At 55.0% G+C, this 112,335-nt stretch carries 109 protein-coding genes (1 of these 109 only partly in view); 59 read left to right on the forward strand and 50 right to left on the reverse strand.

Going from position 1 to position 112,335, the window contains the following annotated elements; all coding sequences use genetic code 11:
• The coding region (locus J7J49_RS17050; protein WP_215094313.1) for a fatty acid--CoA ligase at positions 1 to 1,438 on the forward strand (1,438 nt) is incomplete at its 5' end.
• Positions 1,439 to 1,443: 5 nt separating this feature from the next.
• On the opposite strand, the gene J7J49_RS17055 is transcribed toward J7J49_RS17050, so the two are convergent.
• Positions 1,444 to 2,457, reverse strand: a complete 1,014-nt coding sequence (locus tag J7J49_RS17055) for an AraC family transcriptional regulator (RefSeq protein WP_215094315.1) — start codon at positions 2,455 to 2,457, stop codon at positions 1,444 to 1,446.
• Positions 2,458 to 2,624: 167 nt separating this feature from the next.
• On the opposite strand from J7J49_RS17055, the gene J7J49_RS17060 reads away from it, so the two are divergent.
• Positions 2,625 to 4,541 (forward strand): ATP-binding cassette domain-containing protein, encoded by a 1,917-nt coding sequence (locus J7J49_RS17060; RefSeq protein WP_215094317.1) that lies wholly within the window; start codon positions 2,625 to 2,627, stop codon positions 4,539 to 4,541.
• Between the two features lie 62 nt (positions 4,542 to 4,603).
• On the opposite strand, the gene J7J49_RS17065 is transcribed toward J7J49_RS17060, so the two are convergent.
• Positions 4,604 to 5,056, reverse strand: coding sequence for a universal stress protein (locus J7J49_RS17065; protein WP_064233212.1), 453 nt, complete (start codon positions 5,054 to 5,056; stop codon positions 4,604 to 4,606).
• Between the two features lie 195 nt (positions 5,057 to 5,251).
• On the opposite strand from J7J49_RS17065, the gene J7J49_RS17070 reads away from it, so the two are divergent.
• On the forward strand, positions 5,252 to 5,818 hold the full coding sequence (locus J7J49_RS17070) for a hypothetical protein (protein WP_064233213.1): 567 nt from the start codon (positions 5,252 to 5,254) through the stop codon (positions 5,816 to 5,818).
• On the opposite strand, the gene slyA is transcribed toward J7J49_RS17070, so the two are convergent.
• Positions 5,797 to 6,249, reverse strand: a complete 453-nt coding sequence (slyA, locus tag J7J49_RS17075; RefSeq protein ID WP_035580313.1) for a transcriptional regulator SlyA — start codon at positions 6,247 to 6,249, stop codon at positions 5,797 to 5,799. The two genes, J7J49_RS17070 and slyA, sit on opposite strands and share 22 nt — an antisense overlap.
• 76 nt (positions 6,250 to 6,325) lie before the next feature.
• The gene (locus tag J7J49_RS17080; protein ID WP_064233215.1) at positions 6,326 to 7,480 is read right to left on the reverse strand and encodes a DUF5924 family protein; all 1,155 of its coding nucleotides are present in this window, start codon (positions 7,478 to 7,480) and stop codon (positions 6,326 to 6,328) included.
• Positions 7,481 to 7,870: 390 nt separating this feature from the next.
• Between J7J49_RS17080 and fadB the strand changes: the two genes are divergently transcribed.
• Positions 7,871 to 10,057, forward strand: coding sequence for a fatty acid oxidation complex subunit alpha FadB (gene fadB, locus J7J49_RS17085; protein ID WP_215094319.1), 2,187 nt, complete (start codon positions 7,871 to 7,873; stop codon positions 10,055 to 10,057).
• A gap of 23 nt (positions 10,058 to 10,080) precedes the next feature.
• Positions 10,081 to 11,259, forward strand: a complete 1,179-nt coding sequence (gene fadA / locus J7J49_RS17090; protein WP_251048384.1) for an acetyl-CoA C-acyltransferase FadA — start codon at positions 10,081 to 10,083, stop codon at positions 11,257 to 11,259.
• A 94-nt stretch (positions 11,260 to 11,353) separates the two neighbouring features.
• Here the strand turns inward: fadA and J7J49_RS17095 are convergent, their stop codons facing one another.
• Both J7J49_RS17095 and J7J49_RS17100 read right to left on the reverse strand, forming a co-directional pair.
• Positions 11,354 to 12,442, reverse strand: a complete 1,089-nt coding sequence (locus J7J49_RS17095; protein ID WP_064233218.1) for a histone deacetylase family protein — start codon at positions 12,440 to 12,442, stop codon at positions 11,354 to 11,356.
• A 118-nt stretch (positions 12,443 to 12,560) separates the two neighbouring features.
• Positions 12,561 to 13,037, reverse strand: a complete 477-nt coding sequence (locus tag J7J49_RS17100; RefSeq protein WP_215094323.1) for a flavodoxin family protein — start codon at positions 13,035 to 13,037, stop codon at positions 12,561 to 12,563.
• A gap of 93 nt (positions 13,038 to 13,130) precedes the next feature.
• On the opposite strand from J7J49_RS17100, the gene J7J49_RS17105 reads away from it, so the two are divergent.
• The 3 genes from J7J49_RS17105 to J7J49_RS17115 all read left to right on the forward strand — a co-directional run bounded on the left by J7J49_RS17105 (position 13,131) and on the right by J7J49_RS17115 (position 14,494).
• The gene (locus tag J7J49_RS17105; RefSeq protein ID WP_064233220.1) at positions 13,131 to 13,505 is read left to right on the forward strand and encodes a thiol-disulfide oxidoreductase DCC family protein; all 375 of its coding nucleotides are present in this window, start codon (positions 13,131 to 13,133) and stop codon (positions 13,503 to 13,505) included.
• Between the two features lie 69 nt (positions 13,506 to 13,574).
• Positions 13,575 to 14,051 (forward strand): YbhB/YbcL family Raf kinase inhibitor-like protein, encoded by a 477-nt coding sequence (locus J7J49_RS17110; protein ID WP_215094325.1) that lies wholly within the window; start codon positions 13,575 to 13,577, stop codon positions 14,049 to 14,051.
• A gap of 101 nt (positions 14,052 to 14,152) precedes the next feature.
• A complete protein-coding gene (locus J7J49_RS17115; RefSeq protein ID WP_064233222.1) occupies positions 14,153 to 14,494 on the forward strand; it encodes a zinc ribbon domain-containing protein YjdM in 342 nt (113 codons plus the stop codon).
• A gap of 78 nt (positions 14,495 to 14,572) precedes the next feature.
• Here J7J49_RS17115 and J7J49_RS17120 read toward each other — a convergent pair whose 3' ends face one another.
• A complete protein-coding gene (locus J7J49_RS17120; protein ID WP_215094327.1) occupies positions 14,573 to 14,773 on the reverse strand; it encodes a putative motility protein in 201 nt (66 codons plus the stop codon).
• Between the two features lie 297 nt (positions 14,774 to 15,070).
• On the opposite strand from J7J49_RS17120, the gene J7J49_RS17125 reads away from it, so the two are divergent.
• The 7 genes from J7J49_RS17125 (at position 15,071) to J7J49_RS17155 (ending at position 21,929) form a co-directional block, all read left to right on the forward strand.
• The gene (locus J7J49_RS17125; RefSeq protein ID WP_007113117.1) at positions 15,071 to 15,535 is read left to right on the forward strand and encodes an SUF system Fe-S cluster assembly regulator; all 465 of its coding nucleotides are present in this window, start codon (positions 15,071 to 15,073) and stop codon (positions 15,533 to 15,535) included.
• A gap of 78 nt (positions 15,536 to 15,613) precedes the next feature.
• Positions 15,614 to 17,056, forward strand: coding sequence for a Fe-S cluster assembly protein SufB (sufB, locus tag J7J49_RS17130; protein WP_071695926.1), 1,443 nt, complete (start codon positions 15,614 to 15,616; stop codon positions 17,054 to 17,056).
• A gap of 73 nt (positions 17,057 to 17,129) precedes the next feature.
• The gene (gene sufC / locus J7J49_RS17135) at positions 17,130 to 17,879 is read left to right on the forward strand and encodes a Fe-S cluster assembly ATPase SufC (RefSeq protein WP_064233225.1); all 750 of its coding nucleotides are present in this window, start codon (positions 17,130 to 17,132) and stop codon (positions 17,877 to 17,879) included.
• Positions 17,876 to 19,216 carry a Fe-S cluster assembly protein SufD gene (gene sufD, locus J7J49_RS17140; RefSeq protein WP_215094329.1) on the forward strand — a complete coding sequence of 447 codons (1,341 nt, stop codon included), beginning with the start codon at positions 17,876 to 17,878 and terminating at the stop codon, positions 19,214 to 19,216. The genes sufC and sufD overlap by 4 nt, the downstream gene beginning before the upstream one ends.
• A 26-nt stretch (positions 19,217 to 19,242) precedes the next feature.
• On the forward strand, positions 19,243 to 20,568 hold the full coding sequence (locus J7J49_RS17145; protein ID WP_215094331.1) for a cysteine desulfurase: 1,326 nt from the start codon (positions 19,243 to 19,245) through the stop codon (positions 20,566 to 20,568).
• 36 nt (positions 20,569 to 20,604) lie between these two features.
• Positions 20,605 to 21,174: a putative Fe-S cluster assembly protein SufT gene (gene sufT / locus J7J49_RS17150; RefSeq protein WP_064233228.1), complete on the forward strand. Its 570-nt coding sequence runs from the start codon at positions 20,605 to 20,607 to the stop codon at positions 21,172 to 21,174.
• A 32-nt stretch (positions 21,175 to 21,206) separates the two neighbouring features.
• On the forward strand, positions 21,207 to 21,929 hold the full coding sequence (locus J7J49_RS17155; RefSeq protein ID WP_215094333.1) for a SanA/YdcF family protein: 723 nt from the start codon (positions 21,207 to 21,209) through the stop codon (positions 21,927 to 21,929).
• On the opposite strand, the gene J7J49_RS17160 is transcribed toward J7J49_RS17155, so the two are convergent.
• From J7J49_RS17160 to J7J49_RS17175, 4 genes are all read right to left on the reverse strand, one after another.
• Complete coding sequence (locus tag J7J49_RS17160) at positions 21,926 to 22,372, reverse strand: hypothetical protein (RefSeq protein ID WP_064233230.1); 447 nt, start codon at positions 22,370 to 22,372, stop codon at positions 21,926 to 21,928. The genes J7J49_RS17155 and J7J49_RS17160 overlap by 4 nt on opposite strands.
• An 87-nt stretch (positions 22,373 to 22,459) precedes the next feature.
• Positions 22,460 to 23,368, reverse strand: a complete 909-nt coding sequence (gene rimK, locus J7J49_RS17165; RefSeq protein ID WP_064233231.1) for a 30S ribosomal protein S6--L-glutamate ligase — start codon at positions 23,366 to 23,368, stop codon at positions 22,460 to 22,462.
• A 41-nt stretch (positions 23,369 to 23,409) separates the two neighbouring features.
• Positions 23,410 to 23,850, reverse strand: coding sequence for an ATP-dependent zinc protease family protein (locus J7J49_RS17170; RefSeq protein WP_064233232.1), 441 nt, complete (start codon positions 23,848 to 23,850; stop codon positions 23,410 to 23,412).
• A 36-nt stretch (positions 23,851 to 23,886) separates the two neighbouring features.
• Positions 23,887 to 24,924 (reverse strand): DUF3549 family protein, encoded by a 1,038-nt coding sequence (locus J7J49_RS17175; RefSeq protein ID WP_215094335.1) that lies wholly within the window; start codon positions 24,922 to 24,924, stop codon positions 23,887 to 23,889.
• A gap of 328 nt (positions 24,925 to 25,252) precedes the next feature.
• Between J7J49_RS17175 and J7J49_RS17180 the strand changes: the two genes are divergently transcribed.
• On the forward strand, positions 25,253 to 25,585 hold the full coding sequence (locus J7J49_RS17180) for a YqcC family protein (RefSeq protein WP_215094337.1): 333 nt from the start codon (positions 25,253 to 25,255) through the stop codon (positions 25,583 to 25,585).
• Between the two features lie 132 nt (positions 25,586 to 25,717).
• Here the strand turns inward: J7J49_RS17180 and J7J49_RS17185 are convergent, their stop codons facing one another.
• The gene (locus J7J49_RS17185) at positions 25,718 to 26,344 is read right to left on the reverse strand and encodes an OmpW/AlkL family protein (protein ID WP_215094339.1); all 627 of its coding nucleotides are present in this window, start codon (positions 26,342 to 26,344) and stop codon (positions 25,718 to 25,720) included.
• A 570-nt stretch (positions 26,345 to 26,914) separates the two neighbouring features.
• Between J7J49_RS17185 and J7J49_RS22820 the strand changes: the two genes are divergently transcribed.
• On the forward strand, positions 26,915 to 27,328 hold the full coding sequence (locus tag J7J49_RS22820; protein WP_353048395.1) for a bifunctional diaminohydroxyphosphoribosylaminopyrimidine deaminase/5-amino-6-(5-phosphoribosylamino)uracil reductase RibD: 414 nt from the start codon (positions 26,915 to 26,917) through the stop codon (positions 27,326 to 27,328).
• 69 nt (positions 27,329 to 27,397) lie between these two features.
• Here the strand turns inward: J7J49_RS22820 and J7J49_RS17195 are convergent, their stop codons facing one another.
• Together J7J49_RS17195 and J7J49_RS17200 are read right to left on the reverse strand one after the other, a co-directional pair.
• The gene (locus J7J49_RS17195) at positions 27,398 to 27,715 is read right to left on the reverse strand and encodes a CcdB family protein (protein WP_215094343.1); all 318 of its coding nucleotides are present in this window, start codon (positions 27,713 to 27,715) and stop codon (positions 27,398 to 27,400) included.
• On the reverse strand, positions 27,715 to 27,960 hold the full coding sequence (locus J7J49_RS17200; protein WP_144812960.1) for a type II toxin-antitoxin system CcdA family antitoxin: 246 nt from the start codon (positions 27,958 to 27,960) through the stop codon (positions 27,715 to 27,717). Before J7J49_RS17200 ends, J7J49_RS17195 begins: the two co-directional genes overlap by 1 nt.
• 150 nt (positions 27,961 to 28,110) lie before the next feature.
• Between J7J49_RS17200 and J7J49_RS17205 the strand changes: the two genes are divergently transcribed.
• The 6 genes from J7J49_RS17205 (at position 28,111) to J7J49_RS17230 (ending at position 30,775) form a co-directional block, all read left to right on the forward strand.
• Complete coding sequence (locus tag J7J49_RS17205) at positions 28,111 to 28,629, forward strand: AAA family ATPase (RefSeq protein ID WP_215094345.1); 519 nt, start codon at positions 28,111 to 28,113, stop codon at positions 28,627 to 28,629.
• A 66-nt stretch (positions 28,630 to 28,695) separates the two neighbouring features.
• The gene (locus tag J7J49_RS17210; RefSeq protein WP_215094347.1) at positions 28,696 to 29,136 is read left to right on the forward strand and encodes a GNAT family N-acetyltransferase; all 441 of its coding nucleotides are present in this window, start codon (positions 28,696 to 28,698) and stop codon (positions 29,134 to 29,136) included.
• A 103-nt stretch (positions 29,137 to 29,239) separates the two neighbouring features.
• A complete protein-coding gene (locus J7J49_RS17215) occupies positions 29,240 to 29,566 on the forward strand; it encodes a DUF7709 family protein (RefSeq protein ID WP_215094349.1) in 327 nt (108 codons plus the stop codon).
• A 51-nt stretch (positions 29,567 to 29,617) separates the two neighbouring features.
• Positions 29,618 to 30,154, forward strand: coding sequence for a PDDEXK-like family protein (locus tag J7J49_RS17220; RefSeq protein ID WP_215094351.1), 537 nt, complete (start codon positions 29,618 to 29,620; stop codon positions 30,152 to 30,154).
• Between the two features lie 118 nt (positions 30,155 to 30,272).
• Positions 30,273 to 30,515, forward strand: a complete 243-nt coding sequence (locus J7J49_RS17225; RefSeq protein WP_215094353.1) for a type II toxin-antitoxin system Phd/YefM family antitoxin — start codon at positions 30,273 to 30,275, stop codon at positions 30,513 to 30,515.
• Positions 30,512 to 30,775, forward strand: a complete 264-nt coding sequence (locus J7J49_RS17230) for a Txe/YoeB family addiction module toxin (protein WP_215094355.1) — start codon at positions 30,512 to 30,514, stop codon at positions 30,773 to 30,775. The genes J7J49_RS17225 and J7J49_RS17230 overlap by 4 nt, the downstream gene beginning before the upstream one ends.
• A gap of 173 nt (positions 30,776 to 30,948) precedes the next feature.
• Here the strand turns inward: J7J49_RS17230 and putA are convergent, their stop codons facing one another.
• From putA to J7J49_RS17255, 5 genes are all read right to left on the reverse strand, one after another.
• Positions 30,949 to 34,605, reverse strand: coding sequence for a bifunctional proline dehydrogenase/L-glutamate gamma-semialdehyde dehydrogenase PutA (putA, locus tag J7J49_RS17235; protein WP_215094357.1), 3,657 nt, complete (start codon positions 34,603 to 34,605; stop codon positions 30,949 to 30,951).
• Between the two features lie 132 nt (positions 34,606 to 34,737).
• Complete coding sequence (putP, locus tag J7J49_RS17240) at positions 34,738 to 36,231, reverse strand: sodium/proline symporter PutP (protein ID WP_064233242.1); 1,494 nt, start codon at positions 36,229 to 36,231, stop codon at positions 34,738 to 34,740.
• A gap of 371 nt (positions 36,232 to 36,602) precedes the next feature.
• Complete coding sequence (locus tag J7J49_RS17245; protein ID WP_064233243.1) at positions 36,603 to 37,436, reverse strand: AraC family transcriptional regulator; 834 nt, start codon at positions 37,434 to 37,436, stop codon at positions 36,603 to 36,605.
• 36 nt (positions 37,437 to 37,472) lie between these two features.
• Complete coding sequence (locus J7J49_RS17250; RefSeq protein ID WP_215094359.1) at positions 37,473 to 37,832, reverse strand: hypothetical protein; 360 nt, start codon at positions 37,830 to 37,832, stop codon at positions 37,473 to 37,475.
• A 261-nt stretch (positions 37,833 to 38,093) separates the two neighbouring features.
• Positions 38,094 to 38,501 (reverse strand): CBS domain-containing protein, encoded by a 408-nt coding sequence (locus J7J49_RS17255; RefSeq protein ID WP_064233563.1) that lies wholly within the window; start codon positions 38,499 to 38,501, stop codon positions 38,094 to 38,096.
• A 254-nt stretch (positions 38,502 to 38,755) separates the two neighbouring features.
• Between J7J49_RS17255 and J7J49_RS17260 the strand changes: the two genes are divergently transcribed.
• The 8 genes from J7J49_RS17260 to J7J49_RS17295 all read left to right on the forward strand — a co-directional run bounded on the left by J7J49_RS17260 (position 38,756) and on the right by J7J49_RS17295 (position 45,025).
• Positions 38,756 to 39,301 (forward strand): YqaE/Pmp3 family membrane protein, encoded by a 546-nt coding sequence (locus J7J49_RS17260; RefSeq protein WP_215094361.1) that lies wholly within the window; start codon positions 38,756 to 38,758, stop codon positions 39,299 to 39,301.
• A gap of 88 nt (positions 39,302 to 39,389) precedes the next feature.
• A complete protein-coding gene (locus J7J49_RS17265; RefSeq protein WP_215094363.1) occupies positions 39,390 to 40,259 on the forward strand; it encodes a carboxylate/amino acid/amine transporter in 870 nt (289 codons plus the stop codon).
• 63 nt (positions 40,260 to 40,322) lie between these two features.
• Positions 40,323 to 41,267, forward strand: coding sequence for an NAD(+) kinase (locus J7J49_RS17270; protein WP_064233247.1), 945 nt, complete (start codon positions 40,323 to 40,325; stop codon positions 41,265 to 41,267).
• 2 nt (positions 41,268 to 41,269) lie between these two features.
• Complete coding sequence (locus J7J49_RS17275; RefSeq protein WP_215094365.1) at positions 41,270 to 42,256, forward strand: metallophosphoesterase; 987 nt, start codon at positions 41,270 to 41,272, stop codon at positions 42,254 to 42,256.
• A 255-nt stretch (positions 42,257 to 42,511) separates the two neighbouring features.
• Positions 42,512 to 43,366, forward strand: coding sequence for a rhomboid family intramembrane serine protease (locus tag J7J49_RS17280; RefSeq protein WP_064233249.1), 855 nt, complete (start codon positions 42,512 to 42,514; stop codon positions 43,364 to 43,366).
• Positions 43,367 to 43,376: 10 nt separating this feature from the next.
• Positions 43,377 to 43,661, forward strand: a complete 285-nt coding sequence (locus J7J49_RS17285; protein WP_064233250.1) for a YeaC family protein — start codon at positions 43,377 to 43,379, stop codon at positions 43,659 to 43,661.
• Complete coding sequence (locus tag J7J49_RS17290; protein WP_215094367.1) at positions 43,645 to 44,520, forward strand: DUF2797 domain-containing protein; 876 nt, start codon at positions 43,645 to 43,647, stop codon at positions 44,518 to 44,520. The genes J7J49_RS17285 and J7J49_RS17290 overlap by 17 nt, the downstream gene beginning before the upstream one ends.
• A 79-nt stretch (positions 44,521 to 44,599) precedes the next feature.
• Complete coding sequence (locus J7J49_RS17295; RefSeq protein WP_064233252.1) at positions 44,600 to 45,025, forward strand: CopD family protein; 426 nt, start codon at positions 44,600 to 44,602, stop codon at positions 45,023 to 45,025.
• Between the two features lie 25 nt (positions 45,026 to 45,050).
• Here J7J49_RS17295 and J7J49_RS17300 read toward each other — a convergent pair whose 3' ends face one another.
• Complete coding sequence (locus tag J7J49_RS17300; RefSeq protein WP_064233564.1) at positions 45,051 to 45,512, reverse strand: DUF2231 domain-containing protein; 462 nt, start codon at positions 45,510 to 45,512, stop codon at positions 45,051 to 45,053.
• Positions 45,513 to 45,548: 36 nt separating this feature from the next.
• Here J7J49_RS17300 and coxB point away from each other — a divergent pair, with 36 nt between their 5' ends.
• Genes coxB through J7J49_RS17320 form a run of 4 tightly spaced genes read left to right on the forward strand, consistent with a single transcriptional unit; the run spans position 45,549 to position 51,682 of the window.
• Complete coding sequence (gene coxB, locus J7J49_RS17305) at positions 45,549 to 46,592, forward strand: cytochrome c oxidase subunit II (RefSeq protein WP_215094369.1); 1,044 nt, start codon at positions 45,549 to 45,551, stop codon at positions 46,590 to 46,592.
• Complete coding sequence (gene ctaD / locus J7J49_RS17310; protein WP_215094371.1) at positions 46,589 to 49,129, forward strand: cytochrome c oxidase subunit I; 2,541 nt, start codon at positions 46,589 to 46,591, stop codon at positions 49,127 to 49,129. The genes coxB and ctaD overlap by 4 nt, the downstream gene beginning before the upstream one ends.
• A 4-nt stretch (positions 49,130 to 49,133) precedes the next feature.
• Positions 49,134 to 49,490: a hypothetical protein gene (locus J7J49_RS17315; protein ID WP_082906596.1), complete on the forward strand. Its 357-nt coding sequence runs from the start codon at positions 49,134 to 49,136 to the stop codon at positions 49,488 to 49,490.
• A gap of 47 nt (positions 49,491 to 49,537) precedes the next feature.
• Complete coding sequence (locus J7J49_RS17320; protein ID WP_215094584.1) at positions 49,538 to 51,682, forward strand: heavy metal translocating P-type ATPase; 2,145 nt, start codon at positions 49,538 to 49,540, stop codon at positions 51,680 to 51,682.
• Positions 51,683 to 51,693: 11 nt separating this feature from the next.
• Here J7J49_RS17320 and J7J49_RS17325 read toward each other — a convergent pair whose 3' ends face one another.
• Entirely contained in the window at positions 51,694 to 51,993 is a 300-nt protein-coding gene (locus J7J49_RS17325) for a winged helix-turn-helix domain-containing protein (protein WP_064233254.1), read from the reverse strand.
• 41 nt (positions 51,994 to 52,034) lie between these two features.
• Positions 52,035 to 53,120, reverse strand: a complete 1,086-nt coding sequence (locus J7J49_RS17330; RefSeq protein WP_215094373.1) for a PA0069 family radical SAM protein — start codon at positions 53,118 to 53,120, stop codon at positions 52,035 to 52,037.
• Between the two features lie 200 nt (positions 53,121 to 53,320).
• On the opposite strand from J7J49_RS17330, the gene J7J49_RS17335 reads away from it, so the two are divergent.
• The 10 genes from J7J49_RS17335 (at position 53,321) to J7J49_RS17385 (ending at position 60,962) form a co-directional block, all read left to right on the forward strand.
• A complete protein-coding gene (locus J7J49_RS17335) occupies positions 53,321 to 53,866 on the forward strand; it encodes a DinB family protein (RefSeq protein ID WP_215094375.1) in 546 nt (181 codons plus the stop codon).
• A gap of 67 nt (positions 53,867 to 53,933) precedes the next feature.
• Positions 53,934 to 54,203, forward strand: a complete 270-nt coding sequence (gene dhiT / locus J7J49_RS17340) for a type II toxin-antitoxin system toxin DhiT (RefSeq protein ID WP_064233257.1) — start codon at positions 53,934 to 53,936, stop codon at positions 54,201 to 54,203.
• Positions 54,197 to 54,718, forward strand: coding sequence for a type II toxin-antitoxin system antitoxin DhiA (dhiA, locus tag J7J49_RS17345; protein ID WP_064233258.1), 522 nt, complete (start codon positions 54,197 to 54,199; stop codon positions 54,716 to 54,718). Before dhiT ends, dhiA begins: the two co-directional genes overlap by 7 nt.
• Before the next feature lie 14 nt (positions 54,719 to 54,732).
• Positions 54,733 to 55,188, forward strand: coding sequence for a hypothetical protein (locus J7J49_RS17350; RefSeq protein WP_215094377.1), 456 nt, complete (start codon positions 54,733 to 54,735; stop codon positions 55,186 to 55,188).
• A 118-nt stretch (positions 55,189 to 55,306) separates the two neighbouring features.
• On the forward strand, positions 55,307 to 55,795 hold the full coding sequence (locus tag J7J49_RS17355; protein WP_215094379.1) for a GNAT family N-acetyltransferase: 489 nt from the start codon (positions 55,307 to 55,309) through the stop codon (positions 55,793 to 55,795).
• A 245-nt stretch (positions 55,796 to 56,040) separates the two neighbouring features.
• On the forward strand, positions 56,041 to 57,735 hold the full coding sequence (locus J7J49_RS17360; RefSeq protein WP_215094380.1) for a molecular chaperone HscC: 1,695 nt from the start codon (positions 56,041 to 56,043) through the stop codon (positions 57,733 to 57,735).
• Positions 57,735 to 58,868 carry an RDD family protein gene (locus tag J7J49_RS17365; protein ID WP_215094382.1) on the forward strand — a complete coding sequence of 378 codons (1,134 nt, stop codon included), beginning with the start codon at positions 57,735 to 57,737 and terminating at the stop codon, positions 58,866 to 58,868. Before J7J49_RS17360 ends, J7J49_RS17365 begins: the two co-directional genes overlap by 1 nt.
• Positions 58,869 to 59,647: 779 nt before the next feature.
• Complete coding sequence (locus J7J49_RS17375) at positions 59,648 to 59,872, forward strand: hypothetical protein (protein WP_215094386.1); 225 nt, start codon at positions 59,648 to 59,650, stop codon at positions 59,870 to 59,872.
• Complete coding sequence (locus J7J49_RS17380; RefSeq protein WP_215094389.1) at positions 59,869 to 60,096, forward strand: hypothetical protein; 228 nt, start codon at positions 59,869 to 59,871, stop codon at positions 60,094 to 60,096. The genes J7J49_RS17375 and J7J49_RS17380 overlap by 4 nt, the downstream gene beginning before the upstream one ends.
• A gap of 329 nt (positions 60,097 to 60,425) precedes the next feature.
• A complete protein-coding gene (locus J7J49_RS17385; RefSeq protein WP_064233265.1) occupies positions 60,426 to 60,962 on the forward strand; it encodes a tellurite resistance TerB family protein in 537 nt (178 codons plus the stop codon).
• A gap of 129 nt (positions 60,963 to 61,091) precedes the next feature.
• Here J7J49_RS17385 and pgi read toward each other — a convergent pair whose 3' ends face one another.
• The 4 genes from pgi to ptsP all read right to left on the reverse strand — a co-directional run bounded on the left by pgi (position 61,092) and on the right by ptsP (position 68,518).
• A complete protein-coding gene (gene pgi / locus J7J49_RS17390) occupies positions 61,092 to 62,759 on the reverse strand; it encodes a glucose-6-phosphate isomerase (protein ID WP_215094391.1) in 1,668 nt (555 codons plus the stop codon).
• Between the two features lie 187 nt (positions 62,760 to 62,946).
• Positions 62,947 to 64,680 carry a PTS fructose-like transporter subunit IIB gene (locus J7J49_RS17395; RefSeq protein WP_215094393.1) on the reverse strand — a complete coding sequence of 578 codons (1,734 nt, stop codon included), beginning with the start codon at positions 64,678 to 64,680 and terminating at the stop codon, positions 62,947 to 62,949.
• Positions 64,677 to 65,648, reverse strand: coding sequence for a 1-phosphofructokinase (gene pfkB / locus J7J49_RS17400; RefSeq protein WP_215094394.1), 972 nt, complete (start codon positions 65,646 to 65,648; stop codon positions 64,677 to 64,679). Before pfkB ends, J7J49_RS17395 begins: the two co-directional genes overlap by 4 nt.
• Positions 65,648 to 68,518 (reverse strand): phosphoenolpyruvate--protein phosphotransferase, encoded by a 2,871-nt coding sequence (gene ptsP / locus J7J49_RS17405; protein WP_215094404.1) that lies wholly within the window; start codon positions 68,516 to 68,518, stop codon positions 65,648 to 65,650. Before ptsP ends, pfkB begins: the two co-directional genes overlap by 1 nt.
• A gap of 184 nt (positions 68,519 to 68,702) precedes the next feature.
• Here ptsP and cra point away from each other — a divergent pair, with 184 nt between their 5' ends.
• Positions 68,703 to 69,680 carry a catabolite repressor/activator gene (gene cra / locus J7J49_RS17410; RefSeq protein ID WP_215094406.1) on the forward strand — a complete coding sequence of 326 codons (978 nt, stop codon included), beginning with the start codon at positions 68,703 to 68,705 and terminating at the stop codon, positions 69,678 to 69,680.
• On the opposite strand, the gene J7J49_RS17415 is transcribed toward cra, so the two are convergent.
• A complete protein-coding gene (locus tag J7J49_RS17415) occupies positions 69,677 to 70,153 on the reverse strand; it encodes a methylglyoxal synthase (RefSeq protein ID WP_064233271.1) in 477 nt (158 codons plus the stop codon). The genes cra and J7J49_RS17415 overlap by 4 nt on opposite strands.
• Positions 70,154 to 70,228: 75 nt before the next feature.
• Positions 70,229 to 71,749: a pyruvate kinase gene (gene pyk / locus J7J49_RS17420; protein ID WP_353048390.1), complete on the reverse strand. Its 1,521-nt coding sequence runs from the start codon at positions 71,747 to 71,749 to the stop codon at positions 70,229 to 70,231.
• Positions 71,750 to 71,962: 213 nt separating this feature from the next.
• Between pyk and gap the strand changes: the two genes are divergently transcribed.
• Complete coding sequence (gene gap / locus J7J49_RS17425; protein WP_064233273.1) at positions 71,963 to 72,967, forward strand: type I glyceraldehyde-3-phosphate dehydrogenase; 1,005 nt, start codon at positions 71,963 to 71,965, stop codon at positions 72,965 to 72,967.
• 7 nt (positions 72,968 to 72,974) lie between these two features.
• Here the strand turns inward: gap and J7J49_RS17430 are convergent, their stop codons facing one another.
• The 6 genes from J7J49_RS17430 to J7J49_RS17455 form a co-directional block, all read right to left on the reverse strand.
• A complete protein-coding gene (locus J7J49_RS17430; protein ID WP_353048391.1) occupies positions 72,975 to 74,024 on the reverse strand; it encodes a LacI family DNA-binding transcriptional regulator in 1,050 nt (349 codons plus the stop codon).
• 166 nt (positions 74,025 to 74,190) lie between these two features.
• Positions 74,191 to 75,297: an ABC transporter ATP-binding protein gene (locus tag J7J49_RS17435; protein ID WP_215094408.1), complete on the reverse strand. Its 1,107-nt coding sequence runs from the start codon at positions 75,295 to 75,297 to the stop codon at positions 74,191 to 74,193.
• 62 nt (positions 75,298 to 75,359) lie between these two features.
• Positions 75,360 to 76,985, reverse strand: coding sequence for an alpha-glucosidase (locus tag J7J49_RS17440; RefSeq protein ID WP_215094590.1), 1,626 nt, complete (start codon positions 76,983 to 76,985; stop codon positions 75,360 to 75,362).
• 30 nt (positions 76,986 to 77,015) lie between these two features.
• Complete coding sequence (locus tag J7J49_RS17445; RefSeq protein WP_064233275.1) at positions 77,016 to 77,858, reverse strand: carbohydrate ABC transporter permease; 843 nt, start codon at positions 77,856 to 77,858, stop codon at positions 77,016 to 77,018.
• Positions 77,858 to 78,841, reverse strand: a complete 984-nt coding sequence (locus tag J7J49_RS17450; protein ID WP_215094410.1) for a carbohydrate ABC transporter permease — start codon at positions 78,839 to 78,841, stop codon at positions 77,858 to 77,860. Before J7J49_RS17450 ends, J7J49_RS17445 begins: the two co-directional genes overlap by 1 nt.
• 15 nt (positions 78,842 to 78,856) lie before the next feature.
• A complete protein-coding gene (locus J7J49_RS17455; RefSeq protein ID WP_215094412.1) occupies positions 78,857 to 80,128 on the reverse strand; it encodes an ABC transporter substrate-binding protein in 1,272 nt (423 codons plus the stop codon).
• Between the two features lie 441 nt (positions 80,129 to 80,569).
• Here J7J49_RS17455 and J7J49_RS17460 point away from each other — a divergent pair, with 441 nt between their 5' ends.
• From J7J49_RS17460 to ugpC, 4 genes are all read left to right on the forward strand, one after another.
• Positions 80,570 to 82,078, forward strand: coding sequence for a carbohydrate porin (locus J7J49_RS17460; RefSeq protein WP_064233278.1), 1,509 nt, complete (start codon positions 80,570 to 80,572; stop codon positions 82,076 to 82,078).
• 127 nt (positions 82,079 to 82,205) lie between these two features.
• Positions 82,206 to 84,911 carry an HTH-type transcriptional regulator MalT gene (gene malT / locus J7J49_RS17465; RefSeq protein WP_215094414.1) on the forward strand — a complete coding sequence of 902 codons (2,706 nt, stop codon included), beginning with the start codon at positions 82,206 to 82,208 and terminating at the stop codon, positions 84,909 to 84,911.
• A gap of 145 nt (positions 84,912 to 85,056) precedes the next feature.
• Entirely contained in the window at positions 85,057 to 86,751 is a 1,695-nt protein-coding gene (locus J7J49_RS17470) for an alpha-glucosidase (protein ID WP_215094416.1), read from the forward strand.
• The gene (ugpC, locus tag J7J49_RS17475) at positions 86,739 to 87,857 is read left to right on the forward strand and encodes a sn-glycerol-3-phosphate ABC transporter ATP-binding protein UgpC (protein WP_215094418.1); all 1,119 of its coding nucleotides are present in this window, start codon (positions 86,739 to 86,741) and stop codon (positions 87,855 to 87,857) included. Before J7J49_RS17470 ends, ugpC begins: the two co-directional genes overlap by 13 nt.
• On the opposite strand, the gene J7J49_RS17480 is transcribed toward ugpC, so the two are convergent.
• Positions 87,844 to 88,626: an SDR family NAD(P)-dependent oxidoreductase gene (locus J7J49_RS17480; protein WP_215094420.1), complete on the reverse strand. Its 783-nt coding sequence runs from the start codon at positions 88,624 to 88,626 to the stop codon at positions 87,844 to 87,846. The genes ugpC and J7J49_RS17480 overlap by 14 nt on opposite strands.
• A gap of 75 nt (positions 88,627 to 88,701) precedes the next feature.
• Entirely contained in the window at positions 88,702 to 89,820 is a 1,119-nt protein-coding gene (locus J7J49_RS17485; protein WP_215094423.1) for an NADH:flavin oxidoreductase, read from the reverse strand.
• Between the two features lie 125 nt (positions 89,821 to 89,945).
• Here J7J49_RS17485 and J7J49_RS17490 point away from each other — a divergent pair, with 125 nt between their 5' ends.
• The 4 genes from J7J49_RS17490 (at position 89,946) to J7J49_RS17505 (ending at position 92,635) form a co-directional block, all read left to right on the forward strand.
• Positions 89,946 to 90,512 (forward strand): TetR/AcrR family transcriptional regulator, encoded by a 567-nt coding sequence (locus tag J7J49_RS17490; RefSeq protein ID WP_215094425.1) that lies wholly within the window; start codon positions 89,946 to 89,948, stop codon positions 90,510 to 90,512.
• Between the two features lie 182 nt (positions 90,513 to 90,694).
• On the forward strand, positions 90,695 to 91,216 hold the full coding sequence (locus J7J49_RS17495) for a DUF3455 domain-containing protein (RefSeq protein WP_215094427.1): 522 nt from the start codon (positions 90,695 to 90,697) through the stop codon (positions 91,214 to 91,216).
• Positions 91,217 to 91,334: 118 nt separating this feature from the next.
• Positions 91,335 to 91,889, forward strand: a complete 555-nt coding sequence (locus tag J7J49_RS17500) for a sigma-70 family RNA polymerase sigma factor (protein ID WP_353048396.1) — start codon at positions 91,335 to 91,337, stop codon at positions 91,887 to 91,889.
• Entirely contained in the window at positions 91,886 to 92,635 is a 750-nt protein-coding gene (locus tag J7J49_RS17505) for an anti-sigma factor (RefSeq protein ID WP_215094431.1), read from the forward strand. Before J7J49_RS17500 ends, J7J49_RS17505 begins: the two co-directional genes overlap by 4 nt.
• Positions 92,636 to 92,665: 30 nt before the next feature.
• On the opposite strand, the gene trkA is transcribed toward J7J49_RS17505, so the two are convergent.
• From trkA to malE, 7 genes are all read right to left on the reverse strand, one after another.
• Complete coding sequence (trkA, locus tag J7J49_RS17510; protein WP_215094433.1) at positions 92,666 to 94,039, reverse strand: Trk system potassium transporter TrkA; 1,374 nt, start codon at positions 94,037 to 94,039, stop codon at positions 92,666 to 92,668.
• Positions 94,036 to 94,758: a response regulator gene (locus tag J7J49_RS17515; RefSeq protein ID WP_215094435.1), complete on the reverse strand. Its 723-nt coding sequence runs from the start codon at positions 94,756 to 94,758 to the stop codon at positions 94,036 to 94,038. The genes trkA and J7J49_RS17515 overlap by 4 nt, the downstream gene beginning before the upstream one ends.
• Positions 94,748 to 95,893: a sensor histidine kinase gene (locus J7J49_RS17520; RefSeq protein WP_215094437.1), complete on the reverse strand. Its 1,146-nt coding sequence runs from the start codon at positions 95,891 to 95,893 to the stop codon at positions 94,748 to 94,750. The genes J7J49_RS17515 and J7J49_RS17520 overlap by 11 nt, the downstream gene beginning before the upstream one ends.
• 27 nt (positions 95,894 to 95,920) lie before the next feature.
• Positions 95,921 to 97,411 (reverse strand): TrkH family potassium uptake protein, encoded by a 1,491-nt coding sequence (locus J7J49_RS17525; protein ID WP_215094440.1) that lies wholly within the window; start codon positions 97,409 to 97,411, stop codon positions 95,921 to 95,923.
• 181 nt (positions 97,412 to 97,592) lie between these two features.
• Complete coding sequence (gene malG, locus J7J49_RS17530) at positions 97,593 to 98,483, reverse strand: maltose ABC transporter permease MalG (RefSeq protein WP_215094442.1); 891 nt, start codon at positions 98,481 to 98,483, stop codon at positions 97,593 to 97,595.
• Between the two features lie 10 nt (positions 98,484 to 98,493).
• Positions 98,494 to 100,086 (reverse strand): maltose ABC transporter permease MalF, encoded by a 1,593-nt coding sequence (gene malF / locus J7J49_RS17535; RefSeq protein ID WP_215094444.1) that lies wholly within the window; start codon positions 100,084 to 100,086, stop codon positions 98,494 to 98,496.
• A 93-nt stretch (positions 100,087 to 100,179) separates the two neighbouring features.
• Positions 100,180 to 101,367, reverse strand: coding sequence for a maltose/maltodextrin ABC transporter substrate-binding protein MalE (gene malE, locus J7J49_RS17540; protein WP_215094446.1), 1,188 nt, complete (start codon positions 101,365 to 101,367; stop codon positions 100,180 to 100,182).
• 306 nt (positions 101,368 to 101,673) lie between these two features.
• On the opposite strand from malE, the gene zwf reads away from it, so the two are divergent.
• From zwf to J7J49_RS17560, 4 genes are all read left to right on the forward strand, one after another.
• Positions 101,674 to 103,179, forward strand: coding sequence for a glucose-6-phosphate dehydrogenase (gene zwf, locus J7J49_RS17545; RefSeq protein ID WP_215094448.1), 1,506 nt, complete (start codon positions 101,674 to 101,676; stop codon positions 103,177 to 103,179).
• Position 103,180: 1 nt separating this feature from the next.
• Entirely contained in the window at positions 103,181 to 103,846 is a 666-nt protein-coding gene (pgl, locus tag J7J49_RS17550) for a 6-phosphogluconolactonase (protein ID WP_215094450.1), read from the forward strand.
• Between the two features lie 45 nt (positions 103,847 to 103,891).
• On the forward strand, positions 103,892 to 104,554 hold the full coding sequence (locus J7J49_RS17555; protein ID WP_007113048.1) for a bifunctional 4-hydroxy-2-oxoglutarate aldolase/2-dehydro-3-deoxy-phosphogluconate aldolase: 663 nt from the start codon (positions 103,892 to 103,894) through the stop codon (positions 104,552 to 104,554).
• 264 nt (positions 104,555 to 104,818) lie between these two features.
• Positions 104,819 to 106,414 carry a solute:sodium symporter family transporter gene (locus J7J49_RS17560; RefSeq protein ID WP_215094452.1) on the forward strand — a complete coding sequence of 532 codons (1,596 nt, stop codon included), beginning with the start codon at positions 104,819 to 104,821 and terminating at the stop codon, positions 106,412 to 106,414.
• A 114-nt stretch (positions 106,415 to 106,528) separates the two neighbouring features.
• Here J7J49_RS17560 and J7J49_RS17565 read toward each other — a convergent pair whose 3' ends face one another.
• From J7J49_RS17565 to J7J49_RS17595, 7 genes are all read right to left on the reverse strand, one after another.
• Positions 106,529 to 107,425 carry an SMP-30/gluconolactonase/LRE family protein gene (locus J7J49_RS17565; protein WP_215094455.1) on the reverse strand — a complete coding sequence of 299 codons (897 nt, stop codon included), beginning with the start codon at positions 107,423 to 107,425 and terminating at the stop codon, positions 106,529 to 106,531.
• A gap of 15 nt (positions 107,426 to 107,440) precedes the next feature.
• Positions 107,441 to 108,046: a 2-dehydro-3-deoxy-6-phosphogalactonate aldolase gene (locus tag J7J49_RS17570; protein ID WP_215094457.1), complete on the reverse strand. Its 606-nt coding sequence runs from the start codon at positions 108,044 to 108,046 to the stop codon at positions 107,441 to 107,443.
• A gap of 14 nt (positions 108,047 to 108,060) precedes the next feature.
• Positions 108,061 to 109,044 (reverse strand): 2-dehydro-3-deoxygalactonokinase, encoded by a 984-nt coding sequence (locus J7J49_RS17575; RefSeq protein WP_215094459.1) that lies wholly within the window; start codon positions 109,042 to 109,044, stop codon positions 108,061 to 108,063.
• Positions 109,045 to 109,073: 29 nt separating this feature from the next.
• Positions 109,074 to 110,222, reverse strand: a complete 1,149-nt coding sequence (gene dgoD, locus J7J49_RS17580) for a galactonate dehydratase (RefSeq protein ID WP_215094461.1) — start codon at positions 110,220 to 110,222, stop codon at positions 109,074 to 109,076.
• Between the two features lie 39 nt (positions 110,223 to 110,261).
• A complete protein-coding gene (locus J7J49_RS17585; RefSeq protein WP_215094463.1) occupies positions 110,262 to 110,981 on the reverse strand; it encodes a FadR/GntR family transcriptional regulator in 720 nt (239 codons plus the stop codon).
• A 190-nt stretch (positions 110,982 to 111,171) separates the two neighbouring features.
• Entirely contained in the window at positions 111,172 to 112,014 is an 843-nt protein-coding gene (locus J7J49_RS17590) for a carbohydrate ABC transporter permease (protein ID WP_215094465.1), read from the reverse strand.
• Positions 112,011 to 112,335, reverse strand: partial view of a carbohydrate ABC transporter permease gene (locus J7J49_RS17595; RefSeq protein WP_064233306.1) — the end only. The gene runs 569 nt beyond the window's last position; 325 of the gene's 894 nt are visible here — the last part of the coding sequence; the start codon falls outside the window, past its right edge — the gene reads right to left on this strand; the stop codon is at positions 112,011 to 112,013. Before J7J49_RS17595 ends, J7J49_RS17590 begins: the two co-directional genes overlap by 4 nt.

Below are 112,335 nucleotides of genomic sequence, written 5' to 3' on the forward strand. Positions count from 1 at the left end.
GGTATACAATCTAGATTGGGATAGCCACCGCTACCTGGAGTGCTTCTTTGCCATTCCGATGATTGGTGCGGTAATGCACACGGTGAACATTCGCCTAGCCCCGGAACAAATTCTTTATACGATGGAGCACGCAGAAGACGCTTTTGTGATCGTGCACGAAGAGTTTGTGCCGCTGCTTGAGCCGCTGGCCGATAAGCTACCTGGAGTGCGGGGCTACCTGCTGTGTCAGGAGGCCTCGCAAACAATCGGTACCTCGCTGTCACTGGTGGGCGAATTTGAAGAGCTATTAAGCCAGCAGCCTACGCACTACGATTTCCCTACTTTTGATGAAAACGCCGTTGCCACGCTGTTCTACACCACCGGTACGACGGGTAACCCCAAAGGGGTTTTCTTCACCCATCGCCAGTTGGTGCTGCATACCTTGGGCGAGGCGAGCGCTTTTCAGGCCCCCGGTTTTGAGCTGCTCAACCGCGACAAAGTGTATATGCCCATTACCCCCATGTTTCACGTTCACGCCTGGGGGGTGCCCTATACCGCCACGCTGATGGGGGCTACCCAGGTCTATCCTGGTCGCTACGAGCCAGAAATGCTGGTCAAGCTATTGGTTAGCGAGAAAGTTGATTTTTCCCACTGCGTGCCAACGTTGCTCAACATGGTGGTTAGCGCCGAAGCGATTGCCTCAAAGCAGGTCGATCTCTCCGGCTGGAAAGTGTTGGTGGGCGGTAGTGCGTTAACCCAAGCGCTGGCAAGCAAAGCATGGGCACTGGGGATTGATACCCGCAGTGCTTACGGTATGTCGGAAACCTGCCCGCTACTCACCGCCGATATTCTACCGCGGGATATTGGTGACGCTGATTTTGAGACCCAGCTACCCTGGCGCTGTAAAGCGGGCCTGCCAATTCCGCTGGTCAAGTTGCAGGTGGTTGACGCGGACGGCGAGCCGCTCCCCAATGATGGCAAAAGCGTTGGTGAAGTGCGTGTTCAAGCGCCCTGGCTGACCCAGGCTTACTACAAAGAGGAGAAGCGCAGTGCGGAGCTGTGGCGTAACGGCTGGCTGCATACCGGAGATGTGGGCTCACTCGATGAGCGAGGTTTTTTGACCATTAGCGACCGCATTAAAGACGTGATTAAAACCGGTGGCGAGTGGCTTTCGTCGTTAGAGCTAGAGAGTTATATAAGTCAGTGCCCAGGCATTGCCGAAGTGGCGGTGATTGGGGTGGCGGACGATAAGTGGGGGGAGCGACCGGCCGCGCTAGCCGTTCCTGTTGATCTAAACAACCCACCGACGACGGAAACCGTGCAGGCGTTTCTAGAGCAGTTTGTCGCTCAGGGCAAACTCAACCGCTGGGCGATTCCCAGCATGATTCGTTTCGTCGATGAGATACCCAAAACTAGCGTGGGCAAGCTGGATAAAAAACGTATTCGCACCGAAATCTAGCGGCATCAATTAACTCTGCCCGCCGTACGCGCTTTTCGATACGCGGCGGGCGAGTTGCCCGTCCAGGTTTTGAAAGCTCGGCTAAAACAGGCTAGATCCTCAAAGCTCAACGCTTCTGCAATGTTGACAAGGGGCTTCTCACTGCAGGTGAGCGCCTGAATAGCGACATCGCGGCGGTACTCATCCTTGACCGCTTGAAAGTGGGTGCCCTCCCTTTTTAAATGCCGTGCCAGCGTGCGTGCAGACATATGTAGCGCGTCAGCGGCGCTATGCACCGTACCTGCCGTCAATAAATGGCGTGAAAGGTGTTCCCGCACCCGGTGAGTGAGCAGGCGATCGGCAAACGACACATAGAACCAGTCCGCCGGGGCACGTTTGAGAAAAGCGCCCAGGTGCTTCTTGGTTTGTCGGATAGGGTGATCAAGCAATCCGCGATCAATATAGATGGCGGTTTGTGGTTGATCAAAGCGAACCGTGCCGGGGTAAAAGTAGAGATAGTCAGCGCTGTGAGGCGGCTGGGCGTAAGCGCACTCCATCAAAATGGGCGGTATCTTACGCGCAATCATCCACGACGCGATGCCATGAAACAGCTTGAGCATTAGCTCATGGATTAAAATGCGGCTGCCCGCCAACGGTGCATTCTCCACCAGTGCCATGCGGGCCAAGTCACATTCAAGGGTAAACGCATAGCCAAAATCATCGAGCAGAATACGAAAAAACTGCGTATAGCGATGCAGTGCCACCTGCAGGTTGGGTGCATCCAGCATGCTTAAACACAGCAGTTTTAGGGTGCCACCACGCAGCGGGCGGGAGAAAAAACCGGGTGTTTCGTCATCCAGTTCGTTAACTAAACCGCGATAGAGCTCGGCAAACTGCTCAACAGTGACACGACCATTAGGCGCTGAAAGTAAAAAGGGCGAGATTCCCGCCCGTTCCAGGTAACGGGTAGGCGACGTATCGCTGTCCGGTAACCCTTTAAACAGCTCGTTTACAAAATACATCGAGACGGTCACCGTCACTGTCAGCCCGCCTTTGAAAAAGTGTCTTTTAATCGGGTTATTTTACGTGCTGGGAAAACGTTACCACGCTGCTGGTCTCTGCTCCATACGGTTCAGTGCTACAACGTTCCCCCTCCCGGCGCGCTCATGCGTTACACTGTGCGCCTCACGATTAAGGAGGACACCGCGTGACCCTGTTACGACTCGAACAGCTGCAACTCGCCTACGGCACCCATGTATTACTCAATCGCGCCGACCTAACGGTTGAAAAAGGCGAGCGGCTAGCGCTGATCGGGCGCAACGGCACCGGTAAGTCCACGCTGTTAAAATTGGTGGCAGGGGATATCCTGCCCGACGATGGCTCAATCTGGCGCGCACCAGGCCTTAAAATAGGCGTTTTGTCTCAAGAGTTACCTGAGTCATCTGGCCTGACGATTTTCGATATGGTGGCTCAAGGCCTGCCGGAAGCCGGAGAGCTGCTCTCCGAGTACGACCACCTTATCAATGATCCCGACCCCGATATGGATCGCATGGCGACCCTGCAAACCCGCTTGGAAGCTATCGATGGTTGGTCGTATCACCAACGCATTGATACCGTGCTTACACGCCTAGGATTGCCCCCCGCAGCAGAAATGAACTCGCTCTCCGGCGGTTGGCGCCGCCGTGTGGCGCTGGCTCGCGCTTTGGTCGCTGAACCTGATCTTTTACTGCTTGATGAGCCCACCAACCATTTGGATTTAGACACTATCGCCTGGTTGGAAGAGCAGCTACTGGCCTTTAACGGTGCGGTACTGCTGATTACCCACGATAGGGCTTTTCTCTCCAAGCTAGCGACCAATATTCTGGAGTTGGATCGAGGCCAGCTAGGGCGATACCCCGGCAAGTACGTTGAGTATCAGGCCCGCAAGCAGCACGAGCTGGAAGTAGAGGCGCGGGAGAACGCCGAATTCGATAAAAAACTCGCCCAGGAAGAGGCTTGGATTCGTCAGGGTGTTAAAGCTCGACGTACTCGCAACGAAGGGCGTGTAAGGGCGCTCGAAGCAATGCGTAACGAACGCAGCCAGCGTCGCGAGCGCCAGGGTAATGCCAACCTGACAGTCGATCGCGGCGAGCGCACCGGCAAACGTGTGGTAGAGCTGCAAGGCGTCACCCAGCGGTTTGGCGATGACGTGATCCTGCGCGATATTAACCTTGAAGTGCTGCGCGGCGACCGTATTGGCTTTCTAGGCCGCAATGGCGCGGGCAAGACAACCCTGCTGAAAATCCTGCTGGGCGAGTTGGAACCCAGTGAAGGCAAGGTGCAGATGGGTACCAATCTAAAAGTGGCCTATTTTGACCAGTTGCGCGCAGGGCTCGAACTGGAAAAAACGGTTTATGACAACGTTGCGCAAGGTAGCGACCGCGTCAGCGTGGGCGGAAAAGACCGCCATGTAATGAGCTACCTGCAGGATTTTCTGTTCACGCCCGAGCGGGTACGCCAGCCGGTAAAAGCGCTTTCCGGCGGCGAGTCCAACCGTTTGCTGCTAGCCAAGCTGTTTACCCAGCCAGCTAACGTGCTGGTGCTCGATGAGCCGACCAACGACCTTGATATGGAAACCCTGGAGCTGCTTGAAGAGCTGCTGCTTGATTTCGATGGCACGCTGCTGTTGGTCTCCCACGACCGAACCTTTATGGACAACGTGGTCACGAGCATGCTCGCCTTTGAAGGCGAGGGCGTGGTGCGTGAGTACGTGGGTGGCTACACCGACTGGATTCGCCAGGGTGGCAAGCTGCCACCGGCACCTTGGGAAGGCGCGGCGCGTCAGCGTACCGAGCCTACTTCTGAAGTGCCCAAAAAGGTCGCTGAAGCACCGGCTACGCCAGCGAAAAAGAGCGTCAAACTCTCTTACAATGTGCAACGTGAGTTAGATGCACTGCCCGCCGAAATCGAGCGTCTTGAGGGGGAAGTCGAGGCGTTAGAAAGTGAAATCGGTGACCCAACGTTTTATCAGCAGGATGCTGACGCCGTGAAGGCTAAGCTACAAACGCTTGAAAAAGTGCAAAAGGCGTTAGAAGTCGCCATGGAGCGCTGGATGGAGCTGGAAGCGATGGCTGCAGGTGAGTAAGCTTGAAAACGTTAAAAGGCGCCGTATGGGCGCCTTTTTTGTAAGCGATATAACGCAGTAGTTTATTCGTCGCTCTTTTCGCCTTTCTTGCCCACGCGTACTGCGAGTACGTCGCATTGGGCGCCGTGCAGCACACCGGTAGAGGTTGAGCCCAACAGCAGGGCAAAGCCATGGCGGCCATGGGAGCCCACTACGATCAAGTCCACATCGTGGTCTTCGGCAAAACGGTGGATTTCGGTATCGGGCATACCAACGACAACGTGCTGATCGGCTTCGGCAATATGTGGGGCGGCAATTTCCGCCAAGCGTTTTTTAGCGTGCTCATCCAGCTGGTCTTGGATGCTGGTCAAGTCCATGGGGATATCGCCACCGTAAGCAAACCCAAGCGGTTCCAGGGTATGCATAATGGAGATTTTGGCTTGTTCGTTACGTTCAGAGATCGCAACGGCACGTTCCAGAATTTTGTGGGAGTCTTTGGTTAGGTCAACGGCAACTAAAATATGGTGATAGCTCATGGCGTATCTCCTTGGCATGGATAGCACTGGTTAACAAAGAAAAAAGCGCTTTGTTCAATGACCTTTACTTTAGATGGCGTGTCCTTTTTTAACAATAGCCAGAGTTTTAACAATGACTTGGGTCAAAACACCGATCTGAGTCATGTCCTTTAGAATAGTGCATACAGTGTGGCTCATGTGGAGGTAAATGTAGAGATGGATTGGTTTATTATAGTCTTTATTCTGATGTTAGTGATTGCGCCCGTGATGTGGCTAAAGCCCAGCCCGCGCCAAAAGCGCCAACAGGCGCTACGTTCACAAATCTCAAATCAAGGCGTCAGCATCAAACTGGAAAAGCCGCCGCTGCACCATTTTAGAGGCACTATGCCCGCCTACCGTTGGCACTTTCCCCAGGAAGGGCCAGGCCCGGATTTTCTGCTGGTAAGAGACAGCAATGCCAGCGAGGCTTTAGAACCCTATTACGCAGGTTGGCGCTGGCGAATAGCTCCTTTGCGCACGCTGCCCAAGGATGCCGCGATACCCTTAAAAGCACTGCTTGAGCGCTTACCCCAGGACGCGCTGGTAGTACAATCAACGCCTTATGCGCTGACGCTTTGGTGGTGGGAGTCGCAAACCGCGGAGCGATTCGCGACCTATCTACCCGAATTTCATCAACTGCGCGATGCCCTGCGTGGCCACGCCGACCAGCCTTTCAGCCAGCCGTTAAAGGGCACTGAGCAGGTGTTGCCCAAAGCCAGTGATCATGAAGCCGGGCTGTCTTGATCGCGTGCTTGTATGGCCAATCCATTTGCTTCGATCACCGCTAACCAGTCGTTGAGTTGCTCAAGGTTCTCCTCGCTTAAGCCAGCGAACATCTCCTTGCGCGCCTGTTGGGCAACGTTATCAATCTGTTCCAACAGCGGCATCGCGGCTGGGGTAAGATAAATACGCTTGCTGCGGCGGTCATTGTCGCAGGCTCGGCGCTCAACCAGGCCTTGTTCCTCAAGCTGGCCAAGGGTGCGCACCAGCGAGGGCGCCTCAACACCAATAACGCGGGCGAGGTCGCACTGCGGGTGACCTTCGCCCAGACGCCACAGGTGATACAGCGTCACCCAGCGTGTTTGGGTTAAACCCAACGGCGCCAAACGCCGATCCAAGATGGAGCGCCATAAATGGGGCAAGCGTGCGATGCGAAATCCAATCGTTGAAGCCATAGGTAACTAGCTGCCAATAAATGTGAGTAGGCGAATTGTCATAAGCTGCGCCGCTGAATGCAAGGCGCATAACAATTCAATCTTCCGGCCGCGCTTCTTCATTATTAGGTCGACCAGGCACAAATCGCCGTAAGTTTAATCCACTTAGTCCGCTGGCGCGTATCTCTCCATCCGCTACGGAAGCTTGCTGGCTGTCGTCTGATACTTCAAAACGTATCAGTCCTAGCCTTTGTCCACTGCCCGTCATGATATCGATGCGCCAATCCCCAGCCGGATTTTCAGGGAAGTTTTGTTTGTGACTCCATGCGCGGTATCCCTCCTCGCGTCCGCCGTTGATATTGAGTTCCACAACGTCCATTGGCTCACCATTATGATGCCAAGCATGGGTAATAGTTTCACTTAACCCCCGCGGTGCCCGAATAGCGGTATACACATAAAGGCCATTCTCGCTAATGGCTTGAGGCGTTAGCGTCATTGAGCCCTGAGGGAGGCGTTGATCAACATCAAACGCAGGCGAGAGAGCGCTACTCGTCATCCATAAGCTGGCGGGAGGAACCCAAATGCGTCCAAGCCAAGCCCCATAGGCTAGTAGCAGCGTCAAGACAAAAAAAGCGCACCAGCGTTTGAGCGAGCGCTGCTTAAGCAAGTGCCAAAAACTTGGCAGGGCTAGCAAAATGGTGATTCCCAGGGCCAGTAGCAGACTTTGGCCGGTGGTGAGATGCACCATGATGGGTAGCGTGACCAGTAGTACCAGGAAAACGCACTGGGCATGAAAAACAAAATAGAGACTGCGCCAGCGCTCTGCAACTTTGAAGTAGAGCGGATCGATTATAGATAGCAGCGCCATGCCGCCCACCAACAGCGCAAACAGCGTTTGTCCGCTATTCCAAACGGTGGTGACTAAAATAAACGGCAGGGTGAAGAAAAGTGTTTCCTGGTGAATCATCTGCGCAATAAAGTTGGTCACGCCTCGTGGGGGGGTGGGGTGCCCACGTCGTGACAACCAGCGGCTGATCAAACCTTCGGAAAGTAATAGTGCCCAGGCGAACAGCAGTCCCAATGCTAATGCAGCGCCTAACCACTGTTGGCGATCGACCAGAAAGAAGCTGCCTAAACCGGCAGCGAACGCCATGGGGGGCCACAGCCAGCTCCACGGCTTTAGCCGTTCGACAATGCTTTCAATACGCCGCTGAACGGCCTCAATGCGCGATGGCGTGAGCAGTGCGCCCATAACAAGGTAACCTACAAAATTAAAAGAAGCGTGATCCTAGCAGTATGAACGCACGCAGGGGAGTGCTGGTCTCAATAGATGGGTGAATTAGGGTTTTTACGAAAAGTCGGCGAGCGAAGACTAGACAAGGCAAAAATACGAAAAAAGGACCGGGCTCGCGTTCGAGTTTACGGGTTGTAGATGAGCATTTTGAGGCGATTTTTAACGTCGTATAGTCGAGCGCAGGCAGTTTTCGTACAAACCCTAGCCAAAAGTCTGGGCTTGACGTTGCAAGGCAACTCAACCAAGCTAAGGTAATCAAACGACCGTATGAAAGTCGTGTAAAAGCCGTATGAGAAACGTGGCGGGTTCTCTTTTGAGAGCCAGCCCGAAAATGTGGAGAGAACGCGGATGATTTATCAAGGCAACGCCATCACGGTGACACATCGTGACACCCCGAGTGGCAATGATATTGCACTGCTCACTTTCGACCTGAAAGATGAGTCGGTTAACAAGCTCTCCAGCGCTGTGGTAGCAGAGCTCGGCGAGGCAGTGAAGGCCATTCAAGCCGAAAACGGCTTAAAGGGCTTATTGATTGCGAGCGGTAAAGATGTGTTTATCGTGGGCGCCGATATCACCGAGTTTCACGGCATGTTCTCCAAGGGTGAGGGGCAGATTGCCGAGATGCTTGAGCAGGTGCACGGTATCTTCAATGCCATTGAGGATCTGCCGTTCCCCACCGTTACTGCTATCAACGGCTTGGCGCTGGGAGGCGGCTGCGAAGTGTTGCTGACCACCGATTTTCGCGTAATGGGCGAGAAAGCCAAGATTGGACTGCCAGAAACCAAACTTGGCATTCTGCCCGGCTGGGGCGGCTGTGTTCGCCTGCCGCGCATTATCGGCGCCGATAACGCCATCGAGTGGATTGCCGGTGGCACCGAGAACCGTGCCGATGCCGCGCTAAAAGTGGGCGCTGTTGATGCAGTAGTAGCAGCCGAGCAGTTGGAAGAGGCCGCGCTGGATATTCTCGACCGTGCCAACGCCGGTGAGCTGGATTATCAAGCCCGTCGTGCTGAAAAGACCAGCCCACTGAAGCTCAACCCTATTGAGCAGATGATGGCCTTTGAAACCGCTAAGGGCTATGTCGCTGGTAAAGCAGGCCCCCATTACCCTGCGCCGGTTGAAGCGATCAAAGTGATCCAAAAAGGCGCGGGTGAAGAGCGTGGCCGCGCCCAGGCAATTGAAGCCAAAGCTTTCGCCAAGCTGGCGCTGAGCAGCGTAGCGTTTAACTTGGTGGGCCTGTTCCTAAACGACCAAGTGGTCAAGAAAAAAGCCGGTAAATATGAGAAGCAGGCCCAGCCGGTGAAACAAACCGCGGTGCTGGGTGCGGGCATTATGGGCGGCGGTATTGCTTACCAGAGCGCGTCGAAAGGCACCCCGATCCTGATGAAAGATATCAAGGACGACGCTATCGAGCTGGGTCTGAAAGAAGCCCGTAAGCTTTTTGCCAAGCAGGTAGAGCGCAACAAGCTGACCACCGAACAGATGGCGGAAAAGCTGACCAATATTCGCCCCACGCTCTCTTACGGTGATTTTGGCAACGTTGACCTGGTCGTCGAAGCGGTGGTTGAAAACCCCAAGGTTAAAGATGCCGTGCTGACCGAAGTGGAAGGTATGGTGAGTGAAAATACCATTCTCACCTCTAACACTTCGACGATTTCCATCAATCGCTTGGCGCAAAACCTCAAACGGCCCGAGAACTTCTGCGGTATGCACTTCTTTAACCCCGTGCACCGTATGCCCCTGGTGGAAGTCATTCGTGGCGAGAAAACCTCGGATGCCGCCGTTGCTGCTACCGTGGCCTACGCGCGAGCAATGGGTAAAACGCCGATCGTGGTTAACGACTGCCCCGGTTTCTTGGTCAACCGGGTATTGTTCCCTTACTTTGGCGGCTTTAGTTTCTTAGTTGAGCAGGGCGCTGACTTCCAGCGCGTTGATAAAGTGATGGAAAAGTTCGGCTGGCCCATGGGCCCGGCTTACCTGCTGGACGTGGTTGGCCTGGATACCGCGGTTCACGCTAATGAGGTGATGGCTGAAGGCTTCCCTGATCGTATGGCCCGCGAGGGTAAAACCGCCATTCAGGTCATGTACGACAATGAGCGTTTAGGTCAGAAGAACGATAAGGGCTTTTACGCCTACGAAGAGGACAAGAAGGGTAAGCCTAAGAAAGTGACCGATGAGGTCGCATACGCGCTGGTCAAAGAAGTGGTGAAGGAGCAAAAAGAGTTTTCCGACGAGGACATCATCGCGCGCATGATGGTGCCGCTGTGCTTGGAAACCGTACGTTGCCTGGAAGATGGCATCGTAGCTACCCCTGCTGAAGCCGATATGGCGCTGATTTATGGCATTGGCTTCCCGCCTTTCCGCGGTGGTGCGCTGCGTTACATCGACGCCATGGGCGTGGCTGAGTTCGTTAAGCTAGCAGAAGGCTTGGCCGACGAGCTGGGGCCGCTTTACGCGCCTACCGATAAGCTGCGTCAGATGGCTCAAAACAACGAGCAATTCTATTCCAGCAACAATTCTGCTACCCAGGCCTAACCACCACGCACAGGAGAAATATGATGAGTTTGAATCCAAGAGATATTGTGGTGGTTGACGGTGTTCGTACCGCCATGGCGAAAGCCAAGAATGGTGCTTTTCGCAACGTTCGCGCCGAGAATCTTTCTGCTGCCACCATGCAGGCGCTGTTTGACCGTAACCCTAACCTGGATCCCTCAGAAGTTGATGATGTGATCTGGGGCTGTGTCAACCAGACGCTCGAGCAGTCGATGAACATTGCCCGCAATGCGGCGATCATGACCGGCATTCCCCGCTCGGTGCCTGCGCAAACCGTTAACCGTTTGTGTGGCTCTTCGATGACGGCACTGCATATCGCCGCTGCTAATATCAAAGCGGGTATGGGCGACTTCTTTATCATCGGCGGCGTTGAGCACATGGAGCACGTCCCCATGGCCCACGGCGTTGACGTAAACCCGGCCGCCAGCAAATATGCAGCCAAAGCGGCGATGATGATGGGCCTGACCGCTGAACTGCTGGGTAAAATGCACGGCGTGTCCCGGGAAGAGCAGGATAAGTTTGGCGTGCGCTCTCACCAGCGTGCCCAGGCGGCGATGGAGAAGGGCTACTTTGACAACGAAATTATCGGTGTTGAAGGCCACGATCAGCGCGGCTTCAGGGTGATGGTTCAGCGTGATGAGGTTATCCGCCCTGATTCAACCCTGGAGTCTATGGCGAGCCTCAAGCCGGTATTTGACCCGCGTAACGGTACTGTGACCGCGGGTACGTCCTCGGCACTTTCCGTGGGAGCTTCGGCGATGGCGGTGATGAGCTACGAGCGCGCTCAAGCGTTGGGCTTAGAACCTATTGCACGAGTGCTTTCGACCGGTGTGGCAGGCTGCGATGCGTCCATTATGGGCTATGGCCCGGTGCCCGCGTCTAAGAAAGCGTTGAAGATCGCCGGTCTCTCCGCGGCGGATATCCAAACCGTTGAACTCAATGAAGCCTTTGCCGCACAGGGTATCCCGGTGCTGAAAGATCTCGGCTTCCTGGATGCAATGGATGACAAAGTGAACCTCAATGGTGGCGCGATTGCCCTCGGCCACCCGCTGGGCTGTTCGGGGTCGCGTATCTGCACCACGCTGCTTAACGTTATGCAGCAGCGCGATACCACCCTGGGCTTGGCGACCATGTGTATTGGTATGGGGCAGGGCGTTGCGACGGTGTTTGAACGCTTGAAATAATCACCTCGTTTTTCCCAGTTCCACTCAGTACCAGAAAACGGCATCCCTAGGGGTGCCGTTTTTAGCTGTTAAGCAGAAAGCATGTGAAAAGCCGCTATTCAGATTGAAACGCCGAGCGGTGGAAATCTGCTGCGGCTTGGACTTCGGCAATGCCGCAGGTATCAGGTACCGGCACAGTGTTGCCTGCTAGCACCGAAAGTACGGCTCTGGTGCCGTTGGCCAAGGATTCCAGGTTGTAGCCGCCCTCTAAGACAAACACCAAACGACCGTCGCAATGCTGTTCGGCTAGCTGTTGTAAAAAACCGGTTAAAGCGCCAAACCCTTGATAGGAGACATTCAGCGCTAAATCGTGCCAGTGGGGGTCAAAGCCGGCAGAAACCAAAATAATATCGGGCTTAAACCAAGCCGCAGCCGGGGCGAGGATGTCGTGAAATGCCTTCAGAAAAGCCTCATCGCCAGCCCCGGCGGGAAGCGGTACGTTGATGGTGGTGCCTTCAGCTAAACCAGCGCCCACTTCTTCCAGGTGGCCAGAGCCAGGGTAGAAGGGGGCGGCGCGGTGGATATCGAAAAACATCACGTCGGGCTCTGCCCAAAAGATATCCTGGGTGCCGTTGCCGTGATGGGCGTCCCAATCGACGATCAGCACCCGTTCGCAGCCCAGCGCGCTGCGAGCATGGGCCGCTGCCACCGCGACGTTATTGAATAAGCAGAAGCCTCTGGCACGAACGGGTTCGGCGTGGTGCCCCGGTGGGCGTACCAGGGCAAAGGCGCTTTTAGCGCGTTTCTCCATCACCGCCTCTACGGCGGCAATGGCCGTTCCGGCGGCGACTTCGGCGGCATCTACGCTTCCCGGTGAGACCGCCGTAGTGTCGACATCCAACCAGGCATTTTTGCCGCGCAAACTGAAAATATCGCTTAGATAAGAAGTGGTATGCACTCGAGCGAGTTGTTCATGGGTGGCCGCTTTACCTCCTTCAGTTTGCAGACCCGCGATGGGTGCTCGCGCCAGCAGCTGTTGAATAGCTCTTAATCTGCCTGGGTGTTCAGGGTATTTCCACGGCACCGGGAGTCCTGCTAGCAGGTGTCGAATGCGCTTATCGATCCGTTGAGGTAAAAAGTCGGCATCGATGTTGGGTTCGTGAGCGAGAACGCGATCATCATAGAAGGCAATGACATTATGCATAATAGCTACCTAGTGTATGTGCGTTGAGTAACCGCAGTAATGCCAGCAAGGCACTGTAATCTTTCAATCGCACAGTGAGCACGACATGCTTAGCTACAGTAAGGCAGGCTAGTCGTGGTTATACAATGCCACTCTCAACACTAAACGCTAGCGTCATGCTGAGTTCTTCTACCTGTTCTGCAAACGAGGGCTGCCACTCGCCGCGCAAAATGAGCGGTGGCTGTACCCATCGCCAGCGAAGGCCAGTAATAATGCTCTCCACTGCGCGCTGGGTGCCCGTGCCGTCATGCCCTGCGCGAATATAAAGTGCGCAGAGCAACCCCTGCTTTTCTTCAAGTACAGGATAGTAGCTGCGATCAAAAAAATCCTTCAGCGCGCCGCTCATATACGCCAGGTTTTCCGTGGTGCCGAGCAGAACCGCATCGCAGGCCAGCACATCGTCAGGGCCCGCTTCCAGGGGGGCTTTGACCACGCAGTGCACCTGCTCAAGATCAGGGTGGCTAGCGCCTCGGTACGCAGCCTCGCGTAGGGAGAGCGTATTTGCTGAAGGGGCGTGAGCGACAATTAACAGCTGTTTTTTGAACTCAGATGTCATGGCAGTGGCCTAAATGAGGAGTCAATATCCGAAAGGTTGCACCCAACGTTGAAAATGCCACACTGATTCAGTGACGTTAACTAGTGAGGCTATATGCCCAGCAAGCCATCGATCAATGTCTTTTACGATGCCCAGTGCCCGCTGTGCCGCCAAGAGCGTCACCGCTATGAACGCTGGTCGGGACGTCATGCTGATGATATTGGCTGGCTTGATGTGAGCGAACATCATCAGGCGCTGCGGGAAAAGGGCGTTGCCCCTGACACAGCGCTGCGTTCTCTGCATATTGAAACCGCGCAGGGCCAACTGATAGAGGGTATCGATGCTTACCGCCTGCTAATGGCGCGTATCCCCTTGCTGGTGCCGGTCGCCTGGGTCATTGGTCTACCGGTAATTAAACCAGGATTGCGAAAGCTATATGATGTTTGGGTAAAGCGCCGCCTGCAGAAACAGGGGAGGTGGCCCACTTAGTATTCTTGCAAAGGTCTCAAAGTCTAGACTGTGTGCGAAACACTCATTAGATAAACCAAGGAGAGAAGCATGGCATTTGCACTTTCATCAATGAAGGTTACCAGCCCAGCGTTTGCTGATCATCAAGCGATCCCTTCTAAACATACGGGAGAGGGCGAAGATGTTTCGCCAGCGCTTGCTTGGCAGGGCGCGCCCGAAGGAACTAAAGGGTTTGCGGTGATCTGCCACGACCCTGACGCTCCGCTGGTCAAGGAAGGCAGCTACGGCTTTGTACACTGGGTGCTTTATAACCTGCCTGGTGATGTTCAAGAATTAACCGAAAAGAGCGCTGTGGGTACTGTCGGCGCTAACGATAAAGGCGATACAGGGTATTGTGGCCCGATGCCGCCAGAAGGGCACGGTAAGCACCTTTACTACTTTTGGGTGCTGGCGCTGGATCACCAAACCTCGCTGCCTGAAGGACTTACGCTGGCTGAACTGCTCAAAGAGGTAGAGCCTCACCTGCTGGGCATGAACCGTTTGGTGGGCACTTACCAGCGCGATTGATCTAGCCTCTGGCTGGACATTTTGCGTAACCCGTGTAGGCTCCATCGCTTTCTTAGACCTTGTATTAGTCTTATTTAATAGCCATGTGATGGAGCCGTTTGATGAGTGATCTGCCTAACTGTCCTGCCTGTGCCTCTGAATTTAGCTACGATGATGGGCTGCAGTATGTCTGCCCAGAATGCGGCCATGAGTGGTCAAAGGTAGCAGAAGAGCAGGGCGCTGATGATGCTTCGGGCGTACGTGATGCCAATGGCAATATGTTGGTCGACGGCGATAGTGTCACGGTGATAAAAGATTTGAAGGTTAAGGGCAGTTCCCTGGTAGTTAAAGTGGGTACCAAAGTAAAAAGCATCCGCTTGGTGGACGGCGATCACGATATCGACTGCAAAATTGACGGTATCGGCCCCATGAAGCTCAAATCGGAGTTTGTTAAGAAAGCTTAAAGCCAGTGCAGGTAGTCAAAAAAATAGCCCCCTGGCTTTAGCCAGGGGGCTATTTGCTTATCTACCGCCAGATATTAGTTACGCAGTGGCATTAATCTGCGTGCCTACGCTACCGCTGGTGGCCAACTGAGCCTCTGCAGCGCCGTCCATTAGTGCCGTTATCTGTGCTGCTTGTCCATCTAACGCTTCTTTAAAAACGCTGAACTGAGCCTCTTGGACGGCTTGTGCATGCCTCATATCCAGCGTTGCGTTTACCATATTGTTGACTGCTGCATCCATAGTCTTCCTCCTCTAAATATCGCGATGCCTCACACAGTAGAGGCACCTAATACTCTTTGACGCTAGCAGAGGCGGCTCGTCAATGCAAAGCAGGCGATACCCACAGTAATAGCTTTTTTAAATGATAATGATTGCTGTTTTTGATGTGATCAGCGGCGAACGTGCTGTTATTTTGCGTAAATTGCTATCCATTTTGCTCTAGGGCTTCACATCAAATTTATACAGGACTAAAATGGTACTCAATTGACGCGGCAACCATTTGGTTAGCTGCGTACTGATGACATAAAGGGAGTCGACATGCTTAAGCTTTCTCGGCTGACAGACTATGCCGCGGTGGTTATGGCGCAAATTGCCCGCCACCCCGAGGCGTCGCATGCAGCGACAGAGTTAGCTGAGGCCGTGCAGTTGCCCCATCCGACGGTGAGTAAAACGCTCAAAATGCTGGTGCGGGCAGGACTGCTGGTTTCCCAGCGCGGTGCCCAAGGGGGTTACCGCCTTGCCCGGCCCGCATCGCAGATCACCGCCGCCGATATTATTGCGGCGATTGAAGGCCCCGTCGCCATGACCGAGTGCAGCCAGGCAGAAGGCGATTGTGAGCTTGTGGCTACCTGCGGTGTGGCCGACAACTGGCAAAGGGTCTCACTGGCCATGCGCACGCTGCTTGAAAGTGTGACGCTGGCGCATTTAGCCGATACAGCGCCGATTAAGCTGCCGGTGCAACTGCCTATTCAAACGATCAGCCTGTCGGCAGCGTCTGCATAACAGCAGCGTAAGCACAGCAGGCCCTATTTATTATTAAAGGCGATGACCTCGCCACCCAACTGCCCGGAGGGTATCACCATGGCAAGCGAAGAAATGGAACAGTTGGTTCGTCGCGAATACAAAGATGGCTTTGTAACCGATATTGAGAGCGACACCCTGCCACCTGGCCTGGATGAAAACACCATCGCCTTTATCTCTAACAAGAAAGGCGAACCGGAGTGGATGCTGGAGTGGCGCCTGGATGCCTACCGCCAGTGGCTGAAGATGGAAGCCCCTTCCTGGGCGCATCTGGACTATCCGCCGATTGATTACCAATCGATTTCGTATTTCAGTGCGCCGAAGCGTCCAGAAGATCGCCCCCAGAGCCTGGATGAAGTGGATCCTAAGCTGCTGGAAACCTACGAAAAGCTGGGAATTCCGCTGCACGAGCGTGCCGCGTTGGCAGGCGTTGCCGTCGATGCGGTATTCGACTCCGTTTCAGTCGCCACCACCTTCAAAAAGCAGCTTGGCGAAGCAGGCGTGATTTTCTGCTCCATCTCCGAGGCTATCCGCGACTACCCAGAGCTGATCAAACAGTATTTGGGCACCGTGGTTCCTGTGGCAGACAACTACTTCGCGGCGCTGAACTCCGCCGTGTTTACTGATGGTTCCTTTGTGTTCGTGCCGGAAGGCGTGACCTGCCCAATGGAGCTGTCCACTTACTTCCGCATTAACGCGGCCAACACTGGCCAGTTTGAGCGCACGCTAATTATTTGTGAAAGCCGTGCCCAGGTCTCCTACCTGGAAGGCTGTACCGCGCCGATGCGCGACGAGAATCAGCTCCACGCCGCAGTAGTAGAGCTTGTCGCCTTAGACGATGCTTACATCAAATACTCTACCGTTCAGAACTGGTATCCCGGTGACGAGAATGGAGTTGGCGGTATCTATAACTTTGTGACTAAGCGCGGCGATTGCCGTGGTGACCGTTCACGGATTAGCTGGACCCAGGTAGAGACCGGCTCGGCGATTACCTGGAAGTACCCCTCCTGCGTACTGCGCGGCAAAGACAGTATCGGTGAGTTCTACTCTGTAGCGGTGACCAACGGTCGCCAACAGGCCGATACCGGCACCAAGATGATCCATATTGGCGAAGGCACACGCTCGTATATCGTCGCCAAAGGTATCTCCGCCGGTCGCAGCGATCAGTCCTATCGTGGTCTGGTGAAAATCGGCCCACGGGCCAAAGGGGCGCGTAACTTTACCCAGTGCGACTCATTGCTGATCGGCGATAAGTGCGGTGCGCATACCTTCCCTTATCAGGAAATTGGCAACAGCACGGCGACCATTGAGCACGAAGCGACCACCTCAAAAATCGGTGAAGACCAGCTGTTCTATTGCCAGAGCCGCGGTATCTCCGAAGAGGACGCCGTCAGCATGATTGTTAACGGCTTCTGTAAAGACGTCTTCCAAGAGCTGCCCATGGAGTTCGCCGTTGAAGCCGAGGCGCTGCTCAATGTGACCCTGGAAGGCGCGGTCGGCTAACCGCTGGTCATTTATTTTACTTAATTATATTAGCGTCGCCGTAGCGACTCGCCAGAATCAGAAGGTAATCAATATGTTGCAAGTGAATGATTTACACGTCTCCGTCGAAGGTAATGAAATCCTCAAAGGCCTTACCCTGACCATCAAGGCAGGGGAAGTGCACGCCATTATGGGGCCAAACGGCGCGGGTAAATCGACGCTATCCGCGGTCATCGCCGGTAAAGATGGCTACGAAGTCACCCAAGGCACGATTACCTTTGAAGGCAAAGACGTGCTCGAGATGGAGATTGAAGAGCGCGCCCAGGCCGGTTTACTACTGGGTTTCCAGTACCCGGTGGAGATTCCAGGGGTAAAAAACATCTACCTGCTAAAGGCTGCGCTTAATGCCCAGCGCGTAGCCCGCGGTGAAGGCGAAATGCCCGCACCGGAGTTTATGAAACTGGTCAAAGAGAAGCTGGGCTTCATGAAAATGGATGCCAGCTTCCTTCAGCGCGCCGTTAACGAAGGTTTCTCTGGCGGTGAGAAAAAGCGCAACGAGATCCTGCAAATGCTGGTGCTGCAGCCGAAGCTCGCCATGCTGGATGAGATCGATTCGGGTTTGGATATCGATGCCATGAAGGTCGTCGCCGATGGCGTTAACAGCCTGCGCGCTGAAGACCGGGCCATTCTGCTGGTGACTCACTATCAGCGCCTGCTGGATTACATCGTGCCGGATAAGGTTCATGTCCTGGTCGATGGCCGTATCGTTAAAACTGGCGACGCTGAGCTTGCGAAGCAGCTGGAAGCCAACGGATACGAAGGTATCGAGGAGTCTGTGGCATGAGCGATACGCAAACCTTTTTAGATACGCTGAAGGCGCGCAGCTCGAACTACACGGCGGAGCCCACCTGGATCGCTGCGCGCCGCCAGGCGGGCGCTGCGCGTTTTGAAGCGCTGGGTTTCCCCACTCGTCGTGACGAAGAGTGGAAGTACACCGATGTGCGCTCGATCGCCCAGGGTAACTTTGCCCTCGCCGACAACGCCGAGTTCTCCCAGGCCAGCGCCGCGGCACTCACGCTGCCGATTGATGCTTACCGCCTGACGTTTGTGGATGGCGTTTTCTCATCGGCGCTTTCGGATGTGGATTCACTGCCGTCAAGCGTTCAAGTGTTACCGCTTTCCAAAGCGCTAGCAGAGAACCACGAAGCCGTGGGTGGCCCGTTGGGGCGTTTAACCGGGGTCGATTTTTCGCCCTTCGCCGCGCTAAACACCGCCTTTATGGAAGAGGGCGCCGTGGTTCGCATTGCCCCAGGAACCGTGGTTGAAAAACCTATCCTGCTGCAGTTTCTGTCCCGTGCGGGCGAGCCGGTAATGTGTCACCCGCGAGTGCTGGTGGAAGCTGGGGGTCGCAGCGAAGCTACAGTGATTGAGCACTACACCGGCGAAAGCGAGGCGACTAACTTCACCAACGTAGTTGGCGAGCTGATGCTTGATCGTGGCGCTATTCTGGCCCACTACAAGCTGCAGGAAGCGCCGCTGGGTGATATGCACGTGGCAAGCATCCACGTCGAGCAAAGCCGCGATACCCGCTATACCTCCTACAACCTGAGCTTGGGCGGCGCGCTGGTGCGCAACGACCTGATCAGCGATTTGAACGGCCAGGGTGCAGAAACCAACTTCCTGGGGCTGTTCTTTGGTCAGGGTCGTCAGCACGTCGATAACCACACCAAGGTAAACCACAATGCGCCGCTGACGTTCTCCAATGAGAACTACAAGGGCATTCTGGATGACCGCGCCCACGGGGTGTTTAACGGCAAGGTGTACGTCAAGCGCGATAGTCAGAAGATTGAAGGTTTCCAGAGCAATCAAAACCTACTGCTATCGGATCGCGCCCACATCGATGCCAAGCCCGAGCTTGAGATCTACGCGGATGACGTCAAGTGCTCACACGGCACCACCACGGGTCAGTTAGACGAAGAGGCGATCTACGCGCTGCGTACTCGCGGTATTGATGAAGCCACTGCCCGTGGGCTGCTAACGCTCGCTTTTGCTGGCGAGGTGTTGGACAAAGTGACTCTGGATGCAATTGCCGAGCGTGTTGAGTTAGCGGTCGCTGGCAAACTGCCCGAGCGCTTCAATCTTGCCGGACTTGTCGAAACGTCTGTCTCACTTAACGACTAGCGCCACTATCCAATCAGGAGCGTCTGATGCCACATTCCGTTATTGAGCCAACGCCTAGCCCTTTGCAAAATAGCCCTTTACAAACAAGCCCTTTACAAACAAGCCCTTTGCAAGCGAGCCCTGAACAGGCGACTTTTGATGTTATGCGCTTGCGCCAGGACTTTCCGGTGCTGGCCCGTGAGGTGCATGGCAAACCGCTGATCTATTTAGACAACGCGGCAACCAGCCAGACACCTCAGCAGGTGATTGATGTGTTTAGCGATTACTACTCGCGCTATAACGCCAACATTCACCGTGGGTTGCATACCCTAGCCGATGAGGCGACGGCGGCGTTTGAAGGCACGCGGCAACGGGTTAAGGCGTTCCTTAATGCGGAAGATGCGCGTCAGATCATCTTTACCCGTGGCACCACCGAAGCGATTAATCTGGTCGTTCATAGCTGGGGGCGTACAAACCTTGCTCCCGGTGATGAAGTGCTGATTTCCATGCTTGAGCACCACTCCAACATTGTGCCCTGGCAACTGCTGGCCGCCGAGATTGGCTTTACCATCAAGGTGATTCCCGTTGAGGCCAACGGCGCCCTGGATATGGCCGCTTACCGCGAGCTGCTGAGTGAGCGCACTAAGCTGGTGGCGGTTAACCATGTCTCTAACGCCCTGGGTACCGTTAACCCAGTGCAAGAAATGGCAACGCTCGCCCATCAGCAGGGTGCGCTGATTCTGATTGATGGCGCTCAGGCAGCACCGCACCAAGTGGTTGATGTGCAGGCCATCGACGCCGACTTCTATGCTTTCTCAGGCCATAAAGTGTATGGCCCCACCGGCGTTGGCGTGCTTTACGGCAAGCAGGCGCTGCTTGAAGCCATGCCGCCCTGGCAGGGCGGTGGGGAGATGATCCGCACTGTCTCCTTTGACGCGGGTACTACTTTCGCCGCTATTCCGCATAAGTTTGAAGCGGGCACGCCCGCTATTGCAGAGGTGATTGCCCTGGGCCGTGCCCTTGAGTGGATGGAGAGCACGGGTATCGCCGCCATCGGCACCTGGGAAGGGCAACTGCTTGACCACGCGACTCAGGCCGTTGGCCAAATCGATGGCCTGCGTATTTTAGGCACCGCGCCGCAAAAAACAGGGGTATTATCCTTTGTGGTGGAGGGGGCTCACGCGCAAGATATCGGCCTGCTGATCGATCAGCTCGGCGTTGCTATTCGCACCGGCCACCACTGTGCACAGCCGTTATTGCATCACTTCGGGGTCGACGCGACGTGCCGTGCGTCATTTGCGGCGTATAATACCCTTGATGAAGTGGATCGCTTTGTTGAAGCACTCCAGCGTGTCATTGGTATGGTGCGTTAAGGTCGGTTCTGTAAGGATCGTCATTTAAGGACAGTTATGGATTTTGAGCAAGTTGCCAGCCTCGAACGTGGCCAACAGTTGCCGCTCCAGCGCGATGTGGAGGCCATTGCCATTCCGTTTGGTAGTACGGAAACACTGGCTGAAGATAGCGTTGTTAGCGTTATGCAGGCGAAAGGCAGTACGGTAAGCGTTGGCTTCGAGGGGCGACTCTACCTGATAGAAGGGAGCAACCTGGATGCCCTGGGGCTTGAGCCGCTACCACGCCCTACGTTGCCCGAAACGGCTAGCGAGGAAGAAATCGAGCAGTTCGTGTGGGAACAGCTACGTACCTGCTTTGATCCGGAGATCCCGGTCAATATCGTTGATCTGGGTTTGGTTTATGGTTGCCGCATCGAGCGCCTTATCAGCGGTGAGCGGCTTGTGACTATTCGCATGACGCTGACGGCGCCCGGCTGTGGGATGGGCGATGTAATCGCGGCAGATGCGCGCAATAAGATTCTCGGTGCGCCGCAGATCAGTAAAGTGCACACCGAAATACTCTTCAGCCCGCCCTGGAGCCGTGACATGATGAGTGACGAGGCCAAGCTTGAACTCGGCATGTTTTAGGCCTGCCGGGTTAAGCCCGGCTGGGGAGCTGGATGTATAACGCGTTATTGACGTGGTCGAAGCGTTTTTTAATGTCGCTAGGAGCGCTATTGCTGCTGGCGACATTGCTGTTTATGGGTGGCAATTTTTGGGTGCTAGCGACGACCGCCGCTTATATTGAGCGTCAGCCGCAGCAGTGTCGCCCGGCAGAGGTGGGAATTGTCTTTGGCACGTCTCACTGGACACGAGGAGGAGGGCGGAACCCTCACTTTCACGCGCGTATGCGAACCGCGGCTACTTTAATCGAACAGTCCCAAGTCGAGCATCTTTTGCTTTCAGGGGATAATCGTACCCAAGCTTATAACGAGCCACGGGCAATGTGGCGCGAGCTGCATCGACGCGGGGTCGCCTCTGAACAGTTGACCATGGATTTTGCAGGCTTTAGTACCTACGATACGCTAGCGCGTGCCCGGGATGTCTTCCAGTTGGAGAAAGCTCTGTTGATCACTCAGAGCTGGCATCTTCCCCGCGCGGTCTATATTGGTCGTGAACTAGGTATCGATGTCACTGGCTGTGTGGCGGATGACCCTACGGTAACGGTAGGATGGCGTTTAAAACTGCGCGAATGGGCAGCGCGCGTAGCTACCCTAGGCGATCTCTATATATGGGGGAGGGAGCCCTATTTTCTCGGTACCCCCGAGCCCATCGAGCTGCCCCGGCGGGCGCCCATCGACCTTATTCTGCCTTCGCTAAACGAGCGCTTTGCAGCTCCTTAACGATGCGTTTTGCGTTTCTGCAGCGCATATAGCTCGCGGATAAGCTTACGGCACCCCTGCATACACTCCTCTACCACCGGTTCGATCGGATCAGGTAGTGGATGGGTATACAACGAGGAGAGCGCCTGCATTAATACACGCTCTTGCTCCAACAGCTCATTGATTAGCACTTGGCTATCGTTGCCGACAAAGCTTTTTAGACGGCTCCACAGCCATAAAAAATCATCGCGCTCAACGTCCGCATCCCGGGGCAGCATTTTCAAATGCGCACGGGCAAGCTCCTGCAACTGGCGCATCTGCTTAAGCCGTGCAGCATAGTGCGGCTTTAAAGCGTCACGCAGCGAGGGGCGCAGGCGTTCAATATTGTCTTGGAAATAATCAATGCTATCGGCCAGCGCTTCCAATACGCTGTCCATCGCCACTTGGCGATTATCGAGAAACATGAGCGTCTACCTCCTTCGGTGACGCAGATTGTGGGGGTGACAGCGACGATTTGCCACCCCCGAAGCGGATTATTTTAATATTTTGCCTTAGCCTTTAGGCTTGGGCGGCGCTTTACGGGCTGGCGTGGCGTTTCTTTCAATGTGTTCAATAATCATTCCGGCAATATCTTTGCCGGTAGCGCTCTCAATGCCTTGTAAACCAGGCGAGGAGTTAACCTCCATAATCACCGGGCCGTGATTAGAGCGTAGCAAGTCGACACCGGCAACGCGCAATCCCATGGCCTTTGCCGCACGAATGGCGGTAGAGCGCTCTTCCGGGGTGATTCGGATCACGCTGGCGGAGCCACCACGGTGTAGGTTCGAGCGAAACTCGCCATCCGCCGCCTGACGCTTCATCGAGGCGACGACCTTATCGCCGATCACGAAGCAACGAATATCAGCGCCACGCGCCTCTTTGATGTACTCCTGCACCATGATATTGGCCTTCATGCCCATGAACGCCTGGATTACTGATTCTGCTGCTTGGTTGGTTTCTGCCAACACCACGCCAATTCCCTGAGTACCTTCAAGCAGCTTGATGACCAACGGTGCACCTTTGACCATGGTGATCAAATCAGGAATATCGTCAGGCGAGTGGGCAAAGCCGGTAATTGGCAACCCCAACCCTTTGCGCGACAGCAACTGCAGTGAGCGCAGTTTATCCCGTGAGCGGGTAATGGAGACGTTATCGTTGATAACGTAGGTGCCCATCATCTCAAACTGACGCAACAGCGCGCAGCCGTAAAAAGTGACCGATGCGCCAATGCGCGGGATCACTGCATCGAAAGGCTCAATCTCCTGGCCTTTATAGTGAATCGAAGGGTGATGCGAGGTAATGCTCATATAGCAGCGCAGCGTGTCCACCACGCGGGCGGTGTGCCCACGCTGCTCTGCGGCTTCAACCAAGCGGCGAGTAGAGTACAGATTGCGATTGCGTGACAGCAGAGCGATATGCATTTAAAGGACTCCGAGCCTAGATTAAGGCAACTAATAAGGGGTTAAGGCTCACCGTGCAAAAATGCAGCGCCGGGGGCTACTAGCAGGCGGCGCATGGCGCGGCGTCCTAGTAGCATTGGGTGACGCATATTGCTGCGGTCAGTAAGCGACAGTTCAACAGGAAAGTTCAAATCGCCCATCTGCATGGGAGTACGTATCACATAACGCCACTCGCTATGACCGTTGGAGCTGGTGACCTGGCGCCGATCATGCAAGTGCAATCTGTAGCGGTGGGCCGGCGTGTCCGGGCCGCCACTGTGGGTGATAAAACTTACCCACAGTTGACCATGTTCATCTTCATGTGTCTCTATCTCTTCTGCATGCAGCGCAGAAGTACGTGCGCCAGTGTCTGCTTTACAGCATAGGTGAAGCCCTAGCTCAGGTAGCGTCACCATCTCGCGGCGGCCAATGACCGCTTTGGCCTGATAGGGTAATTCCTTCACTGCTCACTCCTTGCAATTAAAAGTGACAACATCAAATCATATATTCCTGTGTGACATCATCAGGTTCAAACGGCGTTGAATAGGCGAGCCTTCAGGCGCATCCCGCAATGCCATCATGACCGGTAAACGTAGTCGTGGTATTAACGCTATATCACGCACTACGGCGGCAAAGTCGCTGCGCTCATCTTCTGCCAAGCGTTGCAGAAAAAGTGGCAGGCGCTGAGCGTCTTCCAGATAGCTCCAACCGCGCCCGGCGATGGCCGCTAGCACATCCGGCCCGCAGGCCGCTGTGTCATTGAGCAAGGCCGTGTACCAACTGCCCACCGCTGAAGCCTCCGTATTCCCCACTGCGCGCAGACAGGCACACAGGGTTTCAATGTCGCCTACTTGGGCGGCGGCTTCACCGCGCCGCTGCAGTGCGTCGACCAACGCCTGTGGCAAGGGCTGGTGCTCTAAACAGTAGCACAGGGAGTGAATCACGGTGGTTGGCAGGTCAGGCAGTCGCATCGCTAGCGATTCAGCCTCAGCCGTTTCCATACGCACAGCGTAATCGGCAATCCCCTGTAACCCCAAGGCCTGCCAGTCAATCGTTTGTTGGCCGCTTAAGTAGGCCTCAACCGGCTCAAAATGCTGGCTGGCTGGCAGCCCCTTATCATGGGTTGCGCGAGCATTGAGCATAGCCTGAAAAGTGACACTAGGCGTGAAAGCGAGGGGATTATCCTTCATTAAGTGATCCACGTCCGCTGTTTCTTCACGGCCTACCTGGGAAACGGCGCGGCCGAGCGTTTCCAGTAGGCGATTTAAAAACGCATCGCGCTGGGCAGGAGCAATTATGCCCTGCTCATCCAGCGGCAGGGCCAGGAACCAAATGGCTGGTTCGGGCATATCGCCAAGCCGAAACACGATGGCGAGGCGCGCCTGGCCCTGCCAGGGTTCTGGCCAAGCTATTTCGCCACTTTCAAAAGTAGCCAACGATTCCCGTGGGCAGGGGATGACGTGGCGCCCCATATGGTAAAGGGAAACCTCGCCACCGCTGCGGGTGAAAAACTCATCAAGGGTTTGAATTGGTTGCATGACATCCTTCCGCGTTGCAAGCATGCACTCTACCTTGCTGATGTGGCACTGTCAGCCGCAGTAACTGATAAAACATAGTGTTAATGACACTACCGTAAGGTATTGGCATTAATGACAATGCGGTTAAAAATTAATCAACTTTGCCAAAGCCCCATGAGAGCACGCGCTGCGACACCTTTCCATAGTTTATCCACAGGCTCGTGCAGGTTTTCTGTGAGTCTATGGATAACTCCCCGCAAGCGTTGATAGGTGGCAAGGTGCCCGCCGAGCGGGGATAATGGGCAGTCGATACACTTATTCATTTTCCAAGGTAGTGACAAGCGACTTTATGAGTACTTATCAACCGCTGCAGACAGCGCTTTTAGAGCTTGAAGCGTCGATGAAAGCCGCCGATTTATGGCGCATGCCAACACCCGATGCAGAGGCATTCGCCAGCCAGCAGCCGTTTTGCATCGACACCATGTCGCTGCCGCAATGGATACGCTTTGTGTTTATTGCCCGCTTGAACGCTTTGATTGATGCCTGTGCCGCCATGCCCGCAAAGTGCGAGGTCGCGCCCGCCGTGGCAGCCTACTTGCAGCAGGAAAAAACACCTGCCCACCATCAACTGCTCATCGTGCGGGCAGTAGAGAAAGTCGACCAGATCGTTACCGAGAGCTGATAGAAAGCTTTGAAAGGGAAGCGCTGATAGGAAATCGTTGGAGGTAGGGTACGTAGAGTAATAGCAACGAAAAGCCTGCCAGAAAGGCAGGCTTTTGGGGATAACTTTTAAAGAGGCGATTTTACCGACGGCTTAGAAGCGGTAACTCAGCCCGGCCATGACCACGAGAGGATCGATCTCAACGGTACCTGCTGCCGCACCGTTAACGCTGGCATCGGTATCGATGTCGATATACCAGGCCGCGGCGTTCAGCGCCCAGTGGTCATCAATAAGTAGATCAACACCTACTTGACCCGCCGCGCCCCAGGAGTCATCCAGCTCTAAATCACCAATCGTCAGCTCTTCATCGGAGAAGAAGGTGTAGTTAACACCCGCGCCGACATAGGGCTGTACGCGTGACTGAGTGCCGCCCAGTGGGTAGTACTGCAGCGTTAGGGTAGGTGGTAAGTGCTTGGTCGAGGCGATATTAGCGCCGTTCAAATGAATATCGTGTTCAAACGGCAGCGCCGCAAGAAGTTCTACGCCGACTTTATCGTGAAAGCGATAGCCCAGGGTGAACGCGAAATTGGTTTCATCCTGTACATCCACGGATAGCGCACCGTTGGCCAGAGAACCGTTGTCGCTGGTGGGAGCGATTTTGGCAACGCCAACGCGGGTGAAGAAATCGCCAGCGCCGTAGGCGAATGCTTGGCTGCTGGTCATCAATGCCGCAGCAGCAACAGTAGATACAAGTAAGGTAGGCAGGGCGGCTTTACGCATGGGTTCACTCCTGGTGTTAAAACAGAAAGTTTCAAACGACTAAATGCAAAGCTGGGCGGCCATTCGATAGCCGTTTAACGATGGAGCCAGTGTAACGAGACCCAGGGAGTGGATTATTGATCTAGGGCAAGGGTTGTTAGACAAGCGTTATTGTGGGAAGGGTGGTGCCAAGGGAGGTCGAATTCAGGAGTGGGCTGCTGGTTATTTGGGTTATCCCCGTGGGCTGATTTATGCACAATCTCACGAAGTATTTTTAGTTTTTGGTGCGTGTTTTTCTGGAACGCTCAGCAAGATACACGCTCAAATATTTCGGAATATTTTTATAAAAATCAATTTAAACAGTTGTTTGTAAAAAACTGCCCGTGTTTATAGGCAATGCAAAAGAGGGGTAGGAATGATTGTGAGCATGCGCATTTTTATAGCGAGTTTTTAAATGGAAAGGGATGGTTTTCATTTCTATTAATATATTGTAGGTTTTTTTTGGACTGCGTTTCACGGACAAATGCGCATACGCATGAATAAACTGTTACGCGTCATGATAGAGCGAGTACATTGAACCCCGAATATTTTATGAGAGAGGGCTTGACCGAAGGCCGAAAAGCAAGAGGCATTTGTGGTAATAATCCGCCCGTCGGGTGTGTCTTAGTCTATGACGGCATGATCGTTAGCAGGGGGCATACCGGCCGACCTGGAGAGCATCATGCGGAAGCCATGGCGTTGGCTGACTTGAAAGATGGCCTGAAGGATGTCTCCGCCTTTGTCACACTTGAACCATGCTCATTCCAAGGGCGAACCCCTTCCTGTGCTAGAGCTCTGGCAAGAAGTGGTATCAAGTCCGTATTCGTGGGCATCATAGATCCTGACCCAAGAAATAATGGCGCCGGAATTCGCATTCTAAAAGCCGCCGGTGTAAAAGTTTCGGTCGGATTGCTAGCCGAGGAAGTGCAAAACGACCTAGGCGCGTACCTTGCGCTAAACACTTAATAATCCAAGGCAGTAGACATATTTTGCTTCGCTGCGCTCAAAACGCAAAATATGCCCCTGCTTGGGATGTTAAATGCCAGTGACCGCGAGATCCAGTGCGGCAATAATGCGATCTCTGAAGTGCGAGAGGGTGCCGACGGGATTCTTTAGGTGCTTTTCTGGCACCGAGGAAATCTGCGGAGTGAGCAAGAGCAACGTCTGATCGTTGAACGTTATCTCTGGCGTGAGGCCCCGCATGGCCTGTTCGCCAAAAGCAGAGCGTCTTGCCAAAGGGATAACGATACGAGTGGTCAAGTCGGTCAGAAGGGCGCTTTGAATGTCTATCAGGTAAGGATAGTGCGCTTTGCTGGTTTTACTTGGGTTAGGGTAAACGTCGAATTGTGCCATCAAAACTCCCGGAATTCGTCGCCAAAGCATCCATGTTGCTCAACGAATTCGTTATAGTTCTTGATCGCACTGCGGTTTTCTTCGACCCATTGAGCGGCCTCCCGTTTCGCAAGCTCTTCCTTCAGCGCCCGCTCAAGGGTGGCTGAAAGGTTAATGTTCAGAGCGCGGGTCTTGTTGAGTAGGTCACTGTTCACAGACAGGTTTGCTGCCTTTCTGGGTGCGGCTGTATCGTAAAGTTCTGGCATTTTTTCCCTCCACAGAGTGGTGACCAATATTATTATAGATTATGCGCACTAGAGTGCGCATTCAAGAGAGCATTTAACAAATTGCTGCACGCGGAAAAATTACTCGCTACGCTCTCAATTTTCCGGTGAGTAAAGCGGTAGGTCTCCACGATGCATATTCTTATTACCGGGGCAGCAGGCTCTGGAACAAGCACACTCGGCAAGGCTCTCGCCAAGGAGCTGAATGCCTCCTTCTTGGAGGCCGATGACTTCTATTGGCTAGAAACCAATCCGCCGTTCACGAAGAAAAGACTCGTAGATGAAAGGCGTAGGCTGATCATGTCGAGCCTGGAAAACTATCCGAACGCAATTGTCTCAGGATCTGTGATGAAATGGGGCGAGCAGATTGAGGATGCTTTTGATGTGATTATCTTTCTTTATGTGGAAGCCCATATCCGTTTGAAGAGGCTACGGGAAAGAGAGATCTATCTTTTTGGCGTAGCAGATGCCGACTTCCCGGAATGGGCGGCACAGTATGATCAAGGCACTGCGCCGGGAAGAAGTCTCGCCAGGCACCGGTCATGGCTAGAACAACGCTCATGTCCCGTCATAAAGCTAGAAGGGGCTAAGTCAGTATCTGAGCAAATAGAATATTTAAGGCGTAAAGGCCTAACTAACTACTTCAGTTGACCGTCCAAAGCGCTGCCGCGCTTCGATCGGCAACTGAGCTTCGGTGGTAGAGCCTCGGGAAGTGTCATGGCAAACATTGAACCAGCATCAATTCCGGACGCGTACTTATTTGCGGCTATGGAGCAGGCAGAGGATACGAAGCAGTACATCCTGCCCTATACGGAAGTCGAGCATGCCCAGAATATGTTGGCCCCCAGTTTCGTTTATCTCCGCATTCTGGATGCAGATGAGTTGGTGGGGTTCATGATTCTAGTTCTCGATCTGGATATGGTCAGCGTCGAGTTTCGCCGCATAGTAATCCGTGCCAAGAGTCGGGGAGTTGGTCAGTCAGCAATCGCTGAGATGGAACAGTTTTGTCTTTCCGTGTTGCAACGGCAGCGTGTTTGGTTGGATGTCTTTGAGTACAACAGTCGAGGACGCCATATATATGAGAAATTGGGGTATAAGAACTGTGGGCAAGGCGAACATAAAGGCAAAAAGCTGCTCATCTATGACAAAGAGCTTTAGCCCAAACGTTAATAAGCTTGTTGCTGTCTGAAACAGCCCATTTAGTGCGGGTTTTGCCAACGCTGATGGCAGTCTTTAGCTGCTTTAAAGAGGAGTAATTGCAATGAGCAATAGTATTGAAAATTCAGCCCAGTTGGCGGAGGCCAATCAAAAAATTGTTTCAGAAGGTCAGGTTCTTCCTTCTGTTCAACTCAAAGACGGTAGCAAGGTACAGACAGGCACGGTTGCAACCATGCTCCACAACATTAAGCTTTACAACTCAGGCGAGCGCGGGCAAGTAGAGAAAGAGCTTGAGCTGGCGGTGCCGACACTGATCAAAGTAGGGCTGTTTGAGCTATTCGCTCCTGACGATTGGATAAACGGCTCCAATCCTGGTCGTCGCTTCGTGGGCGAGCTAGCAAAAAACTATTTGTCAGGAGCAAGAGGTTAAAGCAATGCACGCGACAAGCGCCGGATTGCGGCGTTACATGGAGAGAAGGCGTTGAACCATAGTGAACACTCGTCTTTTCGAGAAAAGCTAATTGAGCACCTTTTCATTGGCGAACTGCTAAAGCTTTCCTGGAAGGGATTTGGCTGCACGCTAGAGGTGGCAAGTCCAGAAGTTGATAACGCTGGCTACGATCTAATAGCGGAAGATAATGGAGTTATAAGGCATATACAGCTTAAAGCTTCATATGCTGGGGGCAAAACGGCTAGCCAAAAAGTGCATACGAGGCTTTCTGAAAAGCCTTCCGGGTGTGTTATTTGGATTTACATCAACGAAGAAACCTTGGAGCTGGGGCCATTCCTTTTCTTTGGCTCCCTTCCAGGCGAGAAATTACCTAGCCTTGACGGGCTTAAGGTTGCAAAACATACCAAGGGCAACCAGGGCGGGTTTAAAGCCGAACGGCCCAATATAAAGGTTTTGCCAAAAGGTTGGTTCAAAAATTTCAGTTCTATCGATGAGGTCTATGAGGCCTTATTTGGAACAACATGTTACAAGGCTGCTGACACGAATCTAGTAGAAAAGGCTCAATGAGTATCAAGGCCTTATACTTGAAAGACGTATTCTTACGGTGTCACACAAAGCGTTCGTCTTGACGTACGTGCCAAAAGACGTACATTTGGTGGAAAGTTGAACACGCAAGAGGTGCGTCATGAACGGAATCACTGCAATAGAGGCGCGCAGCAACCTTTATCGGTTGATCGACGAAACTGCTGAGTCCCACCAGCCCATCGTCATCATGGGCAAGCGGAACAAAGCCGTCTTGGTGTCCGAAGAAGACTGGTCGGCGATTCAGGAAACACTTTACCTGCTCTCTGTGCCAGGTATGAGGGAGTCTATTCGTGAAGGGATTAATACCTCCGTAGATGAATGCGATGAGGAGCTGGACTGGTGACATGGAAGTTGTTTTACACCAAACAAGCCCAAAAAGATGCGAAGAAACTGGCCTCCAGCGGCCTCAAGTCAAACGCCCAGGATGTGCTGGTACTGATTGCAGAAGATCCCTACCGTAGGTCGCCCCCGTTTGAGAAGCTCATTGGTGATCTTGCTGGCGCCTATTCACGCCGGATTAATATCCAGCATCGTTTGGTCTACCAAGTGCTTGAGGACGAGCGAGTGGTGAAAGTTCTCAGGCTCTGGAGCCACTACGAATAATGTATCACCAGCCGGTGTTGTCAAAAATCCCGGCTGCCAGATACAAAAAAGCCACTAACGAGTAGTGGCTAATGATTGATCGCTGAGACAAAGATCAGTGTTTGCTTAATGTGGCAGGAGGGCGAGCGGCATCAACTAGCCACTCACCTCCTTGACGACAATTAAGCGCCGACCTATTCAGCCGTTGCCAACAGACTGGCGTTACCACCCGCCGCAGTCGTGTCGATGCACAAATGTCGTTCCACCACGTAACGATCCGGCGAGATGGTTTGGGTCTCAAGCGGTATGATGGCGCCGTCGCGCTTTGCAAGCGCAATACGCAGCTCACGTGTCCAGTCGCTGTCGCCAGCGGCAGCGACCGCTGCGATGCCTTTAACCTCGCTCAGCGTCTCGGCTGAAACGCTGCCATCGAGTCCGGCTACTGGTGCCCCTGCATCGATCAGCGGTTTCATAGCCTGCTCGGCACCTGGGGCGACTACGAGAGCCCCGCAGCCTGCACCGAGGGCCTGTGCGGCCTGGGCAATGGCGATATCCAGGGTTGGCCCTAGACACAGCACCACGCCCTTCGGGTACATCGCCAGGCGGTTGCTCTCACCCGTTGGCCCCGGCAGGGTCTGCGGCGTCATGTCCAGCGCTGCCGCTTCGGCAAGCGCCTTGCGGATCACGCCGTTTTTGCCAGAAAGCGCCTTACGCAGCACTTCGATGCGATTGGGTCGTACCGCCCAGTTACGGGCATCCAGCCCATCAAGGGCCGACTGGAGATCGTCAAGTGATACGGCTGTTCCTTCTGGCGCCTCAACGTGCTCCGCGTCTGCGGTGCGGCGGAATCGCGTTACGTAGAGCGGGCCACCGGCCTTGGGCCCGGTGCCTGAGAGGCCCTCGCCGCCGAACGGCTGGGAGCCAACGATGGCGCCGATTTGATTACGGTTGACGTAGACGTTGCCGACATGAATGCGCTCAACGATCTGCTGCACCCGGTCATCAATGCGGGTATGCAGGCCGAAGGTCAGCCCGTAGCCTTTGCCATTGATATCGTCGACCACCTTGTCGATATCACGCGCCTTAAAGGTAGCCACGTGTAGCACAGGGCCAAAGATTTCACGTTCGAGATCCTCAATACCGCCGACTTCTACGACTGCCGGGGTGACGAAGGTGCCGGTTTCTGGTGCACCCAATTTCTTCAGCACCTTGCCGTTCTTCTCGTGTGCCGCCACATAGTCGTTGATCTCGGTCTGGGCGTCGGCGTCAATTACCGGTGATACGTCGGTATCGGTATTCCAGGGGTCACCAATGGTGAGTGCATCCATGGCCCCGTAGAGCATATTGAGCAACCGGTCGCGGGCTTCTTCCTGGACATACAGCATGCGCAGCGCGGAACAGCGCTGACCGGCCGACTGGAAGGAGGAGATCAGGATATCGCGAACTGCCTGCTCGGTGAGCGCCGTGGAGTCGACGATCATGGAGTTGAGTCCACCGGTTTCGGCGATCAACACGGCATCAGGCCCCGCGTTCTCGGCCAGCGCCTTGTGGATGATCTGCGCCACCGGAGTTGAGCCGGTAAAGCAAACACCTGCAATGCGTGGGTCGCTGGTCAGCGGGCCGCCTACCGTTGGGCCGTCGCCCGGCAACAGCTGCAGGGCCGCTTCCGGCAGGCCAGCTTCGCGCATCAGCTCGACGGCGCGTGCAGCGATCAGCGGCGTTTGCTCGGCAGGCTTGGCGAGCACCGCGTTACCAGCCACCAGGGCGGCAGCGATCTGGCCGGTGGTAATCGCCAGCGGGAAGTTCCACGGGCTAATGCAGACGAAGATACCGCGGGCGCTGCCGGGTTCTTCGGCCTCCAGCCGCTCGCCTTCGTTGGCGTAGTAGCGCAGAAAATCCACTGCTTCGCGCACTTCAGCGATACCGTCGAACATCATTTTGCCCGCTTCGCGGGTGGTGATCACGGTTAGCTCGGCGATGTGCTCCTCGTAAAGATCGGCGGTGCGGCGCAGTACTGCTGCGCGCTCGGCCACCGGGCGTGCAGACCACTCTTTGAAGCCTTGCTCAGCGGCGTCGAGAGCAGTGGCGACCTCTTCCGGGGTGGCTTCATGCACCTTGCCGATTACCCGCGAACCGTCGGCGGGGGAGAGGGCATCGCGCGCCGGGCCCTGGGGAGCGGGGTTGCCTACCAGCATCGGGCCTGCGATCCATGTGGCGTCGGCAAACGCTTCGCGGGCATTAAGCAGCGGCAGGATCGAGGCTGGTTCGTTGATGCGGTAGCCCTTGGAGTTCTTGCGATCAGGCTCAAACAACTCGCCGGGCTGGCGGATCAACGGGCTTGAGACGTCGTTGCCGAGCTGCTTAAAGCCTTCGATGGGATCTTTTGAGACGTCGCTTGCCGGAATTGAGCTATCCACCACTTGATTAACAAAGGAGGAGTTTGCCCCGTTCTCCAGCAGGCGGCGAACCAGATAGGCGAGCAGGTCGCGGTGAGCGCCAACCGGGGCGTAAATACGGCAGTGGGTGCCTTCTGTCTCTTTAACAATATGGTGTAGCGATTCGCCCATGCCGTGCAGGCGCTGGAACTCGTAGCTATCCTTGTCGTCACCCGCCATCTCGGCTACGGCAGCGCAGGTGTGGGCGTTGTGGGTGGCGAACTGGGGATAGATGCGATCGCGACGATCGAGCAGCATCTGGGCGCAGGCCATGTAGCTGACGTCGGTATTGACCTTGCGGGTGAAAACCGGAAATGTTTTCACACCCATTTCCTGGGACAGCTTGATCTCGGTATCCCAATAAGCGCCTTTTACCAGGCGTACCATAATCTTGCGGTTGTATCGCTCGGCCAGTTCGTAGAGTGTCTCAATCACTGGCGCAGCGCGGCGCCCGTAGGCCTGCACGACCACCCCAAAACCATCCCAGCCATCGAGGCTGGGGTCGGCCATCAGCGCTTCGATCACGTCGAGGGACAGATCCAGCCGGTCTTGCTCTTCGGCGTCGATATTGAAACCGATATTGGCCTTGGCTGCCTGCTGCACCAACGCTTTGGCGCGGGGCAGAAGTTCCGCCATTACCGTGTCACGGTGGGTGTATTCATAGCGCGGGTGTAGCGCCGAGAGCTTCACCGAAATACCGGGGCTCCCGCGTACGTCGCCTTTGGCCTGCTCGGCGATGGCGGTAATCGCCTTGGCATACGCTTCATGATAACGCACGGCATCTTCGTCGGTGCGCGCCGCTTCGCCCAGCATATCGTAGGAGTAGGTGTAGCCCTGTTTCTCGAGCTCACGGGCATTCTTCATGCCCTCTTCGATGGTTTGGCCGAGCACAAACTGGCGGCCAAGAATCTTCATCGACTGACCAACCGCTTTACGCACTACCGGCTCGCCCATGCGACGTACCAGGCCCCGCAGCGCCCGCGTCGGGCCTTTCGGATCTTCTTCCAACACCTTGCCGGTTAGCAGCAGCGCCCAGGTCGAGGCATTGACCATGGATGACGAAGATTTGCCCAGGTGCGCGCCCCAGTCGGAGGGCTCGATCTTGTCGTGGATCAGGTCGTCAATGGTTTCGGCATCGGGCACTCGCAACAGCGCTTCTGCCAAACACATCAGGCCGACGCCCTCGGTGGTCGAGAGCCCGTACTCGGCCAGGAACGCTTCCATCATCGAAGGCGACCTTTCCTTGCGCACACGCTCTACGTACTTGGCGCCCACGGCAGCGACTTTCTTGCGGTCATCCTCCGACAGCTTGATACGCTCGACAAGCCCGTGCAGCACATCTGCCTCATTGGCGTCGTAGTGGCTGCGAATGCGCGAGCGTAGATCACTCACGTCGCTATGCAGATGATCGTTCATACAGGGTCTCTCCTTGCTAGCCGACACTCAGGCGTTGCTGCGTCGGTTAGGATGTAGTCATACTTTTACAGCAAACAAAATAGCCAACCTAAAGAGGGCTCCCGCGGGAGCCCTCTCGGTACGCCTGGGCGCTTACTTGCGATCGATATGCTGGTATTCACCGGCATCGGCTGTCGCGTTGCTCACCACCAGGATGGCGATGAAGGAAGCGATGAAGCCAGGAATAATTTCGTAGACACCAGGGCCACCCAGGAATTCACCGTTCCAGCCCAGTGAGATCCAGACCATAACGGTGACAGCACCTACGATCATGCCTGCGATGGCGCCATTGCCGTTGGTGCGTGACCACATTAACGACAGGATAATCAACGGGCCAAACGCGGCGCCGAAGCCTGCCCAGGCGTTACTAACCAGCCCCAGCACCTGGGAGTTTTCGTCAGAGGCAATAATCGCTGCCACAATGCCCACCAGTACTACACAGACACGGCCTACGGCCACACACTGCGCTTCAGTTGCGTTTTTGTGTAGGAACAGGCGGTAGAAGTCTTCGGTCAGTGACGAAGACGCCACCAGAAGCTGGCTGGAAACGGTGCTCATAACCGCAGCAAGCAGCGCTGCGTATAGGAAACCGGTAATCAGCGGATGGAACAGCAGGTCTGCCAGGATAATAAAGATCGTTTCCGGATCTTGAACATCTAGCCCATTACGGATGGCGTAAGCCCGTCCGAAGATGCCTAAAGAAACGGCACCGATCAAAGAAATCAGCATCCAACCCATGCCAATGTTGCGGGCAATCGGCACATCCTTGAGTGTACGAATCGCCATGAAGCGCACAATGATGTGCGGTTGGCCAAAATAACCCAGGCCCCAGGTCACGGCAGACAGCCACCCGATAAAGGTCAGCCCCGACGTCCAGGAAAGCAGGGTGGGATCGACTTCATTCAGGGTCTGAGTGGCCTGTGACAAGCCGCCGCCACCTTCGCCAAATAGCACAACTGCTGGCATGATCACCAGTGCCAGCATCATGATGCAACCCTGCACGAAGTCGGTCATGCTGACAGCCAGGAAGCCGCCAACCACCGTATAAATAAGCACTACACCCAGCGTGATCATAACGCCCATGGCGTAGTTGCTCATATCGCCGAAGTTATAAATGCCGGAAAACGCGCTTTCAAACAGCTTGCCCCCTGCCACTAGGCCTGACGCGGTATAGACTGCGAAAAAGATCACGATAACGATGGCAGACACTGTGCGCAGTGACATGGATCGGGTGGGAAAGCGGTTTGCCAGGAACGCTGGAATGGTGATCGCATTGCCATAGTGAACAGTCTGTTCACGCAGGCGCGGAGCAACCAGAATCCAGTTAAATAAAGCCCCTACGAGCAAACCAATGCCGATCCAGGCGGAACCCAAGCCAGAGACGAACATTGCCCCGGGCAAGCCCAGCAGCAACCAGCCGCTCATGTCTGACGCACCGGCCGATAGAGCCGCCACTTTTGGACTGAGGGTACGACCACCCAGCATGTAATCTTCAGAGGAAGAGGTGGATTTGCGCATCGCATAAATACCGATGCCAACCATGAGCGCAAAGTACGCTATGAGACTGATCCAAACACCAATAGCCATGTAACTTCTCCAGTTCGTCAGGAAGGAACTAGGTCCGACCTATTAGTGCGGTCACCGGGTAGAGTCCGGTAGTAAACCGCGTTGTTTTTATTAACCCTGTTGTTTATTCACGTCAAAAGGCCTAACGAGCATCTGCCAAGAATCGAGTCAGAGGGCTTGTTGGTACCTTTGTAAGCAGTGATCCCTATATTATTGTCGACCATACGTTAGTTTCCTGTTCAGGCGTTCAGGTTGTTGATATTGATGAGTGGCTCACTCATCGTCTAGCGACATACGCAAATAAGCGAATGTAGAGTGCTGCTCCCTTTGGTGTATGTTGATTTCAGGGCAAAACGTGTCAATTCCGCGGCAAGAAGGGCTGTTGTACGACTTTAGTAGAGTTTCTGCTGGCCTGCTAGTGGCCCTAAAGCAGCGTTTGACGGGTTAATGGCGACCGGTGGCACCTCCGCTTGACGCAGTTTGCGCGGCGACAAACCGTAGCTGCGGCGAAATGCATGGGAGAGCGCGCTTTGATTGGCAAAGCCAGTTTGAATGGCAATATCAGTAAGAGGGAGGCGGCTTTGTAGGATCAGTTGGCGTGCTGCATTTAGACGTTGGCGTTTGACATACTGCCAGGGCGAAAGCCCGGTTTGGGCACGAAAGCAGTCGGAAAAATGTGCTTCGCTTAAACAGGCGAGCCGTGCTAAATCGGCCACGCGCAGGTCTTCAGCGAGATGCTGCCGAATAAAGCGGTTAATGCGCGTCAAATCCAGGCGCTGCTGTGCAGTGTTAGCGGTTGACCCCAGGCGCGCTTTAAGGGAGCCCAGCAGCGTGGCGGCCAAGCGGTCTTGCTGAAAGGAATCAGTCGAGGTATCAAACCCTTGAGCAAGTTCGCTTTGCATAAACGCTAAATAGTGTTGCAGCGCATTATCCAGGCCAAAAAAACGCGGCGCATCAAACAGTGCTACCAGTTCGCGGTTCTCACCGGTGAGCGCGGGGGCGTCTTCGGGGAGATCGAAAATTAATTGCCGATTGTGCCCGTAACCCGAGTAGTAGTGTTCGTGATTTGCGGGCACGATACAGCCCGAAAAGGCATTAACCCTTCCACCTAAGCCTTCAATTTCAAATTCTGAAGAGCCGCATAGGGTAATCACAATCTGATGAAAATCATGGGTATGGTGCTGCGTTGCGCTGGCTAACGGAATTTGTCGGATGGTGCTAGGCATGCAGGACTCCTTTATCGCAATAGGTCTGCTGAACCGCTACTGCTCGCGGAGGGCTGTGTGGGCGGATAAGTGGTCGCGTAGGGCCTGAAGTTCTGCCTGCCCTTCTTGATTGAGTAACGGTTTGCCTTGAGCAACCATCCAGCGTCGTCCGTGCTGTTCCATTAAGTGCGCGGCACGGCGTCTAATGCCGTCCAGGTACTCATTGTGTCGAATTGGGTAGCCGATCATCGCATTCCACTCAGTTTCGCTTACTTGGCTGTTGAGCGCTTTATCAAACAACGCCAGTAAGTCCTTGGGTTCAGTGCGGTAGCGGGGGGTGCTTGAGGTCATTAGCACCAGCATTACCGCACCAATCACCAACAAGCACACCCCAAACACCAATAGATACAGCGCCATTCGCGGTGCTCCCAGGCATCATTAATTAAAAAATTGCTCCTAAATTATACGCTTGACGCCGATTGGGTCGAAATTTTTACTTTTTTGCGAACTTTTCCTTCATCGCGTGTCTGAGTATGTACAGGCAACATCGCGATAGCAGTCGCTAAAGTTGTTGTTCTGGCTCTATTGTTTTGATCCCTTGCTTCCGCTACTCACTGAGTAGCGGTTTTTTTTGGCTATAGATTTTTCTATCGATTGCTTACCCGTTTAATAACCCTGCTAATGGCGGCGTATAGCTAATAGCGCTATCAGGATATCACGTCGTGTCACGATGCCTACCAGCCGCTGCTGCTCAACCACCGGATAGACTTTAGGTTTTGAGCCAAGCATCTCCTGGGCCAGGTCGGTGATGCTTTTATTGGGGGAGACGCTGAGCACTTCGTGACGCATCATTTCTTTTACCAAAGGTGCTTCGTCATCATGGTAAATACTGTCCAGCACACGGCCCATGACATCCTGCTCTGAAATAAAGCCGATTAAACGATCAGCATCATCCACGACCGGCGCGCCGGGTAGGCGGTGCAGTGCCAGCCCTTTAGCCAGGGTGGTAACCGACGCGTTGGGTGAGACACGGTAGCAATCGCGGGACATGATATCGCGAACGATGTTGGGGGTTGCTCTATTCATCATGGACACTCCTTGCTCATCTTGTTCATCTTGTTCATCTTGTTCATCGCCATGGCAAGCAGGGCATCGCAAGCAAAGCGATCTGATCAGTCTAGGTGCTAAAGTAGCAACGACTCTTTAACTGTAGGTGATTTAAACCGTTGTGTTTTACCTGCAAGCCGTCTTTATTCAACGCTGTAGATAATGAATTTTCTAAGCCGTTAATTTTCTAACCACTTAAATGACCCGCAAATTAACGCATAAAGGAGCCACCCATGGATGCACGTGAGTACTTAAATCGCAAAGGGGTGGGGCTTGACCGAGACCCTGACCGGCCGAACACCTTGGAAGAGAAAGCTTGGGAGCGTGCGCGGGGTTCCGGGCACCAACGGCCAAAATCGGGGACGCCTCATGATTGGGAAGATTGGGAGCGTCACCACGATGACCTTGCTGACGGGGCTGAAACCCTGGAGCAGAAAATTGATAAAGAAGCTCATCGGCTTGCCCAGGAGCGGGCCGCGAAGGCTGCAGCAGAGCCTGCTGCCAGCACTGTGGAGCACTTCACGCCGCCCCCAAAAGCTGAACCTGCGCCTGCCCAGGTTGAACCACCCAAAGCGGTCCCTGGGCCACAAACAGAGCAAACTGGGTCGGAGCCTGGCGCGTTAAAGCTTGCCTATTATGCGCTGGCGATATTTCTGCCACCGCTGACGGTGGGTTTAACCCTGGGAGGCAGCAAACGGGTAGGCTTAGCCGTGCTGCTCACGCTAGCGGGCTGGCTGCCCGGCGTTGTATATGCATGTTGGTGGTTGCAGCGGCGTTAACTAACGACGTTCATAGACGTTTACCGCTTGGCAGCCTCATCCAAGTGCGTATAATTCGCGTAAACTAAATAATGGATTGAGGTTTACGATGGGTTATCTGATCGGCGTCACGGCCCTGTGGGCCTTCTCCTTTTCGCTGATAGGGGTTTATCTAGCGGGCCAGGTCGACAGCTACTTTGCGGTGCTCCTGCGGGTAGCGCTTGCCACGCTGGTGTTCTTGCCGTTTTTACGCCCCAGCCTGCTGCGGGGTAAACAGCGGCTGGCGCTCATGGGTTTAGGCGCTATCCAACTGGGGGTAATGTACACCTTCTTCTACCAATCTTTTTTACTGCTGTCAGTACCTGAAGTCCTGCTGTTCACCATCTTTACGCCTATTTATATCGCACTCCTGGATGATCTGCTGTTTGGGCGCTTTACGCCGATCTATATCGTCACTGCGCTGCTCGCCGTCATCGGGGCGGGTGTTATTCGCTACGACGGCGTTGATAGCGGATTCTGGGCAGGCTTTTTAGTCGTACAGGGGGCAAACCTCTGCTTCGCGCTTGGCCAAGTAGGCTATCGTCGCCTAGCCGCTGATTTACCACCGACCCTGGCATGGCATAACGTTTTTGGCTGGTTTTTTATTGGCGCGATGGTGGTGGCTTTGCCCGCCTATTTGCTGTTTGGCAACAGCGCCGCGCTACCGACCACGTCACTCCAGTGGGGCGTGCTGGCTTGGCTAGGCTTAGTGGCCTCTGGCGTGGGTTATTTCGCCTGGAACCAGGGCGCTACCAAAGTGGATGCGGGCACCCTAGCGATTATGAACAATGCGTTGGTACCGGCTGGGTTGATCGTCAACTTGGTCATTTGGAACCGCGAGGCGGATATTCCGCGTTTGTTGCTGGGTGCGCTGATCATGGCAGCCTCCCTATGGCTCAACCATTGGTGGTGCCAGCGCCGTCAAGTGGTCGTTAGTTAAGCCTATTTGCCCGATAGCAGAGGTGTCTCCATAATGGCGGCTTACGTTAGCGAGAGTCGGCCCATGAGCAACACCTTATCAGCAAGCGCTAAGTCAGGGACTGTGTCGCCCTCCAACGATCAATCAAGCAGGCCCTTTAAAACGATTGGGCTGATTGGTCGGCTGGGGAGCGACAAAGTGGTCGATTCCCTTCAGCGGCTAATGACCTACCTGACTGCCCATGATTACTCGGTGTTGGTAGAAGACCGTACCGCCACCGCCTTGCCACACCACGGCCAACCGGAAGCAAGTCGCCGCATGCTGGGTGAGCTTTGTGACTTGGTGATTGTGGTGGGAGGAGATGGCAGCTTGCTGGGTGCAGCACGTGCTTTATGTCGAAGCGGTACGCTGATTTTAGGCGTTAACCGTGGCCGTTTGGGGTTTCTCACCGATATCTCCCCTGATGAGTTGGAAACCCGCGTTGGCGAAGTGCTGGCGGGGGAGTTTGAGGTTGAGCAGCGTTTTTTACTCGATACCGTACTTTATCGTAATGGCGTTGCTGTGGGTAATGGTGATGCACTTAACGAAGTCGTACTGCACCCCGGTAAAGCGGTGCGCATGATTGAGTTCGAACTGTTTATTGATGGGCAGTTTGTGTACAGCCAGCGCAGCGATGGCTTGATTGTCGCTACCCCCACCGGCTCTACGGCCTATGCGCTTTCTGGTGGCGGGCCGATTATGCACCCCAAGCTTGATGTGGTGACGCTGGTGCCAATGTTCCCGCATACCCTGTCGAGCCGCCCCATTGTGATTGATGCCGCCAGCGAGATACGCATTCATATTGGCGAAACCAATCAATCTTATCCGCACATCAGCTGCGATGGACAGACCCGAGCGGTAGCCAAACCCAACGATGTGTTGGTGATTACCCGCAAGCCTGAGCGTGTCCAACTGGTGCACCCCATCGGCCATAATTTCTATGAAGTGCTGCGCAGCAAATTAGGCTGGAGCAATCGGCTGGGGGATTGAGTATGGAGGGCTACGACCTTATTGGGGATGTTCACGGCTGCGGCGCCACGCTGGCCTCACTGCTGGAAAAGCTGGGTTACCATCAGCGCAACGGCGTGTATCGCCACCCCCGTCGCAAAGTGATATTTCTGGGCGATCTGATTGATCGCGGCCCAAGGATTCGCCTGGCGGTCACCATTGCCCGACGAATGGTCGAGCAAGGCGAGGCGTATATTGTCATGGGCAATCACGAATATAACGCCCTGGCTTATACCCACCCTGGTCCCGCTGGGAGCCACAAACGCTGGTTGCGCGAGCATACGCCGCGGCATAATCGTATTATTCAAGACACCCTAGAGCAGTATCGCGACTATACCAACGAGTGGGAAGACACTTTGGCGTGGTTTAAAACCATCCCACTGTGTTTAGAAATAGATGGTATCCGCGTGGTGCATGCCTGTTGGGATGAGGCGCTGATTGAGGAGCTTAAACAGCGCCGCCCAGACGGCTGCATGGATACACAGTTTCTGATTGAGTCCACCGACCCCACCACCCAGGCGTTTCGAATCTTGGATCGTCTCACCCGGGGGCCGCATGTCTCGCTGCCTGCGGGTATTGCGATACACTCTGGTGATGGCTTTACGCGGAAAAGCTTTCGTGCCCATTTTTGGGCTCAGGCTCCTCAGCAGTGGGGTGATGTGGTCTTCCAGCCGGATAACCTGCCCGGTAATCTTGAGACTCGTGAATTGACCCATGAAGAGCGCCAGAAGCTTAGCTATTACGGGCCAGAACAGCCGCCGCTGTTTATCGGCCACTACTGGTGTGAAGGCATACCGGCACTGCCGACGAATAATATCGCCTGTCTGGATTATAGTGCCGTCAAATATGGGCGTTTAGTGGCTTATCGCTGGAGTGGTGAGACGGTCTTAAATGCGGATCATTTTGTCTGGATTAAGGTGCCAAAAGAAGAGCGGGCGTTGCCCAAACCCTGGGAAATCGACTTTGATTAACCTTTGCCGATTAACAAACGCTTCATTTTGTTACATAAAATTACATATTTTTTTCAAAATGGCTGAACTAACCCTGCCGTCGGCTATCAGAGTAAGTGTTCCCTTGAATGATCCCTTGCTTTTATTCTCCGGCGGTTCCCACCGCCGGTTTTTTTTCGCCTGTATGTTGGCAGCCGTGCGGCAAATTCAGTCGCTATGTTCAATAGCTACTCGCTGCGGTCAACATGCCGTCAGCGCCTTGATTAGAGGGATGTTATGCATCCAGTGATGCTTCTGCCCGATCACGCGGATACGAGTGAACTTCGCCAGGCGCTTTGGCGTTACCGCATTGGTCATCGCATTACCGGTGAGTACTCTGGCCGCAGAGTGCTTTGGATCGCCGACCCTCGCCAATACAATGAGCTCCGCGCCTTGGTAGAAAATTGGTTGCGTGGGGAACCATTAGTGCTTCAACAGCCTGCTAAGCGGTCATATAACATCGCCACTCTGGTGGTGTTGCTTTGCCAAGTGCCGGTGACGGGGCTGATAGTAGCGATTAGCCTAGTGGTTTTTGCACTAATAGGACTTTTTGGCGACCAGTTGATTGTCTCTTTAACCATTGTGCCGATAGGTATTTCTGGTGGCGAACTGGTATTCGGTAATCTGTCGCAAACGCTCTCCTCAGGCCAAGTATGGCGCTTGCTATCGCCTGCTTTTCTGCACTTTGGCTGGATGCACTTAATATTCAACCTAATGTGGGTGTGGTATTTCGGGCGCCAGATTGAAGCGCTACAGGGCAGTCGCACCATGCTACTGCTGCTTATCGTAGCGGGCATTGGCGCGAATGTGGCGCAGTACGCGACCGGCACCGTGCTATTTGGCGGCATGTCAGGGGTGGTTTATGCCTTACTGGCCCACGTTTGGTTGATGTCACGCCGGGTTCCTCAAAGTGGCTTCTTTGTACCGCAAATGCTGGTGGTGTTTATGCTCGGTTGGATGGTGTTCACTATGACCGATATGGCGGGCAGCGTCGGCTTTGGCAATGTCGCTAATGAAGCACATTTGGGCGGTCTACTCGTGGGGCTGGTCACAGGCTGGTATTATTCATCCCGCCGTTTGAAAAACCGCTAAGAGGCCTGCAATGAGCGAAATGACGTTCGAAAAAATGATCAACCAGATGACCCCTGCTATTTACGAAAGCCTTAAACAGGCAGTATCGCTGCGCAAGTGGCCCGACGGACGCCGCTTAACGCCGGAACAGACCGAACTCTGCCTGGAAGCAGTCATGCGTTTCGAAGCAGAGAACAACGTGCCGGAAGAGAACCGCGTAGGCTACCTAGAGCAGCGTACCTGCGGAGCGGCGGCCAGCGGCGCTGGCGTAACGCCTGAAATGGCGGGCTTGGCACGGGATGCCACGCGTGATTGAAGTGGCCGTGCCAGACTTTTCAGTACCGGGTTCTTCAGTACAAGGCTGTTTAAGCAAAATGGCGGCAGCGCTACCCAGCCGCCCAGACGAACAGGTCGATTACCACTTGCGCGCGGGCGAGCACCGGGTTGCGCTAAACGAGCGCATTGGTGAGCCGCTTAGCTTGCGCTGGACAGGTGCCATTGCCTGTACCCACTGTGGGCGGGCGACCAAGAAGAGCTTTGCCCAAGGCCATTGCTACCCCTGCTTCAAGCGGTTAGCCCAGTGCGATACCTGCATCATGAAGCCGGAAACCTGCCACTTTTTTCAAGGTACCTGCCGTGAGCCGGAGTGGGGCGAGCGGCACTGCTTCCAACCCCACATCGTCTATTTGGCCAACTCCTCTGGGCTCAAGGTCGGCATTACCCGCAAAACCCAAATGCCTACCCGCTGGCTGGATCAAGGCGCGATTCAGGCGCTGCCGATTCTTGAAGTGGATACGCGTCAGCAGTCCGGCTTTGTCGAAATGCTGTTTAAAGAGCAGGTGGCCGACCGCACTAACTGGCGGGCCATGCTCAAAGGCGACGTCGAGATCATGGATTTAAACGCCGAGCGTGACCGTTTGCTGACTTTGCTAGCCGATGGATTGAACCAACTGCGCGAGACTCATGGCGCGGATGCTATCCGTTTGTTGGAACAGCCAGCGCAACACTTTCACTACCCCGTCAGCGTTTTCCCCAAAAAAGTGGTATCGCATAATTTTGATAAACAGCCGCTGGTGGAAGGCGTGCTGCAAGGCATAAAAGGGCAGTATTTGATCCTTGATAGCGGCGTGATTAATCTCCGCAAATTCACGGGTTACGAGATACAAGTGAGTTAAGCGGCTAGCCAGATGAGGGTGTTTTGACTAAGGTTAAGGAGTGATTTGATCCCGCCTTATGCAACGCAAGGAAGCTCCGATGCCCTGGCTTAAACTGCTTCACATTGCCGCGCTAGTGATCTGGTGCGGCTCGCTGCTTTATCTGCCCGCCTTACTCAGCCAGACGCTGCAACTGCGCAAAGACTCTGGTTTTGCCCAGGGCACGCCGCCTATGCCGCGGTTCTTCTATAACTCTATTGCTACTCCAGCTGCCCTGGTGGCGATTGCCTCAGGCACGCTGCTGTTTCTTGTTCATGGTCTGCTGGGTGGCTGGCTGATCTTAAAGCTGGGTGCCGTGGTGGCCATGGTGGCTGCGCACGGCTGTTTTGGCTGGTTAATACTGCGTCTTGAGATGGGCCACTACCGCTGGGTTAAGCCCGCCAACTGGGCCGCGCTGTGTTTAGCCCTGGCAGGCATTCTAAGCGTGCTGGGGTTTGTGTTAGCAAAACCGCTGGATTGGAGCTAACACGATGACATCTAACGTATTGTCGTTAATCCTCCACCTCGACACCCACCGCGTGTTCATACACCAGTTGGCCACCCAGCCAGCCCGCCAGGGCGATCAACGCGGCGGTGACCAGCGAGACGGCCAGCCCCCAGGGCAGAATCGCACTCGGGTCATTGAAGCGCAGCAGCCAGTTCAGCGACGCCAACGAGAGCATCACCACCGCGACGATGGCATGGCTCCAGCCGGTAATCAGGCGACGAATGCGCGGTACAGTGACCAGATCGATAATGCCTGCCGTACTGGCAATCCAGCCGCCAAATGCGCCGATGCCTGCCAGCCACAGGCCAGCGCGCAACCAGAAGGGATCGCCACTCAGCAGGTAACCGATATCGCTTGCCACCAGCGCCATCAGGGCTGCAACAGGGAAGTGAATCATCACGGGATGAAGCGGGTGGCCGGCGAGAGAGGCGCGGCTTTTTATCGAGCGCTGACGAGGTTTTGCCATGGTCACTTCCTGTGGGCCGAAACAGCAATTCAAGGGATGAGGCATACTATTCAACGCTTAACCCTACAGCGGGTCAACTCACTTGGCATAACGCTGGCGCTACTGGCTGGACTGTTGCTAACCGGTTGCGCAGGGGATAAGTCTATTCTAGACCCGGCTGGTCAGGCCGCGCGAGACGTGGTGATGATCTGGTGGGTAATGCTCGGATTTGGCACCGTGGTATTGGTGCTGGTCACCGCTTTTTGGCTGTATACCTTCAAGCGTAAAGAAGTAACGCGAACGCCTGCTGAGGAGCGAAAAATAGCGCGCCGTTGGATTATTGGCGGCGGCATAGTGCTTCCGGTAGCGAGTATTACCGCGCTACTGGCCTTCGGGGTGCCCACGGGGCAGCGGCTTTTACCGTTGCCTTTGAGCGAGCCGCCAGAGGTAATTGAAGTCATCGGCCACCAGTGGTGGTGGGAAGTGCGCTACCCCGGCGCGGAAGGGGGCGAGGTGGTGACTTCTAATCAGCTCATCATGCCCGCCGGTGAGCCGGTTGATTTTCACGTTACCGGCGCCGATGTGATTCATGCCTTCTGGGTGCCACGCCTGGGCGGTAAGATTGATATGGTTCCTGGGCGCGTTAATAAAATCCGCTTGGAAGCGGATGAACCAGCGGTGTTTGGCGCCCAGTGCGCCGAGTTCTGCGGTGCCCAGCATGCCCAAATGCAGCTCTATGTAGAAGCCGTCGAGCGTGACGATTACGAAGCTTGGCTGGCTGCGCGCCAGACTGATCAACTGGCAGCGCTAGCGGTAAACGACCAACAGCATGACTCGGCCAGGGAGGCCTTTATGACCCATTGCGCGAGTTGCCACCGGGTAGCGGGACTCTCCTCTGGGGAGGAGGGGCCGGATCTTTCTGATCTTGGCAGCCGCACCAGCCTCGGGGCGGGCATTATGGCTATGGAGAAAGGAGCGATAACCCGCTGGCTTCAGCACCATCAAGAGTTAAAGCCGGGCAACAAAATGCCGCCCCACAATGATATTGAGACGGCCACCTTGGAGAGCCTGGGTGCTTGGCTGGAGACGCTCACCCCATGACCACTATCAACCGTGAAGCGACCCTCGAAGGCGATAACATCAAAGGCCCCCATCAACTGCACAGCGACTTGCACGAGATCTGGGGCAATCCACGTGGCTTGCAAGCCCTCACCATTGTTAACCACACCACGCTCGGCCTACGGTTTATGGTCACTGGGATGGTGTTCTTCTTGATTGGTGGCCTGCTGGCCATGCTGGTGCGCACCCAGCTGGCGCTCCCTGATCAAGACTTTATGTCGCCGGATATCTATAACCAAGTCACCACCATGCACGGCACGGTGATGATGTTCCTGTTCGCCATCCCCATGCTTGAAGGGTTGGCGATTTATATGATCCCCAAAATGATCGGTGCCCGGGATCTAGTCTGCCCCCGGCTTACGTCGCTGGGGTACTGGTGCTATCTGTTTGGCGGCATCATCCTGTCGTTTAGTTTGGTGTTAGAGATGGCGCCGGACAGCGGCTGGTTTATGTATACCCCGCTTAGCAGCAGCGAGTATTCACCGGGGTTGGGCTCTGATTTTTGGCTGCTAGGGATTACCTTTGTTGAGATCTCCGCGCTGTCTGCCGGGGTCGAGCTGGTGGTGTCGATACTGCGTACCCGCACCCAGGGCATGGCGTTGCACAAAATGCCGCTGTTTGCCTGGTATATCCTCGCCATGGCGCTGATGATCGTGGTCGGTTTCCCGCCGCTGATTCTGGGCAGTATTCTGCTGGAGCTTGAGCGCGCGGTGGGGATGCCGTTTTTTGAAGTGGCGGGTGGCGGTGACCCAATTCTTTGGCAGCACCTGTTCTGGTTGTTTGGCCATCCCGAGGTGTACATCATCTTTCTGCCCGCAGCTGGCATAGTCTCCACGCTGATACCGGTGTTCGCTGGCCGTCCGATTGTTGGCTATGGCTGGGTGGTGTTTGCCATTGCCGTGACAGGCTTTATCAGTTTTGGTCTCTGGGTTCACCACATGTTTACCGTGGGCATCCCCCAGCTGGCTCAGGCGTTCTTCTCCGCCGCCAGTATGTTGGTGGCGGTGCCCACAGCGATTCAGGTGTTTGTGTGGCTGGCCACGTTATGGCTGGGTAAGCCCAAGATGAAGCTGCCGATGCTATGGATCATGGGCTTCCTGATTATCTTTGTGTGTGGCGGCCTAACCGGGGTAATGCTGGCGCTAGTGCCGTTTAACTGGCAGGTGCACGATACCCACTTTGTCGTAGCGCATATGCACTATGTGTTGGTGGGCGGAATGTTTTTCCCGCTAATTGCCGGGCTCTACTACTGGCTGCCGCTGTTTTCCGGGCGGATGCCGTCTGAAACGCTGGGTAAATGGGGTTTTTGGCTGACCTTCCTGGGCTTTAACGGCACCTTCCTGATCATGCACTGGACGGGCCTGCTGGGCATGCCGCGGCGGGTTTACTCCTATGAAACGGGCATGGGTTGGGATATTTTCAACCTGCTCTCGTCCATGAGTAGCTTTATCATGTCCGCGGGTATTGCCATGGTGCTGCTCGATTTTGCACTGCACTTCCGTTTCGGCAAACCTGCCAAGCATAACCCCTGGAATGCGGACACCCTTGAGTGGGCTAACAACATGCCGCCCAGCGCCTATAACTTTGTCAGCCTACCCAGCGTCGATACGCGGCATCCGCTCTGGGATAATCCCGACCTGCCCCGCACCATGGCAGAAGGTCAGCATAGCCTGGCAGTGGCGACTCACGGCCGCAGGGAAATGTGGGGCACTGACCCGATAACGGGCAAAGTGCGCGAGATCATTCACCTGCCGGGTAACTCATGGTGGCCACTGTTTGCTGCCATGGCGCTGGCAGTCGTCTGTATTAGCCTACTAACGCGTCTTTATCCGTTGGCGGGCATTGCGGTGATTATTGCGGGGCTATTTCTGTTGCGCTGGTCTTGGGAGAACGGCGCGCATCCAAAAGCTGCCCCGGATGCCGAGGTAGCTCCCGGTGACCCGCCGCTGCACTCACGCACTATGGATGGGCCCGGCCTATGGGCCATGTCAATCACGCTGCTCGCCAATGGCTCGTTCTTTCTCTCTTACCTGTTTGGCTGGTTCTATCTATGGACGGTGTCCCCCGAGTGGCGGATGCCCGAGACTTCACCGCTCTCCTTGGTGGGGCTGATTCTTGCCGGGGTGGCGCTAGCCGCTGGCGCGGCAATTCTCGAAAAACTGGTGCGCGGTTTGCGCCAGGGTAAGGATACGGGCTTGGCAATCGGCATGTATGGCATCAGTGCCCTAGGCTTTGTGCAGGTAGCGATAACGCTTTGGGTGCTGTTGAGTGCAGACCTGGCGGTTACCGAGACCTCCCATGATGCAATCATTATGGTCGGGCTGGCCTACGCGCTGCTACACGGCGGTTTAGGCGCTGTGCTTGCCCTGCTTCAAGGCCTTCGGGTGGGCTATGGCTATGTGGGTGCCCATGCGCCTTTCGAGCCTGCCGTGGTTGCCCAGTGGTGGCGCTATAACCTGGTGATCTTCTGGATACTCGTGGGCGCGCTTGCCGTGTTGCCTCGTGTAATAGGGAGCTAAGCTAATGTCCATCACGATGCAGCGTTTACATCTTACCCATCCCTTACATTTCGTCATTGGCTTAACGCTATGGTGTATCTGGTTCGTGGCCGTTTACGGCGGGCATGCGGTCGCCTGCGCAGTCGCGCCGCCCGCTCCCGAGCAAGGGGTTTTTAATTTAGTGAACGCCATGCTGCTTGTGGTCAGTATCGCGGCGATTGCGTTACTGGCAGCGTTAACGGTGGGCTGTTGCCGCATGGCCAAACGCCATGAAGGGCGGCTGCGCTTTAATGCTTCGGTGTCCGCCGGGCTGTATCTTTTCTCTACCTTGGGCGTTGTGTTTGCGGCAATGCCGATTATGGGCATTCCGCCTTGCCTGTAAGCGATGCCCTTAGCAAAGAGGATGAGCAGCTCTATACCCTACACGGTATGTGGTGCACCAGCTGTGCCCTAGCCGTGGAGGGCTCGCTTAAGCGTCTTAAAGGCGTGCGTGAGGTTAGCGTGCACTACCCAAGCGCAACGCTTTGCATTAGTGGCACGCCTGCCGCTACCCAGCTCTCAACGCTTGCCGCAAAGGTTAAGCGCCTGGGCTATCGGCTGACAGAGCTTGAACCGGTAGGGGACGCCCATGCGCGTTTAGAAGCGGAGAGCCGCTACTTAACGCTTAGGCTGATGGTCGGCTCACTGTTTGGCATGTGGACGATGCTCGCTTCTGTGCTGATCTACGCTGGTGCGCTGCCAAGCGAGCAGATTGAGCGGGTAGTGGCGTGGGTTTCAGGAGCGTTTTCTCTGCCCGTTGTGCTGTTTGCAGGAGTGCCGTTTTACCGGGCTGGGTGGCGCACGCTGATGGCCAAGCGCCCGGGTATGGATGTGCTGGTTAGCCTGGGTGTTATTGGCGCGGTGATGGTCTCGGTATGGCTGCTATGGCGCGGCTCTGCAGAGGTCTACTTCGACACGGCGGTAATGCTGATCGTGCTTTTACTCGTTGGGCGATTAGTAGAGACGCTGTGCCGCCATCGGGGGTTAAAAGCTTTGGATGCCCTGACGCTGCCAGATGTGAATATAACGGTTTGGCAAGAGAAAGCCTGGACATCGCTGCCCGTAGATCACGTGAACGCGGGAATGCGCGTTGAGCTAGCGCCCGGCGAGTTGGTAGCACTTGACGGCACACTTGAAGAGCCCGGTTGGGTCGACACCGCCTCACTGACTGGGGAAAGCTTACCGCGACATTTTCAAGCAGGGCAGGCGATATACGCGGGCTGCCGCTATCTGGGTACCACGCCCATCGTCATGCAGGTCAGCGCTGGAGTGGGCAAACGGCGACTGGATCGACTGTGTGATGAGATGCGCCGCTATCAGGCCAAAAAAGGCGAATTGCAGAAGCTCGCTGACCGCTTTGCCGCCTGGCTAAGCCCGCTAGCGCTGGTGCTCGCGTTACTGACACTGCCCGCTACGCTGTTATTGGGGCTGGGCTGGGAAGATGCCTTTGTGCGCGCGCTTTCGGTGTTAGTTGTGGCATGCCCCTGCGCCGTGGGGCTTGCCGTGCCGCTGGCAAGTCTGGCGGGTAGCGGCCAGGCCATGCAGCAAAGCGTGGCACTGCGCGACCCGGCAGCGCTTGAAACTCTGGCGCGCATTCGCTCGGTCGCGCTGGATAAAACCGGCACCCTAACCACCGGTAGCCATGCAGTGCTTCACTGGCAGGCGCGGGAGGGTATTGATCAGCAAGCCCTACAATGCATGCTTAGTGCCGCCGTTGCGGGTAGCGAACATCCCTTGGCACAAGCGCTAGCACGCTGGGCAAGTAGCCTCGGCGATCAACAATCGGAACCGTGCGAAGAGATCAATGAAGTGCCTGGGGAAGGGCGCCGAGTGAAGTTAAGTAGCGGCGAATGGCTGTCGGTGGGCAGCGCTAGCTGGATGGCTCGCCAGCGCATCGTTCTGCCTGACCAAGCGGAAGACGTAGCGCTGGCTTTTGCTTCTCAAGTGATGGTAGCCGATGAGGCGGGCTGGTTAGCGACGTTCTATCTCTCCGATCAACCGGTGGACGACGCCGAGCCCAGCGTAAAACATCTGTTAGCGTCCGGGTATGTGGTGGCGATGATCAGCGGTGACCGGCAGGGCGCGGTGAGTTGGCTAGGCGAGCGGGTGGGGCTTGCCCGTGAAGCTTGCTATGCCCAACGCTCGCCGGAAGCCAAGGCGCGGCTATTGCAAGGGTTGCCATCGCCGACACTCTACGTAGGGGATGGCTTAAACGATACCTTAAGCCTGGCCGCGGCAGATGTTGGCATTGCTCCGTTGAATGCCAGCGAAGCTGCCCGAGAAGGGGCTTCCGCACAGTTAATGACACCTGGAATAGGTGGGGTCGTAAAACTGCTTGGCATTGCCAAACGCACCCGGCGCATTATGGTGCAGAACCTGTTCTTTTCGGCGCTCTATAACACCTTGGCACTCGGGCTAGTGTTGCTGATGGCCATACCGCCGTTGGTCGCAGTGCTTGCCATGGCGGCTAGCTCGTTAACAGTGACCCTTAATGCTGCGAGACTAGCGTGGGCTGAACCGGATGAAGAGGATTAAGGTAAGTTGCATTAAAGCGAATAGCCAAGCGTCTGTTTAAGCCGTTCGGCATTTGTCGCTACCCAGCTTGGATCTATCGCGCCCCAGTCACGTATTTGGTAGCGGCCAATGTTGTGGCGCTCGCCGTCATCTTTAGTAAATACACACTCGATATCCAGCTCGGCCAGGGAGGCGATCGTATCCTGGGCGGTGCGCCGCGGCATGCCGGTGGCCTCAATTAATGCAGGCACGCTGGCGATACCTTGTTCGATCAAATGGGCGACATATAAGCGGCGGTAAAAACTCGATTTGGTTTTGCTAAGCACGGGCATTCGGCTTCCTTTGCAGCTAATGGATGCATGTGCCGCTTAGCTTAAATGAATAAATCCTGCTGCGCTCGTGGCGGGCGAAAATCTCGGGTGTTCAACCCCTGCTCGGTGCGATCCTGCATGTTCCACTGGCGGCTGGCACGGGCAAATCGCTGGGCGATTAAATCCGCAAAGACACCCTCACCGCGAAAGCGCTTACCAAACTTGGCATCGTACGCCTTACCGCCCCGGCATTGGCGCATTAGGCTCATCACTTTAGCGGCGCGTTCCGGATAGTGGGCTTCTAACCAGGCTTCAAATAGCGGCGCGACTTCATAAGGTAAGCGCAGCAGCATCCAGGCGGCGGTTCGCGCTCCTGCGCGGCTGGCGGCTTCCAAGAGGTTTTCGATTTCATGATCCGTCAGCCCTGGGATAACCGGCGAAATCAGCGTGCCCACGGGAATGCCCGCGGTGTTCAGTTCACGAATAGCTCGTAAGCGTGCTTGAGGCGACGCTGCGCGTGGCTCTAGTGTGCGTTTTAAATTGGCATCCAGGCTGGTCAAACTGACAAACACCCTCACTAGGCGGTGTTCGGCCATCTCCGCCAGTAGCTCTAAATCGCGCAGCACCAGGGTGCTTTTAGTCACCAGCGTTACCGGATGGCGACACTCCAACAGCAGCTCAAGCAACCGCCGAGTGGTTTGGTGTTTGGCTTCAAGCGGTTGGTAGCAGTCGGTGTTGCCGGAAAGATTGATGGGGCGGCACACATAGTTGGGATGACAAAGCTCTTCGGTTAAAAGCTCCACTAATCCGCTGCGGGCAATCAATTTAGTTTCAAAATCCAGCCCTGGCGATAAATCCCAGTAGGCGTGGGAGGGGCGGGCGTAGCAATAAACGCAGCCGTGCTCACAGCCGCGGTAGGGGTTCAGCGAGCGGTCGAAAGTTAAATCCGGCGATTTATTCCAGGAGAGCGCGCTTTTGCTCACCTCCTCACGTACTTCGGTGGCGATAGTGGTGGATGTTTCCTCCCGCCACCAACCGTCGTCTTCTGCCACGCTACGGCTGGGCGCAAAACGGTTGTGCGGATCGTACGTTGCCCCGCGACCTTTACGCACGGCTGAAACATAAGACGCTTGTTCGGGAGTCGTCATTGGCCACCTCACCTCTAAACGCTATTAATGCATGTATATGGTTATATATACAGTATATGGCGTTTGTAAAAAGACGCAAGGAGAGGGGTAGGGGCTTAAATGCTAAATTCGGGGGATGAACAGATGCTCCGTTATTCAATACTCTTAACGAGTGCGCTGGCGCCCATATTGCGCCTGTATCGAAAGAGGCGGTTTGACCTATGGAGCTGCAACCACATTTTGAGCTAATGGCATCCTATAACCAGTGGATGAACGTCAAGGTATACGATGCTGCAAGCAAGCTGCCTACCGCTGAACTTATCGAAGAGCGTGACGCATTCTTCGGCTCAATTTTCGGCACGCTTAATCACCTCGCGGTTGCCGACACCATTTGGCTCAAGCGGTTTGCCACGCACCCTTCTTCAACAGCAAGAACGCTTGCGGTAATGATTGACCTTCCTACGCCACAGCGACTGGATCAAGTGATGTTTGATGACTTGGAGGGCTTAAAAGCGCATCGCCGATGGCTCGATACCGTGATTATTAACTGGGTGGGCGCGCTGACGGACGACGATTTGAGCACCACGTTGAGTTATCACAATACAAAAGGAGTAGCCTCAAAACGGTGTTTTTCGAGCCTGATTTTTCACTTCTTCAATCACCAGACCCATCACCGCGGACAAGTATCTACGCTGCTCTCGCAAGCCGGTGTGGATATTGGCGTCACCGATCAGCTGGCGCTGATTCCGGATGAGATGGAAATGTGATGATTGTTTTTGTCTCCTATAAGATACAATGCTATTCTACCTTCAGGGTGTAATTTAAGAGGTGCTCATGCCAGAGATTGATGCTCTGCTAGGGCTTTCATTTTGTATGTATTTTTTTGATAACAAGCAGCACAAGCTTCCCCACCTGCACGTGAAATATGGTGGCTATGAATTGATCATCGCTATTGAGTCAGGTGAGTGCTTAGAAGGATATTTGCCCAATAAGCAACGTAAACGGGCTGAAAACCACATTGCTGAGCATCGTGAGCAGCTAATGCATATGTGGCATAAAGCAGTAAATGGTAAAAACCCAGGCAAGTTAGGTGACATATGTTAAAAATCATTGATGTGGATTTGATTGGGCCATACAAGCTTGAGCTGGTTTATAGCGATGGTTTTCATGGTGTTGCTGATCTAACAGGCTATTTTAGCAAGGCACCCTTTTCAGAGATTAAAGACTTCCAAAAGTTTTCACTAACCGCGGATGGGTCGCTCAATTGGCGTGGTAACGAGCTTTCTGCGGCCACTTTGCGTGCAGTGACAAAGGGCGTGCAGAGAACAGCAGCTACTAACTTCAACGTGCAGGAAATGGAAGACGTTATTAAGCAAGCCTCTTGGGACTCTATGCAGGAAGGGCGTCCTGACATTTTACAGGCTGCTATTCGTTCCTATGTGGAGCAGTTTGGGCATAGCCAGGTCATTGCCAAAGCAGGTATCAAAAGCCGTACCAGTGCTTATCGTTCTTTAAAGCCACAAACCACACCCAATTTCGCCACCTTGGTTCAATTGGGGCATGCGGTCATCGAATTAGCTAAAGAAAATATCAGCGGACGTTCTGAAACACAGCTATAGATTCAGGAAACTAAATGACATCTTTCTCCATCCTACTGATACGTGTATTGGCAATTTACCTCGCGCTTAATCCTCTTCTGTCAGTGTCACCGGTTCTGTTTAGCCCGGGCTCGGAAGAGTCAATAAACGAATGGCTGCCTATGTTGATAGCTGGGGTGCTAATACCCATGGCGGCGGGCGTTGTACTCTGGTTTTTCGCGCGAGCGTTGGCTAATAAAATCCATGCTGGCTCTGTCGTAGAGCCAATCGCAAATATTAGTGACACAGGCTTAGTGAGAGCAGGTAGCTTTCTGATAGGCGTCTATCTATTTGTTCAACACCTAGGCACAACGATTAGTCAGTGGGCCTGGGGTGGTGTTATTGCCTATGGCTCGCTGCCCGTTATCGTGATCAGCGTAGGATTGATAGTAGGAGCTAACTCTATGGGTAAACTATATAAGAAGATTAAGTACGCAGGTGTTGATTCATAGCCGACGGTAAATATCCATTGCAGTGGTGCAGCCTTATCTCTATTGACGGTTTAGTTTGCTACGCTTTAGCGGCACTGCTGGCAAGCGTCCGGAGTGTAAACAGGTTAACGAGTGCTAAATGATCAAGCTAGAAAAACTTAATGCAGCGGATATTGCCGAGGTACGCAACATCGCGGTGCGCGATGATCAGCTGAAATTTGTGGGCACCGCTAAGGAGTTTCTCGCTGATAGCAATGAGGCTACGCACCTGCATGTGATTAAACACAATGACCAGGTGGTAGGATGCTTCAAAATCGATATAGCCTACGCTGATGGTTATGACTTTTGTACGGAAGGTAGCATAGGCCTACGCGCATTTATTATTGACGCCAAGCAGCAGGGCAAAGGTCTTGGTACGCTGGCGGTAAAAGCATTGTTTCCCTACCTAAAAGAGAACTATGCGAATTACCCTCGAATCTATCTGACGGTGAACACCAAGAACCCCGCAGCTTACACCTGTTACCAAAAGGCGGGCTTCCATGAAACAGGTGAGCAATACTTGGGCGGGGCTGCAGGGCCTCAACATATTATGTATTGGGATATTCGGAGATCTAACCGTCGCTTCTAGCACTGGTCAGTTTGTACTGGCAATTTGACTAGAGGTTTCGGTCATCGCATACCGATCCTATTCTGTCTACCTTTAGCAGCTAAAAATTCCCGGTTACATATTGGGAATTTCGCTTAGAGGCTAATCGATAAGTAACTCTCTCGTAAGAGGCCGCATTACATATTAGCTAATTTAGTTTAGTGACATGTGTGATAAGCGCTGCTAAAGTGCCTACTTTTTATTACGAAAAGTCGGAGAGGGAGTTCATGGCGATTATCGGAATAGACTTGGGAACCACCAATAGTGCTTGTGGTGTGATGACAGATGACGGGGTCAAACTGATTCCTAATCGTCTAGGAGATCTCCTAACACCTTCCGTAGTCGGATTGGATGAAAAGGGATCAATACTTGTTGGTCGGCATGCCAAAGAGCGACTAATTCATCATGCGGATTCAACTGTAGCTTCATTCAAACGCCTAATGGGTGCTGAGCACAAAATCAAGCTGGGAAAGAAACAACTTTTTTCACCTGTGGAACTTTCAGCATTGGTTTTGAAATCGCTTAAGGAGGATGCTGAAACGTGGTTGGGTGAGCCAGTTGAGGAGGCGGTGATTAGCGTACCTGCCTATTTCAATGATAATCAGCGTCAAGCAACACGACAGGCAGGGGAGTTGGTTGGGCTTAAAGTGGAACGACTCATCAATGAACCTACGGCTGCATCACTTGCCTATGGTTTAGATGACCAACTGGAAGGAACCTTTTTAGTACTGGATATGGGCGGTGGTACCTTTGATGTCTCATTAATTGAGTATTTCGATGGTGTGATGGAAGTGCATGCCAGCGCTGGCGATAACTTCCTCGGAGGTGAAGACTTTGTCGAGGCAATGATTAGTGAAGTGCTGCGCGAGAACGAGATCGAGCGTAAACAGCTTTTCGCCCATCAGTTGCAAACGCTTTACATGCAGATGGAAACGGTCAAGCGCCGGATCAGTCAGCAGCCAGATCAGACGTTGAATCTTCAGCTGGGTGACAGCTCAATAGAATGGCGCTGTACTTCAGAGTGGTTCGAAAAAACATGTACACCATTATTATTGCGGGTGAAGCGGCCAATAGAACAGACGCTGCGCGATGCAAAAATTTCAGCGGGTCAGATAGATAATGTAATACTGGTAGGTGGTTCAACGCGATTGTCACACTTCCGCTCTATTGTTGGTCGCATGTTCGGGCGCCTACCTTCCTGCCATCTTGACCCTGACACTGTGGTTGCTCTGGGTGCTGCTATTCAAGCTGGGTTGAAATCACGCCACCAGGCCCTAGATGAGGTCGTGTTGACGGATGTCTGCCCGTATACTCTTGGCACAGGTATTCTTAATCATGATAATCCTGCCGATGGGCTTAAGTATTTCCCGATTATCGAACGTAACAGCACCGTGCCTATTAGTATTGTTCGCCAAATATGTACTGCCTATGACAACCAAGAGGAGTTAAGCGCTAAAATATATCAGGGTGAGCATCGGCTAGTTGACCGCAACGTATATCTTGGCGAGCTTGTTGTGTCTGTTCCCAAAGGTCCTCGGGGGAAAGAAGTACTCGATATTCGCTTTAGTTACGATATGAATGGGCTGCTGGAAGTAGATGCTACCGTGGTTTCCACGGGAAAGACCTATAGCAAAGTGATCGAGTTTAGCCCCGGGTCACTGTCAGAGGAGCAAAAATCAGCTTCTCGCGAAAAGCTTGCTGGCTTAAAGTTTCACCCGCGTGAAGACGAAAGAAACAGCACGATTTTAGCGCGAGCAGAGCGCTTGTATGAATCAAATTTAGGATCTAAAAGAGAAGCGATAGCCGATTTGATTGGGCAGTTTGAACGTGTATTGGATGGACAGAATCCTCATGAGATTCACAAGGCTAGAGAGAACGTCGATAGACTCCTTGACTCTTTGGACGGTGAGGATTGGTTATAATGAATGTGTGGGAGACCCTGGGGATTACATCTGATAGCGATATTAAGACGATAAAGCGCGCATACGCCAAGCTTTTGAAGAAAAACCGTCCAGACGAACATCCTGCCGAATTTCAGCAGTTGCACGCAGCTTACCGCCACGCTCTGGATTTAGTTGAGAGACAACAGAGTCAAAAAAAATCTGAGGTAAGCGAGTTCGCGTTAACGGCTACTGATGCTGAGATCACTGAGACTCAAACAGACAAGCACCTAACGGAATCGATTTGTGTCAGCTCAGAATGGCGCGATCAGGAAGAGGCTCAGTCTCCGGAGATAGAGGAGGCTGTGCTCACATCAAAACGCGAAATAGCTGCGGCAAGAGATCAAGAGTTTGAAAGGTTAATGGCGGAAACTGATAAGCTGCTGTTAGATCCTCACGCATCTTGCCACCGTGACCGGTGGCAATTCCTTGGCAACTCTTCATGGTTACTAGAGAACGAATTCAATCATGAGCTTGGGCTTGAGGTGTTTGACCGTGTGACTGAGTTGAGCTCTATCCAGATTGATGCTGACCAGGATGATCGTTGTGTCCTTCCTCAAGATGTTTTGACCTTTTTGAACGAAATTTTTAGCTGGGATCAGGAAAAAAGATACTTGGTTAACGAATTTGGCCTGGAAAAAACTAACATGATTTTTAATGTGTTAGATATGCAGCCAACTTCAGAAGGTATAGCCGACAGTGTGCGTGGCGGAAGTATCATTATCCAGGAAAAAGCGTTTGTAGGAGATCAATTTCAATGGGTGACTGAGGTGTCCTTGGTCAGAAAGTTAGCAGCAATAGCGTTGGACTTGGTTGTATTCGCGGTAGTTGCTTTTGTCGTTTCAAAAAATATTATATTTGGTGACTCGCAAGAACATGCATCATTTATTGAGAGCTATATGTATGACGTAAAGACTCAGCTGTCTTTATTAATTGGCTATCCGCTTTTGTCATGGGTGATGAAGTGGTCAACTCCCGGAAAATGGCTCTTGGGTTATCAGGTGTTTGGCGGGAAAACATGCCAGCTTGATATGCAGAGAGGGATTGGGCTTATGATAGCGTTTCTTTTGCTGATCATGTGGCTAAGTTTCATAGTGCATTTTTTTATTGGTTAATGGCTGTTTTACCTAACCATTTAGGTGCCAGGAGTTATTGTTTTTGATTATGATAAAATAAGAGTTTTTTAGTTTTTAAACTCTAAGGTTATTTTGATGGTGTAAGGGTGAGGTGGATGACTAAGTGTAAATATATAAAGCTGTTTGTTATATGTGGGGTTCCAGTGTTTATGCATTGGAGCCTCAGTATGGTGCTTCTGTTGCTAGTGCTGTATTCAGCTGCAGATGTTTCGATGTTGATCGCTGCGATTTCATTTTTCACAATAATGTTTTTTCATGAACTGGGCCATATGTGGTTTGCTGCTAGGCTAGGCCTTAAGTCGTTAAAGATAAAGCTTTATTTGTTTCATGGTCGGTTTTGTTTTGAAGAATCTAACAATGAATACCATACCTGCTTGGTTGCATGGGGCGGAGTTGTCGTTCAGGCGATAATTTTTATACCATGTATAGTTATATTTAGCCTTTATAGCGATGTGCTGCCCTGGTTCGTGAATGTTCCTCTGGTTATATTAGGCTATATAAATGCGTTGATAGCAGTGTTTAACTTGATTCCAGCTAAAGGGTTAGATGGGAGAATGTGCTGGAGATCTATTTCTCTATACTTTAGATATGGTAGGTCAAAGGCTGGTCGGCATAAAAGTCGTAAGAAGCATCTTAGGTCTATAAAATGAATGTGTTTTATAACTATATTATACTGTGGTGTTTTTATTTTTCGGATATCAAATATTATTGAATTAAATGTGATGTTTTTCTTTGTCAATATTTATAGGGGATAATTGATGTTTGAGTTTGTATTGGTGAGTATTTCTATATTTGGCTTAGGGGGTTGGTATTGTAGTCCTGAACCAAGCTATGAAGGTGGTATAAGAGAGTCAATACACACTCATGTGGTGACGCATGAAGATCTTAGCTATGATGAGTCAATCATTCTTCAGTATCAAATGGAAGATGCTCGCAGGACTCAATCACAGCTAAGAGTATTTGTTTCGGGCGAAAAAATGTGATTGGAAATGATTTCACAGTACACCCCCAAGAAATAAAAATTTCTGTTGATTTTGATAAAATTGAAATGTTTACACCTGAGTTTTTACAGATGGCTCAAGATTTTTATTTAGAAGATTCGGGGGTAATTGAAGTGGTGGATGTCAACGAGCAAGAAATGAAGCTTCGATCTAAAGAAGCGGGAAATGAGATTGTTTGCCAATCTAGTCCTGAATTTAATCAGTAAGAACACTCCTCAGGTTTATCGCGCATGGAGTATTTTCCTAAAAGTACATAACCTCGAAAAAACGTCGTCGGATAGTAGGGCACAGGACACCCCTCTGCTGACCGGTCGTTATCTCAGCGTGATAAAGCGCTGGTTAAATCTATCTACTCAATGAAATCGCTTTGAGCTTGCTAACCTATTACGAACCTCACAAGCTGATATTTTTCGCCAGTATAATTAGACATTAAGATAAAAAAAGCAATAAAATGAACAACAGAGCGTAGCAGAGACGTGTACACAAAGCTTCTCTGTTCTGTAGGATTCTTTTTATTTGAGTGAGGTGCTGATAAATGCATATTATTCTTGGGGCTCTAGGATCCATAGCAACGATACTTTGGGTTCTGTATCGGTTCGCAGAACTAGGGGTTGATCTCGGTGGCTTAAACCCGTTCCTTTGGAGGCGCCGACGACGTTGGAGAAAGCAGTATGACGCTAATCCTATTTACTCTATTGAGAAGCCCATTGAAGCCGCCGCATTAGCGTTAACTGCAACCGCGAAAGTGAATGGCGAGATATCGTCTGAAGAGAAGCGCGAGCTACTTGCGATATTCGAAAATGAATTTCATGTTAGTAAGCGTGAGGCTGTCGACCTGCTGGCATCTAGCACTTTCCTGATCGGGCGTGGAGATGAAATTAGAAACTCACTGGAAAAAGTGTTGGCACCGAGCGTACCCAATTTCACTTCAGAGCAAGCAGAATCAGTATTGAATCTGGCGAATAAAATTGCGAAAACGGGTGGGGAGCCCACCGCTGTTCAAATAGAGTTTATATCAAGCTTACATAAGCACTTGATGCCAGAGTCAGGTGAAAAGGCGAAATGGAGTTGAAGGCTAAAATATTTCTTTGGGCAGCTATGTGTTAAAAATGCATTGAAGAGGCTACTAAGCTCACACATCAAAAACGCCTTGGTTTGCTCAAACCAAGGCGTTTGTTTTTCTCCCGTTTAACAAACTAGCCTAGCGCTTCTTCTTGGCAGGCTTCTTTCCGGCACTGGTCGGGGCGCTCTCCTTCTCGCCGCTACCGCCATTGGGGAAGTGGGCACGAACCAGTTCCAGCAGTCCTTGCGTTGAGGTGTCGAAGTCGGCGGCGTTGGTGTCGATACGCTCGCTGATTTCACCGGCGATGCGCTTGCCCAGCTGTACGCCCCACTGGTCAAAGGAGTTGATGTTCCAGATCACCCCTTGCACAAACACCTTGTGCTCATAGAGCGCAATCAATGCACCCAGGTTTTTCGGCGTTAGTTCGTCCAGCAGCAGGGTACTGGAAGGGCGGTTGCCGGGGCAGCTGTAGGGGTCGTGCTGGCTGAGCTCTTTGCTATCCCCCTGGCTGCCTTCCATAAAGGCGTTGGCCTGGGCGAGCATATTGGTTAGCAGGGCGAAGTGGTGGTCTTCCACGCCGGGCTCGGGCTTGAGCGAGGCGATAAAGTCGATAGGTACGTAGCGGGTGCCCTGGTGCAGCAGCTGGAAGAAGGCGTGCTGGCCGTTGGAGCCGGTTTGCCCCCAAACAATCGGGCCGGTTTTGTAATTCACCGGGTGGCCGAAAATATCGACTGATTTGCCGTTAGACTCCATATCCAGCTGTTGCAGGAAAGAGGGCAACTGGTTCAGCGCCTGGTCGTAAGGCACGATGGCTTGGGTTTCGGCGCCGATAAAGTTGATGTACCAAATGCCGATCAGCGCCATCAGTACCGGCATATTCTCGGAGAAAGGCGCATTAATGAAATGGCTATCCATTTCATGAGCACCTTCTAACAGCTCGATAAAGCCTTCAAAACCGATCGACAGCGCAATCGGTAGGCCGATAGACGACCACATGGAGTAGCGACCGCCTACCCAAGCCCAGAACTCGAACACGTTCTCTTCGCGAATGCCGAACTCCATCGCCGCTTTGCGGTTGGTGGAGGCGGCGATAAAGTGTGCGCCCACGTCTGCGTCTTCGCCAGCGTTCTCCAGGAACCAGCGCCGGGCTGTTTTTGCGTTGAGCAGCGTTTCCTGGGTCGAGAAGGTTTTGGTGGAGACGATAAATAGCGTGGTGGCGGGGTCAAGGCGCGAGAGCACCTTCTGAATATGAGTGCCGTCCACGTTGGAAACGAAGTGGAAATGCAGCTCCGGGTGGCGGTATTTTAGCAGCGCGCGCACCGCCATATTGGGGCCTAAATCCGAGCCGCCAATACCGATATTGACCACGTCCTTAATGCGCTGACCGTTGTAGCCTTTCCACTCGCCGCTGCGCACCGCTTCAGAGAACACCTTGATTTGCTCGCGGGTGCGGGTGATTTCCGGCATCACGTCTTCGCCGTCTACATGGACCGGTTCATCGCTCAAATTGCGCAGAGCGGTGTGTAGTACCGGGCGGTTTTCAGTGACGTTGATAATGTCGCCGGAGAACATCTGCGCGCGGCGCTGAACCAGCGCGGAGTGGTCGGCCAGCTCGAGCAGTTTGGCGAGCACCTCACCGGAGACGTGGTGCTTGGAGTAGTCCAGAAACAAACCGCCTACCCGTAGGCTCATTTTCTCAAAGCGCTGCGGGTCATTGGTGAAATAGTCACGAATGCGGTCGTTGGCGGTTTTGTCGCGCAGGCGGTCAAGCGCCTGCCAGGTAACGCTGCGGGTGAGTTGAAACATAGGGCGATCCATTTGTTATAAGTGAATGTGGTAACCAAATGCGAAAAGTGGCGTTATGTAAAAATACTACATAAAAAATGACAAAGAGTAGAGGGTATAGCGGCTGTGGAAAGAGATTAAATGCGTAAAGCTACGTGCTTAAAAGGGCAGGCATGTTCGCCTGCCCTCACTTTTGGCTAAAAGCCGTTTAAGTGGCAACGGCGACTTGGGCCGCGCCGCGCTTGATAAACGCATAGCCTAAACCTGTCACCAACGAGCCCGCTATAATGGCGCCAAGGTAGAGTAGCGCCGGGGTAATGGCGTTGGGAATCAGTAGTACGAAGATACCGCCATGGGGCGCCATGAGCTTAGCGCCTACTAACATGGAGAGGGCGCCGGTGAGGGCACCGCCCACCATGCAGGCGGGGATCACCCGCAGCGGGTCTTTGGCCGCAAAGGGGATCGCGCCTTCACTGATAAAGCATAGGCCAAGTACAAACGATGCTTTACCTGCTTCGCGCTCCGGTGCAGAGAACTTGTTGCGCGCCACAAAGCTGGCAATCCCCATACCAATGGCCGGCACCATGCCCGCGGCCATAATCGCCGCCATGGGGCCGTAGGTTTCTGAAGCGAGCAGACCCACGCCAAAGGTGTAAGCGGCTTTGTTGACCGGGCCACCCAGGTCAAAGCACATCATCGCGCCCAGCAGAATGCCTAGTAGCACCGCATTGGTGGAGCCCATGGATTCCAGGAAGCTGGTCAGGCCATTGAGTAGCGCCGCGACCGGTTCGCCAATCACGTAGATCATGGTCAGGCCAGTGACCAAGCTGGCGATTAACGGAATGATCAGAATCGGTTTGAGGGATTCAACGCTGGAAGGCAGCTTAACGTAACGCGTCACCGCCAGCGCCACGTAGCCTGCCAGGAAACCTGCCAAAATACCGCCGATAAAGCCGGAGCCGATATTGGCTGCCAGCATGCCGCCAATCATACCCGGTGCGATACCGGGGCGGTCGGCGATGGAGTAGGCGATGTAGCCCGCCAATACGGGAATCATCAGTGCGAAGGCGGTGCCGCCACCAATCTGCATCAGTGCGGCGGCCAGAGTGCCTTCCTGCTCGAAGGCTTCAATGCCAAACACAAAGGAGAGCGCTATCAGCAAACCGCCCGCCACCACCATCGGCAGCATAAAGGAAACGCCGGTGAGCAGGTGCTTATAGACACCTTTCTCTTTAACGCTCTTATTCGCGCTGCCCGCACTGCTGTTGCCGCTTTCTATAGCAGCCTCGCTGAGCGCGGCTTCAATGGTGGGGCGTGGCTTTTTCAGTGCGTTGCCGGTCGAGGTGCGGTAGATGCGCTTGCCTGCGAACCGCGCTGGATCAACGTCGATATCACAAGCCAATACGACCACGTCGGCATCGGCGATCTCTTCTTCCGTCAACTGATCTTGGGCGCCTACCGAGCCTTGGGTTTCCACCCGAATGGCGTGACCCATGGCTTTGCCTGCCTCTGATAGTGCTTCGGCGGCCATAAAGGTGTGTGCGACGCCGGTGGGGCAAGCGGTAACGGCAACGATTTTCTTGCCACCCGCTTCGCTTGGCGTTGCGGCTATTGCCGTAGCAGCCGGGGCGCTATAAATGGGCGCTTCACGCTTGGCCTGGGCCAGAAAGCCACTGGGGTCGGGGAGGGCGCTGGCAATCGGCGCTTGGAATAGCCGCTTGCCTTCAAAGCGCTCTGGGGCAGGCACGTGATCAGCGGCGACCACGATCAAATCGGCATTGGCGATCTGCTCGGCGGTGGCGGCTTGGAGCGGCGCGACTTCACCATGCATTTCTACATGCGCCGACCAGCCTTGGCGCTGGGCGGCTTGTTCCAGGCGCTTAGCCGCGAGGAAGGTGGTCGCCATGCCGCTGGGGCAGGCGGTAATCAGAATAATATTCATAGCGTGGCTCCCTCGGTGATGGTGTCATCAAGACGCCGTATCCGGGTGTGTTGTTGGAGTGAATCGAAATCGGCTGCATGGGGATCGCCCACGCCGACGTGGCGAACGGCCTCGGCAGACAACGCCGTGGCGAAGCGAAGGGTGTGCTCGGGGGCGTGGCCGCTAAGCAGGCCATGCAACATGCCAGCGACAAAGGTGTCTCCGGCGCAGACGGTATTGGTGGCGGTGACCCTGGGCGGTGTGGCGTGCCAGACGCCTTGAGCGTTAACCCACAGCACTCCTTCGGCACCCGCTGAAATCAGCGTATGGGCGATGCCGCTTTCATGCAGCCGCTTGGCCGCATTCAAGCGCGCATCGGAAGACGTCATATCTTTGCCCGCCCACTCTGCCAGTTCGTTTTCATTAGGCTTAACACCGGCGGGGTGAGTCGCTATGGCTGCATTAAGTGCCGGGCCACTGGTATCTACCCAGAGCGGCACGCCGCTGGCGTTTAAGTGGTTTAACAGTCGACTGAAATCGTCAAGGGAGAACCCAGGGGGCAGACTGCCCGCCACAACGATGGCTTGTGGGGGCGTTGCACTGGTCAGCTCAGCATCCAACTTATGAGTCAGCGCCTGTAAATGCTCTGCGTCGATCGGCATGCCGGGGCCGTTAATGTCGGTAACGCGACCGCTCTGTTCCGCAATTTTGGCATTTATGCGGGTTTCGCCAGGCACCCGCACAAAGGCATCGGTTAAGGCGTACTTGGCAAAGGCCAATTGGAAAGGCGCGTCATTATCGGCGCCTAAAAAACCGCTGACGGTAACGTCGTGGCCTAGCCCTGCCAATACGCGGGCAACATTGACCCCTTTGCCCGCAGCTTCTAATTGCGCGCTGGTGGGGCGGTTGACACTGCCCAGCACCAGCGCGTCGAGATTAAACGCCAAATCCAGCGCTGGGTTGAGGGTAATACACAGCACGCGGGCCATTAGCGCGCCTCCAGCGCATCGCGCACTTCATCGCTGGTGGCTTGGGAAAGCGCCAACTGAGCGCTGGCCTGGGCATCCGCAAAATCAAATTCGCGCAGGCGAGCCTTGACCAGCGGAATCTGCCTTGCGCTGACGGAAAGCTCGTCTACGCCAAGGCCGACCAGCACCGGAATGGCTACGGCATCTGAGGCCAACTCGCCGCACACGCCGACCCATTTACCTTGGGTGTGGGCAGCTGCCACGGTCATCTGAATCAAACGCAGCACCGCAGGGTGCAAACCATCGGCCTGGGCGGAAAGCTCCGGGTGGCCGCGGTCGATGGCCAGGGTGTACTGGGTTAGGTCGTTGGTGCCGACTGAGAAGAAGTCCACCTCGGCGGCTAGGCTTGGGGCTAACAGCGCGCTAGAGGGGATTTCAATCATCACTCCAAGCTGTACGTCGGTGGCGCGCTGGGAAGTCGGAATCTCCTGGAGTAGGCGATCATAGATGAGTTTGACCGCGCGGAACTCGGCAATGTCTTTGACCATCGGCAGCATAATACGCAGAGGGCTGTCTTTGCCGGCCATCAACAGCGCGCGCAGCTGGGTTTCGAGCACTTCGGGCTGGGTCAGCGCCAGGCGAATACCCCGCAGGCCCAGGAAGGGGTTGTCTTCCTGAGGCACCGGCCAGTAGGGCAGCGGTTTGTCGCCACCCACATCTAGCGTGCGGGCGACCAGCGGGCGGCCATCGAGGGCGTCAATCGCCTGGCGGTACTCGCTAACCTGAGTGGCTAAATCCGGGGCGCTGGCGTGGGCCATAAACAGGAATTCGGTACGCAGCAGGCCAACGGCCTCGGCGCCGCGCTCCACCGCATCGGCGGCGTGGGCGGTGTTGCCCAGATTAGCAGCGACTTCGACACGGTGCCCGTCGCGGGTTTGGGCGATCTCAAAGCGGGTTTCCCAGGCATCGGCTTCGCGCTGTTGGAGGTCGAGCAACTGCTGTTCGGCGCGCTGCAGACGCTCCTCGGAAGGCTGCGATGTGACTCGGCCGCGTTCGCCGTCCAAAATCATCATGCTGGCGTTGTTGAGTGCCATTATTGCCTGGCCAGCGCCGACGACCGCAGGGATGCCTAGCGCGCGGGCCAGAATAGCGCTATGCGCCGTGGCGCCGCCGCGAACGGTGAGCAGGCCGCGCACACGGGAAGTATCCAGACGGGCCACATCGGAAGGGCCGATATCGTCCATGACCAGAATGTAGGGGTGATCCGGCGGTTCCGGAAGTGTTACGTCGCACAGCACGCCTAGCACTCGTCGGCCTACGTCGCGCAAATCGGCGGCGCGTTCGGCCAACAGGCGATCGGCGAGCATTTCCTGGGCGTGGGCGGCGGTTTCAATGGCTTCCCACCAGCCTGCTTCGGCTGAGCGGCCTTCACGAATGGCATCCACTGCCGCATGATGGAGTTCGGGGTCGTCGAGCATCTCTTCGTGCATGGAGAGGATATCGGCGACTTCGCCACCGGGGGCCTTGCGCACCAAGCTTTCCAGTTGGGCGGCACCCTCTTTTAGCGCGCTGTTCAAACGGCTGATTTCGTGTTCAGCGTCGCTGGCGTGTTCGGCGTAGTCGAATTGCATCGGGCGAATGACAAACACCGGCGCAATGGCCAAACCGGGGGAGGCGGCCACGCCCGCGTGGGGCGTGTCAGCCGCGAGGGGCTCGATATCCGCTTGGGCCGTGCTCGCTTGCGGGGTGCTGTCAAAGCCACCGTCAAAGGGCATTACTTTTTCTCCCAGACCCGATTCAACGGCTTCAGCAACGGCCTCAAGCGCTACGCTCGCCTGCTCGCCTTCGGCTGAAAGTACCAGCCACTGGCCGCGCCGAGCGCCCAGGCCGATCACTTTGGTCAGGCTGGCGGCGGAAACCGGGGTGGCGCTGCCTTCTTCCAGGCGTGCCTGAATCGGCATGGCCTGGGCGCGAGCAACTTGCACCAACTGCTTGGCGGGGCGGGCGTGCAGGCCGTGGGGGTTAAGCACACGCACCCGGCGGGTCTGGGTGCTGGCGGTCTCGCCTGCCAGGGTGGCCAGTAGTTGAGCGCTGGTTTTGCCCACTAAGCTTTGGCTTTCGCCGTTGTCTAATACCGCCATTAGCTGTTCTAAAAGCGTTCGGTGGGCATCGCCGTGGGCGGCCAGGCAGAACAACGCATGCACTGGATGACCAGCGCTTTCCAGGCTCTGCTCCGCTGGCGTGGCGACCCCCAGCGCGGGCTGGTTAACGCCCTGGGCGCTGCTTGCCAGCCACAGTCCTTTACCTAACCAGGTTGGCTGTGCCGCGGCGACGGCGGTAATAAAGCGGTTATCGACACAACCGCTTTGGCGTAAGCGGGCGGCCGCGGCTAAAACGAGCTCTTGTGGATCGCGGGCGGGAAAGTTGACGCATAGGGTGTCGGCGTCCAGGCGCGGCTCTAATGCGGGTTTGGAAAGCAGCCGAGCAACATCTGCCGCGGAAGTGGCACTGGCCAACTGCTCTGAAACGCCCTCTTTGTCGAGTACGTGGGTCAGCTGGCGCAGAATATCCAGGTGTTCATCGTTTTGAGCCGCAATCGTTACCAGTACGTGAACCTGCTGGCCGTCGTGCCACTCAACCCCTTGGGGAAACTGCAGTACGCGCACGCCCGTTTGCTTTACATACTGGCGGCTTTCCGGCGTACCGTGGGGTATCGCAATGGCGTTGCCTAAAAACGTTGAGGACTGCGCCTCGCGGGCATGTAGGCCGTCGCGGTACTCGGCCTCAACCAAGCCGGCGTCAACCAGCGCCTCAGCGGCACTGTCGAGCGCGGTTTGCCAGCTGTCGGCGTTGCGGCCTAGCAAGATGTCATTGGGGCCGAGTGTCAACATAGGTGTCTCCGTGTAGAACCATAGTCGTAGCGCATCGAAGTGAGCTAGATGAATCTTCTCATCTGTGTATAGTTGGCTATGCTGAATCGATTCACTGAATGACACAAGGTTTGTGCTTTTAGACTTTGGTCTGGTAGGCGCTAACTTGCTGATAAACTGCTCGATCACACCGAGGGGGAACCGCATGACACTTGCCGATATTGCCCGGCTAGCCGGCGTCTCGCGCACGACCGCTAGTTACGTGATTAATGGCCAGGCCGAGCAGCGACGCATTAGCGCAGCGACCATCGATAAGGTGATGGCGGTGGTGCGCCAACACCGCTACCACATTGACCCCCAGGCGGCAGCGCTGCGCCGGGGTGCTAGCCGCTTGCTGGGGCTTATCGTGCCGGATCTGGAGAACATCAGTTACGCCCGGCTAGCCAAGCGCCTGGAGCGTGGCGCCCGGGAGCAGGGGTATCAGCTGTTGATCGTAAGCTCGGATGACTGCGCAGAGAGCGAACGAACCCTCGCCCTGGCGCTGCGTGCCCAGCGCTGCGAAGTATTAATCACCGCCAGTTGCTTGCCTAGCGACGACACTTTTTATGCCGACCTAGTTGACGAGGGCTGGTGCGTGGTCGGGATGGATCGCGGCCTTAATCCAGCGCGTTTTGCCAGCGTGGTGAGTAACGATCAGGAGGCGGCTAAGACGTTGACGCGCTCGGTGATTGGTGAGGAAACCAAGCGCGTTGCCTGGTTGGAAGCAATGCCGGATCTGTCGGTGAGTTGCGAACGGCGGGCGGGCTTTCAGGCGGCACTCAAAGGCACTGCTATTGAACCGCTTTATTTAACCGGATCGCACTATGAGCGCAGCGAAGGGGCACGTTTGGCAGCTCAGTTATTGGATGAGCAGGGCGGCGCTGACGCGCTGGTGACTGGCTCTTACACACTGATGGAAGGGGTGTTTGATGTGTTCTTGGAACGTGGCGGCTTGCCGGAGAATATTCGTCTGGCCACCTTTGGCGACCACCGGCTGCTGGATTTCCTGCCTCAGCCCGTTAACTCGGCGCTGCAAGATTACGACCGTATCGCCGAGTTAACACTGCGCTGTGCCCTAGCCGCCATGAGCGGTCATTATGAAAGTGGACTGCAGGTTGTGGCTCGCCACCTGCACCGGCGTTAAACCGTGCGTGCCTGGGCCCAGGCGGCTGCATCCGGTATCGACATGTCGTAGCTCTCGCTCAAGTAGGGCGAGGAGAGCAGGAAGTCGGCGCTCGCCGCATTGCAGGCAACCGGCACATTCCACAGCGCCGCTAAACGCAGCAGCGCTTTGACATCCGGGTCGTGGGGCTGGGGTGAGAAAGGATCCCAAAAGAAGATCAGCACATCTAACTGCTGCTCGGCAATCCGTGCGCCAATCTGCTGGTCACCGCCCAAGGGGCCGCTCATTAGGCCCTCGACTTCTAACCCTAACGCGGTCTTAAGCCGCTTAGACGTAGTGCCCGTGCCAATCAGTTCGTGCTGGCTTAGCGTATCCTGCCAGCGGGTTGCCCACTCCAGCATCTCAGTTTTTTTACCATCATGGGCAATCAGCGCAATGCGCTTGCGCGCTTGCAGGGTTCGGATAGCCTGACGGGGCGGTTGTGCGTCACTCATATCGTCACTTTCCTCTTGGTTGTTTTGCTTTTGAAAGGTCGCTAAAGATTAAAGCTCGCTACAGAGGTTAGCCCGTTACTCGCTATCCAAGGCAAGGATTTTCATCGTGTTGGTGCCGCCATGAGCGTTCATATGGTCGCCACGGGTCAGAATGACATGCTCGCCAGGGTGGATAAATCCCTGTGCCTGCAGGCGCTTCAAGGCCTCTTGGTTGAGATTGGTAGGATCCATGTCGGTGGTGTCGAAAGGTATTGAGACAACGCCGCGATAGAGCGCCATGCGCCGTTGGGCGATAGGGTTATGGGCTAAGCCGACAATGGGCAGGCCGGAGCGAATCCGCGAAGCGATTAAAGGCGTATAGCCGGTTGCTGTCATGCAGGCGATGGCGCTGACGCCGGATAGATGGTTCGCCGCATACATTGCTGATAGCGCAATGGTTTCATCGATACGCTCGAAGCCTTCATGAATGCGGTGGCCTGACTCCTGGGCCATGCGTTCACGCTCGGCACCCAGGCAAACGCGATCCATCGCTTCAATGGTTTCCACCGGATAATCACCCGCGGCGGTCTCTGCTGACAGCATCACTGCATCGGTGGCGTCGAGCACCGCGTTGGCCACGTCAAAGACTTCGGCGCGGGTAGGTAGCGGCGACTCAATCATCGACTCCATCATCTGAGTAGCGGTGATTACCGCACGATTAAGAGTGCGAGCATGTTTAATAATGCGCTTCTGGGTGCCAATCAACGCCGCGTCGCCAATCTCAACGCCCAGGTCGCCCCTGGCCACCATGACGGCCTCTGAGGCTTCGATAATGCCATCCAGGGTGGCGTCGTCGGCAACCGCCTCAGCGCGTTCGAGCTTAGCCACCAGGCCAATCTCTTTACCGGCTTCGCCAAGCAGTTCGCGGGCTTCCTGCATATCCGCGGCGTTGCGTGGGAAGGAGACCGCTAGATAGTCAACGCCGATCTCGATAGCGGTTTTCAGGTCGGCCTTATCTTTCTCCGTGAGGGCAGGCGCGGATAGACCGCCGCCCTGTTTGTTAATGCCTTTATTGTTGGAGAGCTTGCCGCCCACGTGAACCCGGGTGTGGACTTCCTGTCCAATCACACGAGTGACATCCAAAACCAAACGGCCGTCGTCGAGCAATAGGCGGTCGCCTTCAATGACATCCTCAGGCAGGGTTTGGTAGTCGCAGCCAACGCGCTCTGTGGTACCGCTGTTGGCGTCCAGCGCCATGTCCAAGACAAATGGCTGGCCGACATCGAGTTTGACGGCGCCTCCAATAAAGCGCGCAATACGAATTTTCGGCCCCTGTAGGTCGCCCAGCGCCGCAACGCTGCGACCAAGTCGCTCGGCGATCTCGCGCACCTCGCCTAAGCGGCGGCGGTGGTCATCTGCCGAGCCGTGGGAGAAGTTAAGCCGCACCACATCCACACCGGCTTTGAGCATCGCTTCCAGCACGCCGGGGCGATCGCTGGCGGGGCCGAGGGTGGCAACGATTTTAGTGCGCCGTAGCGGGGTATGTAAGTTGGTAGCGGTGTTCGAAAGAGGGGCAGTAGACGCCTGAGCTGCTGTGTTCGAGGTAGCATTTGTCACGAGAGCGCTCTCCTTATACAAGGGTATTGTTGGCAATTTAGTATTGGACTACGATAGCGTTTATATAGTAATTTTACTACATATTGGATTTCTACTAGCCTTTTGGGGCGGTTAAAACGCTATTTATCGGCCTCATGACGCTTAAATACGTATTTTTAGTAATTTTTTTACTAAAAGTACTTTTCATCATTATTGGTCAATTGAGGAGCTATCATGACAATAAGAGTTGCGATTAACGGATTTGGCCGTATTGGCCGCAACGTGTTGCGCGCCCTTTACGAAAACAGCTACCGTGACCGCGTTCAGGTGGTTGCCATTAACGATCTAGGCGATCCCTCGCTAAATTCCCACCTGCTGCGTCACGACACCGTGCATGGTCACTTTCCTTTTAAAGTAGAACATGATGCCGAGAGCATCACGGTGGATGGTGATCGTATCGCCATCTCCTCAGAGCGCGACCCGTCACAGTTGCCTTGGGCATCAATGAATATTGATTTGGTGATGGAATGCACCGGATTATTTACTAAGCGAGCGGCGGCGGCTAAGCATATCGAAGCGGGTGCCAAGCGCGTGCTGATTTCTGCTCCCAGCCCGGATGCCGATGCGATGATCGTTTATGGTGTCAATGAAGGTGTGTTGACCGCTGAAGATACCGTTGTCTCTAACGCTTCCTGCACCACCAACTGCTTGGCGCCAGTAGCGAAAGCCATAAACGATGTTGTGGGTATCGAAAACGGTTTGATGACCACCGTGCATGCTTACACCAACGATCAAAACCTGTCGGATGTTTACCACACTGACCCCTACCGGGCGCGCAGTGCCACCCACTCGATGATCCCGACTAAAACCGGCGCTGCCGCGGCGGTAGGCATCGTATTGCCGGAGCTGGCGGGTAAGTTCGATGGTCTTGCAGTTCGTGTGCCGGTGATCAACGTTTCGCTGGTGGATCTCACGTTTACCGCCGGACGCGATACCACCAAGGAAGAGATCAACGCCATCGTTGAGAAGGCTGCCGCCAACTCGCCGGTTTTGGCCGTTAATGCCGAGCCGCTGGTGTCTATCGACTTCAACCACGATGCCAACTCGTCGACCTTTGATGCCAACCATACCCGCGTGAATGGCCGTCTGGTTAAAATCATGGCTTGGTACGACAACGAGTGGGGCTTCTCTAACCGTATGCTAGATACCGCGCTGGCGATGCAGGCGACGGCTAAGTAACGCCTTACTAAGGGCAGGTGTCGCCCAGCAGCAGCTCCGTTTGCAGCAGTTGCTGGGCAAGGGGCACGCGGCCTAGAATCATCTGTGCTGCGATCCGCCCCTTCCCCCCGCTATCCTGGCGTACCGTGGTTAAGCGCGGTGCGCGGTACTGACCTTCGGCAATACCATCAAAGCCAGTAATGCGTAGCTCTTCCGGTACGCGAATACCGCGCTGTTCGGCGAGCGTTAGCGCCGTCAGCGCGATGCGGTCAGACATGCACAGCAGCAGGTCTGGCCGCTGTTCGATGGGCTGGTCGAGAATCTCGGCAATTACCGGCGAGCACACCTCGAAGGTATTCTCCTCGATATTCCATAGCGGCACCCGTTCTGCATCCATACCTTGCTCATTGAGTGCGTCATGAAAGCCTTCAAGACGGGCGCGGCTGATCGTGCTGGTGTTGGGCAGCAAGGTATGTTCGGGGGTTACTCGGCCGTTGCAGACCTCTTTGGTTAAGCGCAGGTTGATGATTGCCGGACGTTTGGGCAATAGGCTCAGCGCATGCCGGGCGATTTTATAGCTGGCAGCGGTATCGTCGATATGCACCGTTGGGCAGCCTTCTATATCAAAATCAACGGATACCAAATTACGCTGGGCAGGCAGTTCATCAAGCAGTTTGTTGTTGGGCATTAGCCCATAGACGATAAAGCCATCGGCGATATTGGCCGAGCCCGGTGGTTGGGAGGCGTGGCCGCGACCCGGCAATAGCAGCATCGTATGGCCGTGGGCATCAAGGACTTCGGCGACCCCGGAGAGAAACTCGCTGGCCACGGCGTCGTTCAAGCTGTAGGTAAGGCTTTCGGCAAGAATGACCGCAATGATCCGCGAGCGGCCGGTTCGCAGGCTGCGCGCTTTGGCGTCAGGGCCGCTGTACCCCAGCCGTTTGGCCTGCTTGAGTATCCGTTCGCGTAGGGCGGGAGAGAGCTGATCCGGGCGGTTAAAGGCATTGGAAATCGTCGCCGTGGAGACGTTGAGTTCCTGCGCAAGATCCTTGAGTGTCATTCGGCGCTGATCAGTCACAATGTGTCCTTAGCAGGCTATTTTTTAATAATTGAAGGCTTAGCTATTTAAAAGGCGCGTTAGATAAAATCGACCCGCTGGGTGCTGCCACTCCCCATGATAAGCGAAGGGGAGGTTAGGCACACACAGCGGGTCGGTAATGCGGGTATCTTGGTTGTCTTGTGAGTTAAGCGGCCGCCTGCTGTTCAGCTAATTTCAGCGCCGTACCGTTGTCATCAAACAAGTGGACTTTTTCCCAATCCGCTGCCAGTGATACCTGCTGACCTTCCTTCCACTGGCTGGGTGCTTCGCTGCGGTGGATCAGTAGCGTATCGCCCTGTTTGGGCTCAAGGTAGACGTAAACCTCGTTGCCTAAATACTCGACGTTGACGATATCAAAGCAGTTGCCATCAGTGGGCGCCGCCAAGCATAGATGCTCGGGGCGAATGCCCAGCGTCAGCGCTTCACCGCTTTGCCGTTGTTGGGCATCCTGGGGTAAGGCGAGTTCGCCAATCCCCGTGGCCCGCACGCGGCAGCCGCTGGCGTTGCCAGCGAGTAGCTCTGCGGGCATAAAGTTCATGGTCGGTGAGCCCATAAACCCGGCAACAAATTTCGTCGCTGGGCGCTGATAAAGCTCGTGGGGGCTACCGACCTGCTCGACGTAGCCTCCATTGAGCACCACGATTTTGTCGGCCAGGGTCATGGCTTCCACCTGGTCGTGGGTGACGTAAATCATGGTTGAACCGAGACGGTGATGCAGCCGGGCGATCTCGTTACGCATCTGCACCCGCAGTGAGGCATCCAGGTTGGAGAGTGGCTCGTCAAATAGCAGAATGCGCGGCTCCCGCGCCATGGCTCGGCCCATGGCCACCCGCTGGCGCTGGCCGCCGGAAAGCGCCTTGGGCTTACGGTGCAGAAGTTCTTCAAGCTGCAAAATCTTGGCTGTGCTCATGACCCGCTCGTGCACCGTCTCTTTGGCGGTTTTGGCCAGTTTCAGGCCAAACGCCATGTTGTCGTAAACGGTCATGTGCGGGTAGAGCGCATAGGATTGAAACACCATGCCCACCCCGCGTTCCCGCGGTGGCAAGTCATTGACCACGGTGTCGTCCATGCGCAGGTCGCCATCGCTAATCGATTCCAAACCAGCGATCAGGCGCAAAAGGGTCGACTTGCCGCAGCCGGAAGGGCCAACGAACACCACAAACTCGCCGTCGCCAATATGTAGATCCACATCGTTAATAATGTGATCGCTGCCAAACACTTTGTTGATCTTGCTAAGCGTTACACTGGCCATGGGTGACTCCTTGCCGACCTCACTGCTTCGCTCGCGTTGGGCCGGCCTGTTGTTTTGTATGGTTAAGTATTATCGGCGACGCGCATAAAGGCCGCTTGATACCCTGGCAGCGTCAGGCTGTCACCGTTGCGCTGAGTGGTAAAGCCGTGGCCCTGCAAGTCGCTCTCTATCGCTAGCGGCAGGCTAACCGTCTGCGCCTCGGCGGTAAGGTTGAAAACGCACAGCAGCTTTTCAGCATCTTTTTGACGGCTAAAGCCGAGCAGCGTTTCGCCCACATCGACCAGCGTTAAGTCGCCGTCGAACAGCGCGGGGTGTTGGCGGCGGAAGGCCAGCATGCTGCGCAGCGCATTCAGGGTGGAGTTGGCATCATCCTGCTGGCGGCTTACCGCCAGGTCGAGGTGACTGGCCTCCATGGGTAGCCAGGGCTCAACATTGGAGAAGCCGCCGTGTTCGCTGTCGTTCCAGGGCATTGGCGTGCGGCAACCGTCGCGGCCTTTGAACTCCGGCCACAGCACTTTGCCGTAGGGGTCTTGGATGCGTTCAAAGGGGACGTCGGCCTCCGGCAGGCCCAGCTCTTCACCTTGGTAGAGGCAGACGCTACCGCGTAGCGAGCAGAGCATGGCCAGCGCCACTTTCGGGTAGGCGGTAGGGTGTTCACCTGCGCCCCAACGGGTGGCGCTGCGTACCACATCGTGGTTAGAGGTTGCCCAGCATGGCCAGGCATCACCCGCCAGGCGCTGAAAGCGCTCCAGCACTTCATGAATATAGCGCGCTGAGTGGGGCTTGTTGAGCAGGTCAAAGGTGTACGCCATATGCAGCTTGTCGCCACCGGCGGTGTACTCGGCCATACGCTCAAGCGGGTTATCGTCGCCGATTTCACCCACGGTCGTGGTGCCCGGATATTCATCCATCAGCGCGCGCAGATCTTTCAGAAAGTCGAGATTTTCCGGGCGGCTAAGGTCGTAAACATGGCGCTGCCAGGTATAGGGATTGCTATCAGGCGCGCCCAGGGTTTTGGCTTCGCCTTTGGGAACCGGCGGGTTGTCGCGCAGCTCGGCGTCGTGGAAGTAGAAGTTGACCGTATCCAAGCGGAAACCATCCACGCCCAACTCCAGCCAGAAGCGCATATTATCCAACTGCGCCTGGCGCGCTTCCGGGTTATGGAAGTTGACGTCCGGCTGGCTGGTGAGAAAGTTATGCATATAGTACTGCTGGCGCCGTGAATCAAACGTCCACGCCGGGCCACCGAAAATCGACAGCCAGTTGTTGGGTGGCGTGCCGTCCGGCTTTGGGTCGGCCCACACAAACCAGTCGGCCTTCGGGTTGGTACGATCTTGGCGGCTTTCCTGAAACCAGGCGTGTTGATCCGATGTGTGGCTAATCACCTGATCGATCATCACCTTAAGCCCCAGCGAGTGGGCCTTTTTCAGCAGTGCTTTAAAGTCCTCCAGGGTGCCGAACATGGGGTCAACATCGCAGTAGTCGCTAATGTCGTAGCCAAAATCGAGCATTGGCGAGGTGAAAAATGGCGATAGCCAGATACCGTCCACGTTCAGAGACGCCACGTAATCGAGTTTTTCAGTAATCCCGTTAAGGTCGCCAATACCGTCGCCACGGCTATCCATAAAGCTGCGCGGGTAAATCTGGTAGATAACGCCGCCGCGCCACCAAAGAGTGTTGTCTTGCATCTTGAAATCCATTGTTGACATAAAAAATCCTTAGCCTTTAACGGCACCGGCGGTAAGGCCTGACACAATGCGGCGCTGGAAGATAATCACTAATACGACCAGCGGCACCGTGACCACCACAGAAGCGGCCATAATTGGCCCCCAGGGCAGTTCGTAGGCGCTGCCGCCTGACAGCAGCGCGATGGCGACGGGTACCGTGCGCTGGGTGTCGGTGAGTGTGAAGGTGAGGGCAAACAGAAACTCGTTCCAAGCGGCGATAAATGCCAGCAGCCCAGTGGTCGCCATGGCGGGCCACATGAGCGGCAGAAACACTTTTGTGATCGTTACCCAGGGCGTGGCGCCGTCCATAATGGCGGCCTCTTCCAGCTCCATGGGTAGCTGCTTCATAAAAGTGGTCAACACCCAGACGGTGAAGGGCAGGGTGAAGATGGTGTAGCTGAGGATCAGCCCCGCAGGGTTGTTGTAGAGATTGAGTGCACGGATCACCTCAAACAGACCTGAGAGCACCGCCACCTGGGGAAACATCGAAACGCCCAGAATCACCAGCAGCACCGTTGAGCGGCCGCGAAAGCGCACACGGCCCAGGGCGTATGACGCGGTAATGCCGAGCAGTAGAGCGATGAACACCACGCTAACCGCCACGATGATGGAGTTAAAAATAGCGCGCAGAAAGCTGGTTTGGGTGAAGACGCTGATGTAGTTATCGAAGTTCCAGTTCGACGGCCACAGCTCAACCCGGAACAGGTCGCTCGAGGGTTTTAATGAGGTGACCACCGCGTAGTAGAACGGGAAAACGGCATACACCATGATCAGCACAATCAGCGCCCAAAACCCGACGCGCTTGGCTACTTTGGCCAACTGACGCGTGTTCATTAGTCACCTCCCAATTGGATTTGTTTACGCCCAACGTAGAGATAAGCCACGGTGGCCAATGCAATAATTAAGAACAGCAGGGTAGAGGCAGCGCTGCCGTAACCGACATCCTGAAACTCGACCAACTGCTGGCGGGCGTATACCGACATCGACATGGTGCTGGTGGAATTAGAGGTCAGTACGTAGATCACGTCGAACACGCGCAGCGCGTCGAGCAAGCGGAAAATCACCGCTACCATGAGCGCCGGGGTAATTAACGGCAGGGTGACCTTGAAGAACACTCGAATCGGGTGGATGCCGTCTACTTCAGCGGCCTCGTAGCAATCCTTGGGCAGCATTTGCAGGGCAGCAAGCACCAGCAACGCCACGAAGGGGATGGTTTTCCACACATCGACCATAATCACCGCCCACATGGAGTAGGTGGCGTTGGCTGTCCAGGCGATGGGAGCGTCAATCACCCCAAGACCCATCAACATATAGTTGATAATGCCGAACTGGTCGTTGAGCATCCACGCCCACATTTGCGCAGAAACGATGGTGGGAATTGCCCAGGGAATCAGTACCGCAGCGCGAACGATTACGCGGCCCTTAAACTCGGCATTCAAGATCAGCGCGACAATCACCCCGAATACCACTTCCAGGGATACCGACACCACCGAGAAGTAAACGGTGTTCCATACCGACTGCCACCACACCGAGTCGGCCAGTACCCCGTACCAGCGGCCATCGTCATAGACGAGGTAATTCTCGAAGCCAATCAGATTGGCGGCGCCTAAGTCTGACAGTGACGCATCGGTGAAGCTGAGAAAAAAGGTGCGCACCAGCGGCCAACCAGCGACCAGGGTTAACGCAATCAGCATTGGGGCTAAAAACAACCAAGCGGCTTTCACTCGCTGACGGCGAACCTTGGTGCCCCGGCGCGGCTTGGTAGTCAAAGAACGCGCCCCGGCGGGCGCGTCATCATGCTTGAGGGAGGTCGACATGGAGGGGCTCCAGGGTTACCAGTTGCGACGCTTCAGGCGAGCCAATTCGTCTTCAAGGTCAGCGACCGCTTGAGTGCCATCTTTAGTGCCGGAAAGCACATCGTGGGAGGTGCTGAAGAAGGCGTTGCTGACCCGGCCATAGGCATCGCCGGTGGGCGCGGAAGGCCGTGCAACAGCATTAACAAAGGTTTCGTAGAGGGTGCCAAAGAAGGGCACCGCCTCCAGCACTTCGTCGTCCTGGTAGAGCGCATCGATAGTAGGGTTGTAAGAGGCTTGAATGGCGCGACGCTTCTGCTCTTCTTCTCCAGTCAGGAAGGCAACCAGATCGGCGGCTAACTCAGGGTGTTCGCTGTAACGCGACACGGCTAGGTTCCAGCCGCCCAGACCAGCGGCACTTTGGCCGTTTTCGCCGCCCGCGGGCAGTTGGGTAACCCCTACTTTGCCGCGAACGTCACTATTCTCGCTCTGGGCCAGCGACCAAGCGTAGGGCCAGTTGCGCATAAACACCGCGCCACCGCTCTGGAACACGCCGCGCGCTTCCTCTTCAGTGTAATTAAGTACGCCGTTGGGCGAGATATCGCCAATCCAGGAGGCGGCAAGATCAAGTGCCTCGGCAGCGTGTTCGTTGTTAATGCTGATCTCGCCATCAGTTTCCACGATGTTTCCGCCGCCAAAGCTGGCCACCCACTCAAGGGCATTAACGGTCAAACCTTCGTAAGCACGTCCCTGGAAGACATAGCCCTGCATACTGTCATTGCCCTCAGCGCGTTCGGCATCTTTGATTTCGCGGGCAATCTCGGTAAGTTCTTGCCAAGTTGTCGGCGCTTCGTGGCCGTATTTTTCTAATAAATCTTCACGGTAATAGAGCACACCCGCATCGGTGAACCACGGCATGGCGACTAAGCGGTCATCAATGGTGTTGTTGGTGACGATGGTGTCAAAGTGACCGGCGGCGGCGTCTTCGCCCAACACTTCTCGAAGGTCAAGCAAGTGGTTGGCGAGCAGACCAGGCCACACCACGTCGATCTGCATCACATCGATATCGCTGGAGTTAGCCGACAGGATCTGCTGATAAAGTGAAAGACGCTCGGTGGAGGAGTTGGGCGTTGAAACCACGTCGACGCTATGGCCGGTTTTCTCCTCCCAGGCGGCGACGCCCTCCTGGCAAAGCGTTAGCTCCGCGCCTACCGCACCGCAAGAAATAGTCAGTTCTTCAGCCTGGGCCTGGCTTGTCGCGCTCAGCGTGCTGGCCACGGCGATAGCGGTAGTGATTAAAGTCTTTTTCATAACGGCGTACCTCGACGTTTATTGTTGTGGACGATGTTGCATCAAAAACAGCGCTAAACAGCTAGCTAAAGTGCGCTCGATCGCTCTCTTAACTTTTATCTTAATCGATTAAGATAATGCCACTCAGTTAGCCGCTTCGGCTGCAAAAGTTCAATAGCGACTTTTGTCTAACGGGATTATTCAGTTTTCACTAAATAAAATAGTTCCTTAGACATTAGTCGCTAATTAGCAACTAGCCGTTGGCAATAAGCGACTTAATCGATTAAGTTCTGGCTATCTTTCCTTAAGCATCGTGGCGTTTAATGACTGCCACTACCCCCGCTGGGCGAACTGTGCAAGGGAAGTGTTATCGATATGATCTTAATCGATTTAGACATAAGTTCTTAATAATAGCTGCTAAATAGACAGCTGCTTACCAATAACAATAGGATCCTCAAAACAATGCATAAAATGACATTTAAAACGCCGTTAGCGATTGCGATTGCCGCCGCCAGTTTAGGGATCAGCGGAGTTGCTTCGGCACAGATGACCATGGAACAACGCTTTGCCGAGCTTGAAGCTCGCATTGAAGCGGCGGAACAACGCGCTGATGCCGCCGAGCGCCGTGCCGAGATCGCCGAGCAATCACAATCGACCGCCGTGGCGACAGAGAGCGACGCGGAGATCGAAGAGCGTCTGGCCCGGGTGGAGCGCTACGCCGATGGCGAAGAGGGCTTCTCGTTTAACGTTTACGCCCGCTCAGGTTTGCTGATTGGTGAAGATGGTAAAAGCGAGAACGCCGGGCCTTATTTGACTCCCGCCGGTGGCGAGGGGGGCGCCGTTGGTCGTTTAGGCAATGAGCCCGATACCTACGCCGAAGCGATTTTCAACTATCGCATGCAGTTTGATAATGGCGCCAAAGCGCTTTACCGCACCATGATCGCTGACGGCACGACCTCAAGCAATGACTGGACCGGCGGTGAGTCGGATCTCAACGTGCGCCAGGTATTTGCCGAATTCAGCGACCTGCCCAGCTTCACCGGTGCCTTTGAAAACGCCTCTATCTGGGCGGGTAAACGCTTTGACCGTGATAACTTCGATATCCATTGGCTCGACAGCGACGTAGTCTTCCTGGCGGGTACCGGTGGTGGTATCTACGACATGCAGTTGGCCGACAACTGGAAGTCCAACCTGTCGATTTATGGTCGCAGCTTTGCCGACTACCCGATCGTTGACCGTGAGAACCCCGGACTCGAAGGCGATACCGACAACTTGATTTTGACCTCTAACAATTACTTCGGTAACTGGCAGTGGATGGTCAACGGTATGTCCGCGGCGGACAACGACGAGCGTGACATTGATGTCGGCCAGACCGCAGCTGATACCGGCTTCCATACCATGATTGCTTACCATGGCGACAGCTTCTTCGGCATGGGCGAGGGCAATTTCAAAGCGGCTGTGCTGCATGGTCAGGGTTTGGGCGCCGAGACCAAAAGTATTGGTTCACGGGGTGATCTTACCGATGACGCCACCGCCACGCGTCTAGCGCTCTACGGCACTACTTATATTGCTCCACAGTGGCGCGTTGCCCCCTCTATTCTGGCTGAAACCAGTGAAGACCGTTATGTCCAGGGCGATAAGTACAACTGGGCAGGGCTTAACGTGCGCCTAGCCAACGAGCTAACGCAGAACTTTGAAATGCAGTACGAAGCTGGCTATCAGTGGATGGATCTCGATCCTCAGGGATACAGTGGTCGTAACGCCGTGGATGGTGGCTTCAGCAAGTTCACTATCGCGCCTACCTTCAAGCCGGAAGTTGGTGGCTTCTGGCAGCGGCCTGAGATTCGTCTATTTACTACTTTCAGCGACTGGGATGACGACCTCAACAACTACGGTGCCAGCTCACTGGGCAACGAAGGCTTTACCGGCGGCCAGTGGACCTTCGGCGTTCAGACCGAAGTGTGGTTCTAAACGATGCGAGTTGCTTGATGTAACTGTTTCTTCTCCAATGCACTTTGCCCGCGATACGTCGCGGGCTTTTTTATAGGGCTTTAATCGCATTGGTGAACGGTGAGCAGGGCTACCCAGGGGAGGGCTGATGTCATTTCTTCAAGAGAAACTAAAAGCACCGCTACTGCCGCTTAGCGTGGTAGCCAGACCGCGCCTAAATGACCATTTTGGTTTAAATGAGCATGTTCGCTTACTGATGGTGCAGGCCCCTTCGGGGTATGGCAAAACCACGCTGCTGGCCGAGCGGCTACCGGCGCTGGAGCAGGAAGCCGCTTGGCTACGTTTGGATCAGCGAGATAATCAGCCTGCGCGATTTTTAGCCTATTGGCAGGCAGCTCTCAATTCGCTGTTGGATGAAAAAGCGCCGCTGTCACCGGTGGCCGAAGAGGCCGACTGCGTTGAGCAGTTAGAGCGCTGGCTTGGCGAGTTGCCCGAGCAGCGCCTATCGTGCCGGTTGGTGGTGGATGAATTTGAACACCTGACGCATCCCGATATTTTAGCCGGGCTGGCCCACTGGCTGCGCCACCAGCCGCCCTGGCTAACCTTAACCCTGGCTAGCCGATCACGTCCCGCTCTGGGGCTAGCCAGCTTACGGTTACGCGGCGAGCTTGAAGAGATCGACCTCAGCGCCCTGGCCTTTGATAGCGAAGAGGCGCAAACCCTGTGCGCAGAGCAGCTCAGCTTTCCACCCACACGAGTAAGCCTGGAGCGGGCGCTGCGCAGAAGCGGTGGCTGGGTCATGGCGCTGAGCTGGCTGGTAGAGCGCACCACCACACGGGCAGGCTTCGACGCCCTGGTTGATCGGTTAAGTGGTGCTCACCCCGACTTTGTCGCCTGGTTTGACGAGTTGCTCTCCTCAGCACTGCCTTTAGAAGAGCGTGAGCTTATGTTGCAACTGGGGGTGCTGGAGCGTTTTTCTCCTGAGCTAATGGCGCGCTTGCTGGAAGGCGAGCGGCTAACACAGCGCTTGGAGGCCTTTGAACAGGCGGGGCTATTTATTGAACGGCCTGATCCCCACGCTCAGTGGTACCGCTTCCAACGGCTGTTTGGTGAGTATCTACGCCACCGCCGTCATGAGCTAAGCCTTGCCACCCAGCGCACGCTCCACCGGCGTGCCAGCCAAGCGTGGCTAGCCTTGAACGATCCGGTGATGGCTCTGCGCCAGGCGATACTCGCCGAAGCCCCTGAAGGCGTGGCCAGTCTACTGACCGCAGAAGGGCCAGCCCTATTGGCAAGGGGTGCCTACGCACTGTTGGCCAAGGGCTTTGCTCTGCTCGGTGAGCCGCGGCTCACCACCAGCCCAGAGCTTGCACTGCTGTATGGCTGGGTTTCCCATGCTCAGTTTCAGTTTGAGATTACCGCACGCGTGATTGGCTGGATTGAAGCGCAGTTGCATGCGCCAGAGTGGCAACTTCTTAGCGCTGAATTCGCTACGCTGCGCGCCCAATTGGCGATTAATCAAGGCGACGCTGAGCGCGCCGCGCCGCTGGCGGAACAGGCACTGGCCGTACCCGCCCGCTATTTAGCCTCAACGCCGCTCACCGCCACCGCCATATTGAGTGAGGCGCGCTTTGTGCAGGGGTATTTAAACGAGTCGCTGCAGCGAGTTCGCGAAGTAGAGCATCAGTCCCGCCAGCGTGAAGACCACCAACTGCTGCTCTGGTCGTTTTGTCATCAATCCGAATTGCTGGTTGCCCAAGGACGCCTCCAGGCCGCCTACGATATTCAAGAGCGCGCCTTTGCACATTTGGAGCGAGCCGAGCTCGAGCATTTGCCCGTGGCGGAGTTTCTGTATCGCATTCGCAGCCAGGTGCTTTGGGAGTGGCACCGCTTGGATGAAGCTGAACAGGCGGCCTTGAAAGGTATCGCCGTGCTGGATAACCAGGGCGAGCGCTGGACATTACAGTGCCATATTCAACTCGCCAAAGTCGCCCAAAGCCGCGGCGACCAGGCCCAGTGCGCTGACCATATTCGTCGGTTGCGTAAAATTCTTGCCGAAGGGGATTACCATATCGACTGGGTCGCGAACGCCCACGCTACGCTGCTGGCCTGGTGGCACTCCACCCATGATATGGATGCCGTAGAACGCTGGCGCCAGGAAGCGCCGGCCCCCATCACCGAAGGGGCTACCAACCACTTTTCCCAGTGCAATGTGCGCAACCACGCCCGTGCGCTCACGCTGCTGGGGCGCTTTGATGAAGCCTGCACGCTATTAGAGGCCCTTGAAGGGCACACCCAGCGATTGGGGCTGGTCACGGACGCTAATCGTAACCAGCTCTGCTTAGCCGCAGCGGCGTGGAATGCAGGAAGAGAGGAGCATGCCCACCAGCATATGCATCAAGCGCTGAGCTTGGCTTCCCGCACCGCACTGGTGGGCAGCTTTCTGCGTTTGGGTAAACCACTAGGGGAGTTGCTCAATAGGTTACTCGATAGCGGCACCTTGGATGTCTTAGAGCAGGCGAGGGCAGAGCGGTTGCTGGCGCTGGCGGGCCGCCAGAAGGATTTTGGCAGCGCCCGACGCTTAATGCTGGATGAGACGGTGATCGCCGATATTGTCGCCCGGCCTGATGTGCCCGAGCTGATCCGCACCTCGCCGCTCACCCGCCGTGAGTGGCAAATCCTGGGGCTGATTCATGCCGGGCTCTCCAATGAGCAGATCGCCGAGCAGTTGTCGGTGGCGCCTACCACCATCAAAACCCATATCCGCAGCCTCTATCAAAAGCAGAATATTCGCCGCCGGGATGAAGCGATCACCCTGGCCGGGCAGTTGCTGGCGCATATTCAGGGGGAATAAGTAGACAGGCGGGCTACTCCTAACGCCTACGCCCAGAGTCACCCTGGGGGGAGGATTTTATCTTGTGAGCAACCCTGCATCATGCCAAGTAACCAGCAAGAACTATGGCAAGGACTATGACAAGAACTATGGCAAGGACAAAACAATGATGCAGACACCCTCTACTTCCCACTACGTTGGCAGCCAAGGGGCCGACTGGTGGCGCGGCGCAGTGATTTATCAAATCTACCCGCGCAGCTTTATGGACAGCAACGGCGACGGCATTGGCGATTTGAAAGGGGTGATCGAGAAGCTCGACTATATCGCCTCATTGAACGTCGATGCGATTTGGCTTTCGCCGTTCTTTACCTCACCGATGAAAGACTTTGGCTACGACATCAGCAACTATCGCGATGTTGATCCGATGTTTGGCACCCTGGAGGATTTCGACCGTTTAGTTGAGGGTGCCCATGCCAGAGGGCTAAAAGTCACCATCGATCAAGTCATGTCGCACACTGCCGATCAGCATGCCTGGTTTGAAGAAAGCCGCCAAAGTCGCGATAACCCCAAAGCCGACTGGTACGTGTGGGCCGACCCGAAACCCGATGGCGCGCCGCCCACTAACTGGCAATCCGTATTTGGCGGCAGCGCCTGGCAGTGGGACACCCGCCGCTGCCAGTATTACCTGCATAACTTCCTGGCCAGCCAGCCGGATCTAAACTTCCGCACCCCAGCGGTGGTGGATGCCATGCTGGAGGAAGTGCGCTTCTGGCTAGAGCGGGGCGTAGATGGCTTCCGGCTGGATGCGGTTAACTTCTGCACCCATGGCGAGCTAAAGGATAACCCGCCGCGCCAGGAAATTACCGAAAGCTTTCTAGGTGTTCGCCCCGACAACCCCTACGGCTACCAGCTCCACCAGTACGACAAAACCCAGCCGGAAAACCTTGCGTTTCTGGAGCGGCTGCGCGCTCTGTTGGATGAGTACCCCGGCACCACCAGCGTGGGCGAAGTCGGCGATGACGACGCGCTGGGCGTGATGGCGGAGTACTCCCAGGGCGGCAAGCGGCTGCACATGTGCTACTCGTTCAACCTGCTCACCGATAAAGCCGACCCCGGCTACTTGCACGAAACGCTAACTGAAATGGAAGCACGTATTGGCGATGGCTGGCCCTGCTGGGCGCTGGGCAATCACGATGTCACACGGCTGGCGACCCGCTGGCAGGCGGAAGGGCAGCTCGACAAGCTGCGCCTTTATATGGTGTTTCTACTCACCCAGCGCGGTAGCGTCTGCCTTTATCAAGGTGAAGAGTTGGGCCTGCCCGAAGCTCAGCTAACGTTTGAACAGTTGGTTGACCCTGCGGGTATTACCTTCTGGCCCGCTTATAAAGGCCGAGACGGCTGCCGAACGCCGCACCCCTGGCAGGCGGACGATCGCCATGCAGGCTTCAGCAGCGCCACACCTTGGCTACCGGTGCCTGATGCTCAGGCTAGCCTCGCCGTTGACCAGCAAGATAACGATACTGAATCATTGCTCAATGCCTACCGTGTTTTTTTAGCCTTCCGCCGTACTCAGCCTGCGCTGGTAAAAGGCGATGTGCTCTACCACCCTGTACGTGATGAAGTGCTTTGCCTGGAGCGCACCTACCAACAAACGCGCTTACTGATTGCGCTCAATTTTAGCGGCCAAACGGTTACCCGCGCAGCACCTGAGAGCGCTGAAACCATCGCCGGTGCCCCCACCTGGCTTAACAGTGAGTGGCAGGAGATCGCGCTGATGCTACCTCAGCTGTCCCTTCCCCCCTATGGCGTGGCGATTGTCCGTTGCCCGCAATCTCAGGAGGATGCGCCATGGGACGTTTAACCCTAAGCGGTATCGGTAAATCTTTTGATGGCGTGGAAATCTCGCGGGATATCGATCTCACCATTGAAGACGGCGAGTTTGTAGTCTTTGTTGGCCCCTCTGGCTGCGGAAAGTCCACGCTGCTGCGTATGATTGCCGGCCTGGAAGATATCAGCGAAGGGGATATGCAGCTGGATGGCCAGCGGATCAACGAAATTCCGCCCCAGGAGCGGGACATCGGCATGGTATTCCAATCTTACGCGCTCTACCCGCATATGAGCGTGGCAGAGAACATGGCGTTTGGCCTGAAGCTGGCGCGGACTGACAAGGCGGAGATTCGCCGGCGAGTCCAGCATGCCGCTGAGATGCTGCACCTTACTGAGCTGTTGGAGCGTAAGCCCAAAGACCTCTCCGGTGGCCAGCGTCAGCGGGTAGCTATTGGCCGAACCCTGGTAAAAGAACCAGCAGTGTTTCTATTTGATGAACCGCTCTCTAACCTGGATGCCGCGCTGCGGGTAGATATGCGGGTGCAGATCGCCGCGCTGCATAAACGCTTGAACGCTACCATGATCTACGTAACCCATGATCAGGTAGAGGCGATGACCCTAGCTGACCGCATTGTGTTGCTATCCAAGGGCCGTATTGCCCAGGTGGGTGCGCCGCTGTCGCTTTATCACTTTCCCAATACCTTAGAGGTGGCTGAGTTTATCGGCTCACCGCGGATTAATACCTTCCCAGTGACGGTAGTAGACCCTGGCGAGCGCCAAACGGTGGTGCGCCTGGATAGTGGCGACACTCTAGCGGTGGCGGTTAATGGCCAACATCTTCACTCAGGAGAGCGCGCCACGCTGGGATTGCGAGCAGAAGACTTCGTCGCCCCCGATCAGGCCGAAGCCACGCTAGGCGCTACCTTGATGGTGGCAGAGAAGCTGGGCTATGAGACCCTCGCCCATTGGCAGGTGGCAGGTATCGACACTCCCTTAACCCAGCGCCTGGATGGCTTAACGCAACTAACCGAAGGTCAAACGGTCGCTTTGGGCTTAGCGGGCCAGCACTGTCATCTTTTTGATCAGCAGGGCAATGCCTGCCCTCGGCAGGTGGTGGTCGATGGGGTTAGCAATTCATGATCTTGGACAAAAGGGCTTGGTGAATTCTGCGCGGTGTCGCCCACATAAGGACGACGTTCATTTTATTGGCCAAGCCCGCGACTACGCTAATTCGGCCAGCATCCAGTGCTTGAATGCCAGCCCGAACGACGGGAGGTGCTGGCATCATGATTGAGCGCAGCATTGGTGTCATGCGTTGACCAGCGTTGCTGACAAAGCCGGTGTCACTCAGCCCTGGGCACAGGGTGGTTACGGTGACATTGTCGCGCTTGAATTCGCGATGTAGGGCTTCGCCAAAGCGAAGTACATATGCCTTGGCGGCGGAGTACACGGCATAATTCTCAACTCCTTGGTAGGCCAGAATGCTGGCAATTTGCAAGATCTGCCCCCGCTTGCGCGTTCGCATATCCTGACCAAAGACCTGAGTCATTGCCGTGAGGCTCAAGATATCCAGCTGAATCATCGACATCGTGGCGTCCAGCGGGCTGTCCAGAAACGGCCCCTGCAGGCCATGCCCAGCATTATTGATCAGCACGTCCACTTCAACGCTCTGTTCGGTGAGGCGCGCATGAAGGTCGGTGATGGCAGCGATGTTGGACAGGTCAACCTGTTCCACTAGTACGTCGACTTTATATTGCTCGCGCAGAGTGACGGCTAAGGCTTCTAGCCGATCCAGTCGACGTGCGACTAGCACCAGGCGATGGCCGCGTTTTGCGTACTGTTTGGCAAACTCTTCGCCGAAGCCGCTCGACGCGCCGGTAATAAGCACGGTGGATTGGGGGGTAGTCATGGAGTTTTCCTTGAATCAAGGTAATCATCTTGGCGTGCGCTGTAGGCAAGGTTGCTTAACGCACGCCGTCAACGTTTAGGCCAGTGAAGCCAGGTCTTCTGCGGCGAAGCCGCGCAATTCCTGTAGCTGTCCTGTGCGCACTTTGTTAACCCACTGAGGATCTGAGATCAGTACCCGGCCCACGGCGATCAGGTCGAACTCTTCCCGCTCCATTCGCGCATGTAAGCTGTCGAGCGCCGCAGCACCGGAACCGACACCGCCGAAGGCGCCGAAGAAGTCTGAATCCAGCCCCACCGATCCCACACTAATGGTCGCCGCCCCCGTCAATTTCTTCGCCCAGCCAGCAAAGTTCAGGCCTTCGGCACCATCTATTTCTGCGAACTCAGGTTCCCAAAAGCGTCGCTGTGAGCAGTGGAGAATATCGACCCCTGCTTCTACCAGCGGGGCGAGCCACTCGGTCATCTCTTGTGGTGAAGTAGCCAAGCGGGCGCTGTAGTCCTGCTGCTTCCACTGGCTTACGCGCAGAATCAGCGGGAAGTCTGGCCCAACGGCAACACGTACAGCACGCACAATCTCTGCCGCGAACCTTGAGCGCTCGCCGATGGTGGCGCCGCCAAAAGCATCGTTACGGGTATTGGTGCCGGGCCAGAAAAATTGGTCGATCAAATAACCATGGGCACCGTGCAACTCGAGGGTGTCAAAGCCCAAGCGCTTTGCATCCAAGGCAGCACTGGCGAAGGCCGCAACGCTGTCGGCAATATTCTCTTCGCTCATCGCAACGCCGTGTGGAGTGGCTGGGCTCACTAACCCTGAAGGACTTTCCGCTGGGCCGTCGGGCTGCCACCCCTGCGCTTCCTGTGGCACTGGGATTGAGCCGGTATGCCACAGCTGCGGGCCAATCAGGCCACCGGCGGCATGCACGGCGTTGGCAACTTCCGCCCAACCGGCCAGGGCAGGCTCGCTATGAAACAGCGGAATGCCTGGCATATTGCGCGCCGCTGGTCGGTTGACCACGGTGCCTTCAGTAAGGATCAAGCCCACACCGCCGGCGGCACGACGTCGGTAATATTCCGCTTGTGACGCGCCGGGGATACCGCCTTCGGCCATCGCCCGGGTCATCGGTGCCATGACGATGCGGTTTGGCAGTGTCAGGCCTTTTAAAGTGATGGGGGTAAATAGAATATCGTTGGACATGGATGTTTCTCCTGGTGAATGAAATCAATAATGATGATCAACATCTAAAAAGTCAATATCTTTGATTATGGTCAACATCAATGTAGGATATGCGTCTGGTTCATAAGCAACCTAGAGGTTCTTAAATGAAGGTCACCAAAGCGCAGGCTCAGGAAAATCGGGCACGCATTGTTGAGACGGCGGCAACGCTGTTTCGCGAGCGGGGCTATGACGGCGTAGGGATTGCTGAATTGATGGCGGCTGCTGGTTTTACCCATGGGGGGTTCTACAAGCACTTTCGCTCTAAGGCTGACCTAATGGCAGAAGCGGCCGCCTGCGGTATGGCACAGCAAGTGGCGAGCAGTGGCGACACCGATCTGGTTGAATTTGTCACTCATTACTTGTCCCGTGAACATCGCGATGACCGCGGTGCGGGCTGTACCATGGCTGCTCTCAGTGGTGATGCCGCGCGACAGTCGGGGGATGTCAAAACGATGTTTGCAGACGGTATCGAACGCAGCATTGCTGAATTTCAGCGCCAAGACGCAGCGTCGGGTGGGCTCAGCCAAGACCAAGCGCGGGCAAAAATGATCGCTACCTTTGCGCATGTGGTGGGAGCGCTGGTGATGTCACGTGCCTGCCCAGATGACTCGCCGCTGGCAGATGAGATTCTGCAAGTGTGCTGCGAGCAGATACTTACCGCACACAAATAGAACAAGCCGATTAACAGCATTAGTCCTTAACACGGCCAAGCGCTTGCTATGAATGCGACAGCATTACGGAGTAAGCGCTGAAATATTTTTTAAAAGAGTGCATCCAAAACGTCTCCTCGCGGGTATTCCCTATACAGCTGCTATTGACGGCGGCTGATAACAACCCTTTTAGGAGACTGAAAATGACCATTCATCATCTAACGTGGGCTACCCTGGCCGCCACTCTGATTGCATCCTTCAGTCATGCCGCACTGGCCGAGATGCCTGCGGATGTTCAAGTACCGGACGGCAACACCGTTGCGCTCGAAACCGTCGGCGTTGGCGCGATCACTTATATGTGTGAAATGAACGACGAAGACACCATGGCTTGGGTTTTTAAAGGCCCGCACGCTGCGCTCAATGATAGCGACGGCAGCCAGGTTGGCAGTTACTACGGTCCGCCCGCCACCTGGGAAGCGTTGGATGGTTCAAAAATCACTGGCACTCAGCTAGCCACGGCTGCCAATGGTGATGGCAATATTCCGCTCCAGCTTGTTGAAGCTAATCCTGCTGAAGGCGAAGGCGCAATGTCTGGGGTTAGTTACATTCAGCGCTTGAACACCCAGGGTGGCGTTGCTCCTGATGTGGCCTGCGATATGGATCACAACGGTGCCACGGCTGTCGTTATCTACCAGGCCGATTACATCTTCTGGACAGCTGAATAAGTCAACGTAAGCGCTAATGCCGCTGGGGGCTCGTTTGTCGAGCCCCCAGCGGCTATGCTGTCGGTGAAAACGACGACTGGCGTCGGCGCCGTCACCAGGGAGCTAGGGTTTGACTGACGTGTCTTCAGAATTTGATCATGCTGCGGCATTAGCCAACTGTGCCCGTGGCGAGCATGACGCCTTACACCAACTCTATGTTCATGAGGGTGCCCGACTATTAGGCGTAGTCATAAGAATCGTCAAAGATCGTGGTATGGCCGAGGATATTGTCCACGATGCCTGTCTCAATATTTGGCAGCGTGCCGACAGTTTTGACCCTGATAAGGGCTCAGCAAGGGCGTGGATATTTAGTGTGGCACGCCACTTGGCACTTAATGCCATCCGGTACCGTGACCGGGAAGTCACTTTTGATAGTCACGATCCCACCGAATTAGATCTCGATGAACATTTTCAGCACGCCTCTGTTGCTGATGAAGCTTTCGATTGGCAAACCGGCCAGCGGATGGATAGCTGCTTAGAAGAGCTTGAGCCGGAGCGGCGTAACTGCGTACTCCACGCCTATGTTGATGGTCTTAGCCACGCGGAAATTTCAGCGCATACCGGGGCGCCGCTGGGCACCGTTAAAGCCTGGATCAAACGCAGTTTGCAGCGCCTAAGGGAGTGTATGACATGACTCGCCCCAGTCAGCACGAACCAGAACAAGATGATGATCATGCCTTGGCGGGTGAATACGTGCTGGGTACGCTGTCGCTAGAGCAGCGCAAAGCGCTGGAAGCGCGGTTACCCAATGAGCCTGAGTTGCAAAAAGCGGTGATGGCGTGGGAGGAGCGTTTCTTGCCCTATACCGCTATCACCGAGCCGGTAACGCCTTCTGATTATTTATGGCCGCGCATTGAGCGCAGCTTAAAAGCACGCGAGACGTCCGTTAAACGGGCTGGATCGGCTATTGCGCAGCGAAGACCCGGTCGCATTCTACACAGCTTGCCACTTTGGCGGGGCGCTGCCGGGTTTGGCTTAGCAGCGGCGTTAATGATGGGTGTGATGCTGGCAAACGAAGTCACCAAGCCGACAATTCCCACTACGCCTGAGTACATGGTGGTGCTACTTGCCCCGCAAACGCAGTCAGCGGGTTGGGTGGTGCAAGCCTCATCGCGACAGGAAATCGAGCTTATTCCGCTGGGTACGTTCGAAGTGCCTGAAGGTAAAGCGCTAGAGTTCTGGACTAAAGCGGATGAGTGGCAGGCACCGGTATCGCTAGGTTTAGTGGAGCCAGGTCAGCCGATCCGGATGCGCTTAGACCAATTGCCGCCGCTGGAAGATAACCAGCTGTTTGAGCTAACGCTGGAAGACGAAGCCGGTTCGGCCACCGGCTTGCCTACTGGCCCCATTGAGTTTATTGGCCGGGCGGTCGAGATTTAACCTGCGTCAAAGCGGCTGTTTAGCGCGGCTTTAAAAGAATGATAAGCCGACTTGGAACAGGCGCTCCACATCGCGAATGCGGCGTTTATCAACCACAAATAGAATCACGTGGTCGCCGCTTTCTACCTTGACGTCGCCGTGAGCAATCATGACCTCTTTGCCGCGCACAATCGCGCCAATCGTGGTGCCGTCAGGCAAGTCGATCTCACGAATCGTACGGCCCACCACTTTAGATGACTGCTTATCACCGTGGGCGATAGCCTCTATGGCTTCGGCGGCACCCCGGCGCAGCGAGTGAACGTTAACAATATCGCCGCGGCGTACATGGGTCAGCAAGCTGCCGATGGTGGCCTGCTGGGGCGAGATGGCAATGTCGATCTCGCCACCTTGAACCAAGTCGACGTAGGCGGCGTTGTTGATCAGCGTCAGCACCTTCTTGGCGCCTAAGCGCTTGGCGAGCAGCGACGACATGATATTAACCTCGTCGTCGTTGGTCAGCGCACAGAAGATATCGCACTCTTCGATGTTCTCTTCTTCCAGCAAACGCTTGCTGGTGGCGCTGCCATGGAGCACGACGGTGCGATCCAGCCGTTCTGAGAGTGTGGTGCAGCGCTCCAGGCTGTGTTCGATGATTTTGACCTGGTGGCTGTGCTCCAAATGCTCCGCCAGCCGCTCACCGATATTGCCACCCCCGGCAATCACGACGCGGCGGAAGTCCCGCTCCACCCGGCGCAGTTCGCTCATCACCGCACGAATATCCCGCCGGGCGGCGAGGAAAAACACTTCATCGTCAGCTTCGATGACCGTATCGCCACGGGGAAGAATTGGTCGATTACGCCGGTAGATCGCCGCTACCCGGGTATCCACGTTGGGCATATGGCGGCGCAGAAAGGCCAAGTCCTGGCCCACCAGCGGGCCGCCGTAGAAGGCCTTCACCGCCACCAACTGCACCAACCCCCCGGCAAATTCCAGCACCTGTAGGGCGCCGGGGTGCTCGATCAGACGGCGCACATGGTCGGTCACTACCTGCTCGGGGCTGATTAGTACATCAATGGGAATGGCTTCGTGGGCAAACAGCCCTTTGCGGGTTAAATACGCCGTGGCACGCACCCGGGCGATCTTGGTGGGGGTGCGAAACAGCGTATGGGCAACCTGACAGGCGATCATATTGATCTCATCGCTGCTGGTCACGGCAATCAACATATCAGCGTCTTCGCAGCCAGCCTGGCGCAGCACAATCGGGTAAGAGCCCGCCCCAGTAACGGTGCGGATGTCGATTTTGGTGTGCAGCTCACGCAGTTTTTTGGCGTCAGTGTCAACGACGGTGATGTCGTTCTCCTCGCGGGCGAGGTGTTCAGCCAGAGTGCCGCCGACCTGGCCGGCGCCGAGAATAATAATTTTCATGCGGACTTGTCCTCACGGTCAGGCTCAAGGGAGAGCCGGTAACCAATGCCGGGTTCAGTTTGCAGCAGGGTGGGGGACTGGGGGTCATCACCTAGCTTTTGACGCAGTTTGCTCACCACGATGCGCAAATAGTGAGTATCTTCCTGGTGGGTCGGGCCCCATATTTGGCGCAACAATTGGGTTTGTGTAACCACTCGCCCAGCGGAGGCAATGAGCTGGGCCAGAACGGCGAACTCTTTAGGCGTTAGATGAATGGCCTCGCCATGCAGGATCACTTGGTAAGCGGCCAGGTCGACGATCAAGCCACCATGTTGGAAACGCTGAATACTTGGGCTGGCTCGCCGCCTTAATAGGGCTCGAATACGGGCCAGCAACTCTTGAATGCCGAAGGGCTTGGTGACGTAGTCGCTTGCACCATTATCTAGAGCACGCACTTTTTCAGTCTCATGACCACGCACTGACACAATGATCACGGGTATCTCGCTGTGCTGGCGGATCGCATCAAGCACCTGCTGACCATCCATATCCGGCAAACCAAGATCCAGCAAAACGATGTCGGCATTGGGCGTGAGGGCATTCGCATTGAGTTTTTCCAGTCCTTCGCGACCACTGGCCGCTTCAATCACCTGAAAGCCTTGGGAGGCGAGGCTGATGCGCAGAAAATGGCGAATATGCGGCTCGTCATCAATCACTAAGACGCGCGCAAGATCAGTGGTCATCCTCGGCCTCTTTGCTGGGTGCCGATAACGGCAGCGTCATGGTAATCCTGGTGCCAACACCGTCAGGCCCCGGGTTTGCGTGAATTTGACCCGCATGTGCGCCAAGCATTCCCCGGCAAATCGCCAGCCCCAGACCACTGCCGTGCAGGCTGCGATCCCCGTCGTTACCCGTGACGAACATATCGAATACGCGGTCGCGCAGTGCTTCGGGTATGCCAGGGCCTTGGTCGCTAACCGAAAACTGCAGGGTGGGATGATCTCCGCCGCTGTTATCGTTGCTACAATGGGCTTCAATAGTGATACGGCCATTGAGGGGGGAGAAGCGCGCCGCGTTTTCAAGTACGTTGACCAGCGCTTGCTCGATCAGGGCGGGGTGGACGTAAAGTAACGGTAAATTATTAGGCCAGTTTTTGGCGACCTGGAAGCCTTCAAGGGCGCTGCCTAAGCGCTTTAGCGCTGAGGTAACTAAATCATCAAAGGCTACCCAGTCACGCTCGATTTTCATGTCGCCATGGCCTAATCGGGTCATATCCAACAAATTTTGAATGTAGCGGTTTAGCCGCTCACTTTCGCTTAGCACACCATCTAATAACGCAAAGCGATCCTGCTGGCTAAGCTGTGCATCCAGTGTGCGCAGTGAGCTGGCTGCGCCAATAATCGACGCTAGTGGAGTACGCAGGTCGTGGGAAACTGACGATAGCAGCGCTGAGCGCAATCTCTCCTGCTCTTCAGCCAGGCGAGCGGCGCTAAGCTCCAGCAGGCGCTGGCGGCTGTCCCCAGCCAGCTTGCCAACCACTAGCGCCACTAATAGAAAGAAAAGCAGGGTTAGCAGTTGTTCTTGCTCCTCAACGGCTAACGAAAAGTGCGGAACGGTGAAGCAAAAATTAAATGTCAGAAAGCCCAGTACAGCACTGAGCAGCGCCGCGTAGCTCCCCGCTAACACGGCGCTGGCGAGAACCGCGGTAAGAAAAATCAGCGAAAGATTGGCTAAGGCTAACCAGGTATACAGCCCCCAGGCGATCAACAGCGCGAAAAGCGTACTCGCCAGCGCGATCACAATTTCTGACAGCAGGGGTAAGCGCAGTTGAACCGCAAACTGCTCAGCAGGTTTGAACATCGATTTTCTAAGTGTCATGACACGATTGCCCTTCAAAATGATTGGCTAGCGCCGCCAGAACATCGGAGTGAGCAGCACCACGACGGTGAGTATTTCTAATCGGCCCATCAGCATGCCAATGCATAACAGCCACTTCGCCGCGTCGGGTAGCGAGGCAAAGTTACCTGCGGGGCCGATGATATCGCCTAACCCCGGCCCCACATTAGTGACCGCCGTAGCGGCTCCGGAAAGGGCGGTGACTAAGTCCAATCCCAAGGCTGAAAGGCTTAGCGCCAGAGCTGCTATGGTGATAAAGAAGAAGAAAGAGAAGGCCACCACGCTGCGCGAAATATCGCTGGTGACCGGCTGCTGGTTATAGCGCGTAGTAAACACGCCATTGGCATGGATGAGATACCGCAACTGGTTAAGCAGCATCAAAGAGGCAATTTGAAACCGGAATATCTTCATCCCGCCACTGGTTGAACCGCTGCAACCGCCGACAAAGGTAAGGTAGAAAAAAGCCACCACCGGCAGCGACCCCCACTGGGTGTAGTCATCAGACGCATAGCCCGTGGTGGTCACCACTGAAATGATGTTAAAGGTGACGTGGGTAAGCGATTCAAACCAATTGTCGCCCTGGGTGATGCGCCAGACACTGAGTAGCAAAATCGCCGCCATCAGAAGCTTTAACAGCCCGAGTACCTGCTGATCTTTCCATAGCGCACTGTGCGATCCGCGTAAAAAACGGATATACAGCACAAAGGGAAGCGCGCCGCTGAGCATAAAAAAGCTGGCCATCCAGAGTAACCACGGCTGCTCGCTATAGGCGCCAAAGGAGGCATCAGAATTGGCAAAACCGCCGGTGGAAAGCGAGGTCATGCCGTGTACGGTGGCGTCCAGTAGCGTCATGCCGCCAAACCAATAGCTGCCAATGGCGACGAGTGTAAGACTGACATAGATCGTTAGCGTCGCTTTAGCGATACCGCCAGTGCGTGGCATGACTTTATCCGACCAGTCAGATGACTCAGTATGAAACAAACGCATACCGCCGACTTTAAGAAACGGCAAAATGGCAATGCCCATCACGATAATGCCGATGCCGCCCATCCACTGCATCAGCCCTCGCCATAGCTTCAAGCCATCGGAAAAGTGCTCAATGCCGACCAGAATGGTAGACCCCGTCGTGGTAATCGCCGATACCGATTCAAACACCGCATTGGTAAAGGTTAACTGAGGCGCACCAAGCACTAGTGGCAGACTGGCAAAACCGCTGATAGTGACCCAGCTGGCGGTGGTAAGAATAAACATCTGCCAAGGCTTTAGTTCCAGCGCTGCGCGATAGGTGAATAGCCAAGTCAGCGTCGCGGCGCCAAGTATCATCAAAATGGATACACCGAAGGCGAGCGCGTCAGGGTCTTGCTCGATCAGCAGCACAATGAAAGGCACCAGCATAAACAGCGCAAGCACAATCCAGAGAATCGAAATGATTTTAAAAACAGGCGCCCAGTGCCGATACACATCTCTGCTGCGATAAAACCATGGTGTGAATGGAGTCATATGCCCAGCTCGCCATTGAGTATTCTTAATATCCGCTATGACACCATGAGCTTGTATAAAAAGTCTGTAAAAAAGCCGATTAAAATAAAAACTCCCAGCGAGTTGCTGGGAGCGGAGGAGTGCCTAGTAAGGAGCTATTTTGGTGAATTCAGGATTTAACTGTTGGTATATTTAACTGCGTTTACCCTTTCACACCCCCTGCCGTTAAACCACCAATAATCCAGCGCTGGCAGATCAAAAACGCTACGGTAATCGGTAGGCCGGAAAGCACGGCGGCAGCGGCAAAGTTGCCCCAGCGCTGGTTGTGGTCGGCAAGATACTGCTGAGCCCCGACAGCCAGGGTGAGTTTGTGCTCATCCACCAGCAACACCGAGGCCATGGGGTACTCCATAATGCTCATCACAAACGCCAGAATGAATACGACCATCAATATGGGGATGGAAAGCGGCAGCAAAATATAACGAAACGCCTGCCAAGTACTGGCTCCATCGACCATTGCGGCCTCTTCAAGCGACCCATCGATTGATTCGAAGTAGCCTTTGATTGTCCAGATATGCAGGGCCACTGCGCCCAAGGAAGCCACAATTAACGCGCCGTGAGTATTAATGCCTAACCAGCCCACAAACTGTCCTAGTCGATCAAATAGCGCGTAGAGCGCTACCAGCGAAAGCACTGCTGGGAACATCTGGAAAATCAGCATGCCTTTCAACAGCGACTCCTTGCCCTTAAAGCGCATGCGGGCAAAGGCGTAGGCGCTGGTGGTGGCCAGCATAAGAATCAACACCGACGATACCACCGCCACTTTGATCGAGTTCCATAGCCACAGCAGCACCGGGAAGGGCGGCTGGACAATGCTGCCGTCTGGCCGCTCCCAGGGAATACCCAGCGCCAGCGACCAGTGCTCTAACGAGAAGCGCTCGGGTATCAAACTGCCCGAGGCAAAGTTGCCCTCACGGAACGAAATTGAAATTACCAGCAGCAGCGGAAACACGATCAGCGACACAAAGCCAATCAGTGCCAAGTGTGCTCCCAGGCGGCGGGCGCCAATCGAGCGGGGTTGAACCATCGCCATGAGAAACCTCCTAAACCTTAACCTTGGAAAGGCGCAAATTAAGCAGCGACATGCCCGCCACCAATAAGAAAATAAGCGTGGCGATAGCGGCTGCCAGCCCAAAGTTCTGTCCGGCATCCTGAAAAGCGATGCGATAGGTGTAACTGACTAATAGGTCGGTGGTACCCGCAGGGGTACTCGCGCCAAGAATATCCGGGTTGCCCCCAGTGAGTAGCGCAATCAGCACAAAGTTATTGAAGTTAAACGCAAATGCAGCAATCAGTAGTGGTGTGAGCGGTTTGATAATCAGCGGCAGCGTAATCTTGAACAGGTTGGTGAGCGGGCCGCCGCCGTCTACTGCAGAGGCTTCGTAGAGATCCTGAGGTATCGCCTGGATTAACCCCATGCAGAGCAGCAACATATAGGGGTAACCCAGCCAAGTGTTGACGATCAGCAGCATGGAGCGTGCGAGCCACGGGTCAGTAAACCATTCAGGACGAATGCCAAACAGCGTATCTAAAATCATATTCACCTCACCGAAGTGCTGATTGAACATGCCCTTGAAAATCAGTATCGAGATAAAGGCGGGCACGGCATAGGGCAGTATCAGCAGCGTGCGATAAATGGCTTTGCCTTTGAGCTGATCCCACTGCAACAGCGATGCCAGCACAAAACCGACGGCCAAGGTAAAGACCACCGTTAGCGCAGCGAAAACAAACGTCCATACAAAAATCTGCATAAACGGCCCGCGAATATCCGGGTCGGTAAAAATCTTTGTATAGTTGGTAAAGCCCACGTTAACCGGCCACCCCGGGGTAATCTGTTCGCCGTTGTCGGCGACAAAGAAACCGCTGGTTTGATCAGGTATCAGCACGCGGTCTTCGCGGCGGTCATAGAGCGTGCCATCATCGCGGGTTTCGTAGCGGTTCACCATGGGTGCAAACTGGCGCAATCCGGCCATTCGCAGCTCAGTACCCTCTGGTGTAAGCAGCCTAAGCCCTTGAAGAGAATCACGTGCTTGAATAATCGCACGCATGCCCAGTGGTTCCTGAACAGGCGAGGCATCAACGGTCTGAATGCCGATTTGACGCGTTTCTTGATTGGCGAAGTTAAGCGGTGAGGAGACAAAACGTTGAACCTTGTTTTCATGATGGTTTTCTTCATCGTTTCCTCCATCGCTCTGCAAATATAGGCGCACCAACTCACCTTCCTGGTAGAGCGTTAGATCAAATGCCTTACCTTCCGCCTGATAAGTTTGGCTTAACAACTGACCGCGCACGCGCTCTTCAGAGAGGAGGTTGCTAGAGCTGTAGTTACTAAAGCTAATGCCAATGGTGTAAAGCAGCGGGAAAATAACAAACACCCCAAGCCCTGCGACGGCAGGAAAAATATAGCGATGGCTCATTAACGTGCGTTTGGTAAATACAACGGCTAACGAACCACCCAGCACTAAAAAGAGCAGGGCAAACATCCACTGGCCGTTAAGGTGAAATGCCATCACCAGCCATAAAAGCGCAATCACCAGAACAGCGATCACGCAGCGCAGGGCCCAGCGGGTGTAGCGTTCGGAGAGGTGACGAGAGCGGTGACGGGGAAGGCCGAGAGACGCGTTGGTGGTATACATGATGACTTCCTGAAAGCTGCTCGGCAGTCTGCGCCACCGAACAGTAAAGGCACAAAAAGAGCGTGGTAAGGAAAGAGGGTGGTAAAGATAGCGCTACTGGCGCATGCGCCGTGCCGCCGCATCCAACGCTTCTTGAGGCGATTGACGCCCGCTGCCGATGTTTTGCAGTGCCGGTTCCATGGCCGCCCAAAAGGCGCCCATCTCAGGAATATTGGGCATGGGCATGCCTACTTCCGCATTTTCCAGCGTGGCAGCAATGTTGGGATTGTCGGCAAGCTCAGCCTGATAGTTGATATGGGCTACCGCGCCCAGCGAGCCGTCGTTATTAAAGGTGCGCATGCCCGCCTCGCTGAGCAGGTAGTTCTCTAAAAACTCAACGGCGAGAAAGTCGTTCGGCGTGGCGGAGTTGATCATTGCCGTCATCACACCAAACATCGGTTTCGCTCGCTCGTCGCCCACCTTAGGCAGTAGTGCGACGCCGTAATCAATCCCGCTACGCTCCAGATTAGGCCACGCCCAGGGGCCGCTGATCATGGTGGCGACTTCACCCTGGTTAAAGCGGGTATCCATCAGGTTGTAGTCGGTGCCGCGGGGCAGTACATCGCTTTCGATCAGCTCAACCAGCAGCTCTGCTCCCTGTAAGGCCCCGGCGTTGTTGACACCAATATCGCTAACGTCATAACCGCTGTCGGTCTGTTTGAACGGGTAGCCGCCGTTGGCTGCCAGCAGTGTCCAGCCGTAGTATGGTTCGCTGTAATCAAACAGGATGGCCTTTTTGCCATCTTGGGAAAGCGTCTGGTCTAGTTCCATTAGCTCGGCAAAGCTCTCCGGTGGTGTGTCCACCAGTGCTTTGTTGTAAATGAGCCCGAGGGATTCGACTGAAATTGGGTAGCCGTAGGTTTCGCCATTCCAAAGGGCAGCCTCCCAGGTAAAGTCGTAAAACGCCGCGCGGAAAGTGTCACTAGGCGCTACCTGTTTTAATAGGCCGCTTTGTGCCCACTCGCCCATCCGGTCGTGGGCCCAAATCACGATATCTGGCCCCTGGCCACTGCCCGCCGCCTGTTGGAAACGATCAGTCAGGTTATCTGGGAAGACCACTTCGACGTCAATGCCGGTATCTTCGAGGAACTGCTCGGCCACGAGCTGAATGCCTTCCTGGCCTTTGTTATCGCCCATCCAGATGGTTAACCGATCATCTTCAAAGGCGAAGGCGGGCAAGGTAGCGCTGGCAGCCAGCGTGGCGGAGAGTAGGGGTCTGATAACATAGCGTAGTGATGCCATTAAATAATAGCCTCGTTGTTGTTGTGGTCATTTTGGTGTTGTGGTCATTGATGTATCAACTTCCGCAGCGTGGCCAATTCTGCTCAAGGCTGCCTCCTCCTTAGGGGGCGTAGTAGTGGCGTATGTGAAAGGCGTAGAGTAAAAGTGGAAAATGGCATGAGGGGGAAGCGGAGTGTGCGTTGAAAGCGCAGCAGGCATGGTTATTTTGTAGTAAAATTACACGAAATATTGCGTATAATGCCCCCTTTACGGTAGATTTTAGGTAATCTAACTACATTAGATGCCTAATTATAAATAGGAGCGACGATGAGCCAGTCCACTGCTTCCCAAGGTGCACCGCTGGGCGATCCGAATCACGCTATTGATTTAGCGCTGTTTGGGGCGCTGGGTGATCTTGCCATGCGTAAGTTATTTCCTGCCTTATACCATCTTGATCGCGAAGGCTTGATGCCAGAAAGTACGCGCATTATGGGGCTGGCTCGCCATGAGCACGACGCAGCGTCATTTCGCAAAATGGTTAACGATGCGCTGCAAAAACGGCTAAAAAGTAACGAGCAGGATAAGCAGAGCCTCGAACGTTTTCTTGCCCGCTTGGATTACTTAAAACTAGATTTCTCCAGCGTTGAAGGGTACGACGCTATTCGTCAGTGGCGGAAAGGTTCACCGCGCCCCATGGTGGTCTATCTTTCCGTCGGTGCGCCTATTTATGGTGATATCTGCCGTCACCTGCAGGCCAGTAAAAGCCTGGACGATGAGACCCGCGTAGTGGTTGAAAAACCCATCGGCTACGACTTGCACTCATCCATTGAAATTAACGACGCCATCGGTCAAGTGTTCCCTGAATCGCGGATTTACCGTATCGACCACTATTTGGGCAAAGAGACTGTCCAAAACCTGATTGCACTTCGTTTTGCCAACCCGCTGTTCGGTACCCAGTGGAACCAGAACAACATCTCTCATGTGGAGATTACCGTTGCCGAAAAAGTCGGCATCGAAGGGCGCTGGGGATATTTCGATGAGGCAGGCCAGCTGCGCGATATGGTGCAAAACCACTTGCTGCAACTACTGTGCTTAATCGCTATGGATCCGCCCTCGAATCTAGATGCCGATGCCATTCGCGATGAGAAAGTGAAGGTGCTTAAAGCGCTCAAGCCCTTTGTGGGCGAAGCGCTTGGCCGCGATGTGGTGCGCGGCCAATATATTGCCGGTACTAGTGACGGCCAGTCGGTGCCGGGTTACCTGGAAGAAGAGGGCGCCAACACCCAGAGCCAGACCGAAACCTTTGTGGCCATGAAAACCGAAGTGGCTAACTGGCGCTGGGCGGGCGTGCCGTTTTATCTGCGCACCGGCAAGCGCATGCCGGATAAGCTCTCGCAGATCGTCATTCACTTCCGCCAGCAGCCGCACTATATCTTCGATCCGGATCAGCGCGGCATCGCCTCGAATAAGCTGATTATTCGTCTGCAGCCGGAAGAGGGGATCGCTCTGCAGGTGTTGACCAAAGATAGCGGCTTGGATAAAGGCATGCGCCTACGCCCCGGCCCGCTGCATTTGGACTTCAACAATGCATTTCCCAAATCGCGGATACCTGATGCCTACGAGCGACTGCTGCTTGAAGTTATGAAAGGTCAGCAATATCTGTTTGTCCGCCGCGATGAAATCGAACACGCCTGGCGTTGGTGCGACCAGCTTATTGACGGCTGGAAAAAACGCGACACGCCGCCGCGCCGCTACCCGGCAGGCTCTTGGGGCCCGGTCGCCTCTATTGCCATGATTACCCAGGATGGCCGCAGCTGGTACGAGGATTATTGATATGAGTCAAGCACGTCAACAGTTGGCCGAGCAGCTTGCCGAAGCCGTTTTTCAGGCGCTGCACGACGACTTAAACCATCAAGAGCGCGTCCTGCTGGTGGTTTCAGGAGGTTCCACCCCGGTGCCTTTCTTTAAGGCGTTGGCGGCCAAACCGCTACCCTGGGAGCGCATTGACGTGACGCTTGCCGACGAGCGCTGGGTAGATGAGCAGAGCAGTGATAGCAACGCCAAGTTGGTGCGTGAGCATCTCCTTCAGGGCAAAGCAGGAGCGGCCACTTTTATACCGTTAACTTGTGGTGCAGCCACCCCCGAAGAGGGCGTAGATGAAGTGTCCAGGCAAGCGGAATCACTGGCGTGGCCTGCCAGCGTGGTGATTTTAGGTATGGGGGGGGATGGCCACACCGCATCACTGTTTCCCGATAGTCCTGAACTGACCCTGGCGCTCGCCACGGACGAATTGTTAGTGGCGGTAAGAACGCCTAGTCAGCCGCAGCCGCGGATTACCTTTTCGGCCGACCGCCTGCATCAGGCGCGGCGGCATATTCTGCATATTACCGGTGATGATAAACGCGCCGTATTGGCCAAGGCATTAAACGGCGACGATGTCCGTCAGTTGCCTATTCGTGCTTTCTTAACCTGCCCACTGGCTATTTATTGGGCGCCTTGATCGTTTGCTGGCTTAGCCAATAATAAGTTGCTTGGAGACTCACTAATGACTATCGATAAACAGTTACCTTCTACCCGTACCGCAGAGCTGGATAGCATCTGCTTGAAAGCCGAAGTGATTCCGGTCATCACCATTGAGCGCTTGGAAGACGCAGTGCCGTTAGGGCGCGCTCTGGTGGAAGGCGGCTTAACCGTGCTGGAGATTACCCTGCGCACCGATTGCGCCCTGGACGCCATCAAACGCATGAAAGAAGCGCTGCCGGGCGCCAGCATTGGGGTGGGTACCGTGTTAACACCCGCACAATATCGCCAAGCCGAGCAGGTAGGCGCTGATTTCGTTGTCACCCCAGGCGCAACGGAGGCCCTTTATCGCTATGGCGTGGAAAGCCCAGTGCCGATGCTGCCAGGCGTATCGACCATTTCTGAGCTGATGACCGGCTGGCAGTACGGCTACCGCCGCTTTAAGTTCTTCCCGGCGGAATCCAGCGGTGGTGCCAAAGCCATCAAAGCGTTTGGTGCGCCGATCCCTGAAGCACGCTTCTGTCCTACCGGCGGCATTACCGTTGACAATGCGGACTCTTATCTGTCACTGCCGAACGTGATGTGTGTAGGTGGCTCCTGGTTGACGCCGAAAGCGATGGTGGAAGCCGAAGATTGGGACGGCATTCGTGAACTGGCCCGTCAATCGGCGGAGCGCTTTCATCACTAAACAGGCATTACCGAATAGGCATCCATAAGCAACCTATTGAAGATTACGTAAATGCTGGCCCTAGTTATGGTTTTTAACCATTGCTAGGGTTTTTTTATAGCGAAATTTTGTCATTCGCGTATCGTAGCCGCCTGCGTACGACCAAAGACGTATAACGGGCTATATTCAGCTCAACTAAAATGACGGCACGATTTGTCTGACATTTCGCTATACGCGCATACAGTAACGTGCGTGCCACTTACAATGATCATGAGGTGAGTCAAAATGCACGCTTTGACCCTGGCGTCCTTCCTGTTTTTTACAGGACTTGTCGCCTTTATCACTTGGCAAATCACTCGCCGAGATGACCACTCAAGTACCAGCGGCTACTTTCTGGCAGGGCGTACGCTAACTTTCCCGCTGATCGCTGGCTCTTTGCTAATGACCAACCTCTCCACCGAGCAAATGGTGGGGCTCAATGGGGCAGCGTTTTCCGATGGCTTAAGCGTGATGGCCTGGGAAGTTGTGGCGGTTATCGCACTGGTGGCATTGGCGCTCTTCTTCCTGCCGCGGTTTTTGAAAAGTGGTATTGCCACGCTGCCACAGCTACTCGAAATTCGTTTCGATAAGACCACGCAGCTAATCACCAATATCATTTTCCTAATTGCTTATGCAGTGGTTCTGCTGCCGATTATTCTCTATTCCGGCGCCATCGGTCTGCAGGGGATGCTCGATCTTCAGGGGCTTACTGGTATCGAGTCTTCGGCGACGCTGCTTTGGTTAACGGTGTGGATCGTCGGTATTATCGGCGCGGTGTATGCACTGTTTGGCGGGCTACGTACGGTTGCAGTCTCGGATACGCTTAACGGCGTTGGGCTATTGATCGGTGGTTTTGTGATCGTCTATTTCGGCCTCCAGGCCGTGAGTGACGGCAGCGGCATTATGGAAGGCTGGAGCATCCTCAAAGAGAGCGACCCGGATAAGCTTAATTCGATTGGCGGTGCTGATCAGCAGGTGCCGTTCTTTACTCTGTTTACCGGCGTTTTCCTGATTAACTTGTTCTACTGGACCACCAACCAGCAGATTATTCAGCGTACCTTTGCGGCCAAAAACTTGGCTGAAGGTCAGAAGGGTGTGCTACTGACTGGTCTGTTTAAACTGCTTGGCCCGCTGTATCTCGTACTGCCGGGGATCATTGCTTATCACCTTTATGCCGACCAAGGCGTGCGTGCCGATGAAGCCTACGGTCATTTGGTATTTAACGTACTGCCGCCGTATCTCACCGGGTTTTTTGCCGCAGTCATGGTGGGTGCGATTCTGTCGTCGTTTAACTCCGCGCTTAACAGCACCACCACGATTTTCAGCTTGGGCATCTATAAAGGCGTGCTGAACAAAGAGGCGACGGAAGAGCAGGTGGTTAAATCGGGTAAGGTGTTCGGCTGGATCATGGCCATTATTACCATGATTATCGCACCGTTGCTGGCCGGTCAGGATAGCCTGTTCGGTTACCTGCAGAAGATGAACGCGATCTACTTTATTCCGATTCTAGCAGTAGTGCTGGTAGGGCTATTAACCAAGCGTGTTCCACCTATGGCGGCCAAGATTGCTCTGGTGGGCGGCTGCTTGTTGATTGCCGCCGGTTACTTTGTGCCACCGTTTACACTGCTGCCGCAGATCATGCACGAGTTCCACTTTGTGGCGATGGTATTTGTGCTGTTGGTCGTCGTGATGCTAATTATTGGCAAGCTGCGCCCACGTGAAACCGATTGGATTCAGGAGCACAGCGGCGACGTGGATCTAACACCCTGGAAAGGCGCAGTACCCGCCGGTATCGTTCTGGTCGTGTTAGTCATCGTGATGTACATAAGCTTTGCTGGCTGATTCGCCCACCTTGTAGCTAATCGGTGAAGCCGTAACAGTGTAATAGAAAGAGGCCCCGCTAGTATCCGCTAGCGGGGCCTTTTGCTGGGAGGTTCATGAGAGGTTTGGGGAAATTTATGCGAGACGCAACGGCGGTTCGGCTAGCCCCTTGATACCGGTTTCGACCACATAAAGTGAGCCCGCGGTGAGCTCTTGGGCTAGCTGCTCTGCACTAAACCCCTCTTGCGCTGTGGTGATATAGAGTGTTTTTAGATCAGGGCCTGCAAAAGCCGGGCAGGAGGGTTGGCTGACGGGCAGTTCAACCCGGCCAATAATTTGACCATCGTGATCCAAACGCACCACCTGCCCAGCTCCCCACAGCGCTAGCCATAGGCAGCCTTCGCTATCCATGACTGCACCATCGGGGTTGCCCAGACTAGAGAAAAAATCCGCCCAGGGCTGGGGCTCGCCTTGCGGCCAGCCGTCGCTATCCAGCGCCCAGCGCATCACCACGCCTGTCACCGTATCGGTAAACCAGGCAAACTCGCCATTTTCAGCAAAGCAGATAGCATTGGGAATCGTCAGCCCTGTACGCAGCCGCGATAGCTCACCGCGATGGAGGCGGTAAAGGCTTCCAGCGTTTCTTTCCGCGCTTTTGCCCATGCTGGAAAGCCACAGGCTGCCGTGGCGATCAATGCGGGCGTCATTGCTGCGGGTGACCGGGTTATCGGCCTCGAAATCACACAGCTTTTCTGCCTTGCCGCTGTCTGGGTCGAAGCGGCTTAGGCGGTCTTCGCCGACTAACAGCAGGCCACCCTCTTCAAGAGGCGCTGCCAGTGACACTCGATGATCAAATTGAAAGTGGCCGCTCTCACCGCTGGCGGGGGAGAGCCAGTGCAACTGCTTTTCTAGAATGTCGCACCAATAGAGGCGTTGATTTTTGGCGTCCCACTGTGGGCCTTCACCCAGAGTGCAACGGCAATCAACCGCTAACTCTGCTTGCCACGTTGAAACATGCATACCTGTGTTCATTGTTGTTAGTTCTCCTTATTGTTCTCCTGCCAACCAAGCCTCGACAAGGGCTTGAGCCTGTTGCCCAACTTGGTAAGCGCTTTGGCCGGGTTTATATAGCGCGCTGCCCAATCCTGCACCATCGACACCTGCTGCGCGCCAAGCGGCGAAGTTATCGACCCCAACGCCGCCAACCGCATACAAAAGGGTGCCTGTGGGCAGTACTGAGCGCACTGCCTGCATGCCCTCTAATCCTACCTGCACCGCGGGGAAAAGTTTAAGTCCGGTGGCACCTGCATCGAGTGCCTCGAAGGCTTCAGAGGGTGTCACAATCCCTGGCCAACTCGCCATACCGAGTCTATGCGTCTCTTCAATGACCGCAGGCCGACAGTTGGGAGAAACGATCAGGCGTCCACCAGCAGCGTGAACTTCACGCACCTGAGCCGGAGTGAGCACCGTACCTGCACCTATGACTGCGCTCTCGCCAAATGCGTCTACCAAGCGGCGAATGCTTTCCAGCGGATTGGGTGAATTAAGCGGCACTTCAATCTGGGTAATGCCCGCGTCCAGCACCGCTTTAGCAATATCAACCACTTCGTCGGGCGCCACGCCGCGCAAAATACCAATTAAGGGCAACGTCATAGTCACTCTCTCCATTAACAGTTAGCCGTCTTAAGCGATTGATGGGCAAGCCGAAGGCCAGCGAGTACCGCGGCGTCACCATCCATATGCTGCGCCTGATGGCCGATTGTATTGAGCGCCAGTGTATAGCGTTGGCTTAGGGTTTGGTTGCCAATCAGCATGATCGGCTTATCGGTGGGACATTCACGGCAGGCGCCGGCAAGTTCAAGGCCAATGGCAAGTCCTGAGAGCCTGACCGCCAGTACGGCGCCACGCGTGTCGCCAGTAGGTAGTCGACCATCGAGTAAATCCTGGGCGCGTAGGCCGAACAAGCGACTACTAAAGGTTTCGGGCGCCGCGTAGATCTCGCTAACGGCCGCAATAAACGTTTCACGGCAAACGGGGTCTTGAAGTTTGTCGCTGCCGATTGAGTGGCGCAAAACTGATTTGTTGGCCAATAGCTGGTAGAGCTCGCCGGTTAAGTAGGTCGAAAACCCACTCACCGCGCCCGCTTTAAGAGTGGCCCATTTGGCGTGGGTGCCGGGCAGGCAGGCGAGACCCGTAAAGTCAGGTGAGTCAGCGACGAGGCCTGCTAACTGTGTCTCCTCGCCACGCATTACATCAAAGTGGGTCGCCGTGCTGCGGGTTTGGCTTAAACCGGGCAGTAGATAAACACGTAGCTGGTCGTCTGAAAGCGTTGGTGTGACTGCGCCTTGGCTAAGTTGGTCAAGCCGGGTAGGCACCGGCAAATAGGCGGCTTCCAGCCAGCCTTGGCGCGCCCCCGCCATACCGCACACCAACACATCAGTCTGGCCGGTGGTGGGCAGCCAGTCGCCCACTAGCCGCAGCAGTTCGGCTTCATACTCATCGGCTTTGAGCGACAGCATACCCTTGTCGCTAGTGGCTTGGGTAATCACCTGGTCATGCTCATTCAGACCCCAGGCGCGCAGGTTGCTGGAGCCCCAGTCCACGGCAATCCACGCCAGCTGTTGCTCTAACGTTGCAGTCGTCGTGCTCATTGGGTAAGCCTCATCGTTGATTGCATGGCTTACCACTCCGCAATAGAGCCGTCTTCGTGGTTCCACACCGGGTTGCGCCAGCGGTGGCCCACTTTGGCGCGCTCTTCAACGAACGCTTCGTTAATTTCAACGCCAAGCCCGGGGCCTTGGGGAATGGCGCAGAAGCCGTCTTCAATGGCCAGGGCTGACTTGTCGACCAGGTAGTCGAGTACATCGTTACCTTGGTTGTAGTGAATACCCATGCTCTGCTCTTGAATAAAGGCGTTATGGCTGACGGCGTCCAGCTGTAGCGAAGCGGCCAGGGTTAACGGGCCGAGCGGGCAGTGGGGAGCCAGGGCGACATCGTAGGCGGAAGCCAGAGCCGCGATCTTGAGGCCTTCGCTAATGCCGCCGCAGTGGGAAATATCCGGTTGGATAATATCGATCATGCCGTCGGCCAGCAGATCGCGGAACTGAAAGCGAGTGTGCAGCCGCTCGCCGGTGGCCAGCGGGTAGCCGAGGCCTCCAGCAATGTCTTTCAGGCAGGGCAGGTGCTCGGGAGCAACCGGCTCTTCCACAAACATGGGGTGGAAGGGCTCCAGCTCGCGCAGCAGCGCTTTGGCCATGGGGCGGTGCACACGGCCATGAAAGTCGATGCCAATGCCCACATCAGGGCCCACCGCATCGCGGGCTTCCGCCACGCGAGCGACTGCTTCATCGACCTTGCGGTGAGAATCGACGATTTGCATCTCGGGGGTGCCGTTCATTTTGAAGGCCGTAAAGCCTTTTTCGACCAATGCTTTGGCACCTGCGCCCACATCGCTGGGGCGGTCGCCGCCGGTCCAGGCGTACATGCGCATTTTATCGCGTACGGCGCCGCCAAGCAGTTGGTGAACGGGCACACCCAGGTCGCGACCTTTAAGATCCCACAGCGCCTGGTCAATCCCTGCGATCGCGCTCATCAAAATCGGCCCACCGCGATAAAATCCGGCGCGGTACATCGTGTTCCATAGGTGCTCGATGCGGTGTGGATCCTGGCCAATCAGGTAGTCGGAGAGCTCATGCACGGCGGCCTCAACGGTCGCCGCACGGCCTTCAATCACGGGTTCTCCCCAACCGTAGCAGCCTTCGTCGGTTTCGATCTTGAGAAACAGCCAGCGTGGGGGAACTTGCCAGGTCTTGAGTTTGGTAATTTTCATGTTCGATTATCCTTCTGAATAGAAGTATTGATTGAATTTTTAACTGACGATGCCAAGGTCGATAGCCGTGCGGCGCAGTACTTCTCTCGCGGCGGTTTCTGCGGCGTTGGCATTGCGGCTACGGATAGCGTCAAGTACCTGACGGTGCCGTGTAAGGCTGTCGTCCAAGGTGTCCGTGCGATCTTGCGAGCGGTGTATCAGCGCCATAATGGAGGGGCGCAGCAGATGCCCCATTTGCCGCCAGACTAAATTGTGGCTGGCCCGGTAAGTGGCATCGTGAAACGCGACGTCGTACTCGGCATGCTCGGCACGGGCTTCCACGCTGCTGGCCGTTTTTTCCATGCCTGTAAAGGCGCTCTCAAGGCGTTCAATGTCTTCAGCCTGGGCCTCCTGTGCCGCCAAGCCTGCCACCACGGGTTCGGCTGAGTAGCGGAACGCGTAAATAGCCCTGACCAGTTGCGGGTCAAGATTGACTAGGCCGGTCATCCATTCGCTCATCAGCGGGTCTAGCAGGTGCCAGTCGCCGATCTCGCGCACCAGTGTGCCGCGCCCTGCGGTGCGCTCTAAGAGCCCTGCCGCGGTGAGGCTGGTCAATGCATTGCGTACCTGATTACGGCTAACGTTAAAATGAGCACCAATATCCAGCTCGCGGGGGAAAACATCCCCTGGTTGCCAATGGCCTGCCAGTAGTGCCTGGGCGAGTAAACGCGCTAATTGTTCAGCGCCACCTTGATGGGGCGGTAGAGCGTCCAGCGTCATCGGTTGTCTCTTATTATGTGTTCGATGAGAGCTAGTCTAGTAAATGTCTGACATTTAGACAAGGCAGGCTGTGGTCGCCTTTAGGCTAACGATGGCGCTTAATCCGAGCAATAAAAGCCCACATCTGTTGGCAACAGATGTAGGCAAATCGTGGTTAGTAAATCGTGGTTAGTAAGTCGTGGCTGAAACGTTATCCCTTAACGGCACCTGCGGTCATACCTGTAACGATATAGCGGTTGGCGAGCAGCGCAAAGATAATCACAGGCAGCACAATCAAGCTGGCATAAGCGGCAATCACCCCGTACTGGGCACCGGCTTCAACGCCGCCCATAAAGCGAGTAATCCCCACCGTGAGTGGCTGGGCGTCGCTGCCTGCAAGGAACAGCGCAAACAGGTACTCGTTCCAGGACATGATAAAAATCAGAATCGCCAGTGCGTTTAGGCCTGGACGAACGACAGGCAGTGAAATGCTCCAGAAAAGCTTCCAGGGGCCGCAGCCATCAACGATGGCAGCTTCTTCCATCTCTTTGGGCACGTTTTCAAAAAAGCCCACCATCATCCATACGGCGAAGGGTATATGAATCGCCAAATGGGCAAACAGCAGCCCGGTGCGTGAGCCAGATAACCCTAAGTCGACAAAGATCAGAAACAGCGGCAGCGCCAGCACCACGTGAGGAAGGAAGCGCATGGCCAGTATCGCAAACGATAGCGCCCCGCGTATTTTAGGGCGTAGTTTGTTAAGCCCGTATGCCATAGGCACGCACACTGCGACGGAAATAATCACCGATGCCACGGCAATAATCACGCTGTTACGGAAATAGAACCAAAAATCGCCAGCGTTAAAGGCAACGCTAAAGTTGTTAAGGGTAAAGTCTCTTAACGTTAGTAGCGCTAGCGGAGAGCGAAACATGGCGGTTTCGTTAAAGGCCGCCGCGAGCAGAATAACCGGTGGCAGCAGTGAAATAATCAGCCAGATGGTTAAGCCGAAATACTGACCAGCGAGTTTTGCGTTGGCTTTGTTACGATCATTCATGCGCTGGCCTCCTTATTTACCTTGTAGACTTTAATATACAGCCAGGCCACGACCGCCATAATCATAAACATGGTAAAGGCGATGGTGTTGGCCATGCCCATATCTTGATTGGCGATGCCGCGGTTATAAGCCAAGATACTCATCACGGTTGTCGAGCGCCCTGGGCCACCGCCGGTCATGGTGTAGACCATGTCAAATTCGCGGAATGCACTGGTCATGATGATGATGGAGACAAACAGAATGTGTGCCCGGATCATGGGTAGTACCACGTACCATAGGGTCTGGAATGCACCGGCACCGTCGACCTTAGCGGCTTCATAC

The organism is Halomonas sp. ISL-56, from assembly GCF_018612805.1.
Classification (GTDB): Bacteria; Pseudomonadota; Gammaproteobacteria; order Pseudomonadales; family Halomonadaceae; genus Vreelandella.

What these genes read in the sequence shown, in the direction of transcription:
- J7J49_RS17525 (WP_215094440.1), bottom strand. Translation starts at nt 97,411, where the DNA reads ATGACTCCATTCACACCATGGTTTTATCGCAGCAGAGATGTGTATCGG.
- J7J49_RS17460 (WP_064233278.1), top strand. Translation starts at nt 80,570, where the DNA reads ATGCATAAAATGACATTTAAAACGCCGTTAGCGATTGCGATTGCCGCC.
- J7J49_RS17160 (WP_064233230.1), bottom strand. Translation starts at nt 22,372, where the DNA reads ATGTTTCTCGATAATCGCCAAGTGGCGATGGACAGCGTATTGGAAGCG.
- J7J49_RS17290 (WP_215094367.1), top strand. Translation starts at nt 43,645, where the DNA reads ATGCCACGCGTGATTGAAGTGGCCGTGCCAGACTTTTCAGTACCGGGT.
- J7J49_RS17125 (WP_007113117.1), top strand. Translation starts at nt 15,071, where the DNA reads ATGCTTAAGCTTTCTCGGCTGACAGACTATGCCGCGGTGGTTATGGCG.
- J7J49_RS17200 (WP_144812960.1), bottom strand. Translation starts at nt 27,960, where the DNA reads ATGCCAGAACTTTACGATACAGCCGCACCCAGAAAGGCAGCAAACCTG.
- J7J49_RS17255 (WP_064233563.1), bottom strand. Translation starts at nt 38,501, where the DNA reads ATGAATAGAGCAACCCCCAACATCGTTCGCGATATCATGTCCCGCGAT.
- zwf (WP_215094448.1), top strand. Translation starts at nt 101,674, where the DNA reads ATGAGCCAGTCCACTGCTTCCCAAGGTGCACCGCTGGGCGATCCGAAT.
- J7J49_RS17185 (WP_215094339.1), bottom strand. Translation starts at nt 26,344, where the DNA reads ATGCGTAAAGCCGCCCTGCCTACCTTACTTGTATCTACTGTTGCTGCT.
- J7J49_RS17415 (WP_064233271.1), bottom strand. Translation starts at nt 70,153, where the DNA reads ATGAGTGACGCACAACCGCCCCGTCAGGCTATCCGAACCCTGCAAGCG.
- J7J49_RS22820 (WP_353048395.1), top strand. Translation starts at nt 26,915, where the DNA reads ATGAGAGAGGGCTTGACCGAAGGCCGAAAAGCAAGAGGCATTTGTGGT.
- J7J49_RS17115 (WP_064233222.1), top strand. Translation starts at nt 14,153, where the DNA reads ATGAGTGATCTGCCTAACTGTCCTGCCTGTGCCTCTGAATTTAGCTAC.
- J7J49_RS17260 (WP_215094361.1), top strand. Translation starts at nt 38,756, where the DNA reads ATGGATGCACGTGAGTACTTAAATCGCAAAGGGGTGGGGCTTGACCGA.
- slyA (WP_035580313.1), bottom strand. Translation starts at nt 6,249, where the DNA reads ATGGCTTCAACGATTGGATTTCGCATCGCACGCTTGCCCCATTTATGG.
- J7J49_RS17355 (WP_215094379.1), top strand. Translation starts at nt 55,307, where the DNA reads ATGATCAAGCTAGAAAAACTTAATGCAGCGGATATTGCCGAGGTACGC.
- J7J49_RS17325 (WP_064233254.1), bottom strand. Translation starts at nt 51,993, where the DNA reads ATGCCCGTGCTTAGCAAAACCAAATCGAGTTTTTACCGCCGCTTATAT.
- J7J49_RS17110 (WP_215094325.1), top strand. Translation starts at nt 13,575, where the DNA reads ATGGCATTTGCACTTTCATCAATGAAGGTTACCAGCCCAGCGTTTGCT.
- J7J49_RS17375 (WP_215094386.1), top strand. Translation starts at nt 59,648, where the DNA reads ATGTTTGAGTTTGTATTGGTGAGTATTTCTATATTTGGCTTAGGGGGT.
- J7J49_RS17575 (WP_215094459.1), bottom strand. Translation starts at nt 109,044, where the DNA reads ATGAGCACGACGACTGCAACGTTAGAGCAACAGCTGGCGTGGATTGCC.
- dhiA (WP_064233258.1), top strand. Translation starts at nt 54,197, where the DNA reads ATGTTAAAAATCATTGATGTGGATTTGATTGGGCCATACAAGCTTGAG.
- J7J49_RS17365 (WP_215094382.1), top strand. Translation starts at nt 57,735, where the DNA reads ATGAATGTGTGGGAGACCCTGGGGATTACATCTGATAGCGATATTAAG.
- J7J49_RS17435 (WP_215094408.1), bottom strand. Translation starts at nt 75,297, where the DNA reads ATGGCCAGTGTAACGCTTAGCAAGATCAACAAAGTGTTTGGCAGCGAT.
- ctaD (WP_215094371.1), top strand. Translation starts at nt 46,589, where the DNA reads ATGACCACTATCAACCGTGAAGCGACCCTCGAAGGCGATAACATCAAA.
- fadB (WP_215094319.1), top strand. Translation starts at nt 7,871, where the DNA reads ATGATTTATCAAGGCAACGCCATCACGGTGACACATCGTGACACCCCG.
- fadA (WP_251048384.1), top strand. Translation starts at nt 10,081, where the DNA reads ATGAGTTTGAATCCAAGAGATATTGTGGTGGTTGACGGTGTTCGTACC.
- J7J49_RS17330 (WP_215094373.1), bottom strand. Translation starts at nt 53,120, where the DNA reads ATGACGACTCCCGAACAAGCGTCTTATGTTTCAGCCGTGCGTAAAGGT.
- malE (WP_215094446.1), bottom strand. Translation starts at nt 101,367, where the DNA reads ATGGCATCACTACGCTATGTTATCAGACCCCTACTCTCCGCCACGCTG.
- J7J49_RS17295 (WP_064233252.1), top strand. Translation starts at nt 44,600, where the DNA reads ATGCCCTGGCTTAAACTGCTTCACATTGCCGCGCTAGTGATCTGGTGC.
- J7J49_RS17275 (WP_215094365.1), top strand. Translation starts at nt 41,270, where the DNA reads ATGGAGGGCTACGACCTTATTGGGGATGTTCACGGCTGCGGCGCCACG.
- J7J49_RS17515 (WP_215094435.1), bottom strand. Translation starts at nt 94,758, where the DNA reads ATGACCACTGATCTTGCGCGCGTCTTAGTGATTGATGACGAGCCGCAT.
- J7J49_RS17495 (WP_215094427.1), top strand. Translation starts at nt 90,695, where the DNA reads ATGACCATTCATCATCTAACGTGGGCTACCCTGGCCGCCACTCTGATT.
- gap (WP_064233273.1), top strand. Translation starts at nt 71,963, where the DNA reads ATGACAATAAGAGTTGCGATTAACGGATTTGGCCGTATTGGCCGCAAC.
- J7J49_RS17145 (WP_215094331.1), top strand. Translation starts at nt 19,243, where the DNA reads ATGCCACATTCCGTTATTGAGCCAACGCCTAGCCCTTTGCAAAATAGC.
- J7J49_RS17520 (WP_215094437.1), bottom strand. Translation starts at nt 95,893, where the DNA reads ATGACACTTAGAAAATCGATGTTCAAACCTGCTGAGCAGTTTGCGGTT.
- sufD (WP_215094329.1), top strand. Translation starts at nt 17,876, where the DNA reads ATGAGCGATACGCAAACCTTTTTAGATACGCTGAAGGCGCGCAGCTCG.
- J7J49_RS17565 (WP_215094455.1), bottom strand. Translation starts at nt 107,425, where the DNA reads ATGAACACAGGTATGCATGTTTCAACGTGGCAAGCAGAGTTAGCGGTT.
- J7J49_RS17505 (WP_215094431.1), top strand. Translation starts at nt 91,886, where the DNA reads ATGACTCGCCCCAGTCAGCACGAACCAGAACAAGATGATGATCATGCC.
- J7J49_RS17555 (WP_007113048.1), top strand. Translation starts at nt 103,892, where the DNA reads ATGACTATCGATAAACAGTTACCTTCTACCCGTACCGCAGAGCTGGAT.
- J7J49_RS17070 (WP_064233213.1), top strand. Translation starts at nt 5,252, where the DNA reads ATGGATTGGTTTATTATAGTCTTTATTCTGATGTTAGTGATTGCGCCC.
- J7J49_RS17100 (WP_215094323.1), bottom strand. Translation starts at nt 13,037, where the DNA reads ATGACATCTGAGTTCAAAAAACAGCTGTTAATTGTCGCTCACGCCCCT.
- cra (WP_215094406.1), top strand. Translation starts at nt 68,703, where the DNA reads ATGACACTTGCCGATATTGCCCGGCTAGCCGGCGTCTCGCGCACGACC.
- sufT (WP_064233228.1), top strand. Translation starts at nt 20,605, where the DNA reads ATGGATTTTGAGCAAGTTGCCAGCCTCGAACGTGGCCAACAGTTGCCG.
- pgl (WP_215094450.1), top strand. Translation starts at nt 103,181, where the DNA reads ATGAGTCAAGCACGTCAACAGTTGGCCGAGCAGCTTGCCGAAGCCGTT.
- J7J49_RS17245 (WP_064233243.1), bottom strand. Translation starts at nt 37,436, where the DNA reads ATGCCTAGCACCATCCGACAAATTCCGTTAGCCAGCGCAACGCAGCAC.
- J7J49_RS17080 (WP_064233215.1), bottom strand. Translation starts at nt 7,480, where the DNA reads ATGGGCGCACTGCTCACGCCATCGCGCATTGAGGCCGTTCAGCGGCGT.
- putA (WP_215094357.1), bottom strand. Translation starts at nt 34,605, where the DNA reads ATGAACGATCATCTGCATAGCGACGTGAGTGATCTACGCTCGCGCATT.
- J7J49_RS17480 (WP_215094420.1), bottom strand. Translation starts at nt 88,626, where the DNA reads ATGACTACCCCCCAATCCACCGTGCTTATTACCGGCGCGTCGAGCGGC.
- J7J49_RS17395 (WP_215094393.1), bottom strand. Translation starts at nt 64,680, where the DNA reads ATGAATATTATTCTGATTACCGCCTGCCCCAGCGGCATGGCGACCACC.
- sufB (WP_071695926.1), top strand. Translation starts at nt 15,614, where the DNA reads ATGGCAAGCGAAGAAATGGAACAGTTGGTTCGTCGCGAATACAAAGAT.
- putP (WP_064233242.1), bottom strand. Translation starts at nt 36,231, where the DNA reads ATGGCTATTGGTGTTTGGATCAGTCTCATAGCGTACTTTGCGCTCATG.
- J7J49_RS17270 (WP_064233247.1), top strand. Translation starts at nt 40,323, where the DNA reads ATGAGCAACACCTTATCAGCAAGCGCTAAGTCAGGGACTGTGTCGCCC.
- dhiT (WP_064233257.1), top strand. Translation starts at nt 53,934, where the DNA reads ATGCCAGAGATTGATGCTCTGCTAGGGCTTTCATTTTGTATGTATTTT.
- J7J49_RS17590 (WP_215094465.1), bottom strand. Translation starts at nt 112,014, where the DNA reads ATGAATGATCGTAACAAAGCCAACGCAAAACTCGCTGGTCAGTATTTC.
- J7J49_RS17215 (WP_215094349.1), top strand. Translation starts at nt 29,240, where the DNA reads ATGAGCAATAGTATTGAAAATTCAGCCCAGTTGGCGGAGGCCAATCAA.
- J7J49_RS17285 (WP_064233250.1), top strand. Translation starts at nt 43,377, where the DNA reads ATGAGCGAAATGACGTTCGAAAAAATGATCAACCAGATGACCCCTGCT.
- J7J49_RS17385 (WP_064233265.1), top strand. Translation starts at nt 60,426, where the DNA reads ATGCATATTATTCTTGGGGCTCTAGGATCCATAGCAACGATACTTTGG.
- J7J49_RS17445 (WP_064233275.1), bottom strand. Translation starts at nt 77,858, where the DNA reads ATGAACACGCGTCAGTTGGCCAAAGTAGCCAAGCGCGTCGGGTTTTGG.
- J7J49_RS17065 (WP_064233212.1), bottom strand. Translation starts at nt 5,056, where the DNA reads ATGAGCTATCACCATATTTTAGTTGCCGTTGACCTAACCAAAGACTCC.
- J7J49_RS17195 (WP_215094343.1), bottom strand. Translation starts at nt 27,715, where the DNA reads ATGGCACAATTCGACGTTTACCCTAACCCAAGTAAAACCAGCAAAGCG.
- J7J49_RS17470 (WP_215094416.1), top strand. Translation starts at nt 85,057, where the DNA reads ATGATGCAGACACCCTCTACTTCCCACTACGTTGGCAGCCAAGGGGCC.
- J7J49_RS17205 (WP_215094345.1), top strand. Translation starts at nt 28,111, where the DNA reads ATGCATATTCTTATTACCGGGGCAGCAGGCTCTGGAACAAGCACACTC.
- J7J49_RS17225 (WP_215094353.1), top strand. Translation starts at nt 30,273, where the DNA reads ATGAACGGAATCACTGCAATAGAGGCGCGCAGCAACCTTTATCGGTTG.
- J7J49_RS17315 (WP_082906596.1), top strand. Translation starts at nt 49,134, where the DNA reads ATGTCCATCACGATGCAGCGTTTACATCTTACCCATCCCTTACATTTC.
- J7J49_RS17490 (WP_215094425.1), top strand. Translation starts at nt 89,946, where the DNA reads ATGAAGGTCACCAAAGCGCAGGCTCAGGAAAATCGGGCACGCATTGTT.
- coxB (WP_215094369.1), top strand. Translation starts at nt 45,549, where the DNA reads ATGAGGCATACTATTCAACGCTTAACCCTACAGCGGGTCAACTCACTT.
- J7J49_RS17335 (WP_215094375.1), top strand. Translation starts at nt 53,321, where the DNA reads ATGGAGCTGCAACCACATTTTGAGCTAATGGCATCCTATAACCAGTGG.
- J7J49_RS17265 (WP_215094363.1), top strand. Translation starts at nt 39,390, where the DNA reads ATGGGTTATCTGATCGGCGTCACGGCCCTGTGGGCCTTCTCCTTTTCG.
- J7J49_RS17570 (WP_215094457.1), bottom strand. Translation starts at nt 108,046, where the DNA reads ATGACGTTGCCCTTAATTGGTATTTTGCGCGGCGTGGCGCCCGACGAA.
- J7J49_RS17210 (WP_215094347.1), top strand. Translation starts at nt 28,696, where the DNA reads ATGGCAAACATTGAACCAGCATCAATTCCGGACGCGTACTTATTTGCG.
- ugpC (WP_215094418.1), top strand. Translation starts at nt 86,739, where the DNA reads ATGGGACGTTTAACCCTAAGCGGTATCGGTAAATCTTTTGATGGCGTG.
- trkA (WP_215094433.1), bottom strand. Translation starts at nt 94,039, where the DNA reads ATGAAAATTATTATTCTCGGCGCCGGCCAGGTCGGCGGCACTCTGGCT.
- pfkB (WP_215094394.1), bottom strand. Translation starts at nt 65,648, where the DNA reads ATGGCCCGCGTGCTGTGTATTACCCTCAACCCAGCGCTGGATTTGGCG.
- J7J49_RS17450 (WP_215094410.1), bottom strand. Translation starts at nt 78,841, where the DNA reads ATGTCGACCTCCCTCAAGCATGATGACGCGCCCGCCGGGGCGCGTTCT.
- ptsP (WP_215094404.1), bottom strand. Translation starts at nt 68,518, where the DNA reads ATGTTGACACTCGGCCCCAATGACATCTTGCTAGGCCGCAACGCCGAC.
- J7J49_RS17180 (WP_215094337.1), top strand. Translation starts at nt 25,253, where the DNA reads ATGAGTACTTATCAACCGCTGCAGACAGCGCTTTTAGAGCTTGAAGCG.
- J7J49_RS17560 (WP_215094452.1), top strand. Translation starts at nt 104,819, where the DNA reads ATGCACGCTTTGACCCTGGCGTCCTTCCTGTTTTTTACAGGACTTGTC.
- malG (WP_215094442.1), bottom strand. Translation starts at nt 98,483, where the DNA reads ATGGCGATGGTTCAACCCCGCTCGATTGGCGCCCGCCGCCTGGGAGCA.
- pgi (WP_215094391.1), bottom strand. Translation starts at nt 62,759, where the DNA reads ATGTTTCAACTCACCCGCAGCGTTACCTGGCAGGCGCTTGACCGCCTG.
- J7J49_RS17250 (WP_215094359.1), bottom strand. Translation starts at nt 37,832, where the DNA reads ATGGCGCTGTATCTATTGGTGTTTGGGGTGTGCTTGTTGGTGATTGGT.
- J7J49_RS17455 (WP_215094412.1), bottom strand. Translation starts at nt 80,128, where the DNA reads ATGAAAAAGACTTTAATCACTACCGCTATCGCCGTGGCCAGCACGCTG.
- J7J49_RS17175 (WP_215094335.1), bottom strand. Translation starts at nt 24,924, where the DNA reads ATGCAACCAATTCAAACCCTTGATGAGTTTTTCACCCGCAGCGGTGGC.
- J7J49_RS17350 (WP_215094377.1), top strand. Translation starts at nt 54,733, where the DNA reads ATGACATCTTTCTCCATCCTACTGATACGTGTATTGGCAATTTACCTC.
- J7J49_RS17095 (WP_064233218.1), bottom strand. Translation starts at nt 12,442, where the DNA reads ATGCATAATGTCATTGCCTTCTATGATGATCGCGTTCTCGCTCACGAA.
- dgoD (WP_215094461.1), bottom strand. Translation starts at nt 110,222, where the DNA reads ATGAAAATTACCAAACTCAAGACCTGGCAAGTTCCCCCACGCTGGCTG.
- sufC (WP_064233225.1), top strand. Translation starts at nt 17,130, where the DNA reads ATGTTGCAAGTGAATGATTTACACGTCTCCGTCGAAGGTAATGAAATC.
- J7J49_RS17485 (WP_215094423.1), bottom strand. Translation starts at nt 89,820, where the DNA reads ATGTCCAACGATATTCTATTTACCCCCATCACTTTAAAAGGCCTGACA.
- J7J49_RS17155 (WP_215094333.1), top strand. Translation starts at nt 21,207, where the DNA reads ATGTATAACGCGTTATTGACGTGGTCGAAGCGTTTTTTAATGTCGCTA.
- rimK (WP_064233231.1), bottom strand. Translation starts at nt 23,368, where the DNA reads ATGCATATCGCTCTGCTGTCACGCAATCGCAATCTGTACTCTACTCGC.
- J7J49_RS17440 (WP_215094590.1), bottom strand. Translation starts at nt 76,985, where the DNA reads ATGCAAGACAACACTCTTTGGTGGCGCGGCGGCGTTATCTACCAGATT.
- J7J49_RS17360 (WP_215094380.1), top strand. Translation starts at nt 56,041, where the DNA reads ATGGCGATTATCGGAATAGACTTGGGAACCACCAATAGTGCTTGTGGT.
- J7J49_RS17320 (WP_215094584.1), top strand. Translation starts at nt 49,538, where the DNA reads ATGTGGTGCACCAGCTGTGCCCTAGCCGTGGAGGGCTCGCTTAAGCGT.
- J7J49_RS17120 (WP_215094327.1), bottom strand. Translation starts at nt 14,773, where the DNA reads ATGGATGCAGCAGTCAACAATATGGTAAACGCAACGCTGGATATGAGG.
- J7J49_RS17105 (WP_064233220.1), top strand. Translation starts at nt 13,131, where the DNA reads ATGCCCAGCAAGCCATCGATCAATGTCTTTTACGATGCCCAGTGCCCG.
- J7J49_RS17300 (WP_064233564.1), bottom strand. Translation starts at nt 45,512, where the DNA reads ATGGCAAAACCTCGTCAGCGCTCGATAAAAAGCCGCGCCTCTCTCGCC.
- malF (WP_215094444.1), bottom strand. Translation starts at nt 100,086, where the DNA reads ATGTATACCACCAACGCGTCTCTCGGCCTTCCCCGTCACCGCTCTCGT.
- malT (WP_215094414.1), top strand. Translation starts at nt 82,206, where the DNA reads ATGTCATTTCTTCAAGAGAAACTAAAAGCACCGCTACTGCCGCTTAGC.
- J7J49_RS17585 (WP_215094463.1), bottom strand. Translation starts at nt 110,981, where the DNA reads ATGACGCTGGACGCTCTACCGCCCCATCAAGGTGGCGCTGAACAATTA.
- J7J49_RS17280 (WP_064233249.1), top strand. Translation starts at nt 42,512, where the DNA reads ATGCATCCAGTGATGCTTCTGCCCGATCACGCGGATACGAGTGAACTT.